Genomic DNA, 113,100 nt, shown 5'->3' with positions numbered 1-113,100 from the left:
CACTGGCTCGGCGCCGTCTTCCCGCCCGAGGGAGAGCCCAGCGCCTACGCCGACTCGCCCTGGCGCAAGGCCAAGGGCGGGCTGTGGGACGTCGGCCCGCACGCCCTGTCCGTACTCATTCCCGTCCTCGGCGACGTCACCTCGGTCAGCGCCACCCGGGGCCCTTCCGACATGGTCCAACTCGCCCTGCGCCACACCTCCGGCGCGGCGAGCACCGCCGTCCTCAGCCTCAGCTCCCCGCGCGCGGCCGCCGGCGTGGGCCTGGAACTGCGCGGCGCAGAGGGCGTCTTCAGCCTGCCCGAGTGGAGCAACGTACCGGCCGCCTACGGCCGCGCCCTGGACGCACTGCTCACCTCGGCGCGCACGGGGGTCCCGGACGACCGGGGGGCCGAGTTCGGTGCCCGGCTGACGGAGATCCTGGCGGAGGCGGAGGGCCGGCTGTCGAGCTGACGGGCGCTTTGACCTGACGGGCCTTCCGGCCTGACGGGCGCTCGGGGCCGCCGTCTACTTGATCACGGCATTGGCCACGATGATCGCCAGCCCGATGGTGGCGTCCGCGACGCCGATCAGGAGCGCGGAGCGGAGCTTGTAGCCGACCCGGAGCGCCACGAAGGAACCCCAGCCGAACAGCATCGCGCTGTTCAGGCCGAGGCCGACGGCCGTCACTCCGTGCGAGTCCCAATGGGCGAGCCCGGCGAGGAGCAGCAGCAGGACGGTGGGAAGGGTGGCCGCGATCATCGGCCACTCGTTCCACAGCGCCCGCGCGAGCAGCCGCCACCGATGGCGGGCGGAGCCGTCGTGGTGGGTGCTCATGTGGTGGGAGTACCCGTGCGCGAGTCCGGCCGCGGCGGCCGTGACGAGCACCCAGCTGGCGTCGTAGAAGGGCGTGTACTCGCCGCCCTTCTGGTCGAGCGCCGCAAGCAGGCCACTGGCGAGGACCGTTCCGTAGACCCCGCCGAACATCCAGTCGGCCCCCCGCCGGGGAGGGGGGAGGGGAGCGGACGGCTCCAGGGGCTGGGGCGGCTGGGGTGAGGCCTGCGGCGGCTGCGGCGACGACGGCTGCGGCGGCTGCGGCGGCTGTTCGGTCACGGGGGCTGGTCCTTGGAGATATTTCGTACCCATTTGGGATGGCTCTGGCCAGCGTAGGCGGTGGGGAGCGGGGCCGGGGGGAGCGGGGTACGGCGGGCCCGGCGGGCGGGGGTGGGCCCGCCGGCCCCGCGGCTAGCCCTTGCGCGACAGGGCGTCCCGTACCGCCTCCTCCGAGCGGGCCACGACCGCCGTGCCGTCCTGGGCCGTGATGATCGGCCGCTGGATGAGCTTCGGGTGGGCCGCCAGGTGGCCGATCCAGCGCTCGCGGGCCTCCTCCGTCTCCTCGCGCGGGAGGTCCCCCACTCCGGTTTCCCCGGCGAGCGGGTCCGAGGTGCGGGTGATGTCCCAGGGCTCCAGGCCCAGGCGGGCCAGGACCTCGCGGATCTCGGTCTGCGAAGGGACGTCCTCCAGGTAGCGGCGGACGGTGTACTCGGCGCCCTCCGCGTCCAGCAGGGTCAGTGCGCTGCGGCACTTCGAGCAGGCGGGGTTGATCCAGATCTCCATGCCCGAAAGCCTAGGCCGTCGGCGCCTGGCCAGGTCCTTTGTCAGTGGTCGCCGGTAAAATCGAGGGAGAACGACAGGAAGCCAACTACCGTTTGGGAGGCTGTAGATGGCCACTGCCATGACCCTTCACACCGCCGAGCCCGTCAAGAAGAAGCCGCTGCCGGCGGGGCTGCCCCGCGAGTGGTACGAGAGCCACAACCGGCACCTGAAGGCGATGCGGCTCGCGATATCGCTGCTGGACACGGGCACGTATGACGCGCAGCGCGCCACCAACCGCAAGATCCGCACGATAGCCGTCCGGACGGGGATCCGCCGGCCGTCCAACGTCACGTGCAAGCTGGTCCGTTCCTTCATCCGCGACGCCGGGTAGCCGGCAGGGGCCGGGCGGGTGGCGGCCGCCGTCATCGTGCGCCGTCACCGTCCGGCTCCTCGTCCAGGGACAGGACCAGCAGCGCCACGTCGTCGCGCGGGCCGCCCCCGCTGAAGGACGCCAGGTCGCGCCACACCGCCGGGGCCAGTCCCGCCGGGTCCGTCGCCAGTACGGGCACCCGTGCGGCCAGCGGGTAGAAGTGGCCCGTCGCGTCGCGCGCCTCCGTTACCCCGTCCGTGTAGAGGAGCACCCGGTCCCCCGAGCGTACCGGGAGTTCCGTCGGGGCAGCCGGGGTCGGGCCGGCCAGGCCCAGGCCGAGCGGGGGGCCCGGCTCCACGTCGAGTTCCGAGATCGCGTGGTCCCGTAGCAGCAGGGCCGGCGGGTGTCCGCACGACACGATCCGTACGAGGTCCAGGCCGGGCGGGAACTCCAGGAGCACCGCCGTGGCGAAGAGCTCCGCGTGCGCCACCGACTCGGCCGCCGCGTCCGCCAGCAGCCGCCGGTCCAGCCGGGCCGCCACCGCCGTGAGCTCCGCGTCGTCCAGGACGCCCTCGCGGAAGGCGCCGAGCAGCGAGGCCACGGTGCCCACGGCGGCGAGGCCGTGGCCCTGGACGTCGCCGACCACCGCGCGCACGCCGAAGGGGCCGGCCCGTACGTCGTACAGGTCGCCGCCGACCAGGGTGCCGTACTGGGCCGCCCGGTAGAGGCCCTCGCAGCGGACGTCCCCCACCCGCTCGGGGACGGGGGGCAGGACGGCGAGCTGCGCCGCCTCCGCGACGGTGCGCACGCTGACGAGCTGCGCGTCCCGGTTCTTGCGCACCCAGGCGACCACCACGCTGAGCAGGCCGATCGCCGCCACGGTGGCCAGGTCGACGCCGCGGGCGTGCCCGACGCCGATCTCGGGGAGTCCGAGGAGGAGCAGGACCACGCCGGCGATGACGGCCGTGCCGACGGCGCCGTAGGCGAAGGCGGCCACCGGGGGGAGCCCGGCCAGGAAGAAGCCGAGCTCGACGTCTCCCGGGGTGGCGCTCTGGGCGCAGACCAGCACGACCAGGGCCACCGCGGGCGCGAGCCGGGCCCAGCGCGGTGGCGGCGCCCCGCCCAGCCAGCCCGGGTCCTCGCGTCGGCGTCTCACCCCTCCACCCTGGTACGGGCGCCGGGGGTGCGCACGCCGGGTGGCTCCTTATGGCCCGGAGCGCGACAGTGAGGGCGTGACGGAAGCGGGGAGCGGCACGCAGAGCGCGGCGATCAGCACGCGGCTCAACTGGCTGCGCGCGGGCGTGCTCGGTGCGAACGACGGGATCATCTCGACGGCCGGTCTGGTCGTCGGCGTGGCCGGGGCGACGACCTCGCGCTCCTCGATCCTGGCGGCGGGCGTCGCCGGGCTGCTGGCGGGGGCGCTGTCGATGGCCGCGGGGGAGTACGTGTCGGTGAGCTCCCAGCGGGATTCGGAGAAGGCGGCGCTGGATGCGGAGCGGCGCGAGCTGGCGGAGTCGCCCGTGGAGGAGCTGGAGGAGCTCACGGGGCTGCTGGTGCAGCGGGGTCTGAGTAGGGACGTGGCCCGGGAGGCGGCGGAGCAGCTGACGGAGCGGGACGCGTTGCGGGCGCACGCGCGGGTGGAGCTGGGGATCAACCCCGACGAGCTGGCGAATCCCTGGCACGCGGCGCTGGCGAGCCTGGTCGCCTTCACGGTGGGGGCGCTGCTGCCGCTGCTGGCGATCGTCCTGCCGGGGCCGTCGGGGCGGGTGCCGGTGACGGTGGTCGCGGTGCTGGTGGCCCTGACGCTGTGCGGAGTGCTGAGCGCACGGCTGGGCGGGGCGCCCGTCGGGCGGGCCGTGCTGCGCAATGTCGCCGGGGGCGCGCTGGCGATGGCCGTGACCTACGCGGTGGGCACGTGGCTGGGCGCCTCCTGACCCCCGCCGGGGGCCCGAGGGCCACCCGCCCACCGCGCGCCGTCGACTCCGTCAGGGGTGCGGCCGGGCCCGCGGCTGCGAGGATGGCGCCATGCGTATCGCGGTCACCGGTGCCACCGGGCTCATCGGCAGTGCCCTCGGGCGGTCCCTGAGGGACGACGGACACGAAGTCGTCCGTTTCGTGCGGCGGGAGCCGGCCGCCGCCGACGAGGCGCGCTGGGATCCCGCGCGGGGGTACGTCGATCCGGCCGGGCTCGCCGGCTGCGACGCCGTCGTGCACCTCGCCGGCGCCGGGGTGGGAGACCACCGGTGGACGGACGCGTACAAGCGGGAGATCCGCGACAGCCGGGTCAAGGGCACGGCGGCGATGGCGCGGGCGGTCGCCGCGATGGACGAGCCCGTGGCGGCCTTCGTCTGCGGAACGGCCATCGGGTACTACGGCGACACGGGCGACCGGGCGGTGGACGAGGACGCCCCGGCGGGCGAGGGGTTCCTGCCCGAGGTGTGCGTCGAGTGGGAGGGCGCCGCCGCGCCCGCCCGGGAGGCCGGGGTCCGGACCGTGTTCGCCCGTACCGGGCTGGTCGTGGCGGCCGATGGCGGGGCCTGGGGGAAGCTGTTCCCGATCTTCAAGGCGGGCGTCGGCGGCCGACTGGGCAGCGGCCGCCAGTACTGGTCGCACATCTCGCTGCACGACGAGGTCGCCGCCCTGCGGCACCTCGTGGACACGCCCTCGATGAGCGGCCCGGTGAACCTGACCGCTCCCGAGCCGCTGACCAACCGCGAGGTCACGGCCGCGATGGGCCGGATCCTGCGCCGCCCGGCGGTGTTCGCCGTGCCGGCTCCGGTCATGCGCGTGGTGCTGGGGGAGTTCTCCCAGGACGTGCTGGGCAGTCAGCGGGTGCGTCCCGCGCGGCTGCTGGAGTCGGGCTTCGCCTTCCGGTACCCGGGCATCGACGACTCGATCCGGGCGGCGCTGGAGGCCTGAGCGGGGCGTGCGCCCGAGCGGGAGCGATCGAGGGGCGCATCAGGGGGGTGCGCGGGGGGAGCGCACTCGGGGGAGCGCGCCGCGGTTTCGCGTGCGACCGCATGTGACCCGAATGCGACCACTGTGCGACCGGAGTTGACCGCATGGGTCGTAATGGTCCGACCAACTCTGGTTCCGCCGGAGCCGGTTGGGGGAAGGAGGACCCCCACACAGCCGGGCCGACCTCGGGGAGGGGCACGTGCTCAACAGCGCACACGCACACCATGCGGACGTAGTCATCGTGGGAGCCGGAGTTTCCGGACTCTCGGCCGCGCACCACCTGATCGCGGCGGGAGTCACGGTCATCGTCCTGGAGGGCGCCCACGACCCCGGCGGCCGGATGGCCACGGAGACGGTCGACGGCTTCCGCCTCGACCGGATCGGCCAACTCCTCAACACCGCCTACACCGAGCCGGCCCGGACCCCCGGGCTGGCGGACCTGGTCCTGCGGCCCTTCGCGCCCGGCGCCCTCGTCCACACCGACGGCAGAACGCTGCGCGCCGGCGCGCTCACCCCCGCCCGCGCCCTGGCCAGCGGCTCCCTCGACCAGGCCCGGATCGGCGCGGCCCTCGGGCGCCTCGCCGCGCTGCCCGAGGAGCGCATCCTCGCCCGTCCCGAACGCACCGCCCACGCCGCCCTGAGCTCCCGCGGCCCCGGTACGACGCTGCGTCCGCTCCTCACGGCGCTCCTGCGCGACCCCGCCCTCACCACCTCCAGCCGCGTCGCGGACCTGGCCCTGCGGACCTTCGCGCGCGGCCGGCTCGCCGTGCCCGAGGGCGGCGCCGCGACCCTGCCCGGCCTGCTCGCGGCCGCGCTGCCGCCCGGCACCGTGCGCACCGGGGTCCGGGTCCGGTCGGTGGCCACCAACCTCGTCACCACGGAGGAACACGGCGACTTCAGCTGCCGCTCCGTGGTGCTCGCGACGGGAGCGAGGGCCGCCGCCGAACTGCTCCCGGGGCTGCGGGTTCCGCAGTTCCACCAGGTGACCGTCATCCACCACGCCACCCCCGCCCCACTGCCCTGGGACGGCTCGCTGCTCCTGGACGGCGACCCCAAGTGGCCCGTCGCCCACACCGCCGTGATGAGCGCCGTCGACCCGACCCGCGCTCCCGCCGGCCGCAGCCTGGTGACCACCACCGTGCTCGGCCCGCCGCCGCCCGCGCGCACGGTCGCCGCGCGCCTGGCCCGGCTCTACGAGACCTCGACCCGCGAGTGGGAGCTCCTCGCCGTCCACCACGCCCCCGAAGCCGTCCCCGCGATGCCCCCGCCGCTGGACACCCGGCGCACGGTCAGGGTCCTGGCCGGGCTGTACGTGTGCGGGGACCACCGCGACACCAACACCGTCGAGGGCGCACTGCGCTCGGCCCGCCGCGCCGCCGGGGCGGTCCTGCGCGACTTCGGCATCCCGCTCCCGGCCGCCCCGGAGGCTGCGCTCCCGGTGGCGGCCTGAGACCATCCGGCCTCGCCGGCGGAGCCGGACCGCCCGCAGGGCGACTTCGGCCCCGCCGGCGATCGGGGGTCCGGGGGCAGGGCCCCCGGACCGGACCCGCACGCTCACGCCAGCGCGGCCACCCGGTCCCGGTACGTCCGCACGGCCGGGGCGTCCCGGTACGGCTCCAGGCGCCGCTCGAAGTCCCGTACGTACTCCACGGCGCGCACCGACCGCATCTCCATCGCCTGCTGCGCCGCCTCGGCGCCCAGCGCGCACGCCTGGTCCAGCTCGCCGAGGCCCAGCCGGGCCGTCGCCAGCACCACCCGGCAGAACAGCCGCGAGCGCGCGTACCCGGGCGCCCGCAGCTGGAGCGAGCGCTCCGCGTGCTGTGCCGAGGCCCGGTACTGCTGCAGGTCCCGGTGGCAGTGCCCGAACTCGTCGGCCAGCTGCGCCTCGTCGTAGCACCGCGCCCAGTGGGGTACGTCGTCCCCGGGCCGTGCCGCGCCCAGCGCGCGCTCGGCACGCACCAGGGAGGCCGTCGACGCCCTGACCTCGCCGAGCACCGCGTGCCCGCGCGCCTCCGCCGAGTGCAGCAGCGCCTGCACCACCTGCGGCGGGCCCGAGCCGACGCCCTGCTGGGCGACGCGGGCCAGTTGCACCGCCTCCCGGCCGTGGCCGAGGTAGACCGCCTGCCTGCTCATGGTGACCAGCACGTACGCCCCGTACGGCCGGTCCCCGGCGGCCTGGGCGAGGCGCAGCGCCTGCACGAAGTAGCGCTGGGCGAGCCCGTGCGCGGCGATGTCGTAGGAGGTCCAGCCCGCCAGCCGGGTCAGGTCGGCGGCGGCCGAGAACAGCCGGCGCCCCGTGGTCTCCCCGTAGGTGCCGCGCAGCATCGGCTCCGCCTCGTGCTCCAGGTAGCGCACCAGAGCCTGGCGGGCATGGCCGCCGCCGTAGGCGTGGTCCAGGGTGCGGAACAGCTCGCCGACCGATCTCAGCGCCGCGATGTCACCGCCCGTCACCCGCTGACCGGGCCCGCGGTCGATCTGCCGCTGCCGCGGCACCGAGGCCCGGCCCTGGATCGGACGATGCTGTTCGGGGACGCGCGCCGCGGCCGGCTCGGCGCTCCTGGCGACCCGCTCGTCGGCCCGCCCGATCAGCCAGTCCCGGCTGGGCACGACCAGCCCGGCGGGAGTGAAGGCGATCTTGCGCAGCTCGGCGTGCGAGCCGGAGTCCTTGCGCCACAGTCCGCTGGCGATGTCGACGGCCTCCTCCGGGGTGGCCGCGAACTCCAGCCCGGCGTACACGGGGGCGCACGCGTCCAGGCCCAGGTCCTGGGCCGACAGCCGCCGCCCGAGGCGCCGGGTGAACACCTCGGCGATCAGCGCGGGGGTGGTCCCGCGCGGCTGCTGTCCGCGCAGCCACCGGGTCACGGAGGTTTTGTCGTACCGCAGGTCGAGACCGTGCTCCAGACCGAGCTGGTCGACGCGCCGGGCGAGCCCGGCGTTGGAGAACCCGGCTTCGGCGATCAGTGCCGCGAGCTGCCGGTTGGGGACGCGCTGGGCAGGTCGTTCCGTCATCGGCTCCACGGTTTCCTGACGTGACGGACCGGAGTCCCGGCCCTGTGAACGGCGTGAATGTAGCGGCGAACCTCGCCCGCACCGCCCCCTCTGTCCCACATTCATCCGATCGTGTGGAGAACCGGTAGGGCTCTTTACGGACCGACCCCCTCCCTCCGCGTACGCTGCGGCCCATGAGCCGCCGGACCACCGGGGAGCAGCCCCCCGAGCGCTGCGAGGACCACGCGGAGTCGGCCACGGCCCCGCTCCCCGCGCCCGAGCTGACCGAGGCGGAGTGCCGACGCTGCGGGACGTACATCGCCGGCCTCGACGGGCGGTACGCGTGCGGGGTCTGCGGCTGGGTCAACGACCACTCCGAGGGGCACCGAAGGCTGCCCAGGGCGGACGAGGACCCGGACCGGCCGGCGAAGGGGCGCAGGCGCCCGCGACAGCTGCCGGGACCGCCCGGGGGCCTGCTCGAAGGCCGTCCTCCCGCCTCCGCGGATCCGGGGCCGCGGGGGACTTTTCCACAGGTCGCGACGGGCGGCTGACGGGCCGCGAGCGGGTCGCCGTACCCTTGCCTGGTGCGATAGGTGCACACAGCAGGTTCGACGGTCGGTTCGACGAGGAGGCGCCGCGGTGGCTGATCTTGGGTTTGTCCATCTGGGCTTCGGACCGGACGCCGTCGAGTACACGGCCGCCTGGGAAGAGCAGCGCCGCGTGCACGCGGCCCGCTTCGCGGACGAGATCGAGGACACCTGCCTGCTGCTGGAGCACCTGCCGGTCTACACGGCCGGCCGGCGCACCGCCGACAGCGAGCGCCCCCTCGACGGCACGCCCGTCGTGGACGTCGACCGGGGCGGCAAGATCACCTGGCACGGCCCGGGCCAGCTGATCGGCTACCCGATCATGAAGCTGCCCCGCCCGGTGGACGTGGTCGCCCACGTGCGCCGCCTGGAGGACGCGCTGATCCGCACGGCCGCCGATTTCGGCCTGGAGACCACCCGCGTCGAGGGGCGCAGCGGCGTCTGGGTGCTCGGTGACCCGGTGGAGGAGCGCCCGCGGCTCGGCGGACTCTCCCTCGACTTCGACCCGCGGCTGGCGGACGAGGAGTTCGACCCCCGCCTGAACGGCCCCGAGTACGCCCCCTCCAATGCCGGCCAGCGCCGCGAGGACCGCAAGCTCGCCGCCATCGGCATCCGCGTCGCCAAGGGCGTCACGATGCACGGGTTCGCGATCAACGTGAACCCCGACAACACCTGGTTCGACCGGATCGTCCCCTGCGGGATCCGCGACGCCGGTGTGACCTCGCTCTCCTACGAGCTCGGCCGCGAGATCGCCATCGCCGAGGTGCTGCCGGTCATCGAGGGTCACCTGAAGGACGTACTGGAGCAGGCGGAGCTGCGGCCCCGCGCGATAGAGCCCGCGATGGGCCCGTAGCGGCCGGGAATGGGACCGGCCGCCCGCAGGTTGGCCGACGTAAGAGCGTACGAATTTACGGGCGTACCCTGGTGGGCGCCGAAGAATCGAAGTCACAGGGAGCCGGTCGTGTCCGCAGTCGCACCCGACGGGCGCAAGATGTTGCGCCTGGAGGTCCGGAACAGCCAGACCCCCATCGAACGCAAGCCCGAGTGGATCAAGACCCGGGCGAAGATGGGTCCCGAGTACACCAAGATGCAGGCCCTGGTGAAGGGCGAAGGACTGCACACGGTGTGCCAGGAAGCCGGTTGTCCGAACATCTACGAATGCTGGGAAGACCGCGAGGCCACCTTCCTCATCGGTGGCGACCAGTGCACCCGGCGCTGTGACTTCTGCCAGATCGACACGGGCAAGCCCGAGGCGCTGGACCGGGACGAGCCCCGCCGCGTCGGCGAGTCCGTCGTCACCATGGACCTGAACTACGCCACGATCACGGGCGTCGCGCGCGACGACCTGGCGGACGGCGGCGCCTGGCTGTACGCGGAGACCGTGCGCCAGATCCACCAGCAGACGGCGGGCCGCGAGAGCGGCCACACGAAGGTCGAGCTGCTGGCCCCCGACTTCAACGCGGTCCCGGAGCTGCTGGAGGAGGTCTTCGCCTCCCGCCCCGAGGTCTTCGCGCACAACGTCGAGACGGTGCCGCGCATCTTCAAGCGGATCCGCCCCGGCTTCCGCTACGAGCGCTCGCTCGACGTGATCACCAGGGCGCGCGCCTACGGCCTGGTCACCAAGTCCAACCTGATCCTGGGCATGGGTGAGGAGCGCGAGGAGGTCAGCCAGGCGCTGAAGGACCTCCACGAGGCGGGCTGCGAGCTCATCACCATCACCCAGTACCTGCGCCCCTCCTCGCGGCACCACCCCGTCGAGCGCTGGGTGAAGCCGGCCGAGTTCGTGGAGCTGGCGCAGGAGGCCGAGGAGATCGGCTTCTCCGGTGTCATGTCCGGTCCGCTGGTCCGGTCCTCGTACCGCGCCGGGCGTCTGTACAAGCAGGCGATGGAGAAGCGCGCCACGGTCTGACCCCGGTCCGGGGCAGGGCTGTGTGAACTCGCGCACAAAGACTTACCAACAGGTAACACCGCATGGACGCGGCCCCTAGGCTTTTCTTCGGAAAGCGCCCGGCGGGTCGCGTCGGCGTTCGCAACGTGTCCATCACATTTGACCGACCGGTCACTCCCTGGTAACACCAGTCAGTGACGATTGGTCGACGCACAGCACACATTCCTGGTCACACCCCGACGTGAGCTTCGTGAAAGGGATCGACATCATGCAGGCCGCGCCCGTACGCGCCATCGCCATCCCGTCCTTCACCGACGCCTTCCGGGGCATCGAGTCGCTGCTCATGAGCGGTGCCCGCCGCAACGCCTGGACGGCCGTCCTCGAAGACCGCCGCAGGGCCAAGGACCGGGTCGAAACCGAGCACGTACTCGAGGCCGCGGCGACCCGGACCGAGAAGGCCACGTAAACTTCGCTTCATGGCGAGGAAGTCAAACGCAGAGACTGCTGCGAACCCCGGGCGACTGAAGCAGATCGCCCTGACGTACAAGATGACGCGCAAGGCCGACCCGAAGGTCGGTCTGATCGTCGCGGGCGTGGGAATCGTCACCTTCGGTGTCTTTCTCGCGATCGGCTTCCTGATCGACCACCCGGTCTACCTGGGCATCCTGGGCTTCCTGGTGGCGTTCCTTGCGATGGCGGTCGTCTTCGGACGGCGGGCCGAGCAGGCTGCCTTCGGGCAGATGGAGGGCCAGCCGGGCGCGGCCGCGGCCGTACTGGACAACGTGGGGCGGGGCTGGACCACCACCCCCGCCGTCGCGATGAGCAAGCAGCAGGACATCGTGCACCGGGCCGTGGGCAAGGCCGGTGTGGTCCTGATCGCCGAGGGCAACCCGAACCGGGTGAAGCCGATGCTCGCGAACGAGAAGAAGAAGCTGGCCCGGATCATGCCCGACATCCCGGTCCACGACTTCATCGTGGGCACGGGCGAGGGCGAGGTGCCGCTCAAGAAGGTCCGCACGACCCTGCTGAAGCTGCCCCGCGTGCTCTCCGGCCCTCAGATCACCCAGGTCAACGACAAGCTTCGGGCCATGGGCGACTTGCTGAGCAACATGCCGATCCCGAAGGGCCCGATGCCCAAGGGGATGCGCATGCCGCGCGGCGGAAAGATGCGCTGACCTGCTTTTCGTATACAACGCACGGGCGCCCCGAGCCGGATGGCTCGGGGCGCCCGTGCGCATGCGGTCGTCGGACCGGATCCGATGCCTCAGATGCGGACCTGGCCTCAGATGCGGACCTGGACGGCGTGGCTGACGCGGTCGTGCAGTCCGCGGCCGTCGCGGTCCCAGACCAGGGCGGGGATGACCAGGGCGAGGAGCACGGTGCGCAGGACCACGCGCCCGATGCCGAGCCGGCTGCCGTCCTGCCGGATGACCCGGATTCCCAGGATCCGCTTCCCGGGGGTGAAGCCCACGGTGCCGACGGTCAGGATGCTCAGCACCACGAAGAGCCCCAGCGTCCAGTTGCCCGCGCCGGTCCAGTCGCGGCCCGTGATCAGCCCGTATGCGATCAGCTGGCAGGCCAGCCAGTCGATGAGCACGGCCCCGAAGCGCCGGCCGAAACGTGCGACCGAGCCGGGCCCCTGCTGCGGCAGGCCGAGCTGCTTGCCGGGGTACCCGAAGTCGACGCCCATCTGCTCGGCGGTCTCGCGGGGGCCGGAGAGCCAGGATCCGATTGCTTGCCTCTTGTCCACCCGGACACGGTACCTGTGGTGCTTCCCGCCGTTCCGGCCGGACCCTGGTTAACTTGTGCGAAACAAATGGGTCATGCTTGAGAAACCCCGTCTGCTTATGGTCGGGTCAGCGTGCGGCACCGCACTGACGCACCACTAGCTATAAAGCCCGCCCCTGCCCCGGGGTCGGGAGTAGGAGGAGTTGGATGTTCAAGAACGCCGACGAAGTGAAGCAGTACATCGAGGAGAACGACGTCAAGTTCGTCGACGTCCGCTTCTGCGACCTGCCTGGTGTCATGCAGCACTTCACCATCCCGGGGCGGGCGTTCGACCCGAACGAGGAGCTGGCCTTCGACGGCTCCTCGATCCGCGGCTTCCAGGCGATCCACGAGTCCGACATGGCGCTGCGTGCCGACATCACCACCGCGCGTCTGGACCCGTTCCGCAAGGACAAGACGCTCAACATCAACTTCTTCATCCACGACCCGATCACGGGTGAGGCCTACAGCCGCGACCCGCGCAACATCGCGAAGAAGGCCGAGGCGTACCTCGCCTCCACGGGCATCGCCGACACCGCGTACTTCGGCCCCGAGGCCGAGTTCTACGTGTTCGACAGCGTGCGCTTCGCGACCACCGCGAACGAGAGCTTCTACCACATCGACTCCGAGGCCGGCGCCTGGAACACCGGTTCCGAGGAGAACAACCGCGGCTACAAGGTCCGCTACAAGGGCGGTTACTTCCCCGTCGCCCCGGTCGACCACTTCGCCGACCTGCGCGCCGAGATCTCCCTCGAGCTGGACGCCCAGGGCCTCCAGGTCGAGCGCCAGCACCACGAGGTCGGCACCGGTGGCCAGGCCGAGATCAACTACAAGTTCAACACGCTGCTCGCCGCGGCCGACGACCTGATGCTCTTCAAGTACATCGTGAAGAACGTCGCCTGGCGCAACGGCAAGACCGCGACCTTCATGCCGAAGCCGATCTTCGGTGACAACGGCTCGGGCATGCACGTGCACCAGTCGCTGTGGGCGAACGGCGACCCGCTGTTCTACGACGAGGCCGGCTACGCGGGCCTCTCGGACACCGCCCGCTACTACATCGGCGGCATCCTCAAGCACGCCCCGTCGCTGCTGGCGTTCACCAACCCGACGGTGAACTCCTACCACCGTCTGGTCCCGGGCTTCGAGGCGCCGGTCAACATGGTGTACTCGCAGCGCAACCGCTCCGCCGCCATGCGCATCCCGATCACGGGCTCGAACCCGAAGGCCAAGCGCGTCGAGTTCCGCGCCCCGGACCCGTCCTCGAACCCGTACCTGGCGTTCTCGGCCCTCCTGCTGGCCGGCCTCGACGGCGTCAAGAACAAGATCGAGCCGATGGAGCCGATCGACAAGGACCTCTACGAGCTCTCCCCGGACGAGCACGCGAGCGTCCCGCAGGTCCCGACCAGCCTCGAGGACGTCCTCAAGGCGCTGGAGGAGGACCACGAGTACCTCCTGGCCGGCGGTGTCTTCACCCCCGACCTCATCGAGACCTGGATCGACTACAAGCGCACCCACGAGATCGCGCCGATCGCCCAGCGCCCGCACCCGCACGAGTTCGAGCTCTACTTCGACCTCTAAGCCGTGCCGTGCTGACGCACTGATCGCCCGGAGCCCCGCCCCTTCCTTCGGAGGGGGCGGGGCTCCGTCGTCGTGGCGCTACTTTCGGGGGATGGACAACGTGTGGAAGACCATCGGGGCGCTCGCGGCGCGGTTCGACGAGCACGACCGGGAGCGCGGGGTGGAGCCGCAGGAGAGCATGACGCTGCAGATCCTGAAGATCGGCGAGGAGTTCGGCGAGGCCGCGCAGGCGGTCATCGGGGCCAAGGGGACGAATCCCCGCAAGGGGCACTCGCACACGTGGAGCGACGTGGAGTCGGAGGTCGCCGACGTCATCGTCACGGCGATGGTCGCGCTCGCCCGGATGCGGCCGGACGCCCCCGCGTTCTTCGCCGAGCACCTGAGGGAGAAGTCCGAGCGGTTCCTCTGACCCGCCGGGTCCGCCTGGGAGTGGCCGCGGCCCGCCGGGACCGGCCTCAGGCGGAGGCGCGGAGCAAGGGCATGGCGCCCGTCAGGTCGCGCAGGCAGCGGACCGCCAGTTCCGAGGGCGAGCCGGGGCCCGAGGCCGGCGTGTCCGTGGCCGACCACAGTTCCAGGGAGATGCGGATCGCGTCCGTCGCCGCGGCCGCGAGGAGGCGGACGGCGAGTGGTTCGGCCTCAGGGCCGGCGAGCCGGGCGACGACCGGGACCAGCCGTTCCTCGGAGTCCTGGTTGACCCGGTACCAGACCCCTCGCAGCGCCTCGTCGTCCGCGGCTGCCCGCAGCAGGCCGCGGGTGACCTCCAGGCCCTCCTCGAGCGCCTGGGGGTCGGTGAGGGAGCGGGTGACGGCGCGCTCCAGGGCCTCGGCGAGCGGGGTGCCCGGATCCTCCTCGGCGAGCAGGGCCCGCCAGGCGTCGCCGCCGACCGCGAGCAGGGGGCCGACGGCCTCCTGCTTGTTGCGGAAGTAGCGGTAGAACGTCCGCAGCGCCACTCCCGCGCGCAGGGCGATGTCCTCGGCGGTGGTGCCGTCGGGACCGTGCTCGGCGAAGAGCTCGCAGGCCGCGCGTGCGATGTCGAGCTGGGTGGCGGCCTTGCGGCGCTCGTTCAGCGACTGGGCTCCGGGGCCGGCCTGGGGAGCGTAGGGACGAGGGGATCTCACGGTGGGAAGGATACCTCGGTCACGGTGAGGTGAATGCATGTTTTGACATGCTGGCAAAACGTGTCACGGCGGGAGTACGCTCCTCCCCATGAACCGTTACGAAGGACGACGCGTCCTCATCACCGGCGGCGGCTCCGGCATCGGCCGGGCCACCGTCCACCGCATCCTCTCCGAGGGCGGCCGCGTCCACGCCGTGGACGTCAGCGAAGCCGGGCTCGAGACCACCGCCGAGCAGGCCGCAGCCGACGGGCACGCCGACCGCCTCACCACGGCCGTCCTCGACATATCCGACGAGGCGGCCGTCACGACCGGTGTCGCCACCGCCGCCGACGCCCTCGGCGGCATCGACGTGCTGGTCAACGCAGCCGGAATCCTTCGCTCCGCGCACACCCACCAGACCACGCTCGCATTCTGGAACCAGGTCATCGCGGTCAACCTGACCGGCACCTTCCTGATGATCCGCGAGTCGCTCCCGGCACTGCTGGCGGGAGAGCAGCCGGTCGTCGTCAACTTCAGCTCCACCTCGGCGACCTTCGCCCACCCCTACATGTCCGCCTACGCGGCCAGCAAGGGCGGCATCCAGTCCATGACCCACTCGCTGGCCGCCGAGTACAGCAAGCAGAACCTGCGCTTCGTCTGCGTGGCCCCCGGCTCCATCGAGTCCGGCATGACCACCGGCACCGGCCCCGGCCTGCCCGAGGACACCGACTGGAGCCTGTTCGCCAAGCTCGCCCCGGCTCTCGGCCAGGGCTTCGCCGGCCCGCACACGGTCGCCGGCGTCGTCGCCATGCTCGGCTCCGAGGACGGTGCCTTCATCACCGGCACGGAGATCCGTATCGACGGCGGTACGCACTACTAGGCCGTCCCGCGCCCGGATCCCGCCGGGCCTGCGTCAGGCCCTGAAGCGGTCCCACAGCCGGGGGAAGCGCTCCGCGAGCACGGCTTCGTTCTCGAAGTCCAGCGCGGTGCCCTCCGGCTCGGCCGCCTGCAGCGGGATGCCCAGATCCGGTGCGACCGAACCGGTCAGCTGCTCGTACGCCTCGTCGGCCGCGTACCCCAGCTCCTCGCCGTCCCCGTCGATCTCCTCGTCGAAGTCGCCGAGGAGCTCCGCCAAGTGGTCCGGGTCGTGCACCCCGCCCTCGAAGACCTCCCGCCCCTGGCCGATCAGCCAGCACCGGAAGTAGTCGAACGCGTCGTCGCTCGCCCCGTCGAGCAGCACCCACGCGGCGCCCCACAGGTCCCATGTGTACGCCCGGTTGTACCGGGACTCGAAGTGCCGGGCGAAGTCCAGGACGGAGTCCGGGTCGAGCTGCGCCAGCCGCTCCACGAGCAGCTCGGCGTGCTCCTCGGGGTCGCCGTCGGCGGCCTCGCGGGTACGGTCGACGATCTCCCAGAATTCCGTCTCGTCCATCACCGCTCCAGCATCACGGGTCGCCCCCCGTGCCGCCACCGCGCATACGGCCAAAGGCCGGTGTCCGACCCCCTGGAGGGTGGACACCGGCCTTCGGCGGTGCGTCGCGTACGGCGGCCGGGCTCAGAGCCCGTAGCGCTCCCGGGCCTCCTTGATGGAGGAAGCCGGTACCTCGCCGCGGCGGGCGAGCTGGGCGAGCGCGGCCACCACGATCGACTGGGCGTCGACGCCGAAGTGTCGGCGGGCGCCCTCACGGGTGTCGGACAGGCCGAAGCCGTCGGTACCCAGTGAGGTGTAGTCCTGCTCGACCCACTGGCTGATCTGGTCCGGGACCTGACGCATCCAGTCGGAGACGGCGAGCACCGGACTGGTGACGCCCTCCAGCGCGCGGGTGACGAACGGAGTGCGCATTTCGCCGCGCAGCAGCGCCTCGTCGCACTCCAGCGCGTCGCGGCGCAGCTCGCCCCAGGAGGTGGCGGACCAGACGTCGGCGGCCACGTTCCAGTCGGCGGCGAGCAGCTTCTGCGCGTCGAGCACCCAGTGGATCGCCGTACCGGAGGCCATCAGCTGGATCTTCGGGGCGTCGGCGGCCGGGGCCGCCTCCGCCAGGTCCGCCGCCGTGTTGAAGCGGTAGAGGCCGCGCAGGATGCCCTCTTCCACGCCCTCGGGCATGGCCGGCTGCACCTTCGGCTCGTTGTAGACCGTCAGGTAGTAGAAGACGTCTTCCGGCTTGTCGCCGTACATCCGGCGCAGACCGTCCTTGACGATCACCGCGATCTCGTACGCGAAGGCCGGGTCGTAGTTGAGCGACGCCGGGTTCGTGGACGCGATCAGGTGCGAGTGGCCGTCCGCGTGCTGCAGGCCCTCGCCCGTCAGGGTGGTGCGGCCGGCGGTGGCGCCGACGATGAAGCCCTTGCCGAGCTGGTCGGCGAGCTGCCACATCTGGTCGGCGGTGCGCTGCCAGCCGAACATCGAGTAGAAGATGTAGAAGGGGATCATCGGCTCGCCGTGCGTCGCGTAGGACGTGCAGGCGGCGATGAAGTCGGCCATGGCGCCGGCCTCGGTGATCCCCTCGTTGAGGATCTGGCCGTCCTTGGCTTCCTTGTAGTACATGAGCTGGTCGCGGTCGACCGGCTCGTACGTCTGACCCAGCGGCGAGTAGATGCCGGCCGAGGGGAAGAGGGACTCCATGCCGAAGGTGCGGGCCTCGTCCGGGACGATCGGCACCCAGCGCTTGCCGGTCTCCTTGTCCCGCATCAGGTCCTTGACGAGCCGGACGAAGGCCATGGTGGTGGCCATCTCCTGCTTGCCGGAGCCCTTGAGCAGCGGGGCGAAGGAACGGTCCGCCGGAGCGGGCAGGGCCACGTGCTTGACCTTGCGGGCCGGGGCCGGGCCGCCGAGCGCGGCGCGGCGCTCGTTGAGGTACTGGACCTCGGGGCTGTTCGCGCCCGGGTGTCCGTACGGGACCTGGCCGTCGGCGAAGGCGCTGTCCGGGATCGGGAGGCCGAGGAGGTCGCGCATGTCCTTGAACTCGTCGATCGTCAGCTTCTTCATCTGGTGGTTCGCGTTCTTCGACTCGAACCCGGCACCCAGCGTGTAGCCCTTGACGGTCTGCGCGAGGATGACCGTCGGCGCGCCCTTGTGCTCCAGGGCGGCCTTGTACGCGGCGTAGACCTTGCGGGGCTCGTGGCCGCCGCGCGAGCTGTGGAAGCACTCGGCGATCTTGGCGTCGGAGAGCAGGCCGCCCAGCTGCGCGAGCTCGGCGTTGGCGCCGAAGAAGTGCCCGCGGATGTAGGCCACGTCGCGGGTCGCGTACGTCTGGAACTGCGCGTCGGGTACCTCGCGCAGGCGGCGCACCAGGGCGCCCGTGGTGTCGAGCTGGAACAGCTCGTCCCAGGCGGAGCCCCACAGCGACTTGATGACGTTCCAGCCGGCGCCGCGGAACTGGGCCTCCAGCTCCTGGACCACGCGGAAGTTGGCGCGGACCGGACCGTCGAGGCGCTGCAGGTTGCAGTTGATGACGAAGGTCAGGTTGTCGAGCTGCTCGCGGGAGGCGAGGGCCAGGGCGGCGGTCGACTCGGGCTCGTCCATCTCGCCGTCGCCCAGGAAGGCCCAGACGTGCGAGTTGGCGGTGTCCTTGATGCTCCGGTTGTGCAGGTAGCGGTTGAAGCGCGCCTGGTAGATCGCGGAGAGCGGGCCGAGGCCCATGGACACCGTCGGGAACTCCCACAGCCAGGGCAGGCGCCGCGGGTGCGGGTAGGACGGCAGGCCGTTGCCGCCGGACTCCTGGCGGAAGTTGTCGAGCTGCTGCTCGGACACGCGGCCGTCGAGGAAGGCACGGGCGTAGATGCCGGGGGAGGCGTGGCCCTGGATGTAGAGCTGGTCGCCCGATCCGTCGGCCTCCTTCCCGCGGAAGAAGTGCTGGAAGCCGGTCTCGTAGAGCCAGGCCGCCGAGGCGAAGGTGGCGATGTGGCCGCCGACGCCGTACTTGGAGCCGCGGGTCACCATGGCGGCCGCGTTCCAGCGGTTCCAGGCGGTGATCCGGGCTTCCATCGCCTCGTCGCCGGGGAACTCGGGCTCCGCGGCGGTGGGGATGGTGTTGACGTAGTCCGTCTCGAGCAGCTTCGGCAGGGCGAGGCCGGCGGCCTCGGCGTGCTGGAGGGTGCGGCGGAGCAGGTATTCGGCGCGGCGCGTACCGGCGGCCTTGGCGACTGCGTCGAGGGAGGCCGCCCATTCGGCGGTCTCCTCGGTGTCGCGGTCCGGGAGCTGGTCGAGCTCGCTCGGAAGCTTTCCTACGGGGTCGGACATCGGTGTGCGCCGCCTTCCGGACAAAGGAGAGGTGGTGGAGAAAACCCTGACGGGCAGGACAGGGGTCGTGCGAACCCGGGTGGGGTCCGCGACGACTGTAAAACGCTGATCGATGATCGATCAAATGAAAGTGGAAAAGAAACGTCCATAGGGCAAAAGTCGGCACCGGGTGCCAAGAAAGAAGGCACCCAGTGCCGGGTAAATCGGTGCAAAGCGGACAGGAATCGGCAGGTGCACCAGCGGACCGGAGGGCGGGATCAAGCCCGCGGCGCGCACCCCAGGACATGCCGCTTCACGAGCAGGCCGATGTCCGGATCCTGATTGCGGAAGGCGTGCACGAGGGCCTCGTGCTCCTCCGCGTAGGACTTCTGGACGGTTCCCAGCCACCGGATGGACAGGGCCGTGAAGACCTCGATGCCCAGCGACTCCCACGTGTGCAGCAGCACGCTGTTGCCGGCGGCCCGCACCATCTCCCTGTGGAAGCCCACCGTGTGCCTCACCTGGGCCGTGCCGTCCGCGCTGCGGTCGGCGTCCCACAGGGCCGCCACGTGCGGCTCCAGGGCCGTGCAGTCGAGCGCGAGACGGGGCGCGGCCAGCTCGGCGGCGATCTGCTCCAGGCCGGCTCGGACCGGATAGATCTCCTCCAGGTCCGCCGCCGACAGGTTCCGTACGCGCACGCCCTTGTTCGGAGCCGACTCGATCAGCCGCAGCGTCTCCAGCTCGCGCAGGGCCTCGCGCACGGGCGTCTGGCTGACCTCCAGCTCGACGGCGATCCGGCGCTCCACGATCCGCTCACCGGGCTTCCAGCGCCCGCTGACGATCCCCTCCACGATGTGCTCGCGGATCTGCTCGCGCAGCGAGTGCACGACGGGTGGGGTGATCATCGGGGCTTCATCTCCTGGTGGGTGTGCAGGGTCACGCGGGGCCTGATGCGTAGACAATACGGCCGCTCCGGTCGTCGCGATGCGTTCCGGGTCGGGGGCGCAGGGTGAGGCTGGTTACAGGTCTCCCGACAGGCCCGCCCGCAGGACGACGACGGCGCCCCCGCCCGGGACTTGTGTCCGGGCGGGGGCGCCGTGCGCGACAGCTGCTGCCGCTCTGTCGCGGAGAGCCTTACAGGCCGAGCTCGACCTCGAACTCGCCGGCCTCGAGGATCGCCTTGACGGCGGAGAGGTACCGGGCCGCGTCCGCGCCGTCCACCAGGCGGTGGTCGTAGGACAGGGTCAGGTACGTCATGTCGCGGATGCCGATGTTCGTGCCCTCGGCGGTCTCGATGACGACCGGGCGCTTGACCGTCGCGCCGATGCCCAGGATGGCGACCTGGTTCGGGGGCACGATGACCGTGTCGAACAGCGCACCGCGCGAGCCGGTGTTGCTGATGGTGAAGGTCGCGCCCGACAGCTCGTCCGGCGTGATCTTGTTGCCGCGGACCTTGGAGGCCAGGTCGGCGGTGGCCTTGGAGATGCCCGCCAGGTTGAGGTCGCCGGCACCCTTGATGACCGGGGTCATCAGGCCCTTCTCGGAGTCCACGGCGATGCCGATGTTCTCCGAGTCGAAGTAGGTGATGGTGCCCTCGTCCTCGTTGATCCGGGCGTTGACGACCGCGTGGGCCTTCAGCGCCTGGGCCGCGGCCTTGACGAAGAACGGCATCGGGGACAGCTTGACGCCCTCGCGGGCGAGGAAGCCGGCCTTGGCCTTCTCGCGCAGCTTCATGATCTTGGTGATGTCCACCTCGACCACGGAGCTGAGCTGCGCCTGCGAGTGCAGGGCCTTCATCATGTTGTCGCCGATGACCTTGCGCATGCGGGTCATCTTGACGGTCTGACCGCGAAGCTCGGAGACCGCGGCGGCCGGAGCCTTCGCGGCCGGAGCGGCGGACGGAGCCGGGGCGGCAGCGGCGGCCTTGGCGGCCTCGGCGGCGGCCAGGACGTCCTGCTTGCGGATGCGTCCGCCGACACCGGTGCCCGAGACGGCGCCCAGGTCGACGCCGGACTCCGAGGCGAGCTTGCGCACCAGCGGGGTCACGTACGCGCCCTCGTCACCGGCGGAAACCGGGGCGGCGGGGGCGACCGGGGCCGGAGCGGCCACGGGAGCCGGAGCGGCGACCGGAGCCGGGGCGGCCACGGGAGCCGGGGCGGCCACGGGAGCCGGGGCGGCCACGGGAGCCGGGGCGGCGACCGGAGCCGGAGCGGCGGCCGGGGCGGCAGCGGCGACCGGAGCCGGAGCGGCAGCGGCCGGAGCGGCCGCGGGGGCGGCACCCGCCGCGCCGATGACGGCCAGACGGGAGCCGACCTCGGCGTTCTCGTCCTCGGCGACCAGGATCTCCAGCAGGACGCCGGAGACCGGGGCGGGGATCTCGGTGTCGACCTTGTCGGTCGAGACCTCGAGCAGCGGCTCGTCGGCCTCGACGGACTCGCCGACCTGCTTCAGCCAGCGCGTGACGGTGCCCTCGGTGACGGACTCGCCCAGCGCGGGGAGCACGACATCGGTGCCGGAGGCGGCGGGAGCCGCGGCGGCCGGGGTCTCGGCGGCCGGGGCCGCGGGGGCCTCGGCGACCGGGGCCGGAGCGGCCGGGGTCTCGGCGACGACGGTCGCGGCGGCCGGAGCGCCGGCCGCGGCCGGAGCGCCCGAGCCGTCGTCGATGACGGCCAGCTCGGCGCCGACCTCGACGGTCTCGTCCTCGGCGACCTTGATGGAGGCCAGGATGCCCGACACGGGGGACGGGATCTCGGTGTCCACCTTGTCGGTGGAGACCTCGAGCAGCGGCTCGTCGGCCTCGACGCGCTCGCCCTCGGCCTTCAGCCAGCGGGTGACAGTGCCCTCGGTAACGCTCTCTCCGAGCGCCGGAAGGGTTACGGAAACCGACATGGTTTCAGTTGCTCCTAACGAATGTGCGGAAGTGGTCGGTCGTCGCGCCCGTGACGATCAGTCGTGGTTGTGCAGCGGCTTGCCGGCAAGTGCCAGGTGGGCCTCGCCGAGCGCTTCGTTCTGGGTCGGGTGCGCGTGGATGAGCTGCGCGACCTCGGAGGGAAGGGCTTCCCAGTTGTAGATCAGCTGGGCTTCGCCGACCTGCTCGCCCATCCGGTCACCGACCATGTGGATACCGACCACGGCACCGTCCTTGACCTGGACGAGCTTGATCTCGCCCGCGGTCTTCAGGATCTTGCTCTTGCCGTTGCCCGCGAGGTTGAACTTCGCGGCGATGACCTTGTCCGCGCCGTAGATCTCCTTGGCCTTGGCCTCGGTGATGCCGACGGACGCGACCTCGGGGTGGCAGTACGTGACGCGCGGGACGCCGTCGTAGTCGATCGGGACGGTCTTGAGACCGGCCAGACGCTCCGCTACCAGGATGCCCTCGGCGAAGCCGACGTGCGCGAGCTGGAGGGTCGGGACGAGGTCGCCGACGGCCGAGATGGTCGGCACGTTGGTCTGCATGTACTCGTCGACCAGGACGTAGCCGCGGTCCATCGCGACGCCCTGCTCCTCGTAGCCCAGACCCTGCGACACGGGGCCGCGGCCGATCGCGACCAGCAGCACCTCCGCCTCGAAGGTCTTGCCGTCGGCGAGGATGACCCGCACGCCGTTCTCGGTGTACTCGGCCTTGTCGAAGAAGGTGCCGAGGTTGAACTTGATGCCGCGCTTGCGGAAGGCGCGCTCCAGCAGCTTGGAGCTGTTCTCGTCCTCGACCGGCACGAGGTGCTTGAGGCCCTCGATGACGGTGACCTCGGAGCCGAAGGACTTCCACGCCGAGGCGAACTCGACGCCGATGACGCCGCCGCCCAGGATGATCGCGGACTCGGGCACGCGGTCCAGGACCAGCGCGTGGTCCGAGGAGAGGATGCGGTTGCCGTCGATGTTCAGGCCCGGCAGCGACTTCGGCACGGAGCCGGTCGCCAGCAGGACGTGGCGGCCCTGGACGCGCCGGCCGTTCACGTCGACGGACGTCGGCGAGGAGAGGCGGCCCTCACCCTCGATGTAGGTCACCTTGCGGGAGGCGACCAGGCCCTGCAGGCCCTTGTACAGGCCCGAGATGACCTCGTCCTTGTACTTGTTGACACCCGCGATGTCGATGCCCTCGAAGGTGGTCTTGACACCGAACTGGGCGGCCTCGCGAGCCGAGTCGGCGACCTCGCCCGCGTGCAGCAGAGCCTTCGTGGGGATGCAGCCGTTGTGCAGGCAGGTGCCGCCGAGCTTGTTCTTCTCGATCAGGGCAACGTCCAGACCCAGCTGGGATGCGCGCAGCGCCGCGGCGTAACCGCCACTGCCACCGCCGAGGATCACTAGGTCGAAAACGGTGCTGGCGTCGTTCGCCACGTCACGTCCTCCATGCATGTGCGCCGAGCACCGGTCCTCTGTGACCGGGGCGGCGGCTGGTAATCGGCCGCTTGTTTCTTCGGCCCTGTGGTGGGGGCCCTGTCCTGCCGAGAACCCATCTTCGCATTTGTCGGCGGAACGCGGGACGGCGGGCCCGGCCAGTGACGGGTCGATCTGCCCGAACCGGGGGTTACCGCTGCGTAGAAACCTACGGATTTCGTTGACAGTGAACAGGCCCCGGCCCCGATCAGAAAATCTGATCAAGGTCGGGGCCCGCCGGCCGCTGCCGGGTCGCGGCCTACGCCGGGAGCGTCAGCCCAGGTCGCCCGTGGCCGTGCGCTCGGCCAGCCGCACCAGGGTGCGCACGGCGGAGCCGGTGCCGCCCTTGGGGGTGTAGCCGTACGGGGCGCCCTCGTGGAAGGCGGGACCCGCGATGTCGAGGTGGGCCCAGGTGATGCCCTCGCCGACGAACTCCTGCAGGAAGAGGCCGGCCACCAGGCCGCCGCCCATACGGACACCCATGTTGGCGATGTCGGCGGTGGGGGAGTCCATGGACTTGCGCAGGTCCGCGGGGAGCGGCATCGGCCAGGAGGCCTCGCCGACCTCCTCGGCGATCTCGTGCACCGAGGTGCGGAAGGCGTCGTCGTTGGCCATGATGCCGAAGGTGCGGTCGCCCAGGGCCATCATCATGGCGCCGGTCAGGGTCGCGACGTCGACGATCGCGTCCGGGTTGTCCTCGGAGGCCTTGGTCAGGGCGTCGCCCAGGACGAGGCGGCCCTCCGCGTCCGTGTTGAGGACCTCGACGGTCTTGCCGCTGTACATGCGCAGGACGTCGCCGGGCTTGGTGGCGGAGCCGGACGGCATGTTCTCGGCGAGCGCGAGCCAGCCGGTGACGTTGACCTGGAGGCCCAGCTTGGAGGCCGCGACGACGGAGGCGAAGACGGCGGCGGCGCCGGCCATGTCGCACTTCATCGTCTCGTTGTGGCCGGCCGGCTTGAGGGAGATGCCGCCGGAGTCGTAGGTGATGCCCTTGCCGACGAAGGCGAGGGTCTTCTCCGCCTTGGGGTGGGTGTAGGAGAGCTTCACCAGGCGCGGCGGGTTCTCGGACCCCTTGCCGACGCCCATGATGCCGCCGTAGCCGCCCTTGATCAGGGCCTTCTCGTCCAGGACCTGGACCTTGATGCCGTTCTCCTTCGCGGTCGCGGAGGCGACGGCGGCGAAGGCCTCGGGGGTGAGGTCGTTCGGCGGGGTGTTGACCAGGTCGCGGGCGATGTTGACCTCGGTCGCGACGACGACGGCGCGCTCGGCGGCGGCCTTGTGCTCCTTGTCGCGCGGCTTGGCGCCGAGCAGGGCCACCTCGACGAGCGGAAGCTTCGGGCCGCCGTTCTTGGAGCCCTTCTTCTCGCCGCCCTGGTAGGCGGTGAAGGCGTACGCGCCCAGCAGCGCGCCCTCGGCGACGGCGGTGACGGCGGAGGCGTCGTCCAGGGGGAGCGCGAAAGCGGCCTTCTTGGAGCCGTGCAGGGCGCGGGCGGCGGCGCCGGCGGCGCGGCGCAGCGCCTCCTCGTCGTACGACTCGTCGGTCTCGGGGACGGGGCCCAGTCCGACCGCCAGCACGACCGGGACCTTGAGGCCGTCCGGGGCGGGCAGCTTGGTGATCTCGCCTTCGCCACCCGTGGCACCGAGCGCGTCGAGCACGGCGGCGAGCTTTCCGTCGTACGCCTTGTCCACGGCCTCGGCGCCCGCGGCCACGACGGGGCCCTTGGGGCCCTTCGCTACGCCGACGACGAGGGCGTCGGCGCGCAGCGTCGCCGGTCCGGCAGTGCTGAGAGTCAGAGCAGTCACGGTGGTGAATTCTCGCTTCCGTTTTGGTGGTGTGGGCCGAGAGGGTGGCCGGCCGTCCGTAGCGATCGTATTCGGGCCCGATGGCCGCCGGAAATGAGCCTACGCGCACGACGTCGTCCGCACGCCACTCGAAGGTTTGGCAAGTTGTTCGATCAAGAGGCCACCAGGTTCACCCATCTGTGGTCTCTGTTCCAGGTTTGCCCCTTAGACCTGACGAGGTCCGAGAAACTCGGTCCACTCTCGCAAGGGGACGCGGGGTTCCTTTGCATCATTTCCACAGAGCCTCCCCGGCCTGGCCCGAAGCCACCGGCCGAAGTCGAGGACGCCTGCGGGGGGAAAGGCCGAAATGGTCAACAAGAACCGGATGAACAGGCTCGCCGCCGTATGCTTCGCGGCTGCCATAGCATCCGTCGCGGTACCCGGAGCGGCCGCGCAGGCGGCCGTCACTCCGCGCATCGACCTGAGGGTGCTCGTCGTCGACGACGGAGGCAGCTCGGTCGAGGCGATCACGGCGGAACTCCGCGACACCGGAGTCCCGTTCACCCGTGTCGACCTGAGCAGCGGCAGCCGCCCGGTGGTCAACGCGGCGTTCCTCGCCGACACCGTCGACGGGCGGCCGCGCGCCAAGTTCCAGGGCGTGGTGCTGCCCAACGAGAACCCGTTCGGCGCGGGCTCGGCCGAGATGGCCGCGCTCGCCGCGTACGAGACGACGTACGGGATCCGCCAGGTGGACGCCTACACCTGGGCCCACCCGGGGGTGGGTCTGGAGTACACCGACAACGGCGGCTACAGCGGCACGCTCGACGGCACCCAGGCCGCCGTCACCCCGGCCGGCAAGGCGGGCCCCTTCGCCTACCTCGGGGGCCAGGTCGCCTTCGAGGACAACTCTGCGCTGATCCCGGAGAGCTACGGGTTCATGGCCAAGCCGAGGCCCGGCTACACCAGCTACGTCGACGCCCCCGTCGGCTCCGGACGGGCCTCCCTCGTCGGCGAGTACACCCACGACGGGCGCAGCGAACTGGTCGTCACCTTCGGCTACAACCAGTACCAGCAGCAGTTCCGGCTGCTGGCGCGCGGCATCGTCGAGTGGGTCACCCAGGGCGTCCACCTCGGCCAGGAGCGCAACTACTTCGCGGTCCACGTCGACGACGTCTTCGCCCCGGACGCCCGCTGGAGCAAGGAGCTCAACTGCACGCCGGGCGATTACGCCTGCGCGGGCGGCGAGGGCCAGGAGTCCACCATCCGGATGACGGCCGCCGACGCCCAGTACCTGGCGCAGTGGCAGACGTCCAAGAACTTCAAGCTCGACCTGCTCTTCAATGCGGGCGCGGGGGAGGAGTGGAAGGCGGAGCACGGCAACACCGACGCCCTGACCGCCCAGCTGATCGCCGACAAGGCGAAGTACCGGTGGATGAACCACACCTACACCCACCCGTTCCTCGGCTGCGTCCAGAACACCACCACCAGCCCGTGGACCTGCACGAAGAACGCCCAGGGCGCCGTCAACTGGATGAGCCGCGCGGAGATCTCGGCGCAGATCCGGGACAACAACAACTGGGCCGCCGGCAAGGGCATCACCCTCGACCGCTCCGAGCTGGTCACCGGTGAGCACTCCGGTCTCAAGACCCTTCCGCAACAGGGCCAGGACAACCCCAATCTGGCCGGCGCGCTCGCCGACAACGGCGTGAAGTGGGCGGGCAGCGACAACTCCCGCGAGCCCGTGCAGCGGCCGGTGGGCGCCGCCCTGACCGTCCCCCGGTACCCGATGAACGTGTACTACAACACGGGCACCAACGCCGAGATGGCCGACGAGTACAACTGGATCTACACCAGCCGGGCCCACGGCGGCAGCGGCATCTGCGAGGACAACCCCGGCACCTCCACCTGCCTCCCGGCCCCGCTCGACGCCGGCACCGGCTACCTGGACTACATCGTCCCGGCCGAGGCCAGGACCGCCCTGCGGCACGTCCTGAACAACGACCCGCGCCCGCACTACGTCCACCAGAGCAACCTCGCCGAGGACCGCACCCTCTACCCGGTGCTCAACCAGGTCCTCGACTCCTACCGCACGCTCTACGCGCCCAGCGCGCCGATCGTGAACCAGAGCATGAAGGACACCGGCGTCGAGCTCCAGCGCCGCGCGGCCTGGAACGCCGCGGTGGCCGCCAACCAGGTCACCGCCTACCGCATCGGCAAGGACGTCACCGTCAAGACGCCCTCCGGAGTCGTCGCCCCGCTCACCGCGCCCGCCGGCACGAAGAAGCAGCTCCTGCTCGGCACCGCCGACTTCGGCACCGCCTACGCCGGGTCCCGGTCCACGTGGGCGGCCCCCGAACTGCTCCAGAGCGCCGTCACGCTCCACATGCCCTGACCACCGGGCCGCACGACCGAGCCAGCCACACGTACCACCTAGCGCCGGCGCTCCGCGAACCACGGGCGCCGGCCCCTTTTCCGTCCTTGGGGGGACACACCGCATGAGCCATGGGCGCCATGTCACCATGCTCACCGAAGGCACCTACCCGCACGTCCACGGGGGCGTCAGCACCTGGTGCGACCAACTGGTCCGGGGTATGCCGGAAGTCGACTTCAACGTCATAGCCCTGACCGGCTCGGGACGCGAGCCGGTCACCTGGGAACTACCGCGCAACGTCTACCGCCACACCGCCGTTCCGCTCTGGGGCCCCGCGCCGGCCAGGAAGATGCGTTCCGGCCTGCGGGGCAAGGCCCAGCGCCGCTTCACCGAGACCTACGAGGCCTTCCTGCTCTCGCTGCTCGACCCGGCCCGCGGGGGATTCTCCGAAGCCCTGCGCGAACTGACCCTGCTGGCCCGCTCGGGCCGGCTCGCCCCGGCCCTGCGCTCCGAATCCGTCCTGCGCCTGCTGATGGCCGTCTGGACCCGCCCCGGCCTCGCGACCGCCGACGCCGAACCCACCGTCCACGACGCGCTCACCGCCACCGACCTGCTGGAACACGCGCTGCGCCCGCTGTCCGTGCGGATCCCGCCCGACAGCGTCGCCCACGCCGTCAGCAGCGGACTGGCCACCCTCCCGGCGCTCGCCGCCAAATACCTCGACAAGGTCCCCTTCCTCCTCACCGAGCACGGCATCTACCTGCGCGAGCGCTACCTCGGCTACCGCAGCGCCGAACAACGCTGGCCCGTAAAGGCCCTGATGCTCGGCTTCTACCGCGAGCTCAACACCGAGGGCTACCGGCAGGCCGACCTGATCACCCCGTGCAACCAGTACAACCGCCGCTGGGAGGAGCGCGGTGGCGCCGACTCCGAGCGGATCCGCACCGTCTACAACGGCGTCGACCCGCACGCCTTCCCCGAGGCCGGCCCCGAACCGGAGGTCCCCACCCTCAGCTGGTGCGGCCGGATCGACCCGATCAAAGACCTCGAAACCCTCATCCGGGCCTACGCGTTCATGCGCGAGGAGCTGCCCGCCCTGCGGCTGCGCCTCTTCGGCCCGGTCCCGGCAGGCTGCGAGGAGTACAAGCTCACGCTGGAGAAACTCGCCGCCGAGCTGGGGGTGACCGACGGGATCTCGTACGAGGGCCGCATCGAACGGGTCGCCGAGGCCTACGCGGCCGGCTCCGTCGTCATGCTCTCCTCCATCAGCGAGGGCTTCCCCTTCTCCATCATCGAAGCCATGTCCTGCGGCCGCACCACCGTCTCCACCGACGTCGGCGGAGTCCGCGAGGCCGTCGGGGACACCGGCCTCGTCGTGCCGCCGCGCGAGCCCGAGACCATGGCCCGCGCCACCCTCGCCCTGCTCCGCGACGACGAACGCCGCGCCGAGCTGGGGCGGATGTCCCGCAGGCGGGTGGTCGAGAAGTTCACGCTCCACCAGTCCGTGGACGGCTTCCGGCACATCTACCGCGGCCTCGCCCACGAGCACCGTGCCGCCCAACCCGTCCTGCCCGTCCACGTGGGCGACGCGTGGACCCAGCGGATCGCCGACCCCTGGCACAAGGAACTGGCCGCCGACGGGAGCCTGTGGTGAGCGGATCACTTTGGCTGAAAGTGCCCGGTGGGGACACCCTCCCGGCCGTCCCGCGGCCCCGCCGGGGCGCGACGCCCGCCGCGGATCCGATGGACGAACTCGCCCGGCGCCTCGACGTCCTCGTCGCCGCCGCCGTCCACCCCGACGAGATCGCGGCGATCCTCGAATCCGACGGGATGACGGACGAGCACATCCGGCTCACCTACGGACGGCGGGACTCCTTCGGCCTCGCCGAAGAGCTCTACGCCCGGGTCCCGCGCTCCTTCCCGGAGCCCGACCGCGTGCCCGACCCCTGGAAGGTCCCCCTCACCGCCTGCCTCCTGCGCGGGCTGATCTTCGCCCTGCCCGGTCTCGCCTACCTGCTGGGCGCGCCCCTCCTGGAGGGCCCCAAGGACCGGCTGGGGCTGCCCGCCGGGACGCTGACCCTCCTCGCCGGGGCCCTGATCGGCTGGGTCTGGGACCAGACCCTGTCCCACCGGGCGTACTCCTGGCTCGGCCTCGGCGACCGGGCCGCCGCCGGGCGGACCCTGCTGCTCGGCGCCCCCGCGGGGGCCCTGCTCGGCACCGCCGCCGCGCTGTCGGTGCCCGGCGGGCCCCCCTTCTCCTACGCCTTCGCCGCCGGCCAGGCCCTGTACGTCGGGGCCGCCACCGTGCTGCTCGTCCTGGGGCGGGAGCGGGCGCTGCTCGCCGCGCTCGCGCCGATGGCCTGCGGGGCACTGCTCACGCTCCTGGTGGAACTGCCCGTTCCGCTGCGGGTCGGCCTGCTGGCGCTCTCCCTGCTGGCCGCCTGCGCGCTCGCCCTGCGCGAACTCCCGGTGGCCCGCGGCGTACGCGCCCTGGTGCTCCGGATCCGGGGCTGGAGCGAGCGCCGGCCGGGCGAACGGGGCCCGGTGCGCTGGCAGATGCTGCGCGGCGCCGAGGAGGAGTACGCGCCGCGCGGCCCCCGGCTCGGGGACTCCGTCCCCTACGGGGTCTTCGGCCTGGGCACCGGCCTGCTCGTGCTGTACGCCGCCCTGGGAGAAGTGCTCGCGGGCGGCCCCGCCGAGGCGGTCGCGGCCCCCTCGGCGGTGGCCCTCACCCTCAGCATGGGCCCCGCCGAATGGCTGCTCCACCGCTTCCGCAGCGGCAGCCTCGCCGGACTGCGCGCGGCCCGCTCGCCCCGGCAGTTCCGGCTGCGGATGGCCGCCACCCTGGCCCGGTGCCTCGCCGCCTACCTCGCGGTGCTGCTGGCCCTCGGCCTCACCGGAACCCTGCTCTGGCCCGGCGCGCCCAGCCTGACCGGGATGCGCGCCGCCACCCTGCTCCTGCTCGGCGCCGTGATGTGGACCGGGCTCCTCCTGCAGTCCTTCGGGGCGGTGCGGCCCGCCGCGGTGGTCGTGGCCTCGGCCGCCGTCGCGCAGAGCCTGGCACTGCTCCTCGGGCTGGGGCAGCCGGGCACCGTACAGCTGACCGTCGCCGGGGCCGCGGCGCTCGCGCTCGGTACGCTCGTCTGCCTGCTGCTGGGCCGCGCGACGGCCCACCGCTGATGACGGCCCACCGCTGATGACGGCCCACCACCGACGCACGTGACCCCGTACGAGAAGAAGGACCCCATGCTGCTGGTGCCCCTCTACGAGCACCCCGCCGACCGGCCCGAGGACTGGGAACTGCTCATCCGCTCCGCCCCCCGGCTGCACTCGGTGGTGCTCAACCCCGACAGCGGGCCGGGCGACGCCCCCGACGAGCGGTTCGCCGTCGTCTCCGAGCGGCTGCGCGAGGCCGGGGTGCCCGTCCTGGGGTACGCCGACACCGACTACGGGCGCCGCCCGCACGCCGCCGTCGTCCAGGACCTGCTGCGCCACCGGGACTGGTACGGCACCGACGGGGTGTTCCTCGACCAGGCCGCCGCCGGACCGGAGTTCCTCGCGCACTACGGCCGGCTCGGCGTCGCCGCGCGGGCCGCCGGCGCCCGGACGGTGGTCCTCAACCACGGAGTGCACCCGCACCCCGGCTACGCCGAACTCGCCGACCTGCTCGTCACCTTCGAGGGCCCCTGGGACGCCTACCGGGACGCCGCCGCCGTACCGCCGTGGACGGCCGACCACCCCGCCCAGCGCTTCTGCCACCTCGTGTACGCCGTCCCGCCGGGCGCCGCGGCCGAACTCGCCGAGCAACTGGCGGCCCAGCGGGGGGCGGGCGTGCACTGCGCGGTCCCCGGGGCCGGCGCCCACCCGTGGGGGACCCTGCCGTACGCCCTGGAGGCCGCCGGATGAGACGCCCGTTCGCAGGCCGCCGCCTGCCGGCGCTCGTCACGCTGCTGCTGCTCGCGGCCTGCACGTCGGGCCCGGACGAGGAGGAGCTGCGGGACGACCTCTCGCCCGCCCCGGCGCCGGGGGAGCGCTGGCAGCCCGCGCCCGGCGTCAGCTGGCAGTGGCAGCTCACCGGGAAGCTCGACACCACCGTGAAGGCGGCCGTCTACGACGTCGACGGGTTCACCACCACCAAGGAACAGGTCGCCGGGCTCAAGGCGGCCGGCCGGCGGACCGTCTGCTACCTCTCCACCGGCGCCTGGGAGGACTTCCGGCCGGACGCCGACGCCTTCCCCCCGGCGCTGCGGGGCGAGGGCAACGGCTGGGAGGGCGAACGCTGGCTCGACATCCGGCAGCTCGCGGAGTTGGAGCCGCTGATCGCCGCACGGTTCGACATGTGCCGGGACAAGGGCTTCGACGCGGTGGAGCCCGACAACATGGACGCCTACCGCAACAGATCGGGCTTCCCGCTCACCGCCGACGACCAGCTGAAGTACAACCGGCTGATCGCGAAGCTCGCCCACGACCGGGGCCTCTCGGTGGGCCTGAAGAACGACCTGGACCAGATCCCGCAGCTGCTGGGCGACTTCGACTTCGCGGTCAACGAGCAGTGCATGCAGTACGACGAGTGCGACGCGCTCGCCCCCTTCGTGCGGGCGGGCAAGGCGGTCTTCCACGTGGAGTACGAGAAGCCCCTCGCCCAGTGGTGCCCCCGCGCCCGGGAAGCGAAGCTCAGCTCGTTGCAGAAGAAGTACGAACTGGGCGTCTGGCGCCAGGTCTGCCGGTAGGCCGGGGGCCTTTGCGGGCCCGGCAAGATCCGAAGGAGACGGCCTGCGGACAGCCCTCAGCCCACCGGGAGGATCGCGTGGACCCGGTAGCCGCCCCCGAAGCGGGGGCCGGCGAAGCAGGAGCCGCCCAGGGCGACGGCCCGCTCGCGCATCCCGAGCAGGCCGTGCCCGCCGCCGGCGTCCACCGGCTGCGGCGCGGAGTCGGCCGAGGTGCCGCCGTCGTCCAGGACGGTCACCTCCACCGAGCCGCCCACCCGGACCACGCTGACCTCGGCGTCCGCCCCCGGGCCCGCGTGCTTGCGGACGTTGGTCAGAGCCTCCTGGATCACCCGGTACGCCGCCAGGTCCACGGCGGCCGGCAGCGGGTCGCGGTCGCGGCCCAGCTGGAGCATCACCTTCACCGGCAGCCCCGCGTGCCGGAAGGTGTCCACGAGGTCGTCCAGCACGGCCAGCCCCGGCGCGGGCTCGGTCGGCGCCTCCGGGTCGCCGGACTGGCGCAGCAGCCCGACGGTGGCCCGCAGCTCGTTCAGCGCGGAGCGGCTGGCGTCGCGGACGTGGGCGAGGGCCTCCTTCGCCTGGTCCGGGCGCTTGTCCATGACGTGCGCGGCCACTCCGGCCTGCACGTTGACCAGGGCGATGTGATGGGCCACCACGTCGTGGAGGTCCCGGGCGATCCGCAGCCGCTCCTCGGCGACCCGCCGCCGGGCCTCCTCCTCCCGGGTCCGCTCGGCACGCTCGGCCCGCTCCTGGATGGCGTCGATGAAGGCCCGACGGCTGCGCACCGCGTCCCCGGCGGCCGCGGCCATGCCGGTCCAGGCGAAAATCCCCAGGTTCTCCTGCGCGTACCAGGGCAGCGGACCGGCCAGCATGGCGATGCCCGTCAGCCCGGCCATGGTGAGGAGTCCGACCTTCCACGTGGTGGGCCGGTCACTGCGGGAGGCCAGGGTGTACAGGGCGATCACCGCGCACATGGCGACGGGCGCCCGCGGCTCCCCGGTGGTCAGCTCCAGCAGCGAGAGCCCGATCGTCGCGGCCAGGACGGCGCGGGGCCGCCTGCGCCGCAGTACCAGGGCGGCCGCGCCGAGCACCATCAGCACCAGCGAGAGCGTCTCGGGGGTGCGGGTCCCGAAGGTCGGACCGTGGATGCCGTGCGGGTTGGCGAAGGAGCCGACGACCATGGCGACGAGCGCCCCGAGCGCGAGCACGGCGTCGCTGGCCAGCGGATGGTCCCGCGTCCACTGCCGGGCGGAGCCGAAGCGTCCGGGGTTCGTCGTCACCCCCGATACGGTACGGCCTGCCCGTACCCCACCCCTATGCCCTGGGCGAGGTCCGCGGCGGCGGGGCCGGCGGGCGGGCACCGAGGGGGGTGCGGGAGCGCGCGGGACCCCACTTGGCGCGCACGGAGCAGAGCACCATCACCGAGGCGATGGCCGCCAGGTGCTCCTTGCCCGCCAGGTTGTCCTTGAACAGCAGCTCGCCGATCATCACCACGATCACGACGGAGCCGGTCAGGTACGCCCCGTAGCGCCAGCAGACGTAGATCGCGAGCCCGACCACCGCCGCCGAGGGCCCGGTGTCGTTGACGATCCGGTCCGACACCGGCAGCCCGAAGGGGTCGTCGGCGCCGAGCGAGAGCCCGATCCGCGCGTACGTCGTCCCGGCCAGCGTGGCGACGTAGCCGATGGCCAGCGTGCGCCACCAGCCGATGCAGATCTCCGAGATCCCGAAGACCAGCAGGATCTGTGCGAGCGCACCCCACACCGGCAGGTCGAGCGCGGGCACGAACAGCGACAGGGGGGTCCGCAGCAGGGCCAGCCAGAGCGGGTCGACGGCTTTGACCGACCCGAGGTTCTGGACCGGCTGGAAGCCCCACGACGTGTTCTGCACGATCTGGAAGACCGACGTCAGACAGACCGCGCCGATCGTCATCGGGATCGCCCGCCACGTGTCGCGGACGAGCGCGTCCCGGATCGTCCGGTACAGGGGCCCCCACTCGCGGCGGGCGAACCGCCGCAGTGAGGCAGTCGTCAACGCTTGCTCTCCAGATGTCTGCGGTGCATCCACTTCGGCAGGCCGGGGGCTTCCAGGAACCCCTCGGCCCGGCCCGCCGCGATGCCGATCCGCAGCAGGTCCGAACTCTTCTCGAAGAGCATGAACCGCGGTTCCCAGATCGGCCGGTATTTGGCGTTGGCCCGGTAGAGGGACTCGATCTGCCACCAGCGCGAGAAGAAGCTCAGCAGCGAGCGCCACATGCGCAGCACCGGACCGGCGCCGAGCTTCGACCCACGCTCGAAGACGGACCGGAACATCGCGAAGTTGAGCGAGACCTGTGTGACACCGATCTCCTTTGAACGCTCCAGGAGTTCGATGACCATGAACTCCATCAGACCGTTCTCGGAATCCCGGTCACGGCGCATCAGGTCCAGGGACAGGCCCTTGGGTCCCCACGGCACGAAGGACAGCACGGCGCGCAGCGCGCCCTCGCCGTCGAAGCACTCCAGCATCACGCACTGGCCGTCGGCGGGATCGCCCAGTCGGCCCAGCGCCATCGAGAAGCCGCGCTCGGTCGCGCCGTCGCGCCAGTCGTCGGCGCGCAGCAGGAGTACGTCCATCTCGTCGGAGGGGATGTCGGCGTGGCGGCGGATCCGGACCGTGTACCCGGCCCGCTTGACGCGGTTGTAGGCCTGCCGGACGGTCCGCATGGCGCGGCCCTCCAGGGTGAACTCCGCGGTCTCGACGATCGCCTCGTCGCCCAGCTCCAGCGCGTCCAGTCCGTGCCGGGCGTAGATCTGCCCGGCTTCCTCGCTCGCGCCCATCACCGCGGGGACCCAGCCGTGCTCGCGGGCCTCGGCCAGCCAGGGGTCGATGGCGCCGGGCCAGGCCTCGGGGTCGCCGATCGGGTCGCCGGAGGCCAGTGAGACCCCGCCGACGACGCGGTAGGTGACGGCGGCCTTGCCGGTGGGGGACCAGATCACGGACTTCTCGCGGCGCAGCGAGAAGTAGCCCAGGGAGTCGCGGTCCCCGTGCCGGGCGAGGAGTGCGCGCAGCCTCTCCTCGTCGTCCTCGCCGATCGGGTCGACGGCGCGGCGCGAGCGGAAGGCGGCGAACAGGACGGCGAGCAGCAGCACCGTCGACATGACGTTGATGGTGACGTCCACCCAGCCGGGTGTGGTGATCGCGTTGTACGCCTTGCCGTCGGGGGCCAGGGTGATCAGCCGCATCACCCCGTAGCGCCAGCGGGCCAGGAACGGGGCGTCGCCGGCGTCCGGGTCGGTGTTGGTCGCGCCCACCAGCAGGGCGGCGACGAGCGAGGTCACCAGGAGGCCGATCGAGGCGACGAGGCTGGCCAGCAGCGGGTTGGAGCGGTCGCCCTTGGCGTAGAACTCCCGGCGGCCCAGCAGCAGGCCGCCGACGAAGAGAGCGGTCAGTGTGAAGGCCACCCAGTTCTGGGCGTGGGTGCGGAACTCCGGATAGCAGAAGTCGGAGGTCACGCCCGAGCAGGGGGTGAAGGAGGCGACGGCGGCCACGACGAACGCCAGCAGCGTCAGTCCGCTCAGTACGAGGTTGAGGATCCAGGCGGCCCGTTTGCGGCGGCCCATGGTGACGGTGAGCAGCAGCGAGAAGGCCGCGGAGGCGAAGCCCGCCGTGAGCAGGTACGGGGTGTAGAAGTCGGCGGTGCTGTGCCGGCGCAGGTCCTGGCCGAGCGAAACCCACACCGCGCTCAGGAAGTTGATGAAGGTGACGGCGCGCAAGTACCACACCGCGAAGGCGGCGCCGCGCCGCGAACGGACGCTTCCCCTGCCGCTCTCCCGGCCGTTGCCGGGGCCGTTCCCCTGGCCGGTTTCCCGGCCGCCCCCTGTCGTGCTGTTTCCGTTCGGACTCCCACCGGTTCCCCGGTCGGTCTTCCGCTCGGTCTCTGCGCTGGTCAAACGGACCTCTCCCATGAAAAGCGATGATATGGGGCGCCGCAGTCCGTGCTCGGTGTCCGGAGGACCCCCGGCCTGGTCAGGACAGCGGGCCCCGGTGACTCACTCCTTCGGCTCCGCCGGCCTCTCCGGGAGTTGTGCCGCGAGTGCCGCGGCCGCCTGGACGAGGGGAAGAGCCAGCAATGCCCCGGTTCCTTCTCCCACAGTGACGCCGTGGTCGAGCACAGGGTTGAGCGCCATCCGGTCCAGGGCCTTCGCCTGGCCGGGCTCCCCGCTGGCCTGTCCGGCCAGCCACCAGTCCGGGGCCCGGAAAGCGGCCCGCTGGGCCACCAGTCCGCAGGCCGCCGAGACGACTCCGTCGAGGATGACGGGAGTCCGGCGCACCGCGCACTGGAGCAGGAAACCGGTGATCGCGGCGACGTCCGCGCCACCGACGGCCGCGAGCAGCGCGACCTGGTCCCCGAGGACGGGCCGGGCGCGTCGCAGCGCGTCGCGGATCGCCGCGCACTTGCGCATCCAGGCCAGGTCGTCGATGGGCACGCCGCCACGGCCGGTGACGACGGAGGCGTCGGTGCCGCACAGGGCGGCGACGAGCGTCGCGGCGACGGTGGTCCCGCCGACGCTCAGGTCCCCGAGCACGATCAGGTCGGTCCCGGAGTCGGCTTCCTCGTCCGCGATCCGCATCCCGAGGCGCAGCGCCGCCGCGGCCTCCTCCGCCGTCAGCGCGTCCTCCACGTCGATCCGTCCGCTGCCGCTGCGGACGCGGTGCTTGGTGATCTCCTCCGGCAGCAGCGCGGGGTCGCACTCCAGACCCGCGTCGACGATCCGTACGGAGGCGCCGAACCGCCCGGCCAGGACGGCCACGGGGCTCGTCCCGTCGAGGACGGCACGCACCAGCTCGTGCGCACTGCCGGCGGGCCGTACGGACACACCCTCGGCGGCGATCCCGTGGTCGGCGGCGAACAGCACGACGCGCGGCCGCTCGATCGGGGCGACCGGCACCCGGCCCTGCGCGGCGGCCAGCCACTCGGCGAGCTCGTCGAGCCGCCCCAGCGCACCGACCGGCACGGCCAGCCGCTCACGGCGTTCCTCGGCATCACGCCGCACGCCCCCGTCGGGGCGCTCGATCAGATCGGAGAAGTCGTCGAGATTCAGCGTGGTCATCTGCCAGAGCGTACAGCGGCGCCCCGGGCCGCCCGAACGGCCTCGGCGGTCCGGATCGGCCCGCCCCGCGCGGCTATTCCTTCAGTACCGCCACCTGCCCGGCCACCACCAGCAGTACGTGCTCGCACTCGCCCGCGACCTCCGCGTTCAGCCGCCCCAGCTCGTCGCGGAAGCGCCGTCCCGACGCGGTCGCGGGAACCACGCCGGAACCGACCTCGTTGCTGACGAGCACCACCGGCCGCCGGGTCGCGCGGACGGCGGCCGCGAGCTCGGCGGTCCGTTCCCGCAGCTTCCGGGAGCCCCCGTTCGCCCAGACCGCGTCGTCCCAGGCGCCCACCCGGTCCATCGCGTCCGTCAGCCACAGCGACAGGCAGTCGATCAGCAGCGCGGGCCCCTCCTGTGCCAGCAGCGGCGCCAGCTCGCAGGTCTCCACGGTCCGCCAGGAGGCCGGGCGCCGCTCCCGGTGCAACCCCACCCGAGCCGCCCATTCCGCGTCGCCGTCGCGCGTACCGCCCGTGGCCACGTAGAGGACCTCGGGGAAGCCGGTCAGCCGGCGCTCCGCCTCGTACGACTTGCCGGAGCGGGCACCGCCGAGGACCAGGGTCCGGCGCGGCACGGTCGGCAGCGGGTGGTACTCCCCGGCCGTCACCGTGGTGCCGTCCGCCACCGCCCGCGCGCCGACGGCCGCGCAGCGGCGTTCCAGCTCCCGGCCCGGCGGGGTGTCGTGGTCGAGGTGGACCGCGATCACGTCCGTCGAGGGGCCCACCGCCCCGCTCGCCCGCAGCCGCGCCACGGCCTCGGGCCGGCCGAGGACGTCGGCGAGGACCACGTCGTACGGGCGGCGCCCGCTCGTCGCGTCGGTTCCGGCGGGCGCGCCGCCGGGCGGCAGGTACAGCACGCGGGCGCCGTCCGGCCCGGTCACCTCGTAGCCGGTGCCCGGCGCGTCCATCGGCACCGCCCGCACCCGGTGCCCGGAGATCACGGCGAGTTCACGCCCGTCCGGCACCCGCCCTGCCGCCGGCAGGCCCGGCGGCAGCTCGACGGCCGGGCCGTCGTGCGGGTGGGTCAGCAGGACCTGCCGTACGGCGGCCAGGGAGTGCCCCGCGCGGGCACCCGCGAGCACGGCTCCGGGGGTCAGGTCGAGCAGCAGCGCCCCGTCCACGAGCACGGCCGTGGCGGCGCGCGCCCGGGGGCCGACGCTGACCGCGCAGGCGGCGCAGGGACAGCCGGGGCGCGGCAGTCCTTCGGGAGTGCCGGTGCCGAGCAGAGTGAGTTCCACAGGATGATCCTCCCGCGTCGCCGAGACTGCTGCGCGCCCGGTTAGTCTGCGGGCACACTCAAGGCGAGACGCGTGCGAGTGGCGGACGAGCAACGGAGGCGGACATGGCGTGGACGTGGCGGTTCGAGACGGCGGACGGCAGTGAGACGAGTCCGTCGGTGGTACCCGAGGAGTTCACCACGCAGGGGGACGCCGAGTCGTGGATCGGCGAGTACTGGAAGGACCTGCTGGAGGGCGGCACCGAGAAGGTCAAGCTGTCCGACGACAGCGGCACCGAGCTCTACACGATGAGCCTGAGCGAGGCGCTGGACGCCTGAGCCGGACACCGGGGAGCCCGGGCCCGTCCACGGGCCCGGGCTCCGACGTGCGGGAGCCGCGGGTTCAACCGCGTACGCCGCACAGGTGCAGCAGTGCGGCGATCCCGCGGTAGGGGTCGGTCCGCCCGGCGCGGTCCTCGGCGGCGAGGAGCCGTTCCAGTTCCTCGTCGGCGGGAAGTTCCTCCCCGGCCTCCGTGCCGTCGGTGAAGACGCGGACGCCGTACCAGGTCTGCAGCGGGGCGCCGATGCCGGACAGCGTCGCGGTCAGCGCGGACAGCCGGTCGGCGCGCACGTCCAGGCCGAGCCGGTTGGTGTAGCCGACGGTGTCGAAGGCGGTCAGCGCGGCCGGCCAGTCGCCGTCCAGGCCGGGCCGCATGGCGAGCGCGTCGCCGTTGCGCACCAGCAGGGACAGCAGGCCGCCGGGGGCCAGCATGCGGGCGAGCCCGGCGAGCATGGCGTCCGGCTCGGGCACGTACATGAGGACGCCGTGGCAGAGCACCACGTCGAAACTGCCCGGCAGGAAGTGGGCGCCGGTCTCCCGGCCGTCGCCCTCCATGAGGCGGACGCGGTCCTGGATCCCCGCCGGTTCGGCGGCCAGCGCGTCACGGGCGACGGCCAGCATGTCGGGGTCCTGCTCCAGCCCGGTCACCTTGTGCCCGGCGCGGGCCAGGCGCAGGGCCTGAGTGCCCTGGCCCATGCCGACGTCGAGGACGCGCAGCCGCTGCCCGACGGGGAAGCGGTGCGCGATCTGCTCGTCGACCTGGCGGCCGACGAGCTCCTGGCGGACGGCGTTGCGCAGTCCGCCGAGGCCCTCCAGCCACAAACGGGCCCCGTCAGCGAAACCGCCCCCGCCGAACGCTCCGGGCGTCCCTCGGCTCAGGGCCGTTCCCCGCGCTTGACCTGCGGCTTCGGCAGGCGGAGCCGGCGCATCTGGAGGGTGCGCATGAGGCCGTACGCGACGGCGCCGCGCTTGGGCTCGTCGGGGAAGCGCTGGTTCAGGGCCTTGCGCAGGCGGATGAACAGGCCGATGGAGTCGACGATGATCAGCGCGATCACGCCGAGCCACAGCGTCAGCGCGATGTTCTGGATGGACGGCACCCGGACCATGCTGAGCACCAGGATGATCACTGCCAGCGGCAGGAACATCTCGGCGACGGAGAAGCGGGAGTCCACGAAGTCGCGCACGTAGCGGCGGACGGGACCCTTGTCACGGGTGGGCAGATAACGCTCGTCGCCACTGGCGAGAGCCTCGCGCTGCTTGGCCATCTCGACACGACGGCGCTCACGGGCTCGCTTGGCATCCTCCTTGCGATTGCCGGTCGAGGCCACCACGGCCTTGCGCTGCGACTGGGCCACAGCACGCTTCGGCGTAGGGCGGCCCTTCGGGGCCTGCGGGTCACGGGGCTGCGAGAGGTCGGCGCTCACCTTGTCGGTGGCGGCGGCCTTCTCTTCCTTGGAGGAGCGGCTACCAAACACAAAACCCAAGGGTACGTGGTCACGGGCACGTGCCCCACCCCCGTCGGGAACGATCCGGCAACGGCGGGCGTCCTTGTAGGTGCGGACCTGCGAGCGGCTGTGGGGGGAGCACCTACTCCTTACGCCTGACACGGCGGCGGAGCAGTCGTCCTGGAGGAGGAGCGCATCCGCACTCGAACAGTGCGGTAATGGAGGCAGGGCCCGTACTGTGGGTTCTGTGGCGATCATCTCGGGTGATCGGGGATCGCGACTGTTGGTGACCGGAGCGAAGTCCGTCTAGAAGGGGGCGCGCGAAGCCCATGAGCGGTGTCATGAAGCGTATGGGGATGATCTTCCGCGCGAAGGCGAACAAGGCCCTTGACCGGGCCGAGGACCCGCGCGAGACCCTCGACTACTCGTACCAGAAGCAGCTCGAACTGCTGCAGAAGGTGCGTCGCGGAGTCGCCGACGTGGCGACCTCGCGCAAGCGGCTGGAACTGCAGCTGAACCAGCTCCAGAGCCAGTCCGGCAAGCTGGAGGACCAGGGCCGCAAGGCCCTCGCCCTGGGTCGCGAGGACCTGGCCCGTGAGGCCCTGTCCCGCCGAGCCTCCCTGCAGCAGCAGGTCAGCGACCTGGAGGTGCAGCACCAGACCCTGCAGGGCGAGGAGGAGAAGCTGACCCTCGCCGCGCAGCGGCTGCAGGCCAAGGTGGACGCCTTCCGCACCAAGAAGGAGACGATCAAGGCCACGTACACGGCCGCCCAGGCGCAGACCCGGATCGCGGAGTCCTTCTCGGGCATCTCCGAGGAGATGAGCGACGTCGGCCTGGCCATCCAGCGGGCCGAGGACAAGACGGCGCAGCTGCAGGCCCGGGCCGGCGCGATCGACGAGCTGCTCGCCTCCGGCGCGCTCGACGACCAGAGCGGCCTCGGCTCGAAGGACGACATCCAGGCCGAGCTGGACCGCCTCTCCGGCGGGACGGACGTGGAGCTGGAACTCCAGCGGATGAAGGCCGAACTGGCGGGCGGCACGTCCCCCCAGCAGGCCATCGAGGGCGGCGCCCCGGGCACCGGCCAGCCGTCGCAGACCCAGCACCGGTTCGACAAGCAGTAGGACGGGGCCCGTCATGATTGTCCGCATCATGGGGGAAGGCCAGTGGAAGCTGGCAGACGGTCACTTCGTCGAGCTCAACACGCTGGACGACGAGCTGCTCGCGGAGATGGAGGGCGGCGACGAGGAGGGTTTCCGGCGCACGCTGGGCGCGCTGCTCGACGCCGTGCGCCGGCTCGGCGAGCCTCTTCCCGACGAGGCGCTGGAACCGTCCGAGCTGATCCTGCCGGCGCCGGAGGCCACACTTGACGAGGTCAGGGAGCTGCTCGGCGACGACGGCCTGATCCCGGGCTGACGGACGCCCCGGAACGTACGCGAAGGGCCCGCCCCCGACCCGGGGCGGGCCCTTCGCGCGCTCCGCCCTCCCGGCGGGAGGTCACCGCACCTCCGTGTCGGACGCCCGGTCGGGGTCCGGGGTCCCGCCGATGAAGTTCTCGAACTTGCGGCGCGGCGCCGCCCACCTGCGGTCGTGGTGGAAGGCGCGCAGCCCCGACCTGGCCCGGGCCTTCGGACGGTTGCCGTAGAACTTGCGCGCGTACGGGGAACCGGGCCGGGCCAGCCGGACCGCGCCGATCAGCGCGACGAAGGGGATGACCATGCCGAAGAACGCGGTGCGCGGTTTTCCCTTCCACAGGGCGATCAGGGCCAGGAAGAAGTTGGTCGCTATGTTCATGACGACGAGCCCGCGGTTCTGCCGTTCCTCCGGGGACAGGTCGTTGACCCCGAACGGCAGGAATCCGCCCAGCACCAGCGCCACGATCGCCGCCGTCAGGACCACGATCTCCACGCTCTTGCGGCCCTGCTCGCTCCAGTACACGTCGTCCAGGTGCAGGATCAGCGCGAACTCGTCGAGCACCAGGCCCGCGCCCAGACCGAAGATCACGGCTGAGAGCCCCGCCCCGAAGCTGTGCCGGCTGCTGCCGATCGCGCCGAAGCCGCCGATGATCACGAGGATCACGCCGGGCACCACGTGGTGGACGTGGACCCCGCCCGGAGTGACGTTCTTGAACGGCCCCCGCCCCGCCCGGATCATCCGGGTGATCACGCGGGTGACCAGGAAGGACAGGACGAAGGAGACCAGGGCGAGGAGCAGGGCGAGCTTCCCCGGCTCGATGATGTTTCGGTACCACCAGTCACCCATACCGCAGACTTTCTGTTCGGCAGCTCCCGATTTGGTCCGTAATGGGTAACTTACCGTCCGCCAGGAGCGGGTAGCGTTCGCGCCGATGACAGATTCGTACGAGGGCCCGACTTCGGCGCCGTCCCCCACCCCGTCCCCGGACCGGGCCTCCCTGCTCGACGGAGTGCGCTTCGCCTTCGGCACGCTCACCGTGCTGCCCGCGCGCATCACCCGCTGGGACCGCCCCGCCGCCCGCGCCGGCATGGCCTGCGCCCCGCTCGCCGGCCTCGTCGTGGGACTGCTCGCGGCCGTTCCCGGAGTGCTCCTGCTGCTGTGCGGCGCAGGCCCGCTGCTGGCCGCGGCCGTCACCGTCGCCGTGCCGGCGGCCCTGACCCGCGCCCTGCACCTGGACGGCCTCGCCGACACGGCCGACGGACTGGGCAGCGCCAAGCCGGCCGAGGACGCGCTGCGCATCATGAAGCAGTCCGACATCGGCCCCTTCGGGGTCGTGGCGCTGGTGATCGTCCTGCTGGTCCAGGTCGCGGCGCTGTCGAACGCGTACGCCGACAGCTGGATCCGCGGCGCCCTCGCCGCCGTGCTCGCCGCCGTCGCGGCCCGGCTCGCGATGACCCTGGCCTCCCGCGACGGAGTGCCGCCGGCCCGCCCCGGGGGGCTGGGCGCGGCCGTCGCCGGCACGGTCCCGCGCGGCGCGGCCGCCGCGATCGCCGGGGCCGCGGTGGTGCTGGCGGCCGCGGCCGGGGTACCGCTGGGCCTGCCGTACGCCGGCCAGTACGCGGCGGCGGTCCTGGCGGCCCTGCTGGCGTCCGAGCTCCTGCTCCGCCGCTGCGTGCGCCGCTTCGACGGGGTCACCGGCGACGTGTTCGGCGCGCTGGCCGAGGTCGCGGCGACGACGGCCCTGGTGGTGCTCGCCCTGGGCTGAGCCGGCCGGGCCGGGAGGCCGCAGGCGGTCCCACAAGGTCGTTTATAGTTTCGCGTCATGCAGCGCGAGCACATTCCCGACGTATCCGTGATCATCGCCGTCTACAACGCGATGCCGTATCTCGTGGAGTGCCTCGACTCGGTCGTCAACCAGAGCATCGGCGTCGAGCGGATCGAAGTGATCGCCGTCGACGACGGTTCGACCGACGGCAGCGGCGCCGAACTGGACCGCTACGCCGCCCGCCATCCGCAGATGCGCGTCGTGCACCAGGCGAACTCGGGCGGCGCGAGCGCCCCCCGCAACCGGGCCCTCGACCTGGCCCGGGGCCGCTACGTCTACGTGGTCGACGCCGACGACTACCTCGGCCCGGAGGCGCTGGCCCGCCTGGTGGGGATGGCCGACAGCCAGGACGGCGACGTGGTCCTCGGCAGGCAGGTCGGACTCGGCCGGGCCGTCTCGGACAAGGCGTACCGGCACGCCGAGAGCGCGGACCTGTACACGTCGGGGGTGTACCGGTCACTGAGGAGCTTCAAGCTCATCCGGCGCGCGGTCCTGGAGTACAACCGGATCCGCTACCCGGAGGACCTCTGGTACGGCGAGGACCAGGTCTTCATGACCGCCGTGTACCTCGCCGCCCGGAAGATATCGGTGGTCGGGGACTACGACTGCTACTTCCTGCGCAAGCGCGAGGACGGCGGCAACATCACCTCGCGGCCCAGGACCGCCTGGGAGAACGTCGAGTCCATCGACCGCGCGATGCGGATGGTCTCGGACGCGGTGGGGGACCCGGTGGGACGCCGGCGGATGCTGGGGCGCCACTTCCGTTCCCTGCTCCAGAGGATGACGGCGGCCGCGCGGACGCGCGCGGGCCGGCCCGACTACGCCGCCGAAGTGCTCTGGCGCTCCAAGGCGATGTGCGAGGCGTACTGGACCCCCGACATGTACGGGGAGCTCTCGCACGTCGACCGGATCCGGATGTACTGCTTCCTGTACGGCGCGATGGAGGCCTTCGAGCAACTCGCCGCGTACGACCCCAAGGAGGCCCCGCCGGGGCAGATCGTCGACAACGGCCGCGTCTACCGGCTGTTCCCGCTCTTCCGCGACCCCGCCGTCGGACTCCCCGACGCCCTCTTCGAGATCACCGACACCCTCAAGGTGGTGCACCGGCTGGACTCGTTGGCGTGGACCAAGGGCAACCGGATGCGCGTCACCGGCCGCGGGTACATCACCTCCCTCGGCGCCGGTCGCATGGGCACCGAACTGGCGCTGCGGCAGCGCGAAACGGGGGTCGAGTACCTGGTCCCGGTCACCGCGTGCCCCTGGACCGACGCCGCGGGCGACCCGACCGGCCCGACCGGCTTCGAGGTGGAGACGGACCCCGCGTCCGTCGACGGCGCGCCGCTCCTCTCCGGTTTCGAGGCAGAGGTGGACTTCGCGTCCATGGACGGCGGGCCGATCCTCCCCGGCACCTGGGACCTCTTCCTGAACGTGCGCACCGACGGCGTGATGCGGCCCGCCCGTCTCGGGCGCCACGCGGCACCCGGGCTCGACCGGACGGCGCGCCGGCCGCGGGTGGTCCACCAGGACCCCGCCTCGGGGACCGAACTGGCCGCGACCGTGTTCTTCACGGCGGGATACGACAACCTCAGCATCGAGGTGACCCGCAGGCTCCCCCTCCCCGCCGCCGTTGCGGCTCAGGCGGGCTGATCCCGCCGCGGGGGACGACGTAGGGTCGGGGCGTGGAAGAGACCGCGACCCCCGACCCGACACCCATCAGGGTGCTGCTCGCCGACGACCAGGCGCTGCTGCGCAGCGCGTTCAAGGTGCTCGTCGACTCCGAGCCCGACATGCGGGTGGTCGGCGAGGCCTCCGACGGGGCGCAGGCCTTCGAGCTGGCGCGCGGGGTCCGGCCCGACGTCGTGCTCATGGACATCCGGATGCCCGGCACCGACGGCCTCGCCGCCACCCGACTGATCAGCGCCGATCCCGAGCTGGCCGCCGTGCGCGTGGTGATGCTGACGACCTTCGAGGTCGACGAGTACGTCGTGGCAGCCCTACGGGCGGGCGCCTCCGGCTTCCTCGGCAAGGGCGCCGAACCCGACGAGCTGCTCAACGCCATCCGCGTCGCGGCCGCCGGCGACGCGCTGCTCTCCCCGGTCGCCACCAAGGGGCTCATCGCCACCTTCCTCGCCCAGGGCGGCGGCGCGGCCGACACGATCGCCACCGCCGCGCACGCAAAGCGCCTGGCCGCGCTGACCGTTCGCGAGCGCGAGGTCCTCGTCCTCGTGGCGGCGGGCCTGTCGAACGACGAGATCGCCGGCCGGCTGGAGGTCAGCCCGCTCACCGTCAAGACGCACGTGAACCGGGCCATGGCCAAGCTGGGTGCCCGCGACCGCGCCCAATTGGTGGTCATCGCCTACGAATCGGGACTAGTCCGGCCCAGGGCAGAGTAGGCCCGTCTACTGCGGACGCGGTATGCGCCGGATAAGGACGGGACCTGGGGCCGACGCCGCGGTGCGGCGCACACGGAAGGCTGGAGTGGCTTCGTGTGTGCCCGACGGCATGACTTCGTAGACGTCACCCGCGTCACTGCAGAGAGATCCCCATACCCATGTTCCGGCTGTCCCGCTTCAGCCTGGCCCAAAGGGCGTTGATCGGCCTCGTGTCGGTCGTCGCGCTCCTTTTCGGTGCCATAGCCATCCCGCAGCTCAAGCAGCAGCTGCTGCCCTCCATCGACCTGCCGATGGTGTCCGTGCTCGCGCCGTACCAGGGCGCCTCGCCCGACGTGGTGGAGAAGCAGGTCGTCGAACCGATCGAAGCCGTACTCAAGGGCGTCGACGGCATCACCGGCATCACCTCCACCGCCAGCGAGGGCAACGCCCTCATCATGGCGACCTTCGACTACGGGGACACCGGCACCAAGCAGCTCGTCGCCGACGTGCAGCAGGCCGTCAACCGGGCCCGCGTCCGGCTGCCCTCGGACGTCGACCCGCAGGTGATCGCCGGCTCCACCGACGACATGCCGACCGTGGTCCTCGCCGTCACCTCCGACAAGGACCAGCAGGCGCTGGCCGACCAGCTGAACAAGTCCGTCGTCCCCGTCCTGGAGGACATCGCGGGCGTCGGCCAGGTCAGCGTCAACGGCGTCCAGGACCTCCAGGTCACCGTCACGCCGGACGACGCCAAGCTCGCCGCCGCCGGCCTCGACGGCGCGGCCCTGGCCCAGGGCCTCCAGGCGGGCGGCGCGACCGTCCCCGCCGGCTCCTTCGACGAGGGGGGCAAGAACCGCACCGTGCGCGTCGGTTCGGGCTACACCTCGCTCGCCCAGCTGGAGGACCTGCGCCTCACTGCCGGACCGGGCAAGCCGGCCGTCCGCCTCGGTGACGTGGCGGGCGTGAAGCAGGAGCCCGCCAAGGCCGACTCCATCACCCGCACCGACGGCAAGCCCAGCCTCGCCCTGGTCCTCACCATGGACAAGGACGGCAGCGCCGTCGCCATCTCGGACGCGGTCGAGGACAAGCTGCCCGAGCTCCGCTCCACCCTGGGATCCGGCGCCGACCTCACCGTGGTCAGCGACCAGGGCCCGGCCGTCGCCAAGTCCATCTCCGGCCTGACCACCGAGGGCCTGCTCGGCCTGCTCTTCGCGGTCGTCGTGATCCTGGTCTTCCTCGGCTCGCTGCGCTCGACGCTGGTCACCGCGGTCTCCATCCCGCTGTCCGTCGTCCTCGCGCTGATCGTGCTGTGGACCCGCGACCTGTCCCTCAACATGCTGACGCTCGGCGCTCTCACCATCGCCATCGGCCGGGTCGTCGACGACTCGATCGTGGTCCTGGAGAACATCAAGCGCCACCTCGGCTACGGCGAGGAGCGCGAGAGCGCGATCATCACCGCGGTCAAGGAGGTGGCCGGCGCGGTCACCTCCTCCACGCTCACCACCGTCGCCGTCTTCCTGCCGATCGCCTTCGTCGGCGGCATGGTCGGCGAGTTCTTCGGCCCGTTCTCGATCACCGTCGCCGCGTCCCTGCTGGCCTCGCTGCTCGTCTCCCTGACCGTCGTGCCGGTGCTCTCGTACTGGTTCCTGCGCGCGCCCGAGGGCGTGAGCGCGGCGGACGCCGAGAGCGTCGAGCGGGCCCGCCGCGAGGCCGAGGAGAAGGAGTCGCGCAGCAAGCTCCAGCGGATCTACGTACGGGCCCTGGCCCTGGTCACCCGGCGCCGGCTCGCCACGCTGGCCGTCGCCGTCGTGGTGCTCGTCGCGACGCTGGGCATGACCCCGCTGCTCAAGACGAACTTCTTCGACCAGGGCGAGCAGGAAGTCCTGTCCATCAAGCAGCAGCTGCCCCCTGGCACCTCGCTGGCCGCCGCCGACGAGGCGAGCCGCAAGGTGGAGAAGGTCCTGTCCGAGACGGACGGCGTCAAGGACTACCAGGTCACCGTAGGCTCCTCCGGCTTCATGGCCGCCTTCGGCGGCGGTACCGGCTCCAACCAGGCCTCGTACCAGGTCACCTTGGAGAGCTCGGACGACGCCGACGCCGCCAAGAAGCACATCGAGACCGCCCTGAAGGGGCTCGACGGCATCGGCGACACGACCATCGCGGCCGGCGACGGCTTCGGCAGCCAGAACCTCAGCGTCGTCGTCAAGGCCGGTGACGGGGCCGTCCTCGCCCAGGCCGCCGAGCAGGTCCGCGCCGAGGTGGCCAAGATCGAGGACGTCACCGACGTCCAGAGCGACCTGTCCCAGTCCGTGCCCCGCATCTCGGTCACCGCGACCCCCAAGGCGGCGGAGTTCGGCCTGAACCAGGCCGCGCTCGGCGCCGTCGTGGGCCAGGCCGTACGGGGCAACCCGGTGGGCAAGGCGGTACTGGACAACACCGAGCGGGACATCGTCATCAAGTCCGCGCAGCCGGCCGCGACCCTGGCCCAGCTGCAGGCGCTGCCCGTCGGCCCGGTCAAGCTCGGCGACATCGCCGAGGTCAAGGAGGTCCCCGGCCCGGTCGCGATGACCCGGATCGACGGCGCCCGCGCCGCCACCATCACCGCGAAGCCGATCGGCGACAACACCGGCGCCGTCAGCGCCACCCTGCAGTCCAAGATCAAGGCCCTGGACCTCCCCGCGGGCGCCACGGCCGGCATCGGCGGCGTCGGGCAGGACCAGAGCGAGGCCTTCGGCTCGCTGGGCCTGGCCATGCTCGCCGCCATCGCGATCGTCTTCATGCTGCTGGTCGCGACGTTCCGCTCGCTGGTCCAGCCGCTGATCCTGCTGGTCTCCATCCCGTTCGCGGCGACCGGCGCGCTCGGGCTGCTCCTGGTCACCGGCACCCCGCTCGGCGTCCCGGCGCTGATCGGCATGCTGATGCTCATCGGCATCGTGGTGACCAACGCGATCGTCCTCATCGACCTGATCAACCAGTACCGGGCCCAGGGCTACGGCGTGGTCGAGGCGGTCGTCGAGGGCGGTCGGCACCGTCTGCGCCCGATCCTGATGACGGCACTGGCGACGATCTTCGCGCTGCTCCCGATGGCGCTGGGCGTCACGGGCGAGGGCGGCTTCATCTCGCAGCCGCTCGCGGTGGTCGTCATCGGAGGCCTGATCAGCTCCACCCTGCTGACGCTGCTCCTGGTGCCGACCCTCTACACGATGCTGGAGCTCCGCAAGGAGCGCCGTCGCGCGAAGAAGACGGCCCGGCTGACCGTGGTCCCCGAGCCGTCCGCCTCCTCGCAGGACGAGAGCCCGGTCAAGGTCTGACGCGTCACGCCAACCGCACACGCCGAAGGGCCGCCCCTCCTGTGAGGGGCGGCCCTTCGGGCGTCACGGGGGGAGCGGGGCTACGGAAGCGCGAGCATCCGCTCCAGGGCGAGCTTCGCGAAGCTCTCCGTCTCCTTGTCGACCTGGATCTGGTTGACGAGGTTGCCCTCGGCCAGGGACTCCAGGGTCCACACCAGGTGGGGGAGGTCGATGCGGTTCATGGTCGAGCAGAAGCAGACCGTCTTGTCGAGGAAGACGACCTCCTTGTCCTCTGCGGCGAAACGGTTCGCCAGACGGCGTACGAGGTTCAGCTCGGTGCCGATGGCCCACTTGGAGCCGGCCGGGGCCGCCTCCAGCGCCTTGATGATGTACTCCGTGGAGCCGACGTAGTCCGCGGCCGCCACGACCTCGTGCTTGCACTCGGGGTGGACGAGCACGTTGACGCCGGGGATGCGGGCGCGCACGTCGTTGACCGAGTCGACCGAGAAGCGGCCGTGCACGGAGCAGTGCCCGCGCCACAGGATCATCTTGGCGTTCCGCAGCTGCTCGACGGTCAGGCCGCCGTTCGGCTTGTGCGGGTTGTAGAGCACACAGTCGTCCAGGGACATGCCCATGTCGCGGACGGCCGTGTTGCGGCCCAGGTGCTGGTCCGGGAGGAAGAGCACCTTCTCGCCCTGCTCGAACGCCCACTCCAGGGCCTTCTTGGCATTGGACGACGTACAGATCGTGCCGCCGTGCTTGCCGGTGAAGGCCTTGATGTCGGCCGAGGAGTTCATGTACGAGACGGGGACCGTGCTGCCGGCTATCCCCGCCTCGGTCAGCACGTCCCAGCACTCCGCGACCTGCTCGGCGGTGGCCATGTCGGCCATCGAGCAGCCCGCCGCGAGGTCGGGCAGGACGACCTTCTGGTCGTCCGAGGTGAGGATGTCCGCGGACTCGGCCATGAAGTGGACGCCGCAGAAGACGATGTACTCGGCCTCCGGCTTGGCGGCCGCGTCCTTGGCGAGCTTGAAGGAGTCGCCGGTGACGTCGGCGAACTCGATGACCTCGTCACGCTGGTAGTGGTGGCCGAGGATGAAGACCTTGTCCCCGAGCTTCTCCTTGGCGGCGCGGGCGCGCGCCACCAGGTTCGGGTCGGACGGCGAGGGCAGGTCGCCGGGGCACTCCACCCCGCGCTCGCTCTTGGGGTCGGCTTCGCGGCCGAGCAGCAGCAAGGCGAGGGGCGTGGGCTGGACGTCCAAAGGCTGGGCGGTGGTCACGACACGCACCCTTTCTGTTCTGCGACAAGGGACTTCTGAAGACTTCGCTCGACTTCTCGTCTATTTGACGTTATCTATCATAACCGCTTCATGTCACTTTGACGATGCCGATAGTGTCGATGTGACGAATTCGCCCTCCGCCGGTAGGGGCGGCCCGCCCCCGATAGGGGTCACCTCCGCGCGGCGGTGTGCGAGCATGGAATATCTGGAACAAGCGTCGGGTCCCGGAATGAATCCGCGGTCCCGCTCGTTGCCACCGACGGCAAGAGTCCGACGTTTCCCCGCACCCGCGCGGGGAGCCGCCCACTTCGGGAGTGAATGCAGATGTCCGTACAGGACGAAAAGACCACTGTGAGCGACGGCATCCTCCTGTCCGACGCCGCCGCCGAGAAGGTCAGGACCCTGCTGGAGCAGGAAGGCCGTGAAGACCTGGCCCTGCGCGTAGCCGTCCAGCCCGGCGGCTGCTCCGGCCTGCGCTACCAGCTCTTCTTCGACGAGCGCTCCCTCGACGGCGACGTCGTGAAGGACTTCGACGGCGTCAAGGTCGTCACCGACCGGATGAGCTCCCCGTACCTGCACGGTGCGTCGATCGACTTCGTCGACACCATCGAGAAGCAGGGCTTCACCATCGACAACCCGAACGCCACGGGCTCCTGCGCCTGCGGCGACTCCTTCAGCTAAGCCCGCAGGACCACGTGGAGGGGCCCGCCACCGGACATCCGGCGGCGGGCCCCTCCTGCGTGTACCGCCCGCTCCTACTGCCGCGCGAGCGGCTTGCCCGTCGTCGCGTCGATCACCTTCCGGTCACCGAGCGGTTGCTGGAGCCGGGCCGTCACCGTCATCTCCTGCGCGACCATGATGCACGCCTGACCCGGCTTGTTCGGGGTGTCCGTGATCCGCGTCATGACCGACTCCGGCTGCTCCCGGACCTCCAGGGCGTACGTGCTGCACACCCCGCCCCAGAAGTTCACCGTCAGCGTCCGGTCGGCCTCGGAGTAGGAGAACCCGGGCACGGTGAGCCCCTTCGCGGGCGGTGCGACCGTCGCCGGGGGCTCCTCGGCAGGGGCCGCCGGCTGGGCCACCGTGCGGCCCGGGCCGCCGCCCTTGCCCGCCACCTCGAACAGCCATGCCGGGACCAGGCCCCGGGCCCCGTCGACCGTGCCCGGGACCAGCCCGAGCGCGGCGCCCCGTACCGACTCCGTCCGCGGCGGCTTCATCGGCCGCGGCTCCGGGTTGCAGGGCAGCGTGTCCGTGGCGCCGACCGGGGAGTCAGGGGTCAGCGGGACGCTGGTGGCACACCCGCTCGGGCCGGGACCGGTGCCGTCGGACCCTCCCGCCTTCTCGTTCAGCCGGGCCAGCGCGTCCACGGCGCCGGTCACCGGCTGCTCGCCGGCCCGTACGGGAGCCGTCAGCTCGCCGCTGCCCGACACCACCTTGGAATCCGCCCCCACGCCGATCCGGGTGGACCAGCCCTGCGTGGGCAGGCCGCCGATCACCGGGTCGGCGCTCACCACGCGCACCGAGCCCTGGAGGAGCCCGGCGCCGAGCTTGGCCGAACCCTGGCCGACGGCCGCCAGTACGGGCGCGGCGGCGGCCTTGGCGGCCTCCTCGGAGACCGGCTCGCCCCCGGCCGCGGCGGATCCTTCGCCCGAACCGTCCTGGGGGAGCGTGGCCGGGCCGCAGGTGTCCTTGCCGCGCTGGCAGTCGTCTCCGGTGCCGCCCACTTGGAAGCGGGAGAAGTTCCACGTTCCGGGAGCCTTGAGGTTCACCGTGAGCAGGGGACCGGAGCCGTCCGCGGCCTCCCCGACCTGCCAGAGCTCACCGGTGAGCCGCGGCGCGCCGGAGAGGCCGAGGGCCGCGGCCAGCCGGGCCACCTCGGCGGAGGTCACCTCACCGCGCGCGGCGAACACGGGCGCGGTCCCGGGGCCGTCGGGCAGCGGGACGTCGGCCGTGTACGTGACGCCGCCGCCGGAGGGGTCGGGCTCGCCGGGCGCGATGCCGGGCCCCGTCGGAGCGGGCGCGACGCGGGGCGCGGAGGCCGCGCTGTCGCCCGTCCGGCCCTCCCCGTGGGCGGTCGACGCCCAGTACGCCGTGCCGCCGCCGGTGAGCAGGACGGCCGCGGCGATCGAGCCGACGATCCAGGCCGGCCGCCGTGGTGTCGTGCGTGATGTGTCGGGTGTGTCGGATGTGCCGGGTTGTTCGCTGGTCACCGCTTCGCTCCTTTGCCCGTCCCGCCGTGGGTGATGCGGGTGTGACGCAGCGGGCACGGATCCGGTTCCGTGCGGCCGCACCGGACACCGCGGGCCCGGCCGACGAGATCCGAACGAGACGGCCTAGTCGCCGTAGGCCGCGGTGGAGGCGATCAGGCGGGCCGAGGCCGCCGGGACGCGGATGCCGTGGATCTGCGAGGGCGCCACCCGGTCCGGACGGGGGTCGGCGGGCACCGGCCAGTGCGGGGCCATGCGGGCGCAGTCGCCCAGCAGTCGGGTGAAACCGGGGCGCGCGTCGGCGGGGTCGGCGTACCCGAAGCCATCGGTGTAGGTCATGGGGCACGGTATGCACGGCGCGGCGGGCGAAGAAAGACCTACTACGGGGTAGTTTCTGCCGGTCGGCCACACGCCGCCGACCGGGTAGTTTTGAATGTCCCCTCGCCGTCCTCCGCAGGAGCATCCACGCCGTGCGCATCGCAGTCACCGGCTCCATCGCCACCGACCACCTCATGACCTTCCCCGGCCGCTTCGCCGACCAGCTGGTCGCGGACCAGCTGCACACGGTCTCCCTCTCCTTCCTCGTCGACAACCTCGACGTGCGGCGGGGCGGCGTCGGCCCGAACATCTGCTTCGGCATGGGGCAGCTCGGGACCCGCCCGATCCTCGTCGGCGCGGCCGGCTACGACTTCGACGAGTACCGCGCCTGGCTGGACCGGCACGGCGTCGACACCCAGTCCGTGCGCATCTCCGAGGTGCTGCACACCGCCCGCTTCGTCTGCACCACGGACTCCGACCACAACCAGATCGGCTCCTTCTACACGGGCGCGATGAGCGAGGCCCGCCTGATCGAGCTGAAGGCGGTCGCGGACCGGGTCGGCGGCCTGGACCTCGTCCTGATCGGCGCCGACGACCCCGAGGCGATGCTGCGCCACACGGAGGAGTGCCGCACGCGCGGGATCCCCTTCGCGGCGGACTTCTCGCAGCAGATCGCCCGGATGGACGGCGAGAACATCCGCACCCTGATGGAGGGCGCGACGTACCTGTTCTCCAACGAGTACGAGAAGGGCCTCATCGAGTCGAAGTCCGGCTGGACGGACGCGGAGATCCTGGCGAAGGTCGGCACCCGGGTCACCACGCTGGGCTCGAGCGGCGTCCGGATCGACCGGGTCGGCCACGACCCGATCGTCGTCGGCTGCCCCGAGGAGACGGCGAAGGTCGACCCGACGGGCGTCGGCGACGCCTTCCGGGCGGGCTTCCTGACGGGCCTGGGCTGGGGCGTCGGCCTGGAGCGGGCGGCGCAGGTCGGCTGCATGCTGGCGACGCTCGTCATCGAGACCCTCGGCACCCAGGAGTACACCCTGGCCCGCGCGCACTTCATGGAGCGCTTCACGAAGGCCTACGGGGACTCCGCCGCGGCGGAGGTCCGGGCGCACCTCGCCGCGTAGCCGACGGCCTGTCGCCCGGGGCCGAGCCCCGGCGACGGCGGTATGACCCCCGCGGGGGTCATACCGCCCGGCGGACCGTGTAGGCGACGCCCTGCCCGCGCGGGGCCTCTCCCACGTAGACCTGCCCGCGCATCGAGCACCACGCCGGAATGTCCAGTCGCGCGACCTCGTCGTCCGACAGGACCGTCACCGTGCCCCCGACCGGCACCCGCCCGATCGCCCGTGCCAGCTCGATCACGGGCTGCGGGCACCGCAGCCCGAGCGCGTCCAGCTCCAGCGACTCGGCGTCCGGCGCGGCGGGCTCGGCCTCCACGGCGCCCAGCCGTTCCCTGACCCCCGCCACCAGCCCCGGCAGCACCTCCAGGAAGCCGTTGACCTCGGCCGCCGTCGTGCCGACCGGCAGGGACACCCGTACGTTCCCCTCCGAGAGCGCCCCCATCGCCTTCAGGACGTGGGAGGGGGTCAGCGTCGAGCTCGTGCACGAGGAGCCGGAGGAGACCGAGTAGCCCGCCCGGTCCAGCTCGTGGAGCAGCGTCTCGCCGTCGACGTACAGGCACGAGAAGGTGACCAGGTGGGGGAGGCGCAGGTCGGGGTGACCCACCACCTCCACGTCCGGCACCAGGCGGGCCACCCGCCGGCGCAGCCGGTCCACCAGGATCCGCAGGCGGGCCGCTTCCGCGTCCGCCTCGGCGCGCACCGCCCGCAAGGAGGCCGCCGCGGCGACGACCGCCGGCAGGTTGACGAAGCCGGGGGAGCGGCCCGACTCCCGTTCGTCCAGGGGGCCTTGGGGGGAGAAGCGGACCCCCTTGCGGACCGCCAGCAGGCCCACTCCGGGCGGGCCGCCCCATTTGTGGGCGCTCGCGCACAGGACGGACCAGCCCCCGGGGACCGGCCCCCACCCCAGCGACTGCGCCGCGTCCACCAGCAGCGGGACCCCGGCGGAGCCGCAGACCTCGGCGACCTCCGCCACCGGCTGGAGCGTGCCCACTTCGTGGTTGGCCGACTGGAGGCAGGCCAGCGCCGTGGACGGGCCCACGAGTTGCCCGTAGTCGGATGCCGAGACGAGGCCGAAGCGGTCCACCGGGACCTCCGCGACCGTCCCGCCGCCCGCCGCGTGAACCTCCGCCGCGTGCAGCACAGAACTGTGTTCGACCGCCGATACGACCAGATGCCCGCCGACCCGCCGGCGCCCCGCGAGCACCCCGGCCACGCCCGAGTGAACCGCGTGCGTCCCCGAAGGGGTGAACGAGAGCTCGTCCGGGCGGCATCCCACCGACTCCGCCGCCGCCTCCCGCGCCGCGTCCAGCAGCAGCCTGGCATGCCGGCCTTCGCGGTACAGCCGGGCCGGGTCGGCCCAGCCCTCGTCAAGGCAGGCCTGGAGCGCCTGCCGGGCCACGGGGTGCAGCGGGGCGGCGGACGCGGTGTCGAAGTACGGCATCCGTTCACGCTAACCGGCGGCCGCCGCGAGCAGGCGCCACTTTCCCGACGGTGCCGAGGTCAGGGGGCGTCAGATGGCCTCGGGAGGCCGCCATTCAGGGCCGGTTGGGCCGTCCCCCGTACGGCGGATCCATCCCTTCGGGGTCAGTAACGGCGCGTTGGGCACCCTCCCCGCGCGACCCCAAATAGCGTCCAGTAGGGTTTGGTCCGCATAAACATCCAAACCCCTGCCTGCGTCAGGGCCGGCGACCGACCTGAATACGGCCGCGGCCGGCCGCGCGGGCCGAGACTCTCGGGAAGGCGCTACGTGAGTCCCTACGGCTCCGACCGCTCGCCGCGGCGCCCGATGCGGCGGAAGCTGCTGCAGGCGCTGACTGCGGGCGCGGTTCTGGCGACCGCCACTGGTTGCTCGTACAACTGGCAAGACTTCCCCCGCCTCGGAATGCCCTATCCGGTCACGGAAGAGGCGCCTCGCATCCTGTCCCTGTGGCAGGGGTCGTGGGCGGCCGCGCTTATCACGGGCATGCTGGTGTGGGGCCTGATCATCTGGAGCGTCATCTTCCACCGGCGCAGCCGGACGAAGATCGAGGTCCCCGCGCAGACCCGGTACAACATGCCCATCGAGGCGCTGTACACCGTGGTCCCGCTCATCATCGTCTCGGTGCTCTTCTACTTCACCGCGCGTGACGAGTCGAAGCTGCTCGCGCTCACCCCGAAGCCGCCCCACACCATCAACGTGGTCGGCTACCAGTGGAGCTGGGGCTTCAACTACATCGAGAACGTCGACGGCGACGCGGCGACCCCGAAGGCGGGCGCGGTTCCCAAGGAACTCGCCTCCATCCCGGACCGCTTCACCAAGGACTTCCCCGCGGGCGCCGAGGGCGTCTACACCAAGGGCGTCCCGAGCGACCGGAACCCGGAGACCGGCAACCCGGGTCCGACCCTGTGGCTGCCGGTGGGCGAGAAGGTCCGCTTCATCCTGTCGTCGAACGACGTCATCCACTCGTTCTGGGTGGTCCCCTTCCTGTTCAAGCAGGACGTCATCCCGGGCCACACCAACGTCTTCGAGGTCACCCCGACCGAAGAAGGCGTCTTCATGGGCAAGTGCGCCGAGCTCTGCGGTGTCGACCACTCCCGGATGCTCTTCAACGTCAAGGTCGTCTCCCCGGAGGCGTACCAGGCGCACCTGAAGGAGCTGGCGGAGAAGGGGCAGACCGGGTTCCTTCCGGCCGGCATCAAGCAGACCGACCCGGCCCGGAATGCGGAGACGAACAAACTGTGAGCATCCTCAACGAATCTCAGGGTGCCGCCGCCGACTCGTATGAGAACGAGCTGCCGGTGCGGCGCAAGCAGCCGGGCAATGTCGTCGTGAAGTGGTTGACCACTACCGACCACAAGACCATCGGCACGATGTACCTGATCACGTCGTTCGTGTTCTTCATCATCGGCGGGATCCTGGCGCTCTTCATGCGCGCCGAGCTGGCCCGTCCGGGTACGCAGATCATGTCGAACGAGCAGTTCAACCAGGCGTTCACCATGCATGGCACGATCATGCTGCTGATGTTCGCCACCCCGCTCTTCGCGGGCTTCGCGAACTGGATCATGCCGCTGCAGATCGGCGCGCCCGACGTGGCGTTCCCGCGGCTGAACATGTTCGCGTACTGGCTGTACCTCTTCGGCTCCACCATCGCGGTGGCCGGCTTCGTCACCCCCTCGGGTGCCGCCGACTTCGGCTGGTTCGCCTACTCCCCGCTGTCGGACGCCGTCCGCTCGCCGGGCATCGGCGCCGACATGTGGATCATGGGTCTGGCCTTCTCCGGCTTCGGCACGATCCTCGGTTCGGTCAACTTCATCACCACGATCATCTGCATGCGCGCCCCCGGCATGACGATGTTCCGCATGCCGATCTTCACCTGGAACGTGCTGCTGACCGGTGTCCTGGTCCTGCTCGCCTTCCCGGTGCTGGCCGCCGCGCTCTTCGCGCTGGAGGCCGACAGGAAGTTCGGTGCGCACGTCTTCGACGCGGCCAACGGCGGCGCCTTGCTGTGGCAACACCTCTTCTGGTTCTTCGGACACCCAGAGGTGTACATCATCGCGCTGCCGTTCTTCGGAATCGTTTCCGAGGTCATCCCGGTCTTCTCGCGCAAGCCGATGTTCGGTTACATCGGCCTGATCGCCGCGACGATCTCGATCGCCGGCCTCTCGGTGACGGTGTGGGCCCACCACATGTACGTCACCGGCGGTGTGCTGCTGCCGTTCTTCTCCTTCATGACCTTCCTGATCGCGGTACCGACCGGTGTGAAGTTCTTCAACTGGATCGGCACCATGTGGAAGGGCTCGCTGTCCTTCGAGACCCCGATGCTCTGGACGATCGGCTTCCTGGTCACCTTCACCTTCGGTGGTCTGACCGGCGTCATCCTGGCCTCGCCCCCGATGGACTTCCACGTCTCCGACTCGTACTTCGTCGTCGCGCACTTCCACTACGTCGTCTTCGGCACCGTGGTCTTCGCGATGTTCGCCGGCTTCCACTTCTGGTGGCCGAAGTTCACGGGCAAGATGCTGGACGAGCGCCTCGGCAAGATCACCTTCTGGACGCTGTTCGTCGGCTTCCACGGGACGTTCCTGGTGCAGCACTGGCTGGGTGTCGAGGGCATGCCGCGTCGTTACGCGGACTACCTCGCGGCCGACGGCTTCACCACGCTGAACACGATCTCCACGATCAGCTCGTTCCTTCTGGGCCTGTCGATGCTGCCCTTCATGTACAACGTCTGGAAGACGGCGAAGTACGGCAAGAAGATCGAGGTCGACGACCCCTGGGGCTACGGCCGTTCGCTGGAGTGGGCGACCTCCTGCCCGCCGCCGCGGCACAACTTCCTCACCCTGCCGCGGATCCGTTCCGAGTCCCCGGCGTTCGACCTGCACCACCCGGAGATCGCGGCCCTCGACCACCTCGCGGACCACGGCGCCGGCACCAAGGCAGTCACCGGCGGCAAGGAGGCCGGCAAGTGAAGATCCAGGGCAAGATGTTCCTCTGGCTCTCCTTCTTCATCCTGATCATGGCCGTCGTGTACGGCGTGTGGTCGAAGGAGCCCGTAGGCACCACCGCGCTCTTCCTGGCCTTCGGCCTGAGCGTCATGATCGGCTACTACCTGGCCTTCACGGCCAAGCGCGTGGACGAGATGGCCCAGGACAACCTGGAGGCCGACGTCGCCGACGAGGCGGGCGAGCTGGGGTTCTTCTCCCCGCACAGCTGGCAGCCGCTCTCGCTGGGCATCGGCGGCGCGCTCGCCTTCATGGGCGTCATCTTCGGATGGTGGCTCATGTACTTCTCGGCCCCGATCATCGTGATCGGCCTGTGGGGCTGGGTGTACGAGTACTACCGCGGCGAGAACCAGAACCAGTAGCCGCACCCGCGCCGCCGCTCCCGGTGGCGGCCGCAGCCTGACACGTGGGGCCCGGACACCTCTGACGGAGGAGTCCGGGCCCCTCGTTTGCAGTCATCCCGCGCGCCGTAATTGCCATACCTTCATAGCGTTGACTCCATGAAGCACTCACCGCGTCTTTGGACGGTCATCGGCTGCTCCCTGCTGGTCGCGTCCCTCGGGGCCGGCGCCACCGCATGCGGGTCCGATGACAACCCGCTGTCCGCCCGCCCCTACGACGCGGGCGACCACATCGCCTTCAACCAGTCCGCGGGCAGCCGCCCCGTCGATCCGAGCCGGCCCCTGGAGGTCACCGCCAAGGGCGGCGAGGGCCGGATCACGGACGTGACCGCCATGGACACGCACGGCCGCCGCCTCGCGGGCGAGCTGTCCGCCGCGGGCGACCGCTGGCACAGCACCGTCCCGATGGCCGCCGGAGTGCGGTACACGGTCACCGTGAACACCGAGGACGAACGGGGCGCCCCCGGGCAGCGCACGCTCTCCTTCGACACCACCCCCGCCAAGAAGGTCCTCCAGGTCGAATTCGGGCCTGAGGAGGGCAAGTACGGTGTCGGACAGCCCCTCACGGCCGAACTCAGCGAGCCCGTGAAGGACAAGGCCGCCCGCGCCGTCATCGAGCGGGGCCTGATCGTCGACGCCCCGGCCGGCGTGGAGGGCGCCTGGTACTGGGTGGACGACAAGACGATCCACTACCGGCCCAAGGACTACTGGCCGGCCCACTCGAGCGTGTCCGTCCGCAGCAATCTGGAGGGCATCAGGATCTCCGACGACTTCTACGGCGCCGCGGCCAAGCCGCTGAAGCTGGAGATCGGCGACCGCGTCGAGGTCACCACGGACGCCTCCTCGCACTACCTCACGTTCAAGCGCAACGGAGAAGTGATCAACACCATTCCGGTGACCACCGGAAAGCCGGGCTTCTCCACCCGCAACGGCGTCAAGGTGGTGCTCGGCAAGCAGTACTACGTCCAGATGCGCGGCGACACCGTCGGCATCGGCGGCAGCGAGTACTACAACCTGCCCGTCTACTACGCGACTCGCGTCACCTGGAGTGGTGAATACGTGCACGCCGCGCCGTGGTCCGTCGGCTCCCAGGGCTACGAGAACGTCAGCCACGGCTGCACCGGCATGAGCACGGGCAACGCCGCCTGGTTCTACGAGAACATCACCGAGGGCGACATCGTCAAGGTGATCAACAGCATCGGCGACGACATGGACAACTTCGGCAACGGCTACGGCGACTGGAACGTCGACTGGAAGGACTGGCGCCAGGGAAGCGCCCTCCTCAAGGGCACCGAAGAGGGCCGCAGCCCCGTCGACCACGCCCGGCTGCGCCCGCAGGTGTAGCCACCGGGACCCCGGAGCGCCCCCAGGGGCACGCCACCGGGGCACGGGAGCCCGTACGGCCTCCCGTGCCCCGGTATGCGCCCGTACGGCCCCTACGGGCCCCACAGGCGGCCCGGAGCCCTCACGCGGCCGGAGAGAGCCGCTTACGCAGGAGACCCGCCAGGGACTCCGCGAAGTCCACCGGATCCACCGGAAGGGTGACGGCGGCGTCCGCGCGGCTCCACGTGGCCAGCCACGCGTCCTGCGGACGGCCCATCAGGAGCAGGACCGGCGGGCACCGGAAGATCTCGTCCTTGATCTGCCGGCACACGCCCATGCCCCCGGCCGGAACCGCCTCGCCGTCCAGCACGCACACGTCGATTCCGCCCGCGTCCAGCTCCTTGAGGACGGCGGGGAGCGTCGCGCACTCCAGGAACTCCACCGGCGGCAGGTCCGAGGCCGGCCTGCGCCCGGCCGCCAGCCGCACCTGCTCCCGGGTGCCCGCGTCGTCGCTGTAGACCAGAACCCGCGCAGTCGCCCGCATTTCGTTCCTCCACGTGTCCCGTGAAAAACGCTGATGTTGCGCGGGATGCTACTCCGTCCGGCCCGTTGTCAGCATCGGTTCGCGCAGCCTCGCCCGTCGATGCCCGCGGTCGCGCGCGGGCCGATCTGATGGGCCGTTCGGGCCTTGCACACGGCCCTGACACTCCGAACGGCACCCCCCGGGGTGAGGGCGGGATAAGGGACCGACATAATGTCGGTCGTGGCGACAGCAACGACAGTAGATACCGGGCACGCGCACCCGACGGTCAACCGGCCGAACCTCGTCAGCGTCGGAACCATCATCTGGTTGAGTTCCGAGCTGATGTTCTTCGCGGCCCTCTTCGCGATGTACTTCACCCTGCGATCCGTGACGGGCGCCGAGTACTGGAAGGAACAGGCTGACTTCCTGAACCTTCCCTTCTCGGCGACGAACACGACGATCCTGGTGCTGTCTTCGCTCACCTGCCAGCTCGGCGTATTCGCAGCCGAGCGCGGTGACGTGAAGAAGCTCAGGACGTGGTTCATCATCACGTTCATCATGGGTGCGATCTTCATTGGCGGCCAGGTGTTCGAGTACACCGAGCTGGTCAAGCACGAGGGCTTGAGCCTCTCGTCCGGCCCGTACGGATCGGTGTTCTACCTGACCACCGGTTTCCACGGGCTGCACGTGACGGGCGGTCTCATCGCCTTCCTGCTGGTCCTCGGCCGGACGTACGCGGCCAAGAGGTTCACCCACGAACAGGCCACGTCGGCCATCGTCGTGTCCTACTACTGGCACTTCGTCGATGTCGTCTGGATCGGCCTCTTCGCGACGATCTACCTGATCAAGTAGCGAACACGTCGCCGGGCCCGACCCGGCACTCCATCCAGAAACACCGACGCAGAAGATCCTGACACCCGGGGTAATCCGTGAAAAAGCTCTCCGCACGACGACGCCATCCGCTGGCGGCGGTCGTCGTTCTACTCTTCGCGCTGGCGGTCACGGGGGGGCTGTACGCCGCCTTCGCGCCCGCGGGCAATGCGCAGGCCGACGAAACCGCCCAGTCCCTCGCCATCGAGGAGGGCAAGAAGCTCTACGCCGTCGGCTGCGCAAGCTGCCACGGAACCGGCGGTCAGGGTTCCTCTGACGGCCCGAGCCTGGTGGGCGTCGGCTCCGCAGCCGTCGACTTCCAGGTGAGCACGGGCCGCATGCCGGCCCAGCAGCCCGGCGCCCAGGTGCCGAAGAAGCCCGTGATCTACACGCAGGCGCAGACCGACCAGCTGGCCGCGTACATCGCGTCCCTCGGTGCCGGCCCGGTCACGCCGCACGAGAAGCAGTACGACCCGGCGGGCGCCGACATCGCCAAGGGTGGTGAGCTGTTCCGCAACAACTGCGCGCAGTGTCACAACTTCACCGGCGAGGGCGGCGCGCTGACCAACGGCAAGTACGCCCCGAACCTCGAGGGCGTCGAGCCGAAGCACATCTACGAGGCCATGCTCACCGGCCCGCAGAACATGCCCTCCTTCCCGGACACCACCATGCCGGAGGAGCAGAAGAAGGACATCATCGCGTACCTCCAGACCGTCAACGGCGAGGACTCGTCCAGCCCCGGTGGCCTCAAGCTCGGTGGCCTCGGCCCCGTCTCCGAGGGCCTGTTCGGCTGGATCTTCGCCCTGGGTGCGCTGATCGCTGTCGCCGTCTGGGTCGCGGCCCACACCGCTAAGGCCAAGAAGTCATGAGTAGCCAAGACATTCCCGAAGAGAAGCACCTGCCGAGCGAGCAGGGCGACACGCACCACGGTGGCGTGGCAGTGGCGGACGACCCGTTCGCAGACCCCGGTCTGCCGGTTCACAGGCCGCGCATCCAGGACATCGACGAGCGGGCCGCCAAGCGCTCCGAGCGCACGGTGGCCATGCTGTTCACCTTGTCGATGCTGGCCACGATCGGCTTCATCGCCTCGTTCGTGACCATCCCGGTCGACAAGCTCGTCTACATCTTCCCCCTCGGGAAGGTGAGCGGGCTCAACTTCGCCCTGGGCATGACCCTGGGCACGGCGCTCTTCTGCATCGGCGCGGGCGCGGTCCACTGGGCCCGCACCCTGATGACCGACGTGGAGATCGCCGAAGAGCGGCACAACATCACGGCGACGCCCGAAGCCCGGGCCAAGGCCAAGCAGAACTTCAAGGACGGCGCACGCGAGTCGTCCATCGGCCGCCGGCCGCTGATCCGCAACACGCTGCTCGGTGCGCTGGCCCTGCTGCCGCTCTCCGCCGTCGTGATCCTGCGCGACCTGGGCCCGCTGCCCGAGGACAAGCTCCGCAAGACGCTCTGGGCCAAGGGCAAGATGCTCATCAACCAGAACACGATGGAGCCGCTGCGTCCCGAGGACCTGCCCGTCGGGTCGCTGACCTTCGCCATGCCGGAAGGCCTGAAGGAAGACGACCACTACTTCCAGACGGAGATCGCCAAGGCAGCCCTGATGATCGTCCGGATCAAGCCGGAAGACATCAAGGACAAGCAGGAACTGGAGTGGTCCCACGAGGGCATCGTGGCCTACTCCAAGATCTGCACCCACGTCGGCTGCCCGATCAGCCTGTACGAGCAGCAGACGCACCACGTGCTCTGCCCGTGCCACCAGTCCACCTTCGACCTCTCCGACGGCGCCCGAGTCATCTTCGGCCCGGCTGGTCACGCGCTCCCGCAGCTGCGGATCGGCGTCAATGACGAAGGTTTCCTCGAGGCGCTCGGCGACTTCGAAGAGCCCGTCGGTCCTGCATTCTGGGAGCGCGGATGAGCACTGCCACGAAAACCAACGAACGCAAGGCTCCGGCCGGTGAGCGTGTCACCGACTGGATCGACGGCCGGATGGGCATTCACAGCCTCGGCAAGGCCGGCCTGCGCAAGATCTTCCCGGACCACTGGTCCTTCATGCTCGGTGAGATCTGCCTGTTCAGCTTCATCATCATCATCCTCACGGGTGTGTACCTGACGCTGTTCTTCCACCCGAGCATGAACGAGGTCGTGTACGACGGCTCGTACGTCCCCATGCAGGGCGTACTGATGTCCGAGGCCTTCGAGTCGACGCTCAACATCAGCTTCGACGTCCGCGGCGGTCTGCTCATCCGGCAGATCCACCACTGGGCGGCCCTGATCTTCGTCGCGGCGATGGTCGTGCACATGATGCGCGTCTTCTTCACCGGCGCGTTCCGCAAGCCGCGCGAGATCAACTGGATCTTCGGCTTCCTGCTGCTGGTCCTCGGCATGTTCACCGGTTTCACCGGTTACTCCCTGCCGGACGACCTGCTCTCGGGCACCGGTGTCCGCTTCATGGAGGGCGCGATCCTGTCCGTGCCGGTCGTCGGCACGTACATCTCGTTCTTCCTCTTCGGCGGCGAGTTCCCCGGCGGCGACTTCGTGGCCCGGTTCTACTCGGTCCACATCCTGCTGCTGCCGGGCATCATGATGGGCCTGCTCGTGGCCCACCTGATCCTCGTCGTGTACCACAAGCACACGCAGTTCGCGGGTCCGGGCAAGACCGAGAAGAACGTCGTCGGCCTGCCGCTGCTGCCGGTCTACGCGGCCAAGGCCGGAGGCTTCTTCTTCCTCAACTTCGGCATCATCGCGGCCGTCTCGGCGATCGCGTCGATCAACCCGATCTGGGCCATCGGCCCGTACCGCCCGGACCACGTGTCCACCGGTGCGCAGCCCGACTGGTACATGGGCATGCCCGAGGGCCTGATCCGTGCCATGCCGGGCTGGGAGATCAACCTGTGGGGCCACACGCTCGTCCTGGGCGTGTTCATCCCGCTGCTGCTCTTCCCGCTGGTGCTCGGCGCCATCGCCGTCTGGCCGTTCATCGAGTCCTGGGTCACCGGGGACAAGCGCGAGCACCACATCCTGGACCGCCCGCGCAACGTCCCGACCCGTACGGCCTTCGGTGTCGCCTGGATCGCGGAGTACATGGTGCTCCTCATCGGCGGCGGCAACGACATGTTCGCCCAGTACTTCCACCTGTCGCTCAACGCGCTCACGTGGTTCGTCCGGATCGGCTTCTTCGTCGTCCCGGTCCTGGCCTTCATCGTCACCAAGCGGATCTGCCTCGGCCTGCAGCGCCGGGACCACGACAAGGTGCTGCACGGTCGCGAGACCGGCGTCATCAAGCGTCTGCCGCACGGTGAGTTCGTCGAGGTCCACGAGCCCCTCTCGCAGGCCAAGCTGCACCAGCTCACCGCGCACGACCAGTACGAGCCGATCGAGATCGGCCCGACGGTCGACGAGAACGGCGTCGAGCGCAAGGTGAAGCCGCTGGAGAAGCTCAAGGCCAAGCTGAGCAAGGGCTTCTACGCGGAGGGCAACCAGATCCAGAAGCCCACCGTGGAGGAGTACAAGGAGATCCAGAGCGGCCACGGCCACCACTGACCTCCCACGTCGCCACAGACACACGCGTGCCCCGCTGGTCACCAGCGGGGCACGCGTGTTTTCCGCGTCCGGCGAGGGACGGCCCTCCGCCTCGGACTCCCGTCCCCCATGACTTCGTCGGCGCTTTAGCGCTCCCCCTCAGGCTCCTCCTTGGCACGCGACCGCCAAGACACGAGAGGGGGCAGTCCCATCACTGCTCCGATAGCCATCGACACGCCCATGACCGCGGACACGGTCCGCGAGGCGGTGGGGGCGGTCCTGGAGGACTTCCTCACCGCGAAGGGCATCGCCAACGACAGACCGGAACTGCGCAGCCTGGCGGAGCTGCTCAGGGACTTCACCTCCGAAGGCAAGCGGCTGCGCCCGCTGCTCTGCGCGATCGGCTGGCAGGCTGTCGGAGGCGGCGCCGGCACGGAACCGCTGTTCCGCGTCGCGGCCTCCCTGGAGATGTTCCACGCCTTCACGCTGATCCACGACGACGTGATGGACCAGAGCGACACCCGCAGGGGGCGCCCCACCATCCACCAGTCCCTGGCCTCCCGCCACGGCGACCGGGAACCGGGCCGGCGCGACCGGCTCGGCGAGAACGCGGCGATCCTCGTCGGCGACCTGGCCCTGATCTGGTCCGACGAGCTGCTGTTCAAGGGCGCGGCGGCCGAGGACCGGCTGCTGCCCGTCCTGCGGGTCGTCGCGGAGATGCGCACCGAGGTGATGCTCGGCCAGTACCTCGACCTGCGGGCCACCGGTGAGCTGAGCGACGACGTCGACGCGACGCTGCTGGTGAACCGCTTCAAGACGGCGAAGTACACCATCGAGCGCCCCCTGCACATCGGCGCGGCCCTGGCCGGCGCGGACGAGGAGGCCATGGCCGCCTTCACGCGCTACGCCCTGCCGCTCGGCGAGGCGTTCCAGCTGCGCGACGACCTCCTGGGCGTGTACGGAGACCCGCGGCTGACCGGGAAGTCCCGGCTCGACGACCTGCGCGAAGCCAAGCGCACCACCCTCGTCGCCCTCGCCCTGGGCGCGGCGGACCCGCGGCAGGAGGCCCGGCTGCGGGAGCTGATAGGAGATCCGCTGCTCGACGAGACGGACGCGGAGGAAGTGCGCGCGCTCCTCGTCGCGACCGGTGCCCGCGAGGGCGTGGAGCGGATGATCGAGGAGCGCCGCGCCCGGGCGGTCGCCGCCCTCGAAGGATCTCCGTTCACCCACGAGGCGATCCGCGACCTGACGGACATCGCCGGTACGGCCACTGCGAGGAACTCATGACGACCACCAGCATGACGCGTTACTGGGCGGAGAGCACCGAGCGCTTCCGCGACCTCTTCGCCCGCGACTTCGCCCACGAGCCCACCCTGTGCGTGCTCGACGAGGCGGAGCTGCGGGAGGTCATCGACGCGTGCAACCGCGCCGTGGCGCCGCTCGGGAAGAACATCTCGGACGAGCGCTGGATCTCGTACATGGACGTGGTCCGCTGGTCGCAGAGCGCCCGCCACGTGAAGGACATGGAAGCCTTCAAGGCGGTCTGCATCCTCAACTGCGTGACCTTCGTGTGGGACGACATGGACCCGGCCCTCCACGACTTCGACGCCTTCCTGCCGGAGATCCGGAAGATCTGCGAGCACTACTACGAGCCGGAGGAGGTCTGGTTCGCGTACGAGGCCGCCCGCGCCTTCGTGGTGAGCGACAACATGTTCCGGGACTCGGACATCAAGAAGGTGCTCTGCGAGACGTCCCCGGAGCAGTACTTCCGCTTCCGCGTCACCGATGTCGGCGTGGACTTCTGGATGAAGATGTCCTACCAGATCTACCGCCACGCGGAGTTCTCGGAGCACGCCAAGAGCGGCCTCGCGGCCCGGATGACCACGCGCGGACTGGCGATCGTCAACGACTTCTACTCGTACGACAGGGAGATCGCCCTCGGGCAGGTCACCAACTGCTTCCGCCTTTGCGACGTCTCCGACGAGCGGGAGTTCAAGGAGTTCTTCGACGCCCGGCTCGCGGACATCGAGGAGGACGTGCGGTGCATCAAGGAGTTCGACCCGGTCTCCCGTGACGTGATGCTGGACCTCATCTACGGCAACTTCATCTGGACGACCAGCGACAAGCGCTACAAGGCCGCCGTCAACGACGTCAACTCGCGGATCCAGTGAAGGGCGACCAGATGCTGGCCTCGGCCCGCTTCGCGTCCGGCCCGGATACGCGCGGCTGGACCGTGGCCAGGGCGCCGGGCGCCGTCCCCCTGCTCGGGCACACCCTCGCGCTCTGGAGGAACCCGCTCGGCTTCCTGGCGTCCCTGCCCGCCCACGGCGACCTGGTGGAACTGCGGCTGGGCCCCAAGCGCGCCTACCTGGCGTGCCACCCGGACCTGGTCCGGCACATCCTGCTCAGCCCCCGCACCTTCGACAAGGGAGGCGTGTTCGACAAGGCCAGGCAGCTGCTCGGCAACAGCCTCTCGGTGTCCCGGGGTGAGGAGCACCGCCGCCAGCGCCGCCTGATCCAGCCCGCGTTCCACCCGGCCAAGCTCGCCGCCTACACCGACTCCGTGGCCGCGGACACCGCCCGGACCATCGGCTCCTGGCAGCCAGGCCAGGTGCTGGACGTCTCCGACGCGATGCACGTCCTGCTGATGCGCGTCGCCGCGCGGACCCTGTTCTCCGCCGGGCTGGACGACAGCACCACGGACGAGGCCCGCGAGTGCCTGCGCACCGTGTCCCAGGGGATCTACAAGCGGACCGTGGCACCCGTCGGCCTCATGGAGAAGCTCCCCACGCCCGGCAACCGCCGCTACGACGAGTCCAACCGCAGGCTCCGGGAGATCGTCGACGAGATGATCACGGCGCGCAGGGGCCACGACGGCGGCGACGGGGACCTGCTCTCCATCCTGCTGAACGTGGAGCACCCGCAGACCGGCGAACGCCTGAGCGAGGCCCAGATCCTCGACCAGGTGGTGACCTTCCTCGTCGCCGGCAGCGAGACGACCGCCTCGACCCTCGCCTTCGTCTTCCACCTCCTGGGCCGCCACCCCGAGGCGGAGCGGCGGATGCAGGCCGAGATCGACGAGGTCCTCGACGGCCGCCCCGCCGTCTTCGACGACCTGCCGGACCTCCCCTACACCAAGGGCGTCATCACGGAGGCCCTACGGCTGTACCCGCCGTCCTGGCTGTCGATGCGGGTGGCCGCCGAGGACGTGGAGATCGGAGGCCACCGGATCGCCGAGGGCACGATGATCATGTACAGCTCCTACGCGCTGCACCACAACGCCGAGCTGTTCCCCGACCCGGAGCGCTTCGACCCCGAGCGCTGGCTCCCGCCCCGCCTCGCGGAGGTCCCCAGGGGCGCGCTGGTGCCCTTCGGCCACGGCGCCCACAAGTGCATCGGCGACGTCCTGGCCCTGGCCGAGACCACGCTCATCGTCAGCACGATCGCGGGCGGCTGGCGGCTGCGGCCCGTACCCGGTACGGAGCTGCGCCCGCAGCCCAAGGCCACGCTGGAGCCCGGGCCCCTGCCCATGAGGTGCGAACCGCGCCACCGCACGACGAAGGACACGGACGGATGAGAACGCTGCGGGACAAGACGGCCACCCGCGAGTGGCGGGTGGCCCGGGCGCCGGGCATGCTCCCGCTGCTCGGCAACGCGCTGTCCATGGGCAGGGACCCCGTCCGGTTCCTGTCCTCGCTGCCGCGCCACGGGGACCTGGTCGAACTGCGGATCGGCAGCAAGCGGACCTTCCTTCCCTGCCACCCCGAGCTCGTCCAGCAGGTGCTGCTGAACGCCCGCGTCTTCGACACGGGCGGACCGATGAAGGAGAAGGCCCGGCCGATCCTGGGCAACGGCCTGATCACCTCGGACTGGACCGACCACAAGCGTCAGCGCCGGCTGGTCCAGCCGGCCTTCCACCCGGCCAGGATCGCCGCGTACGCGCACGTCATGCACGAGGAGGTACAGGCGCAGGCCGGCACGTGGACGGCCGGACAGGTCGTCGACGTCAACGAGGTGACCCAGGCGCTGACCGCCCGGATCACCGCGCGCGCCCTGTTCGCCCTCGACATCGCCCCGCACGCCGTCGCGGTCATCCAGCACTGCCTGCCGGTCATCGTCCGCGGGGCCTACCGCAACGCGGTGGATCCGACCGGCCTCCTGGGGAAGCTGCCGACCCCGGCCAACCGGGAGTTCGCGCGGGCGCTGGAACAGATGCACCGGCTGATCGACGGGATCGTCGAGGAATACCGCACGGCGGACCGGGACCGGGGCGACCTCGTGTCGGCCCTGCTCGCGGCCGAGGACCCGCAGAGCGGGGAGAAGCTCTCCGACCAGGAGGTCCACGACCAGGTCATGACGCTGCTGCTCGCCGGCATCGAGACCACGGCCTCCGCCCTGACCTGGGCGTTCCACCTGCTCGCGCAGAATCCGCGAGCCGAGGCACGGCTGCACGCGGAGGTGGACGAGGTGCTGGGGGAGCGGTCCCCCGAGTACAAGGACCTACCCGACCTGCGCTACACGCAGCGGGTCTTCACCGAGACGCTGCGGCTGTACCCGCCCGCCTGGCTCTACACCCGCACCACGACCACGGCCACCGAGCTGGGGGGCGTCCGGCTCCAGCCGGGCGACGACATCATCATCAGCCCGTACGTCCTGCACCGGATCCCCGGACTGTTCCCCCGCCCGGAGCACTTCGATCCGGACCGCTGGCTCCCCGACCGGGCCAAGGACGTGGCCCGCGGTGCCTACGTGCCGTTCGGCGCGGGCAGCCGCAAGTGCATCGGCGACGTCTTCGGCATCACCGAGGCCACCTTGGCGCTGGCGGCCATCGCCTCCCGGTGGCGGCTGCGCCCGGTGCCCGGTACGCGCGTCACGCCGAGACCGCACATGAGCCTGTCCACCGGGCCCCTGCCCATGCGGGTGGAGCCGCGCTGACCGCGCCCCGGACCGGCGGGCCGGGCCCCGGAGATCGGGGTCCGGCCCGCGCGCGCGGGCGATGGCGCAGTTCCGATCTTCCCTGTCCGCCCCTCGGGACGGGGCTCATTGCCGTCTCCGCGGCTGGATAGGCTGAAGGCCTTCCCATTCGCGTGGACCACCAGGAGCGGACCATGAACGTTGTGACCCCGGCAGGCGGCGACAGCGTGGCGGCCCGCGGCTGGCCGGGTGTGCTCGATGCCCTGCTGTCCGGCCGGGACCTCGGCGCCGACGACACGGCCTGGGCGATGGACCGGATCATGCGGGGAGAGGCCACCGACGCCCAGATCGCCGGCTTCGCGGTCGCGCTCCGGGCCAAGGGGGAGACGGTCGCGGAGATCAGCGGCCTCGTACGGGCCATGTACGCGCACGCGAACCTGATCGAGGTGCCCGGCCGGACGGTGGACATCGTCGGCACCGGCGGCGACGGCGCCAAGACGGTCAACATCTCGACGATGTCGGCGATCGTGGTGGCCGGCACGGGAGCCAAGGTGGTCAAGCACGGCAACCGCGCCTCCTCCTCGGCGAGCGGATCCTCGGACGTCCTGGAGAAGCTGGGGGTCAACCTCGACCTCACCCCGGCGCGGGTCGCCGAGGTCGTCGAGGAGGCCGGGATCACCTTCTGCTTCGCGGTCAAGTTCCACCCCGCGCTGCGCCACGTGGCGGCGGCCCGCAAGGAGCTCGGCATCCGGACGACCTTCAACTTCCTGGGCCCGCTGACGAATCCGGCCAAGGTCCGCGCCCAGGCCACCGGTGTCGCCGACCCCCGGATCGCGCCGATCGTGGCGGGCGTACTGGCGGAGCGCGGCTCCTCGGCGCTGGTCTTCCGCGGCGACGACGGCCTCGACGAGCTCACCACCACCGCGACCTCCCGGGTCTGGTGGGTGCGCGACGGCGAGGTGGCGGAGCAGGGCTTCGACCCGCGCGACATCGGCATCCCGCTGGTCGACGTCTCCGCGCTCCGCGGCGAGGACGCCTCGTACAACGCGGACGTCGCCCGCCGCCTCCTCGCCGGTGAGGGCGGCCCGGTCCGCGACGCGGTGCTCCTGAACTCGGCGGCGGCCCTGGTCGCCCTCGACCCCGGTCCGGGCACGCTGGAGGAGCAGCTCGCGGCGGGCGTCGCGAAGGCGGCGGAGGCGATCGACTCGGGCGCGGCCCGGGCGGCGCTCGCGCGGTGGGTGACGGCCAGCAACAGCTGACCGGATGAATCCGGCCAGGATCCGGGCGGGATCCCGGTCCACCATGTGGACCGGGGTCTTGCGTCCGGAGGATCTTGTGGCAGGATGCTCGGCAGGTCACGAGTGACAGCGCATTGCCCCGGCTCGCTGTCCGGCAACCCTCCTTCCGTGGCGGGGTGCCCCGGGTGATGACCAGGTCGTAGGCAGTGAGGTCTACGGCAAGCGCGGATCCCTCACACCCCTCATTGGGGTGATGGGCCAGGGGTCCTGGTCTCTCGAGGAGCGTTTTTCGTGAGCAAGCGAATGCGATAGGGCGACTCCGCCCCTTCTTCAACCCTCGGAACAGGGTCACTTCCGCGTACCCCGAGTGCGCCACCCCGACTCCGAGGCATCCCCGTACCCCGGACGGCCGCAGCGCCGTACCCGCGTACGGCACTCCGAAGCCATTCAGACCTGCCTGCCGGGAGAAACCGCCATGTCCGCGACCCTGTCCGCGTCCTCCGAGTCCGCGACCGCCGCCGCCACCACCGCTGCCAAGACCGCCCTCGACCCCGCCTGTGCCGAGCCGCTGCCGGTCCTCGGACGCGACGTCACCGTGCCGCTCGTCACCGGCGGCGAAGTCGCCTACGCCGCCCTCGACTACGCGGCCAGCGCCCCCGCCCTGCAGCGCGTCTGGGACGACGTCGCCGCCTACGCCCCGTACTACGGCAGCGTGCACCGCGGCGCCGGATACCTCTCGCAGCTCTCCACCGACCTGTTCGAGCAGAGCCGCGTCACGGTCGCCGAGTTCCTCGACTGCCGGGCGTCCGACCAGGTGATCTTCACCCGGTCCACCACCGACTCCCTCAACCTGCTCGCCGCCGTGCTGCCGGCCGACTGCCAGGTCTTCGTCTTCGAGACCGAGCACCACGCCTCGCTGCTGCCCTGGACGAACGCGCGGGTCACCTACCTCAACGCCCCCCGGACCCCGGCCGAGGCCGTGGCCACCCTGGAGCGGGCACTCGCCGACCGCGACCCCTACGGCCCGGCCCTGGTCTGCGTCACCGGCGCCTCCAACGTCACCGGCGAGCTGTGGCCCGTCAAGGAGCTCGCCGCCGCCGCGCACGCCCACGGCGCCCGCATCGTCCTGGACGCCGCCCAGCTGGCCCCGCACCACCCCGTCTCCGTGCGGGACCTCGACGTGGACTGGGTGGCCTTCTCCGGGCACAAGCTCTACGCGCCGTTCGGCTCGGGCGTGCTCGCCGGCCGCGCGGACTGGCTCCAGGAGGCCGAGCCGTACCTCGCAGGGGGCGGCGCCTCCCGCAAGGTGGCGCGCCGGGAGGACGGCGGCGTCGACGTCGAGTGGCACACGACCGCCGCCCGCCACGAGGCCGGCTCCCCGAACGTCATCGGCGTCTACTCCATCGCCTCCGCCTGCAAGGCGCTGAACGAGGCGGGCTTCGAGAGCCTCGTCGCCCGCGAGCGGCACCTCATCGCCAAGGTCCGCGAAGGCCTCGCCGAGGTCCCGGCGGTCCGCGTCCTGTCCCTCTTCGGCGACGACGCCCCCCGCGTCGGTGTCATCTCCTTCGTGGTGGACGGCTGGAACAGCTCCCACTTCGCGGCCGCGCTCTCGGCCGAGTACGGGATCGGCGTGCGCGACGGCCTCTTCTGCGCCCACCCGCTGGTCCGCACCCTGCTCGGCAGCGAGCCCCAGGCCCAGGGCGAGTGCGGAGCCCCGGAAGCGGCCCCGGGGGAGCGGTCGCTGAACGCGATCCGCGTCAGCTTCGGCGCCGGCACGCCCGACGAGCACGTCGAGCGGTTCGTCCGCGCGGTCAAGGAGCTCGTCGCGGACGGCGCGAAGTGGCAGTACCGCACCGAAGAGGGCCGCTGCGTCCCGGCCGTCTGAGCCGGGACCGGGCGGACGTCGCGGGAGGGCCGGCGAAGGACCCGGGTGTCAGGCCCGGGCCGCCGGCCGGTACGTGCACACCTGCGCGCCCGTGGGCGCGGTGACCGAGGAGACCAGCTCCAGGGTCCGCAGGCCGCCGTCCGCCGGGAAGATGGACTTGCCGCCGCCGAGCAGCACCGGCATGACGATGAGCCGCAGTTCGTCGACCAGGCCCTCGCTCAGCAAGGTCCGCACCAGCGTGGGGCTGCCCATGACCACCAGGTCGCCGCCGTCGGCCGCCTGCAGCTCGCGGATCCGGGCGACGGCCCCGCCGCCGGGGACGAGCGTGGTGTTGTTCCACGTCAGCCCGGAGTCGCCGAGGGTGGTGGACACGACGTACTTGGGGATCTCGTTCATCCGGTCGGCGAAGGGGTCGCCGGCCCGCTCGGGCCACGCCGCCGCCATCGTCTGCCACGTGCGGCGCCCGAACAGGAGCGCCTCGGCCTTGGCGGTCACCTCGGCGAAGGCGCCGCCCACCACCTCGGCGTCGAAGAACGGGTGGGACCAGCCGCCGTGGGCGAAGCCGCCGTCGTTGTCCTCGCCCGCGCCGCCGGGCGCCTGGACGACGCCGTCGAGACTGATGAACTCGCTGACGACGATGCGCATGGGGTGTCCTCCTCGGTATCGGGCCCGGGCGCGGTCTTCGCGCCGGGTCCACGGCAGTACAGACCGCCGTCCGGCACAGAACTCATCGCACCACGCGCCACGGGCCGTGTGACCCGGGTCGCGGCGCCCCGAGGTTCAGGCGTCCAGGCCGATCGCGAACGCCGCTTCCAGGTCGTGCTGGGAGTACGTACGGAACGCGACGTGCGTGTCCGTGCCCTCGACGCCCGGGATCTTGCTGATGCGGCCCGGGATGACGTCCGCCAGTGCCTCGTGGCGGGCCACGCGGACCAGCGCGATCAGGTCGTAGGTGCCCGTCACGGAGTAGACCTCGCTGACGTTCTCCAGTGCGGCGATGGCCTCGGCGATCTCGGGGATCCGGTCCACGCTGGTCTTGATGAGCACGATCGCGGTGATCACGGTTGGCTGTCTCCCTCGCCGGCAGTCACTGGTCGCCTCACTCTAGCCCCACGCCTGTAGCGCACCCACGCGTAGAGGAAGCCCGCCGAGAAGCCCACCACGTGGGCCAGATAGGCGACGCCCGGCCCGCTTTCCGCGCGGTGCGCCGCCAGCCACTGCAGGGCGAACCAGAACATCAGGACGATCCACGCCGGAAACCGCAGCGGCAGGAAGAAGAGGAACGGGAACAGGCTCGTCACCCGCGCCCTGGGGAACAGGCACATGAAGGCCCCCAGTACCGCCGAGATCGCCCCGGAGGCCCCGACGAGGGTCTGGTCCGAGGAGGCGTTGGCCGCCGCGAACGCGGCCAGGGCCAGGTAGCCCGTACAGACGTAGAAGACGAGGAACCCGGCGCGGCCCATGCGCTGCTCCGTCATCGCCCCGAAGACGAAGAGGAAGAGCATGTTGCCCAGCAGGTGGAGCCAGCTGCCGTGCACGAACAGGGCCGTCAGCGGGGTCAGCGGCGCCCGCCCGCCGCCCGTGAACAGTTCGTCCGGGACCACGCCCCAGTGCCGGAAGTAGGCCGTCCCCCTCGTCAGCAGCTCGTCGCCCGTCCCGTAGACCGGGTTCAGCCCCGACGCCGGGCTCAGCACGAACACCACACAGCAGCCCGCGATCAGCGCGTGGGTGACCACCGGTCCCCGCAAGGCCTCGCGTACGGCCTGCCACCTTACGATCATGCGACCGAGCATGACCCAGCCGGAACCGCCCGCGAGTGCGGCAGGCCGTAGGGTTACGAGCTACGCACGTATCTGTACAGCACAGGCGTGCACGACATAGAAGGAGAGAGCGGCCTGATGACGGTTCCCCAGCCGACCGACACCACCCGGTGGCGCTGCACCCTGTGCGGCAACCTGACGCGCTTCGACGTCACCCGTTCGTCGAAGGTCGTCGAGTACGTCCACTTGGACCTCGCCGGGGAGCCCAAGGTCGAGGAGCGCGAGGTGGTCAATGAGACCATCGAGTCGGTGCGCTGCCGCTGGTGCAACGCGGTGGACCAGATCGAGCTCGTGGACAGGCCGGGCACGGACTCCTGACGGAGCCCTGCCCGCTGGTGAATGACGGTAGGGGTGACGGATTGTGGAGCCTGCAAGCGGTGCTGAGCCGGCCGGCGCGGCCGGCGACGCCGCCGAGGTGCTCGACCGCCCGCTGCCGGAAGGCGTGCGGCGCCGGGTCGTCGCGCTCGTCTCGGACGCCTTCGGCGGACTGACGGTCGCGGACCTCCCGGCACAGCTGCGCCAGTACGCGCGGTTCACCCCGACGCGGCGCGCCAAGTTCGCGGGCAACGCCATGGCGACGGCCGTGGAGAGCGACCCCGTCTTCCGGGGCCGCGTCGCCGAGAAGCTCCGCGAGGCGCAGGCCGACCTGGCCGGGGCCCTGGAGTCGGGCGTCCCGCCCGCCGCCGCCGACCCGCTGGACGTGGCGGCCGCCGCGTACGTCCTGCGGCCGGCCGGCTGGGCCAAGCTCGTGGCCGCCGCCGGCGAGGAGGCGCAGCGCGCCGACGCCGAACGACTCGGCGAGGAGACGCGCCGGGAGATGGACCGGCTCCGCGAGGAGCTGGCCCACGTACGGGAACTCCAGCGCGCGGGCGGCGACCACGTACGGGCCGAGCTGGAGGCGGCGCGCAAGGAAGCCGAATCGCTTCAGCGCAAGCTGCGCAGCGCCCTGAGCGACGTCAAGCGGGGCGACGCCGCCCTGCGCAAGATCAACGCCGAGATCGACGGCATCCGGGCCGAGGCGGCGGCGCACGTGACCGCGGCCGAGAGCGAGACCCGGCGGCTCAAGTCCCGTCTCGCGGAGGTGGAGACGGCGCTGGAGACCTCGCGCCGGGCCACCCGCGAGGGGCGCAGCATCGAGGACATGCGGCTGCGGCTGCTGCTGGACACGGTGCTGGACGCGGCCGCGGGACTGCGCCGGGAGCTCGCGCTGCCGCCGGTGTCCACTCGGCCCGCCGACACCGTGGAGGCGGTGGAGCCGGGCCGGATGACTCCCAAGGACATCGCGGCGCGCGCGCTGTCGGAGACCGACCCGGCGCTGCTGGACCAGTTGTTGGCGCTGCCCCAGGCCCACCTGGTGGTCGACGGCTACAACGTCACCAAGACCGGCTACCCGACGATGCCGCTGGAGAAGCAGCGGCTGCGGCTGCTGGGCGGGCTGTCGATGCTCGCGGCGCAGACGGGCGCCGAGATGACCTGTGTCTTCGACGGGGCGGAGCTGGCGGCCCCGGTGCTGCTCGCCCCGCCGCGCGGGGTGCGGGTGCTGTTCTCGAAGGCCGGGGTGACGGCGGACGAGCTGATCCGCCAGCTGGTGCGCGCCGAGCCGCCGGGCCGGCCGGTGGTCGTGGTCTCCACGGACCGCGAGGTCGCCGACGGAGTGGCCAAGGCCGGGGCGCGTCCGGTGACGTCCGCCTTGTTGCTGAAGCGGCTTTCGCGCGTTTCGTAACTGCTGGCCCGTATGCCGGAATTGGTAGGGGTCCGGGGGAACGTACCGTCAAGACGTCTGCACAGAGCGTGCGCTGTAGGTAAAGAAGCTGGTCGCGGAGCGATTTTTTTCCCGGCAGGATTTGAACTGATCACAGAAGGGTCACTAGGGTCAGGTCAAACCTTCGTGCGGTAGTTCACTCATTCGGGGTGACAACGGAGGTGTCGCCGAGTCTGTTCTCCTCGGCGGCTCCAGGAAGAAGGAGCTCGCCTTCGTGGCGTCCCACCGTCGACCCAAGCAGCCGACCCGCACGCGCGTGACCGTGCTCACCGTCACCGCCGCCGCCGCCGTGGCCCTCTCCGGCCAGGCCGCCAACGCCGCGCCGGCCAAGCCGAGCAAGGACGAGGTCAAGAGCAAGGTCGACGCCCTCTACGAAGAGGCGGAACAGGCCACCGAGAAGTTCAACGGTGCCCAGACGCGCCAGGACGCCCTCGAGAAGGAGATCGGGCAGCTCCAGGACCAGGTCGCCCGCGGCCAGGGGGACCTCAACACCCTGCGCGGCACCATCGGTTCGATGGCCAACGCCCAGTACCGCACCGGCGGCATAGACCAGTCTCTCGCGCTGTTCCTCTCCGCCGACCCGGACAACTACCTGGACAAGGCCTCCACGCTGGAGCAGTTGAGCGGCACGCAGGTCGAGGCGGTCCAGAAGATCCAGGCCAAGCAGCGCAGTCTCGCGCAGCAGCGCCAGGAGGCCACCGGCAAGCTCGCCGACCTCGACGCCACCCGCAAGGAGCTGGCCGACAAGAAGAAGATCTCGACGGACAAGCTCGCCGAGGCCCAGGCCCTCCTCAACTCCCTGACCGCGCAGGAGCGCGCGCAGCTCAAGGAGGAGGCCAAGAAGGCGGGCGGCAGCGCGGCCGAGCAGGCCGAGCTCAGCAACGTGAAGGGTTCGGGCCGGGCCGCGGACGCACTGCGGGCCGCCGTGACCAAGAACGGCATGTCCTACGTCCGCGGCGGCACCGGCCCGAACGCGTTCGACTGCTCCGGCCTCACGCAGTGGGCCTACAAGCAGGCCGGGATCACCATCGGCCGCACCACCTTCGACCAGGTCAAGGAGGGCCGGAAGGTCAGCCTGAGCGAGCTCCAGCCCGGTGACCTGGTCTTCTACTCGAACCTCCAGCACGTCGGGCTGTTCGCGGGCAACGGCAAGGTCTTCCACGCCGCCAACCCGAGCGCCGGCGTCCTGTACGGATCCCTCAGCGGATTCGCCTACGGGGTCCGCGTCGGCAGCTGACGCCCCCGGACCCTCCGGGGCGCGCCGTACACCGCCCATCCGGGCGAATTACGAGGCCCCGCTCGAACCGCACGCCCCGCCGGTGACCTGCGTCTCCGGCGGGGCGTCACCATGTGTGCCCGCCGCGGGTCGTTGGCCGCCGCCCGTCGCCGCCGCTACTGTCTGCCAGCGCGGAACCCGGCACACGGCCGCCCACGGGGGGCGGACCCGGTCCCGCGCAGCGGAAGGGAGCGGTTTCACGTGGCGTCCCATCGCCGGTCCGGGCCCAGAGTCCTCGACCGGAACACGAAGGTCACCGTCCTCACCGCCGCCGCGGCAGGAGCCGCGGTCGCCATGACGGGCGCACCCGCGAGCGCGGCCCCCGACCTCCCCCACGAGCCCCCGGCCGGCGTCCGCGCCCAGGTCGACCGGCTCTTCGAGGAGGCCGAGCAGGCCACCGAGCGCTTCAACCAGGCGGGCGAGAAGGCCGACAGGCTCCGCGCCGAAGTCGGCCGGGTCCAGGACGCGGTGGCCCGCGGCCAGGACCGGATCAACACCATGCGCGGGGTGCTCGGAACCTACGCGGGAGCCCAGTACCGGGCGGGCGGCATCGACCCCGCCGTCGAGCTGATGCTCTCCGACGACCCCGACGACTACCTCGCCAAGGCGGCCGCCCTCGACAGGCTGACCGACCGCCAGGCCCGCCAGCTCGACGAACTGCGCTCCGAGCAGCACCGGCTGGGCCAGGAGCGCCAGGAGGCCTCCCGCAAACTCGCCGCGCTCGACGCCCTGCGCGCCGAAGTCGCGAAGGAGAAGCGCGCCGTCACCGCCAAGCTGGCCGCCGCCCGCCGGCTGCTGAACGCGATGCCCAGCCAGGAGCGCGCCGACTTCGAGCGGGCCTCGCGCTCCGGCGGCCGCCCCGACGGCCTGCCCGACCTCTCCGACCCGTCCGCCCAGGGCGCCTCCTCCGGCCGCGCCGCGACCGCCGTGATGGCGGCCCGCTCCGCCGTCGGCCGGCCCTACGTGTGGGGTTCCACCGGCCCCAGCGGCTTCGACTGCTCCGGGCTGATGGTGTGGTCCTACCGCCAGGCGGGCGTCGCGCTGCCGCGGACCTCGCAGGCGCAGCGGCACGCCGGGCGGCACGTCCCGCTCTCGCAGGCGCGCCCGGGCGACCTGGTGACGTACCGCTCGGACGCCAGCCACGTCGGCATGTACGTGGGCAACGGCCAGGTGGTGCACGCCCCGTACCCGGGGGCGCGGGTGCGCTACGACCCGGTCGGCATGATGCCGGTGTCCTCGGTGACGCGGCCCTGAGGAGCCCCCTGCGTACGATCGGGTGATGTTCCCGGGCCTGGTACGTCCCCGCCGTCGCCTCCTGCGCGCACTGCCCCTGTGGCTGCTGCTGCTGGGCGTGCCGCTCGCCGGGTGCGACTCCGGTTCCGGTTCCGCTTCCCGGGCGGCGGGCGCCACCGAGCGGGACGTCCGCGGCGCCGTCGCCGCCTGGGCGGCGGCGCCGCCCGAGCGGCTCGCCGCGATCCCGCTGGAGGGCTGGTCCTACGAGGTCTCCTCGGTCCGGTCCCACGGCGTACGGGCCTTCGCGCGGGCGCGGCTGAGCTACCGGCTCACCGGCTACGACGTCGCCGCCCCCGCCGGATCCGACCGCGAGGTCGAACTCGCCCGCGACGCGGGGTCCTGGAGCGTGGTGGCGGACCGGCCCGCCCCGGGCGCGCCGCCGCAGCTGTGGGACCAGGGCCCGGTGACCGTACGGCGCGGGGCGCACGGCCTGGTGCTCGGCGGAGCCGGCCAGAGCGCCGCCGCCCTGTCCGCGATCGCCGCCGAGGCCGACGTGGCGGTCCCCGCCGCGAGCGCCGCCTGGCCGGGACCGTGGGCGGGCCGGGTCGTGGTGCTGGTCCCCGGATCGCTGGACGCGATGGCGGCGCTGCTGGGCCGGCCCGCCGACGAGTACCGGGGCCTGGGCGCCGTCACCACCGGGCGGACCGGCTCGGGCCCGGCCCCCGCCGACCGGGTCGTCGTCAACCCGGAGGGGTACGCCCAGCTCACGGCGGAGGGCCGCCAGATCGTCCTGACCCACGAGACCGCCCATGTCGCCACCCGCGCCGCGACGACCGCGCGGACACCGCTGTGGCTCTCCGAGGGCTTCGCGGACTGGGCGGCGTACCGGGGCGGCCGCCGCACCCCCGCCGAGGCCGCCCCGGCACTCGCCCGGGCGGTGCGCCGGGGGGACCTGCCGGGCGCGCTCCCCGCGAACGGGGCCTTCGCCTTCGGCGGGGACGCGGAGGCGCTGGCGCGGGCGTACGAGGGCTCCTGGCTGGCCTGCCGGCTCATCGCGGACAAGTGGGGCGAGGCGGCGCTCGTCGGCCTGTACGGGAAGGCAGGGCGCGCGTCGATGCCCGCGGCCCTGCAGGAGGCCCTCGGGACGGACGCCGGGGAACTGACCCGGGCCTGGCAGGAGGAGCTGCGCCGCGAGCTCCGGTAGGGTCGCGAAGCGATGCACAAGACGCTGATCGTGACCAACGACTTCCCGCCGCGGCCGGGAGGCATCCAGGCCTTCCTCCACAACATGGCGCTGCGGCTGGACCCCGACCGCGTCGTCGTCTACGCCTCCACCTGGAAGCGCTCCGCCGAGGGCCGGGAAGCCACCGCCGCCTTCGACGCGGAGCAGCCCTTCCAGGTCGTGCGCGACCGTACGACGATGCTGCTGCCCACCCCGCGGGTGACCCGCCGGGCGGTGGGCCTGCTGCGCGAACACGGCTGTGAGTCGGTGTGGTTCGGGGCGGCGGCCCCGCTGGGCCTGATGGGCCCGGCACTGCGCCGGGCCGGCGCCCGGCGGATCGTGGCGACCACGCACGGGCACGAGGCGGGCTGGGCCCAGCTGCCGGGCGCGCGGCAGCTGCTGCGGCGGATCGGCGAGGGCACGGACACGCTGACCTACCTGGGCGAGTACACGCGTTCGCGGATCGCCTCGGCCGTGACGGACCGGGCGGCGGCGCGGATGACGCAGCTTCCGCCCGGAGTGGACGAGAAGACCTTCCACCCCGGGTCGGGCGGCGACGAGGTCAGGGCCAGGCTGGGGCTGTCGGACCGGCCCGTGGTGGTGTGCGTCTCGCGCCTCGTCCCCCGCAAGGGCCAGGACACGCTGATCGAGGCGATGCCGCGGATCCTGGCGGCCGTACCCGACGCCGTGCTGCTCGTCGTGGGCGGCGGCCCGTACGAGGCGGACCTGCGGGCGCTGGCCGTCTCCACGGGGGTCGCCGCGTCGGTCGTCTTCACGGGCCCGGTCCCGTGGTCGCAGCTGCCGGCCCACTACGGAGCCGGGGACGTCTTCGCGATGCCGTGCCGCACCCGGCGGGGCGGCCTGGACGTGGAGGGCCTCGGCATCGTCTACCTCGAAGCCTCCGCGACGGGCCTGCCCGTGATCGCGGGCGACTCCGGCGGGGCCCCGGACGCGGTACTGGACGGGGAGACCGGCTGGGTGGTGCCCGGCGGCGCCCCGGCGGACGCGGCGGACCGCGTCGTCGCCCTGCTCCGGGACCCGGACCTGCGCCGCCGCATGGGGGAGCGCGGCCGCGCCTGGGTCGAGGAGAAGTGGCGCTGGGACTTGCTGGCGGAGCGCCTTCGCGAGCTCCTGTAGGACGCGCCGGGCACGAGGGCCGGGGTCCCCATTTCCGCGCGGAGGGGGATTATCGCTCTTGAGTGGCCCATCGAGGGCAGAGTCGAGCAAACCGCACGGGGCGGTGCGGGCCCGCCTACGGTCGAGCCATGTCTGACTGTTACTCAGAAGCGTGTCAGTGCGGGTTATGGCCGGTTGGGCGCAATCCGCTCATGATGCGGCCATGACACCAAACCTGACGCGCCGTCACGTTCTCGGGCTCGGCGCCCTCCAGACCGCGGCGGCCCTCGGCTTCACCCGCATCGGCTTGCAGTCGGCGGCCGCCGCCGAACCGGCGGCCGCGAGCTACGCCCCCGCCATCGTCGTCGGCTCCGGCTACGGCTCCGCCGTCGCCGCGCTGCGCCTCGGACAGGCCGGAGTGCGGACCGTCGTGCTGGAGATGGGCCGGCTCTGGGACACTCCCGGGTCCGACGGGAAGATCTTCCCCTCCACCTCCGCGCCCGACCAGCGCTCCATGTGGTTCCGCAACCGCACCGAGGCCCCGCTCGCCCAGTTCCTCTGGCTGGACGTGGTCAACCGCGACATCAGCCCGTACCCCGGCGTCCTGGACCGCGTGAACTACGGGGACATGTCGGTGTACGTGGGCCGCGGCGTCGGCGGGGGCTCCCTCGTCAACGGCGGCATGGCGCCCACGCCGAAGCGCTCGTACTTCACCGAGGTCATGCCCCGGGTGAACGCCGACGAGATGTACGGCACCTACTACCCCCTGGCCCGCGCCATGCTCGGGGTCAACGACATCGACCCGGCCTGGTTCGAGTCCACGGAGTGGTACCGCTTCGCCCGGATCTCCCGCAAGCACGCCCACAACGCCGGCCTGAAGACCACCTTCGTCCCCAACGTCTACGACTTCGAGTACATGAAGCGCGAGGCCGCCGGCACCGCCACCAAGTCCGCGCTCGCCGGCGAGGTCATCTACGGCAACAACCACGGCAAGAAGAGCGTCGACAAGACCTACCTCGCCGCCGCCCTCGGCACCGGCAACGTCACCATCGAGACCATGCAGCGCGTGGTCGCAGTACGGCAGGACCCGGCCGGCGGCTACGTCCTCACCGTGCGGACCAGCGACGTCACCGGCCGCGTCACCCAGGTCCGCGAACTCGGCTGCAAGCAGCTCTTCCTCGGCGCCGGCAGCCTCGGCACCACCGAGATCCTGCTGCGCGCCCGCGAGACCGGCACGCTGCCCGCCCTGAACGACAAGGTGGGCCTCGGCTGGGGCCCCAACGGCAACGTGATGACCGCCCGCGCCAACCACCTGTGGGACACGGTCGGCGCCCGCCAGGCCACCATGCCCGCGCTGGGCATCGACGACTGGGACAACGCCGCGAACCCGGTCTTCGCCGAGATCGCACCGCTCCCGATGGGCATCGAGCACTGGATCTCGATGTACCTGGCGATCACCAAGAACCCGGAGCGCGGGCGCTTCACCTACGACGCCGCCAGCGACTCGGCGAAGCTCCAGTGGACCCGGGACCAGAACACCCCGTCGGTCCAGTCGGCCAAGAAGCTCTTCGACCGCGTGAACCGGGCCAACTTCACGATCTACCGGTACGACCTGTTCGGCGGGAACAGGAACTTCGCCGACAACTTCACCTACCACCCGCTGGGCGGCTGCGTCCTCGGCGACGCGACCGACGACTACGGCCGCGTCAAGGGCTACGAGGGCCTCTATGCCGTCGACGGCTCGCTGGTGCCGGGATCGCTCGGCGTCAACCCCTTCGTGACCATCACCGCGCTCGCGGAGCGGAACATGGCCAGAGTCCTCACCGACCCGCGTTGACCAGCGGCCCGAGACCGCCGGCCGGCAGGTCCGTCAGCCCCGGTAGAGCGCTTCGATCTCGTCCGCGTAGTCCTTCGCCACCACGTTCCGCTTGAGCTTCAGCGAAGGCGTGATGTGCCCCGACTCCTCCGTGAACTGGGAGGGCAGAATGCGGAATTTCCGCACCGATTCCGCCTTGGAAACCGCCGCGTTGCCGTCGTCCACGGCCTTCTGGACGGCGGCGATGAGGTCCGCGTCCTCGCGCAGCTCCGCGGCCGTCACACCGGCCGGCTTGCCGTGCTCGGCGGCCCACCGGCCGAGGAACTCCTCGTCGATCGTGACCAGCGCGGCGACGAACGGCCGCGCGTCGCCGACCACCATGCACTCCGCGACCAGCGCGTGCGCCCGGATCCGGTCCTCGATCACCGCGGGCGCCACGTTCTTGCCGCCCGCCGTGACGATGAGCTCCTTCTTGCGCCCGGTGATCGTGAGGTAGCCGTCCTCGTCGAGCGTGCCGACGTCGCCGGTGTGGAACCAGCCGTCGGTCAGCGCGTCGGCGGTGGCCGTCTCGTTGTTCCAGTACTCCTTGAAGATGTGCTCTCCGTGCAGCAGCACCTCGCCGTCGTCGGCGATGCGCACCACGGAGCCCGGGAGCGGCTGGCCGACCGTACCGATCTTCGTCTTGTCCCACGGGTTGAAGGCCGTGGCGGCGCAGGACTCGGTCAGGCCGTAGCCCTCCAGCACCGTGAAGCCGATGCCGCGGAAGAAGTGGCCGAGCCGCTCGCCCAGCGGGGCCCCGCCGGAGATCGCGTACTCGCCGCGCCCGCCGAGGACCGTGTGCAGCTTGCTGTAGACCAGCTTCGAGAACACCTTGTGCTTGATCCGGAGCCCGAGGGACGGGCCGCCCGGGGCGTCCAGCGCGCGGCTGTAGGCGATCGCCGTCTCGGCCGCCGCGTCGAAGATCCTGCCCTTGCCGTCGGCCTGCGCCTTGGCGCGCGCCGAGTTGTAGACCTTCTCGAAGACGCGCGGCACGCCGAGGATCAGCGTCGGCTTGAAGGACTGCAGCTCGTCCGTGAGGTTCTTGATGTCCGGTACGCAGCCCAGGCGGATCGGCGCCAGGACGGCCGCCACCTCCACCAGGCGACCGAAGACGTGCGCGGCCGGCAGGAAGAGCAGCACCGAGCACTCGCCGGTCCGGAAGAGCGGGCTCAGCCGCTCCACGATGTTCCCGCACTCGGCGAAGAAGCTGCGGTGGGTGAGCACGCAGCCCTTGGGGCGGCCGGTGGTGCCGGAGGTGTAGACGATGGTGGCCGGGTCGTCGGCGCCGGCCAGCGCGCTGCGCGCGTCGACCTCGGCGTCGGTGACCTCGGCTCCGGCAGCCGTCAGGGTCGCGAGCGCGCCCTGCTCGATCTCCCAGACCTCGCGGAGCTCCGGCAGCCGGTCGCGCAGGGCGGCCACGGCCGCGCTGTGCCCGGGGAGCTCGGTGACGACGGCGACGGCGCCGGAGTCGCCGAGGATCCACTGGATCTGCTCGGGGGAGCTGGTCTCGTACACGGGGACGGTGACGGCGCCCGCGCTCCAGATCGCGAAGTCGAACAGCACCCACTCGTAGCGGGTGCGGGAGATCAGGGCGACCCGGTCGCCGGGCTGGATGCCGGCCGCGATCAGGCCCTTCGCCGCGGTGCGGACCTCGGCGAGGAACTGGGTCGCCGAGACGTCCTGCCAGCTGCCGCCGACCTTGCGTGCCATGACGGCCGTGTCGGGATGCTGAGCGGCGTTGCGGCGGATGAGATCCGTCAGGTTCCCGTCCGACGGGACCTCGTACAGGGCCGGAAGGCTGAACTCGCGCAAGACTGCTGCTCCTCTGGGCGCCATCGCCACCATGTGGACCGACCGGACGTTACCCACCGGTAGTGGGTTCCGGATAGAGGGAATCGGCCATTGTTCTCTGCGTCACATGGCGCGGCCGTGTCCTGCCGACAGTAGTCGACCCTCTTTGCGACTCGGAAGTAACCGCAGGTCCGACCGCGTGACCCGTTTCTTCACCAGCGGTGGCCAAGCGCCCCTAGGGTGGCGCCATGGGTGGCACGAAGAGTCGGACACGAGTCCATGTCGTCAGCGACGTCCACGGCAACACCGAGGCGCTCGCCCGGGCCGGGGAGGGCGCCGACGCGCTGATCTGCCTCGGCGACCTCGTCCTCTTCCTCGACTACGCCGACCACTCGCGCGGCATCTTCCCCGACCTCTTCGGCGTCGAGAACGCCGACCACATCGTCGAACTGCGCACCGCGCGCCGCTTCGAGGAGGCCCGCGACTTCGCCCGCGGCCTGTGGGTCGGGCTGGACCGGGAACGGCTCGTCGAGGGCGCGGTCCGGCGCCAGTACGCCGAGATGTTCGCCGCGTTCCCCCACCCCACGTACGCCACCTACGGCAACGTCGACATCCCGGGCCTGTGGCCCGAGTACGCCGGCCCCGGCCTGACCGTGCTCGACGGCCAGCGCGTGGAGATCGGCGGGCGGGTCTTCGGCTTCGTCGGCGGCGGCCTGCCCTCCCCGATGCGCACGCCGTACGAGGTGCCCGAGGAGGAGTACGCCGCCAAGGTGGAGGCGCTGGGCGACGTCGACGTGCTGTGCTCCCACATCCCGCCGGAGGTCCCCGAGCTCTGCTACGACACCGTGGCACGCCGCTTCGAACGGGGGAGCGGCGCGCTGCTCGCGGCGATCCGCCGGATGCGGCCCCGGTACGCGCTCTTCGGCCACGTCCACCAGCCGCTGGTCCGCCGGATGCGGATCGGCTCCACGGAGTGCGTGAACGTCGGCCACTTCGCGGCCACCGGACGGCCATGGGCCCTGGAGTGGTGAGCCCCGGACGCGCGATAGCCTTCACGCGGCGGCCCAGGCCGTCCGCACACTTCCTCGAACACTCCCCGGAGGAGCGACCGGCATGGCGGAACACACCAGCTCGAGCATCACGATCGAGGCGTCCCCGGCCGACGTCATGGCCGTGATCGCCGACTTCGCCCGCTATCCCGAGTGGACCGGCGAGGTGAAGGAGGCCGAGGTGCTGGGCACCGACGCCGAGGGCCGCGCCGAGAAGGTCCGCCTGCTGCTCGACGCGGGTGCGATCAAGGACGACCACACGCTGGCCTACACCTGGAAGGGCGCGGACGAGGTCAGCTGGACGCTGGACAAGTCCCAGATGCTGAGGCAGCTGGACGGGTCCTACCGCCTCGCGCCGCTCGCGGACGGCACGCGCACCGAGGTCACCTACCAGCTGACCGTGGACGTCAAGATCCCGATGCTCGGCATGATCAAGCGCAAGGCGGAGAAGGTCATCATCGACCGCGCGCTGGCGGGCCTGAAGAAGCGTGTGGAGACCCCGCGGGCCTCCTGACGCGCGCCCTGTCCCGACGCGGCCCTGCCGGGCCGGCGCCCTGCGAAATCCAGCCCCGCCGGCGTGTGGGGCGCGGGAGCCTTGGCCGGCCCCGGCCCCGGCCCCGGCAGCGGCGCCGCACGCCGGACACGTCCGGGCGGAACCCCGGGTGAGCCGCACGCGGGAACCCGTCGCGGAGCCCCCGGGAATCCGCGCAGCCTAGGAGCACCATGCACACCCTTCTCGTCACCGGCCCCGGAGGGGCGGGGCGGACCACCGTCGCGGCGGCGACCGCGCTCGCCGCCGCACGGCAAGGGCACCGCGTCCTGCTGCTCTCCGCCGACCCGGGTGACCCGCCCGTCGCCCCGCGGGACGGCCTGCGCTTCGCCCGCGTCGACTCCGGCGAGGAGTTCCGCCAGGAGCTCGTCTCGCTGCAGGAGCGCGGCTCCGCGCTCCTCGGGATGCTCGGCGCCCGGCCGCTGATCGCCGACGAGCTCACCGAACTGCCCGGCGCCGAACAGTTCGCCCTGCTCCGCGCCCTGCGACGGGCAGCTGCCGAGCCCGCCACCGACCTCGTGGTCGTCGACATGCCCCCGCTCCACCAGGCCGTCGCCACCCTCGCCCTCCCCGCCCAGCTGCGCCGCTACCTCGCCCGGCTGCTCCCCGCCGAGCGTCAGGCGGCCCGCGCCCTGCGGCCCGTACTGGCCCAGCTCGCCGGGGTGCCGATGCCCGCGCAGTGGCTGTACGAGGCCGCCGCCCGCTGGGACGAGGAGCTGGCAGCCGTCCAAGCCGTCATCGAGGCCCCCACCACCTCGATCCGGCTCGTCGCGGAGCCCGGCCCCGCCGCCGACGCCGCGCTGCGCCTCGGCCGTCTCGGGCTCGCCCTGCAGCAGCTTCCCGTCTCGGCGCTCGTGGCGAACCGGATGCTGCCCGGCGGATCCACCGACCCGTGGCTCGCGGGACTCGCCGCCCAGCGGGAGGAGTACGCCGCCCGGTGGGCCGGTGAGGACGACCTGCCGGTGCTTCCCGTGCCCCATCTGGGCCGGGACCCCGAGGGCCCCGACGACCTGGCGGCCATCGCCCCGGCCCCGGCCCCGGCGACCGCGCCGCGGCCGGACTGGACCGTCGAGGACCGGCTCGCCGAGGACGGGGTGCTGCTCTGGCGCGTTCCGCTGCCCCGCGCCGAGAAGCGGGAGCTCGAACTGATCCGGCGCGGCGACGAGCTGCTGCTCGCGGTGGGCCCGTACCGCAGGATCGTTCCGCTGCCCGCGGTGCTGCGCCGCTGCACGGTCTCCGGCGCCGCCCTCACCGCCGGCGAGCTCCGCATCCGCTTCACCCCGGACCCCGGCCTGTGGCCCCGGACGACCTAGGCCCCCGACCCCCTACCCCCGTTCGGGTACCGTCGAAGGTAGTAGTCCGTACCGCACGCCCAGCCGCCGCCGCAGGAGAGTCCGCCATGAGCGAGGCCACCGACCGACCCACCGACGCCTCCCCCGACGACGACGCCTGGGCCAGGGCCTGCGCCGAGGACCTCGCCGCCGAGAAGGAGCGGCGCAGGTCCGAGCAGGGCGCCGGCGCGGGGACCGGCACCGGGACCGCCGCCGATGAGCTCTTCAAGCTGTTCGAGGCCGTCGCCGACAAGGTCTCGGCGCTGAACAACCCGCTGTTCGGCGTCGCCGCGCAGGGCGCCGTCCGGCAGTTCGTCAACCAGGCGAAGACCGCCGCCAAGCCCGTCGTGGAACGCAACCCCGAGGTCTTCGACCACCTCGCGGCCGCCGGTTCGGAGCTGCTCGCCGCCTACCGCTCGGCGGTCGAGGGCCACGAGCGCCGCTGGACGCGCGACGAGCCCCGCGACCGGCCCGCCCGGCCCGGCGACCGGCCCGCCGGCAAGGACGAGGGCGAAGGCGGCGGCGCCCCCACCGAGCGGATCGATCTCGACTGATCCTCTTCCCCACTCGGGTACCGTTGGCGACGGCGGGGTTTGACCGGAAACCGAGGGACTAATGGGACTCACCATCGGCGTCGACATCGGCGGCACGAAGATCGCGGCCGGCGTGGTCGACGAAGACGGCACCATCCTTGAGACGTACAAGGTGCCCACCCCGCCGACTCCGGACGGAGTGACGGACGCGATCTGCGCCGCCGTGTCCGAGGTCAGCAGCAACCACACCATCGACGCCGTCGGCATCGGCGCCGCCGGCTACGTGGACGACAAGCGTGCGACCGTGCTCTTCGCGCCGAACATCAACTGGCGCCACGAGCCCCTGAAGGACAAGGTCGAGCAGCGCATCGGCCTGCCCGTCGTCGTCGAGAACGACGCGAACTGCGCGGCCTGGGGCGAGTACCGCTTCGGCGCCGGCCAGGGCCACGAGGACGTCATCTGCATCACCCTCGGCACGGGCCTGGGCGGCGGCATCATCATCGGCAACAAACTCCGGCGCGGACGCTTCGGCGTCGCCGCCGAGTTCGGCCACATCCGGGTCGTCCCGGACGGCCTGCTGTGCGGCTGCGGAAGCCAGGGCTGCTGGGAGCAGTACGCCTCCGGGCGCGCCCTCGTCCGGTACGCGAAGCAGCGCGCCAACGCCACCCCCGAGAACGCGACGATCCTCCTCGGCCTCGGCGACGGCACCCCCGAGGGCATCGAGGGCAAGCACATCAGCGAGGCCGCCCGCCAGGGCGACCTGGTGGCCGTGGACTCCTTCCGCGAGCTCGCCCGCTGGGCGGGCGCCGGCCTCGCGGACCTGGCCTCGCTCTTCGACCCCTCCGCGTTCATCGTCGGCGGCGGCGTCTCCGACGAGGGCGACCTGGTCCTCGACCCGATCCGCAAGTCCTTCAAGCGCTGGCTGATCGGCGGCGCCTGGCGGCCGCACGCGCAGGTGCTCGCCGCGCAGCTGGGCGGCCGGGCCGGCCTGGTCGGCGCGGCGGACCTGGCCCGCCAGGGCTGAGCCCCTCCGTTTCGCACCACTGCCCGCCGCGCCCTCCCGGGTGCGGCGGGCAGTCTGGTTATGTTGCCGGGTATGGAACTCGCCGAGCTGCCGAACTCCCGTACCGAACACGACGGTTCCGCCGTGATCCGGGTGCTCTCCTACAACGTCCGCTCGCTCCGCGACGACGAGGAGGCCCTCTCCCGGGTGATCCGCGCGTGCGCGCCGGACCTGGTGTTCGTACAGGAGGTGCCCCGCTTCTTCCGCTGGCGCAAGCACGCGGCGCGGCTGGCGGCGAAGTGCGACCTGGTCGTCCTGTCGGGCGGTGCGACCGCGGCCGGGCCGCTGCTCCTGTGCTCCCTGCGGGCCTTCGTGGAGAGCACGCAGGACGAGCTGCTGCCGCTCACGCCCGGGCGCCACCGGCGGGGCTTCGCGACCGCGGTCGTCCGCGTGGGCGGGGTCCGCTTGGGGGTGCTGAGCGCGCACCTGTCGCTCGACGGGCCCGAGCGGCTGGCCCAGTCCGAGCTGCTCCTGAACCGGCTCGCCGCCATGGACGTGCCGTACGCGATCGCGGCGGGCGACATCAACGAGGGCCCGTCGGGGCCGGCCTTCCGCCGCCTGGCGTCCGCCCTCCAGGACTGCTGGGCGGTGGCGCCGTGGGGCGGGGAACACACGTGGGCGCGCTCGGAGCCGCCGCGCCGCGTCGACGCCGTCTTCGCGAGTGCGGGGGTTCAGGTGCTGGCCTGCGGTGTCCCCGAGGGGCTGGCCGGAGTCGCTTCCGCCGACCTGGCCCGGGCGACCGACCACCTTCCGGTTCTGGCGGCGCTGCGCCTCCCGGCGACGCCTGTTTGACGGGCTCCCCTCGCGCGGGCCGGCCACAGCTCACCGTCGGGCGGCGACGCGCCGTCGGGCGGAGTGCGCCGCAGCGGCCCGGAGCCGGTGACGCCCCCCGGGCCGAACCCCGCGAGGGCCGCCGAAAGGTCAGACCACCGCGCCGCGACCCGGGTCGTCGTCCTCGTCGTCACCCTGCGACATGCGGGCCACCAGCGTCGCGAAACCACCCAGGAAGCCGCCGATGCCCAGTGTGGTCAGCCACCACGTCATCTCCCACTGGAGGAGCACCGCCAGGAGCAGCAGCACCGGTCCGCCCACCACCGCGAGCCAGGCGAACTTCGAGGTCGCGTCGGCCTCCGGCAGCTCCGGCTCCGGGGGCACGAAGTGGCCCTCGTCCTTGGCAGCGTCGGGGAGCTCGTCCGGGTCCGCCAGCGAGTGGTCGCGCGGGCCGCTCACGCCCACGCCCGGCGCGAACACAACGGAACTGCCCAGGGGCCCCGCCGGGGGCTCCGGAGCCTTCGGCTCGCCGGGCGTTCCGGGGGCGTCCGGGGCGTCGGGGAGCGCCTCGACGTCCTCCTCCGGAAGGAGCAGGTTCTCGATCGGCCGGAACGGTCTCGCTCCCGGTGGATCCGCGGGCTCCTGGCCGTACCCGGCGACGATCGCCGCCCACGCCGCTTCCTCGTCCAGCGGGGGCACACCGCCCGCAGACTCCTCGTGTTCAGCCACCGCTGGCCGCCCCCTCCCTGCCCATGCTCTCCGCCAGTCGACCGACGAACGCGTAACTGTCCGCGAAGATGCGCTCCGCGTCATGGTCCAACGTCGCGACGTGGTAGCTCTGTTCCAGCAGGGTCTCGGTGACGTCGGTGGAGGAGACCCGGGCCAGGATCCGCGCCGAGTCGGCCGGCCGTACGACATGGTCCTGCGGGCTGTGCAGGAGCAGGAGCGGCTGCGTCACCTGGGGCAGCTCGGTGTCCAGCATCTGCAGGAACTTGCGCAGCGAGTGCGCGGCCCGGGTCGGGATCCGGTCGTAGCCGACCTCCTCCGAACCCTCCTTGGCGATGTCGCTCGCGATGCCCGGCGTCGACCGGACGAAGTGCTTGACCACGGGAAGGGCCACGGCCAGCGGGTCGTGGACCTTGTTGACCGGGTTGACGAGGACGATCCCGCTGATCGAGTCCCCGTGCTTCGCCGCCAGCCGCAGCGTCAGCGCCCCGCCCATGGACAGCCCGAAGACGAACACCTGGGCGCAGGTGTCGAGCAGCTCGCGCAGCGCGCGGTCCACCTCGGCGTACCAGTCCTGCCACCCCGTGAGCTGCATGTCCTGCCAGCGCGTCCCGTGCCCGGGGAGCAGCGGCAGCGACACCGTCAGTTCCCGAGCGGCCAGATGGTCGGCCCAGGGGCGCATCGACTGCGGGGAACCGGTGAAGCCGTGGCAGAGGAGTACGCCGACCTCTCCGCCCTCGTGGCGGAACGGCTCGGCTCCAGGGAGGACGGGCACCAGGGTCTCCTTCGAAGGGGGGTGGGGGGTGCGTAGCGCTGTGTGACTTCACCGTACGCGACAGGGGTGGCACCGACCAGGGTCGTCGGGCCGCTGTGGGCGCGGCCACGGGTAAGGTCTGTTCGACAGACACAGGAAGGCTTTCGAGTTGATCTACGGCGCAATGAAGTTCTCGATCGGCGGTTCCCTGAAGCTCGCCTTCAGGCCGTGGGTGGAGGGCCTCGAGAACATTCCCGCGGAGGGGCCGGCGATCCTCGCGAGCAACCACCTGTCCTTCTCCGACTCCTTCTTCCTCCCGGCCGTGCTGGACCGGAAGGTGACCTTCATCGCGAAGGCGGAGTACTTCACCTCGCCGGGCGTCAAGGGCAAGCTGACGGCGGCCTTCTTCAAGGGCGTCGGCCAGCTCCCGGTGGACCGCTCCGGTGCGCGCGGGGCGGGCGAGGCCGCGATCAAGAGCGGCATCGACGTCATCGAGCGCGGAGAGCTGTTCGGTATCTACCCCGAGGGGACGCGTTCACCCGACGGAAGGCTCTACCGCGGCAAGCCCGGTGGTCTGGCCCGCGTGGCACTGGCCACCGGCGCGCCGGTCATCCCCGTGGCGATGATCGACACGGAGAAGATCCAGCCGCCCGGCAAGGTGGTTCCGAAGCTGATGCGTCCGGGTATCCGGATCGGGAAGCCGCTGGACTTCAGCCGCTACCAGGGCATGGACGGGGACCGCTTCATCCTCCGCTCGGTGACCGACGAGGTCATGTACGAGATCATGAAGCTCTCCGGCCAGGAGTACGTGGACATCTACGCGGCGGCCGCCAAGCGCCAGATCGCCGACGCGGAGAAGGCCGCGGCCAAGAGCGAGAAGGCGGAGAAGGCCGACCGGGCCGCGGACCCGGCCGCGGACAACGACAAGTAGCGGCGCGGGCGCGGACCGCCCGTACGGGGTGGGGGAGATGGCGAAGCGCGAGCGCGTCGTACGCATGTCGGTCGAGCAGCCGCTGTGGCGGGCCCTGACGGCCTATCGGCTGCTCACGACGGTCTACGCGGTACTGCTGTTCGCCTTCGCGCACCAAGAGTTCAACCGGCCCTGGATCGCGGCCTGCTACCTCGCCGTCCTCGCCGTCTGGACCCTGGTCACCCTCCCCAAGGTGGCGAACGCCGCCAGCTGCACGAAGCGGTTCCTTTGCGCCGACCTCACCGTCGCCTGCGTTGGGATCCTGCTGACCCCGCTCGCCGACACCCACGAGCGGATCGCGGTCGGCGGCCCCACCCTGCCCTCCATATGGACCGCGGGATCCGTCCTCGCCTTCGCCATCAAGGGCGGCTGGCGCTGGGCCTGTTTCGCCTCCACCTTCGTGGCCGCCGCCAACCTCGTCCAGCGCGGCGAGCCCACCCGGGACACCCTGCACAACGTGCTGCTGGTCTGGGTCGCCTCCATCGCCATCGGCTACGTCGTCGAGGTCGCCCGGGCCAGCGAGGCCACCCTCGCCCGCGCCCTGGAGATCGAGGCCGCCACCCGCGAGCGCGAACGCCTCGCCCGCGACATCCACGACGGGGTCCTCCAGGTCCTCGCCATGGTCCAGCGGCGCGGCACCGAACTGGGCGGGGAGGCCGCGGAGCTCGGCCGCATGGCGGGGGACCAGGAGGTCGCACTGCGCACCCTGGTCTCCAGCGGGCTGGCGCGCCCCTCCCGGGTCTCCCGCGACGAGTCGCTCGGCGCGCTCGTGGCGGCGTACGAGGTCGAGGAGCAGGGCGCCGACGAGGGCGAGCTGGATCTGCGGACCCTGCTGGCGCCGCACGCCGGCTCCCGGGTGAGCTTCGCGGAGCCGGGCACCCCCGTGCCGTTGCCGGTTCCCGCGGCGAGGGAGTTGGCCGCGGCGGTCGGGGCGGCACTGGACAACGTGCGCAAGCACGCGGGCGCGGGGGCCAGCGCCTGGATCCTGGTCGAGGACTGGGGCGACGAAGTGATCGTGACCGTTCGCGACGACGGCCCGGGCATCCCGGCCGGCCGGCTCGACCAGGCCGAGGGCGAGGGCAGGATGGGCGTGGCCCTGTCCATCCGCGGCAGGCTGCGGGACCTCGGCGGGAGCGCCGAGCTGGTGTCCGTCCCCGGACAGGGCACCGAGGTGGAACTGAAAGTACCGAGGGGGAGGACCCAGTGAACGAGCACAGCCCGACGGACCGCACCGCAGCCGCCGGCGACATCAAGGTCATGGTCGTCGACGACCACCCGATGTGGCGGGACGCGGTCGCCCGCGACCTGGCCGCCGCCGGCTTCGACCTCGTCGCGACCGCCGGCGACGGCCCGGAAGCGCTGCGCCGGGCCCGCGCGGCCGTCCCGCACGTCCTGGTCCTCGACCTCAACCTGCCCGGCATGCCCGGGGTCCAGGTCTGCAAGGAGCTGGTCGGCGCGGACCCGGCGCTGCGGGTCCTGGTGCTGTCCGCGAGCGGCGAGCACGCCGACGTCCTGGAGGCGGTGAAGTCCGGCGCGACCGGCTACCTGCTGAAGTCGGCCGGCGCCCACGAGCTCATCGACGCCGTCCGCCGCACGGCGGCCGGCGACCCCGTGTTCACCCCGGGCCTGGCCGGCCTGGTCCTCGGCGAGTACCGGCGCCTGGCCTCCGACCCCGCGCCGGCCGCCCCGGACGAGCCGAAGGCCCCGCAGCTGACCGACCGGGAGACCGAGGTCCTGCGGCTGGTGGCCAAGGGACTCTCGTACAAGCAGATCGCGGAGCGCCTCGTCATCTCCCACCGCACGGTGCAGAACCACGTGCAGAACACCCTGGGCAAGCTCCAGTTGCACAACCGGGTCGAGCTCGTCCGGTACGCGATCGAGCGCGGCCTCGACGACGAGTGAGGCGCGTACGGGGGAACCGGCTCCCCGTACGAGTGAACAGGCGTACGCAACGCCCCGTAATTCCACCGGAATTGCACCTTCCCGGCACCTTGCTGTGACCTGAGTCACCACTAGCGTGACCGTCATGCGGGCCCTGCGGCCTCAGCGGGCCCTGTGGCGAAGGGAAATTCCATGAAGGTCGGAGTGCTGACGGGCGGCGGCGACTGCCCCGGACTCAACGCGGTGATCCGCAGCGTCGTGCGCAAGGGCGTCCAGGAGTACGCCTACGACTTCATCGGCTTCAGGGACGGCTGGCGCGGAGCGGTCGAGGGCAACACCGTCCCGCTCGACATCCCCGCCGTCCGCGGGATCCTGCCGCGCGGCGGCACCATCCTCGGCTCCTCGCGCACCAACCCGTTCAAGCTGGCCGGCGGCGTCCGCCAGATCAAGGACAACCTCGCCAAGTACGAGGTCGACGCCCTCGTCGCGATCGGCGGCGAGGACACCCTGGGCGTGGCCGCGAAACTGTACGAGGAGTACGGGATCCCCTGCGTCGGCGTCCCCAAGACCATCGACAACGACCTGTCGGCCACCGACTACACCTTCGGCTTCGACACGGCCGTCGGCATCGCCACCGAGGCCATCGACCGGCTGCACACCACGGCGGAATCGCACATGCGCGTCCTGGTCGTCGAGGTGATGGGCCGCCACGCCGGCTGGATCGCCCTGCACTCGGGACTCGCGGGCGGCGCCAACGTCATCCTCATTCCGGAGCAGCGCTTCGACGTGGACCAGGTGTGCGCCTGGGTGACCTCCCGGTTCAAGGCGAGCTACGCGCCGATCGTGTGCGTCGCGGAGGGCGCGATGCCCAAGGACGGCGAGATGGTGCTGAAGGACGCGACGAAGGACTCCTTCGGGCACGTCCGGCTGTCGGGCGTGGGCGAGTGGCTGGCCAAGGAGATCGAGGCGCGGACCGGCAAGGAAGCCCGTACGACCGTGCTCGGACACATCCAGCGGGGCGGCACGCCGAGCGCCTTCGACCGCTGGCTGGCGACCCGGTTCGGGCTGCACGCGATCGACGCCGTGCGCGACGGGGACTTCGGCAAGATGGTCGCGCTGAAGGGGACGGACATCGTGCGCGTGCCGATCGCCGAGGCCACGGCGAAGCTCAAGACGGTGGACCCGGCGCTGTACGAGGAGGCCGGAGTGTTCTTCGGCTGAGCCCCGCGCGGAGGCGGACCGTGGGTCGTAAGGTGACGAACGGCCCATGGTCCGAATCTTTCCGCACTACGGGAGCGAACGTGGAAATCCTGGCATTCGGGGTGCAGGGAGACGAGAAGCCGCTCATCGAGAAGGCCTTCGAGGGACAGCACGAGGTGCGCTGCCTGGACGTCTTCCTGAGCGAGGACACCGCCCCCATCGCGGCCGGGTACGAAATCGTGTCGTCGAGCGTGAACGCCGACCTGAGCGGGCGGGTGCTGCGGACCCTGGCGGACGGCGGGACGAAGATGATCGCCCAGCGCTCCACCGGCTTCAACAACATCGACCTGGACGTCGCGCGGGGGCTCGGCCTGACGGTCAGCCGGGTCTCCTCCTACTCCCCGTACTCGGTGGCCGAGTTCGCCTGGACCCTGGCCCTGGCCGTGAACCGGCGGATCGTCCGCGCCTCGAACCGGACACGGGACTTCGACTTCCGGCTGAACGGCCTGATGGGCCGCGACATGCGCGGCCGCACGGTGGGCGTGCTCGGCACCGGCAAGATCGGCGAGGCGTTCACCCGGATCGCGCACGGCTTCGGGATGAACCTGCTGGGCTGGGACGCGGCGCGCAACCCGGCGTGCGTGGAACTGGGCATGAAGTACGTCGACAAGGAGGAACTGTTCGCGGCCTCGGACCTGATCAGCCTGCACGTCCCGCTGCTGGAGTCCACGCACCACATCGTCGGCGCCGAGGCGCTGAAGACGATGAAGGACGACGCGATCCCGCTTTGACGGGGGCCGGCTCCTCCCGCCCGTCCGGCGGTTGAGGGCAGAGCCCGGGGAACGGTGGAAGGGGGGTAGGGGACAGCTCCGCGCAGCGCCCCCCACCCACCAGGTGGCTACGCCGTGGCGGCGGCCCGGACCCCGGCCAGGAGGTCGCGGACGAGCTCGGCTCCCCGCAGGGTCAGCACCGACTCCGGGTGGAACTGGACGCCCGCGAAGCCGCCGGCGGCGGAGCGCAGCGCGTGGACCTCACCCGTCGCGGGATCACGGGAGACCTCGACGCCCCGCAGCGCCAAGGACTCCGCCTCCTGCGCGGAGCACGCGGCCGCGTACGTGTTGTAGAAGCCCACCACCTCCTGCGCCCCGAAGAACGGGATCCGCGTCTGCGCCCCCTGGGCGGGCTCGGCCTTGCGGACCAGGGCGAGCCCCAGCTCCGCCGCCAGCAGCTGGTGGCTGAGGCAGACCGCGAGCAGCCCGCCCCGGTGCGAGGCGAGGAGCTCCGCCGTCAGCCCGCGCATCATCCGGATCTTCGGGTCGCTGGCGTCCGCCGGATCCCCCGGCCCCGGGCCCAGCACGATCGGCCCGTCCCATGCCAGGGCTGCCGCCCGCAGGCCCGGATCGTCGTAGCGGCGGACGGTCACCTCCAGTCCGGCCACCCGCAGCACGTGCCCCAGCATCGAGGTGAAGGTGTCCTCGCCGTCCACCACCAGCGCGTGGCCCGTGACCTCCGCCGGCCGCTCCTGCATCCGCAGCCAGAACGGGGCCAGGTCGTGCCGCCTGGCCGCCAGGGCCGCCTGCACCCGGGGGTCGGCGGCGAGGCGGGGCACGGCGGCGTCCGCCGGCCGGGCCGCCGGGCGGACGCCGAGCGCCGCCAGCACGCCCGCCGCCTTCGCGTGGGTCTCGGCGACCTCGCCCGCCGGGTCGGAGTGCCGCACCAGGGTGGCCCCGACGGGCACCCGGAGCACGCCGTCCGCAGCGATGTCCGCCGTGCGGATCAGGATCGGCGAGTCCAGCGTCTGCGCGCCGGCGGAGTCCAGGCCCAGCAGCGCCAGCGCGCCCGCGTAGTAGCGGCGCCCGCCCGTCTCGTACCGCTCGATGACCCGGCAGGCGTTCTGCACCGGCGAGCCGGTCACCGTCGCCGCGAACATGGTCTCCTTCAGGACCTCCCGCACATCCAGCGAGGACCGGCCGCGCAGCTCGTACTCGGTGTGCGCGAGGTGCGCCATCTCCTTGAGCCGGGGTCCGACGACGACCCCGCCCATGTCGCCGACGGTGCACATCATCTTCAGTTCCTCGTCGACGACCATGGACAGCTCCTCGGTCTCCTTGCGGTCCCCGAGGAAGGACAGCAGGGACTCCACGGAGGGGCCCTCGGCCGGATACCGGTACGTACCGCTGATCGGGTTCATCACGACCGTCCCGCCGGACATCCGTACGTGCACCTCGGGGCTGGCCCCGACGAGGGTGCGCTCCCCGGTGTGGACCACGTACGTCCAGTACGCGCCGCGCTCGCCCTGCAGCAGCCGCCGGAACAGCGCGAGCGCGTCGGCGCGGCCGAAGCCCTCGATCCGACCCTCGTACGTGCGCCGGATGACGAAGTTCGCGCCCTCGCCGCGGCCGATCTCGTCCTCGATGACCCGCCGGACGGTCCGCGCGTACTCCTCGTCGGGGACGTCGAAGCCGCCGCGGTCGACCCGTACCTCATGGGCCGGCAGGGCCGCCAGCGCCTCGGCGAGCGGGATCTCGTAGGCCTCGCCGGCGACCAGCACGCTCAGCGGCGTCCCGTCGTCGCGTACGTCGAACCCGCGCTCCCGCATCTGACGGAAGGGGACGAGTGCCAGCGCGGGCCGCTCGCCGACGGGCAGGTCGGCGAGGCGCTCGACCTCGTGGACGGGGCCGATCAACACCTCGACGGTGTCGTGGTCGCGGCCGGGCGTGCGGCGGCGCAGCAGCGCGAACGGCGGGCAGGCGTCGTCGAGCAGGCGGCTCAGTTGCATGGAGTGGGCGTCCTATCCGGTTTCGGTGGGTGGGACGGCCCGTGTTCCGGCGCAAACGCGGAAGGCCGCCCCTCGGGGCGGCCTTCGCTTCGCTCGTGTCTTCAGGTACGCGCGAGAAGTGGGCCGCCGGGAGCGGGCCACCACCAGTTCTGGTTCGAGTGCGCGTACATGCGGTGCACCCTAGCCCACTCGGTGGGGCGAACGGGTGGGTAACACAGGGAGGGACATCCATCTCACGTAGTGGGCGTCGGGCCGGACGTGCCGTGCGACGCCGTAAGGTGTATGGGGTGACCGTGAACGCTGAAATCCAAGCCCCCGCCTCCAAGGCGACCTGGCGAGACCTTCCCGCGGCGCAGCAGCCTTCGTACCCCGATGCCGAGGCCCTGCGCGCTGTCGTCGCGGACCTCGAGTCGTATCCTCCCCTCGTCTTCGCGGGTGAGTGCGACCAGCTGCGCGCCCGTCTGGGAGCCGTCGCCAAGGGCGAGGCGTTCCTGCTCCAGGGCGGCGACTGTGCCGAGGCCTTCGACGCCGTGTCCGCCGACCACATCCGCGCCAAGCTGAAGACGCTGCTCCAGATGAGCGCCGTCCTGACGTACGCGGCCTCCGTGCCCGTCGTCAAGGTGGGCCGCATCGCCGGGCAGTACTCCAAGCCGCGCTCCAAGGACACCGAGACCCGCGACGGCATCACCCTGCCGACCTACCGCGGTGACTCCGTCAACGGCTTCCCCTTCACCGAAGAGGCCCGGATCCCGGACCCCGAGCGGCTGAAGCGGATGTACCACGCGTCCGCCTCGACGCTGAACCTGGTGCGCGCCTTCACCACCGGCGGCTACGCCGACCTGCGCCAGGTCCACGCCTGGAACCAGGACTTCGTGAAGTCCTCCCCGTCCGGGCAGCGCTACGAGCAGCTCGCGCGGGAGATCGACAACGCGCTGAACTTCATGAAGGCGTGCGGCACCGACCCGGCCGAGTTCAAGGCCGTCGAGTTCTACGCCTCCCACGAGGCGCTGCTGCTCGACTACGAGGGCGCCCTCACCCGTACCGACTCGCGTACCGGCCGGCTGTACGACACGTCCGGCCACATGGTGTGGATCGGTGAGCGCACGCGCCAGCTGGACCACGCGCACATCGAGTTCTGCTCGCAGATCGCCAACCCGATCGGCATCAAGCTCGGTCCCACCACCACGGTGGACGAGGCGCTCACCTACATCGACCGGCTGGACCCCGAGCGCGAGCCGGGCCGGCTGACCTTCGTCGTCCGCATGGGCGCCGACAAGGTCCGCGACAAGCTTCCCGAGCTCGTCGAGAAGGTCACCGCCTCCGGTGCGACCGTCGCCTGGGTCACCGACCCGATGCACGGCAACACCTTCGAGGCGGCCTCCGGCCACAAGACGCGCCGTTTCGACGACGTGCTCGACGAGGTCAAGGGCTTCTTCGAGGTCCACAAGGGCCTCGGCACCCACCCGGGCGGCATCCACGTCGAGCTCACCGGTGACGACGTCACCGAGTGCGTGGGGGGCGGCGACGAAATCTTCGTCGACGACCTGCACCAGCGCTACGAGACGGCCTGCGACCCGCGCCTCAACCGCAGCCAGTCCCTGGACCTGGCGTTCCTGGTCGCCGAGATGTACCGCGACCAGTAGAGCGGCGAGCTCAGTGTGAGCACCTCATGACGATGGGGCACGGATCGAATGTGATCCGTGCCCCATCGTCGTATCCGGCCCTTTTAGGGGACCCTAAGTTTGGGTATGGTTAGGTAAGCCTCACCGAATAGGGGAGGGGCTGGCCGACCATTCCTGCCGGGGAGGTGAACCGCGTGTACGTCTGCTCTTGCTTCGGGATCACCGACAAGCAGGTCAAGGACCACGCGGCTGCCGGGGCCTGCACCCCCCGCCAGATCGCCTCGGAGACGAAGGCCGGCACCGACTGCGGTTCCTGCGTGCGCACCATCCAGGGCCTCCTCGGTCGCGGGGCGTGCCCCCGCCGGGAGCTGCTGGAGAAGGGCGACGCCGCCGCCGTACTCGCCGCGGACCCGCTGGTGCCCGTCGGCGCGGAGCTCGCCGAAGCCGCGTAAACCCCGTCGGCGCCCTGCGGCGGCTAGCTCTCCGGCTGCTCGATGAGCTGCGCGATGTAGAGCGCCTCGCCGATGGACTCGATGAGCTCCAGCTGGGTGTCGAGGTAGTCGATGTGGTGCTCCTCGTCCTCCAGGATCTCCTCGAAGAGACGCGCCGAGGTGACGTCACCCTTGCCGCGCATGACCTCGATGCCGCGCTTGAGTCGGTCGATCGCCTCGACCTCGACCTGGCGGTCGCACTGGAACATCTCCGTTAGCGTCTGGCCGACGCGCACGTGGAAGAGGCGCTGGTAGTTCGGGAGGCCGTCGAGCATCAGGATGCGCTCGGTGATCTTGTCCGCGTGCTTCATCTCGTCGATGGACTCGGCACGGGTGTACTTCGCGAGCTTCGTCCAGCCCTTGTTGTCCTGGATCCGGTAGTGGAGCCAGTACTGGTTGATGGCCGTAAGCTCGCCGGTCAGCTGCTCGTTGAGAAACTCGAGGACCTCGGGGTCGCCCTGCATCGCAGAGGCTCCTTCCAGGCAATGTCAGCAAAGTGACGGAACAGGTGCGCGCATCCTCGCATCGCCACCGGTGGCCGTCCAGTAAGTGCCTCCTTAGTGGGAGTTGCCGTGACTTGCCCGAATCGGCCCGTACCTGGTCATGACCACCCTGCCAAGTCTGTCACCATGGAGGTATGGGTCAGCCGGAAAGCCGGGAATCTCCGGGATCAGAGCAACTGGAGCTTCCCCCGGGGCAGAGGCTGCAGCGAGGCTGGCCGGTCACCCATTACGGGCCGGTCCCCAAGTTCAAGCCGGACCGCTGGGAGTTCCGCGTCTTCGGTGCGACGGCCGACGGGGACAAGCACTGCTGGAACCACGAGGAGTTCGCGGCGCTGCCGTTCGAATCCGTGGTGGCGGACCTGCATTGCGTGACGAAGTTCAGCATGCCCGGCGCCGAGTGGGGCGGCGTGCTCGCGCGCACGATCCTCGACCTCGCCCCGCCGTCCCCGCAGGTCACGCACGTGATGGTGTGGGCCGAGTACGGCTTCAGCTCCAACATGCGCCTCGCCGACTTCGCCTCCGAGCGGTCGGTCTTCGCCACCCATCAGGGCGGTGAACTGCTCACGGCCGAGCACGGTTTCCCGTTGCGGCTCGTCGTGCCCCACCTGTACGCCTGGAAGGGCCCCAAGTGGGTCCGCGGCGTCGAGTACATGACCGCCGACCGCCGCGGCTTCTGGGAGGAGCGCGGCTACCACAACATCGGCGACCCCTGGCGGGAGCAGCGCTACTCCTACCAGGAGGAGCCCGGGGACGGCCCCGAACTGTAGGTCGCCAGCTCCACCGCCGCGCCCCCGTTCAGTGGTGGTACTGGTGGACGACCGCGTGCCCCTTGCCGCGGCCGATCATCCACTTGTTGACCGGCGTCGTGACGACGAAGGCCACCGCGAGCGAGATCGCCAGCGCGATCCAGAACAGCGCGTCCGACAGCATCGCGTCCATGGCGCCGGGCCACAGGACGATGACCCCGTTGTCGATGAGCTCCATGACGGCGATCGAAAGGGTGTCCGCCGCCAGCGCCACCCGGACGGCCGTACGGAGGTCCACGCCGGCCGTGAGGATCCCGCGCAGGGTGAGCGCGTAGCCGAAGAAGAACGCGAGGACGATCGCGAGGACCATCGTCGGGACGTTCCCCCAGCCGAGCGCGGTGCCGATGACCATGCCGAGCACTTCGCCGATGGCGCATCCGGTGAGGCAGTGGAGGGTGGCCCGCGCCGCGGCGGCCCAGGTGACCCCTCCGCCTCCGTGCCCGCCGTGCCCGTGGTGCTCGCCGTGTCCGTGGTGCTCGTGGTGCTCGGGTGTGTGCTCCATGACGACCCCCTGATGGGAAACGCGAGTAGCGGTTCTGCCGTAATGACGGAACCGTATACCCCCATGGGGTATTCCCTCAACGGGTCACCCGAGTCCGCGGAGCTCCTTGAGTAGCGCCACGTCCGCCGCGTGGCCCTGCTTGCCGCCCGGCGTTTCCGTGATCAGCGGTACCCCGTCCATCGCAGGATGCGTGAACAGCTCGGCGAAGGCGTCCCGGCCGATGTGGCCCTGCCCGATGTTCTCGTGCCGGTCCTTGTGGGCGCCCACGCCCTCCTTGGAGTCGTTCGCGTGCACCAGCTTCAGCCGGCCCTCGCCCACCGCGTCCACCAGCAGGTCCAGCGTCTGCTTCGTCCCGCCAGGCTCCGCCAGGTCGTGCCCGGCCGCGAAGACGTGGCAGGTGTCCAGGCAGATCCCGAGCTTCGGGTGGTGGTCGAGGGCGTCGAAGTACGGGCTGAAGTCCCAGGTCCGGGAGCACAGCGAGGAGCCCTGCCCGGCCGTCGACTCCAGCAGCAGGAAGGGGTCGTCGTCATGCGTCAGCTCGTCGAGCAGTGGCAGCATGTGCTCCCTGACCTGCGCGTACGCAGCCTCGCGCGGGCGGCCCCCGGTCGCCGATCCGGTGTGGACGACGACCCCGAGCGCGCCGATCGCCCGGGCCCGGCGCAGTGAGTGGCGCAGTGACTCCACGGACTTCTCGACCGTCGCCTCGGTGTGCGAGCCGAAGTTGATCAGGTACGGCGCGTGGACGTACGCCGGGATCGATCCGGTCGCGCACGCCTCGCGGAACAGCTCGTCCTGCGCCGGGTTGCCGACCGGGGTCGCCCAGCCGCGCGGGTTGGCGACGAAGACCTGCACGGCCTCGGCGCCCATCTCACGGGCGTAGGCCAGCCCGACCGAGGCGAGCCCGCCCGCTACCGGGACATGCCCGCCCACTGGATTGCGGCCCGTTGAATTGCTCATGGCGTGCGGTCAAAGCCCCTTGGTCCTGATGGTGATCGTGCTGCCTTCGGCGGCGCTCTGGCCGGCGGGCACCGACTGGGATTCGATGGTGTTGCTGAAGGAGAGGAAGGGCCTGTCGACCTTCACCTTGAAGCCCAGCCCCTCCAGGGCCTTCTTGGCCGTCTCCACGTCCTGGCCGGTGACGCCCGGGACCGGGATCTGCCGCGGGCCCTTGGATACGGTGAGCGTGACCGTGTCACCGGTGGCGGCCTGGGTGCCCGCGCCGATCGACTGGTTGGCCACCGAACCCGCGGGGGAGGGGGAGTTGACCTGCTCCGGGGCCGTCGCCACCTTCAGGCCGAGGTCCTCCAGGAGGGAACGGGCCTGGTCCACGGGCTTGCCCGTCACGCTCGGCACCGGTACCGGGCGGCCCTTGCTGACCAGCAGCGCGACCTCGGTGTCCAGGGGCCGCTTCTGGCCGCCCGGCGGATCCGTGCCGATCACCGAGCCCTGGGCGACTTCCTGGCTGAAGGCCTGCGTGAGCGCCCCCACACCCAGACCGGCCGAGGCCAGCTCCGCCTTCGCCGCCTCCAGCGGCTTGCCCTTCAGGTCGGGCACCACGACGACCTCGGGGCCGCGCGAGACGGTGAGCGTCACCGCGCCGTTGCCGCGGATGCGCCTGCCGCCCGAGGGATCGGTGTTCATCACCGTCCCCTTGGCGAAGGAGTCGCTGAACTTCCGATCGACCCGCTTCACGCCGAGACCGGCGTCCGACAGGCGGGACTTGGCGTCCGCCTCGGTCTTGCCGAGCAGGTTCGGGACCTTCGTGAACTGTCCGGAACTGATGTACCAGACGCTCGTGCCGAGGCTGAGGGAGAGCAGCACGCCGACGACCACGAGCAGCAGCCCGCGCCGGCGCGGCCGCCGGGGGCCGGCCGGGGGCAGCGGCGGAGACGCCAGCCGGGACGTGTGGGACAGCGGCGCGGAGTGCGGGGCGACCGGCCGGGGGATCACGCTGGTGCGGTCCTCGGCGGCGGTCCGCTCCTGGGCGCGCGCCTGCGGCGGTACGACGTCCAGCTCGGCCTCGCCGAGCCGCGCGCGGGCGTCCCGGGCCAGCCCGAGGAGGGCGGCGGCGTCGTGGGGCCGCAGCTCGGGATCGCGGGCCGTGGCGTGGGCGACGAGCTCGTCGAGCGCGGCCGGCAGGCCGGGGACGGCCGCCGAGGGGGGCGGGACGTCCTCGCCGAGGTGGCGGTAGAGCACCTGGGCGGGATTGTCGCCGGTGTGCGGCTTGGAGCCCGTGAGCATCTCGTAGAGCACGACACCGCAGGCGTAGACGTCCACGCGGGTGTCGGTGACACCGTTCTGGATCTGCTCGGGGGCGAGGTAGGAGACCGTGCCGAGGACGGAGCCCGTGGTGTTCGTGACGGAGTCGACGGACCGGACCAGCCCGAAGTCGGCCACCTTGACGCGGCCGTCGTCGCCGATCAGCACGTTCTCGGGCTTCATGTCGCGGTGCACGAAGCCGGCCCGGTGCGCGGCGCCGAGGGCGGCGAGGACCGGTTCGAGGATGTCGAGGGCGGCACGGGGCTGCAGCGCACCGCGCTCGCGGAGCACGTCGCGCAGGGTGCAGCCCGAGACGTACTCCATCGCCAGGTACGTGTAAGGCCCGTGCATGCCCTGGTCGAAGACCGCCACCACATTGGGGTGGGCGAGGCGGGCCACGGACTTCGCCTCCCGGATGAACCGGTCGACGAAGGCGCCGTCGGCGGCGAGCGCCGGGTGCATCACCTTCAGCGCGAGCACGCGGTCGAGGCGGGTGTCGACGGCCCGGTAGACCGTGGCCATGCCGCCGGCCGCGATACGGGCGTCCACGCGGTAGCGGCCGTCGAGCGTCTGCCCGACAAGGGGGTCTTCCATGGTCGTGTCCACCCGGCGATTCTACGAGGGCCGGGCGCGGTGCCGTCCCGGGGACCGTGGTTGCAGCGCAGCTGTGACGCGGCGGTCCGCCTGCGGCGCCGCTGCCGGGGTCGGCCCCGAGCCCGCGCCCCACACGCCGGCGGGGCCCGATCGCCGGCCCACGGGCTCAAAACGCCGGGCGTTCCGGGTCGAGGGCGGCGCGGCCCTCCACCGGGGAGGAGGGCTCCGCGAAGCGGCGCTCCGGGATGCGGCCCGCGCGGTACGCGAAGCGGCCCGCCGTCACCGCGTCCCGCATGGCCGCCGCCATCAGGACGGGAAGCTGCGCGCGGGTCACCGCGGAGGCGAGCATCACAGCCGAGCAGCCCAGCTCCATGGCCAGGGCCACGTCCGAGGCCGTGCCGGCCCCCGCGTCCAGGATCACCGGGACCCCCGCCCGCTCCGTGATCAGCTCGAAGTTGTGCGGGTTGCGGATGCCCATCCCCGAGCCGATCGGGGACCCCAGCGGCATGATCGCCGCGCAGCCCACGTCCTCCAGCTTGCGCGCGAGCACCGGGTCGTCGTTCGTGTACGGCAGGACCGTGAAGCCCTCGTCCACCAGGACCTCGGCGGCGTCGAGCAGCTCCACCCCGTCCGGGAGGAGCGTCCGCTCGTCCGCGACGACCTCCAGCTTGATCCAGTCCGTGCCGAGGGCCTCCCGGGCCAGGCGGGCGGTGAGCACCGCCTCGCCCGCCGTGAAGCAGCCCGCCGTGTTGGGCAGCACCGCGATCCCGAGCTTGGTCAGCACGGACAGGACGGAGCCCTGCACCGTCGGGTCCAGCCTGCGCATCGCCACCGTCGTGAGCTCGGTGCCGGAGGCCACCAGCGCCCGCTCCAGGATGTCCAGGCTCGGCGCCCCTCCCGTGCCCATGATCAGGCGCGAGGAGAAGCTCCGGCCGGCCAGGGTGAATGCGTCGTCGGGCATGTCCGCCATGTGCTCAGCCTCCCTGGACCGCGGTGAGGATCTCGACGCGGTCGCCGTCCCGCACGGAGGTGTAGGGCCATTGGCCGCGCGGCACCACCGTCTCGTTCAGGGCCGCCGCGACCCCCTTGGTGGCCTGGGTGAGGGTGGCGACCACCACGCCGAGCGTGGTTCCGGCCGCGATCTCGCGCTGCTCGCCGTTGACGGAAATGGTCATGCGTACGACTCCTGCCGCGTGAGGGCGAAACGACGGGGGGTGAAGGGGCGGGCGATCTCCGGGAGTTGGCCGGTGGTCAGCAGTTCCGCCATGACGTCGCCGGTCAGCGGGGTCAGCAGGACCCCGTTGCGGTAGTGACCGGTGGCCAGGTGCAGGCCGGGCAGGTCGGTCGGGCCGAGCAGCGGGGCGTTGTCCGGCGAGCCGGGCCGCAGCCCCGCCCGGGTCTCCACCAGCGGGAGTTCGGTGATGCCGGGTACCAGTTCGTGGGCGTCGCGCAGGAGCTCGTAGACCCCTCCCGCGGTGACGGTGGTGTCCCAGCCGAGTTCCTCGCTGGTGGCTCCGATGACGAGCTCGCCGTTCTCGCGAGGCACCAGGTACACGTGGCTGCCGCGCACGACGGCCCGTACCGTCCGCGACAGGAACGGCGCGTACGACGGCGGCACGGCGAGCCGCAGCACCTGGCCCTTCACCGGCCGTACGGGGGCCGCGACCTCGGGCGGTACGCCGTCCAGGCGCCCGCTGAGCGAGCCCGCGGCCAGCACCACCTGGCCGGCGGGCAGCTCGGTGGCGTCCGCGTCGTCGAGGACCGCCCCGGAAGCCCGGTCGGCGGTGATCAGCAGCCGCGCGGCCCTCGCGCGGTGGAAGGCGACCCCGGCCCGCTCGCAGGCGGCCAGCAGCGCGGCCGCGAGGCGCCGCGGGTCGACCTGGTGGTCGCCGTCCACGCGCAGGCCGCCGCGGACGCCGGGGGCCAGCATCGGCTCCAGGCGGCGGCACTCGCGGCCGGTCAGCCACTGCGACTCCAGGCCGCAGCGGCGCTGGAGGGCGTGCAGTTCGCGCAGGTGGAGGCGGTCGTCGGAGTCGAGGGCCACCGCGAGGGTGCCGCAGGCTCGATAGCCGATGTCCATGCCGCCACTGGCCTCGGCGAGTTCGGCGGCGAACTGCGGGTAGCGGGCGGCGGAGGCGACGTTGAGCCCGAGCAGCGTCTCCTCGCCGTAGTGCAGCTCGGTGACGGCGGCGAGCATGCCGGCCGCGACCTGGGCGGCGCCGCCGCCGGGCGCCGGGTCGGCCAGGGCGGTGCGCAGCCCGTGCCGGGCCGCCCGCCAGGCGGTGACCAGGCCGATGATCCCGCCCCCGATGACGAGGACGTCGTAGCCGGGACTCCGGCTCTTCCTGGATGAGTGCATGGGCGTCCAGCCCCTCCCTTCGCCGGCATGACCCGGATCAGGTTCGTACGGTCGGAGGCCGGCCAGCCTCCCTCTCAGCCCGGTGCGCCCGGACTCCCGCGATAGGTTCGGGGGCCAGAGTAACGCCGAGCCCGACGCCGGGTAAGCCTGCCTCCCCGCTGCGGTTCCGTGCCGGGTCCGCGCCCGCTATTCCTGACGGACCGTCAGATGATTAGGCTGGACCGCGTGAGCGAGCAGACGCAACAGACGGAACACACGCGGCGCGGCGTCGTCGTCGTAGGCGCCGGCATGGCCGGGGTCCAGACAGCGGTCGCCCTCCGGGAACAGGGCTGGACCGGCCCCGTCACCCTGTTGGGCGCCGAACCCCACCAGCCCTACGACCGGCCGCCGCTGTCCAAGGCGGTGCTCCTCGGCAAAGCCGAGGACTCGGCCTTCGACGTCGACTTCGAAGGCCTGGACATCGAACTCCGCCTCGGCGTCGAGGTCACCGGCCTGCGGCCGGCCGCCCGCGAGGTGGACACCGAGGCGGGCCCGGTCCCGTACGGCATCCTCGTACTGGCGACCGGCGCGCGGCCGCTGAACCTGCCCGGCGCGGAGGGCGTCCCGGGCGTGCACCTGCTGCGCACCCTGGACGACGCGGCCAGGCTCCGGCCGGTGCTCGCGGCGGCCTCGGCGGTGGTGGTCGTCGGCGCCGGGTGGATCGGCGCGGAGTTCGCCACGGCGGCGCGCGAGGCCGGCTGCGAGGTGACCGTCGTCGAGGCGGCCGACCGGGTCCTGGCGGGCGCGCTGCCGGCGGAGGTGGCCGGGCCGATGGGCCGCTGGTACGCGCAGGCGGGCGCCTCGCTGCTGACGGGCGCGCGGGTGGCCTCCGTGGAGGAGGGCCGGGTGCTGCTGGGGGACGGGCGCGAGCTGGCGGCCGGCGCGGTCGTCGTGGGCATCGGCGCCCGGCCCGCGACGGACTGGCTGGCGGGCTCGGGCGTGGAACTGGGTCCCGACGGCGCGGTCGTCGCCGACGAGCACCTGCGCACCTCGGTGCCCGGGGTGTACGCGGTGGGGGACTGCGCGTCCTTCCCCTCCGGGCGGTACGGGGCGCGGCTGCTGGTGCACCACTGGGACAACGCGCTGCAGGGGCCGAGGGTGGTGGCGGCGAACATCCTGGCGGCGCGCACCACCGACCCGGCCGGGGCGCAGGCCGCGGACCGGGGCGGCGAGGAGGCCGCGGGCCGGCGCGCGGACCGGGGCGGCGACGAGGTCCCGGGCCGGGGCGGTGACCAGGCCGCGGGCCGGACCGCGGAGCAGGTCTACGACCCGGTGCCGTACTTCTGGTCCGAGCAGTTCGGCCGCTTCGTGCAGTACGCGGGCCACCATGGCGCCTCGGACGCGCTGGTGTGGCGCGGCGACCCGGAGGCCGAGGCCTGGTCGGTGTGCTGGCTGCGGGAGGACCGGATGGTCGCCGTCCTGGCGGTGGGCCGCCCCCGCGACCTGGCCCAGGGCCGGCGCCTCGTCGAATCGGGTGCGCGGGTGGACCCGGCCAAGGTCGCCGACCCCGCGGTCGCACTGAAGTCGGCGACCGTGTGAAGCGTGTTCTTCGAAGGAGCGCCTGGCGCCGCGGGCGGAGCGGGATGTGTGAAACACGCCCCGATGCCGCGACCCGGCGGACCTTTCCGGTCACGGCACCAGCACGGGGAGTGCCGTCGGGAGGCTCGCGAGGGGGCGCGGGCGCCCGGCCGGGACCCGGACGGGGCCGCTCGGGTACCGGCAGCGAGTCCGAGATGGCAGGCTTGTGTCCGTGACCGAGATTGACGCAAAGATCGATGCCCTTGTTCCCGCCTGGCTGTACCTCCCCGACATCGCGGAGATGCTCGACATCGAAGTGACCAAGGTTCGCCAGCTGGTCAAGGAAGGTCAGCTGCTCGCGGTGCGCCGCGGCGAGAACCGCTCCCTCCAGGTGCCCGCCGCCTTCATCGACGGGGACAAGATCGTCAAGGGCCTGGTCGGCTTGCTGACCGTGCTCCGCGACGACCGCTTCACGGACGCGGAGATCCTGGAGTGGCTGTTCACCGCCGACGACAGCCTGCCGGGCACCCCCGTGCAGGCGCTGAGCGAGAATCGCGGCACGGAGGTGAAGCGCCGCGCTCAGGCGCTCGCCATCTGACCTGACCCCACCTCTCACGAGGTGGAGGCAGCGCAACGCCACGCGCGGTGTGCGGTCCCCGGCCGGGGACCGCACACCGCGTACGTACGACACACCATCCCGGGGGTACCCATGTCCGCCATCGCCGCCCAGCTGTCCGACGCCCGGCTCTACCTGTGCACGGACGCCCGCAAGCGGCAGGGTGACCTCCCCCGGTTCCTCGACGCCGTCCTCGCCGGAGGCGTCGACATCGTCCAGCTCCGCGACAAGGGCATGGAGGCCGGCGAGGAGCTGGAGCACCTCCAGGTCTTCGCCGACGCAGCCCGCCGCCACGGCAAGCTGCTCGCCGTGAACGACCGCGCCGACGTCGCGCACGCCATCGGCTCCGACGTACTGCACCTCGGACAGGGCGACATCCCGGTGCCCGCCGCCCGCGCCATCCTCGGCCGCGAGGTCCTCATCGGCCGCTCCTGCCACTCCGAGGCCGAGGCCGACGCGGCCGCCGCCGAGCCCGGCGTCGACTACTTCTGTACCGGTCCCTGCTGGCCCACCCCCACCAAGCCCGGCCGCCACGCCCCGGGGCTCGGGCTCGTGCGCCACGCGGCCTCGCTCGCCTCGGAGCGTCCCTGGTTCGCCATCGGCGGCATCGACGCGTCGAACCTGGACGAGGTGCTGGACGCCGGCGCCTCCCGCGTCGTGGTCGTCCGCGCCCTGACCGAGGCCTCCGACCCCGGCGCCGCCGCCGCCGACCTGGCCAAGCGCGTCCGCGCCCGCCTCGCCTAGGCCGCCCCTCCCGCTCCGGACGCTCCGAACCGCTCGGCCGTCTCATTTCCGTGTCCAATGCGTGGACACGGCTTCGGTGTCCCCGGGAGCGCGTCTAACCTGCCCGTATGGCCCTTGGTACCGCTTCCACCTGGTCGGACCGTGCGCACACGGTCCGAGACCTCCTCGCGTCCGGGCGCTCGTACTCCTTCGAGTTCTGGGCGCCCAAGACCGAGAAGGGCGAGCGCAACCTCTGGAACGCCCTGCGCCGGGTCGAGGCGGTGGCCCCGAGCTTCGTCTCCGTCACCTACGGCGCCGGCGGCTCCACCCGCGGCGGGACCGTGCGGGCCACCGAGCAGATCGCCGCGAACACCACGCTGACCCCCGTCGCGCACCTCACGGCGGTGGACCACTCCGTCGCCGAGCTGCGCCACGTCATCGGCCAGTTCGCCGACGCCGGCATCCGCAACATGCTCGCCCTGCGCGGGGACCCGCCGGGCGACCCGATGGGCCCGTGGGTGGCCCACCCCGAAGGCGTGCACTACGCCGCCGACCTGGTCCGGCTGCTCAAGGAGTCCGGAGACTTCTGTGTCGGCGTCGCGGCCTTCCCCGAGATGCACCCGCGCTCCGAGGACTGGGACACGGACATCCGACACTTCGTGGACAAGTGTCGCGCCGGTGCGGACTACGCGATCACGCAGATGTTCTTCGACCCCGAGAATTATCTGAGGATGCGCGACAGCGCCGAGAAGGCGGGCTGCGAGACCCCGATCATCCCCGAGGTCATGCCTGTTGTGGGCATCAAGCAGCTCGACCGGCTTCCCCAACTCAGCACCGCGGTCTTCCCCGCGGCAGTGAAAGAGCGCATGCTCGCCGTCAAGGACGATCCGGCCGCTGTACGCTCCATTGGCATCGAGTTCGCCACGGAGTTCTGCGCGCGGCTGCTGTCCGAGGGTGTCCCGGGACTGCACTTCATCACGCTGAACAATTCCACGGCGACTCTCGAGATCTACGAGAACCTGGGCCTGCACCAGCGGGCCTGACCGGCGGACCCCCGTTCCCTGGGTGGTCGGCCGTACCGAGAGGGGCCACGCATGGGTATGACGGTCCTCTACATCGCGTTCGGTTTCGTCGCGCTGTGGCTGCTTGCCGAGGTCCTGATGCAGTACAAGGCCCGGCTGCGCTGGCGTCTGCTCGCCTTCGCCGGCTTCCTCGGCGTCGTCGCCGGCGTCGTCCTGCCGTCCGTGCTCGTCATCGGCGCCGGCGCCGTCGCGTTCGCGGCGGGCCAGACCCTGGTGACCCTGTCCTTCCGCAAGGGATTCGTGGCCGGCTGGGCACTGCGCAGGGACAAGCCGGAGCCCGTCGTACCGCAGAGCCGGCGCCGCAGGGCCGCGGGCGGCCCGCGCCAGGAGCCGGCGCTCCAGGTGACGGCCCTGGAGTACGGCCCCGAGGCCGCGGCGGCGGACCCGGACGAGGACTCCGCGCAGTACGCCGACTTCGCCGGCCCCGGATCCGATCAGGGAAGTGCCGGGACACAGGACTACTACGCCGTGCAGCCGGTGCCCGAGGAGACCGGCTCGTACGGGATACAGAGCATCCAGAGCACCGGCTCCTTCGCCTCGCCGTTCACCACGGCCGAGCAGGACTCCCACCAGTACGCGGCCTACTACGACCCGCAGGTCCAGGGCGGCTACGACTACACCACCGGCTACCCGGCCCCCGGCGAGCAGCAGGTCTACGCCGCCTACTCGGACCCGTACATCGGCACCGGCGGGACCGTGGCACCCCAGCAGGCGTACGGCTACGCCCCGTACGGCACCTATGCCCCCGACCCGTACGCGCAGCAGCAGGAGCAGTACTCCATGGACACCCCGCCCGGCGGGGTCTGGGTCCCGCAGCAGCGGTCCACCGACGGGGGCGCCCAGCCCTACCCGGTGGAGGAGCAGCAGCAGTACCCGTACCAGGGCACCGGCGAGT

The 113,100-nt window shown here is 71.7% G+C and carries 105 protein-coding genes, 1 pseudogene and 2 riboswitches (2 of these 108 running past the window's edge); of the genes and pseudogenes, 67 read left to right on the top strand and 39 right to left on the bottom strand.

Going from position 1 to position 113,100, the window contains the following annotated elements; genetic code table 11:
* Positions 1-450: the 3' end of a Gfo/Idh/MocA family protein gene (locus ACFWBY_RS20515; RefSeq protein ID WP_385342393.1), read on the top strand. It extends 492 nt beyond the left edge of the window; 450 of the gene's 942 nt are visible here — the last part of the coding sequence; its start codon lies beyond the left edge, outside the window; it ends in the stop codon at positions 448-450.
* 54 nt (positions 451-504) lie between these two features.
* Here the strand turns inward: ACFWBY_RS20515 and ACFWBY_RS20510 are convergent, their stop codons facing one another.
* Both ACFWBY_RS20510 and ACFWBY_RS20505 read right to left on the bottom strand, forming a co-directional pair.
* Positions 505-1,089, bottom strand: coding sequence for a hypothetical protein (locus ACFWBY_RS20510; protein WP_385342374.1), 585 nt, complete (start codon positions 1,087-1,089; stop codon positions 505-507).
* Between the two features lie 132 nt (positions 1,090-1,221).
* Positions 1,222-1,593 carry an ArsC/Spx/MgsR family protein gene (locus ACFWBY_RS20505; protein ID WP_385342376.1) on the bottom strand — a complete coding sequence of 124 codons (372 nt, stop codon included), beginning with the start codon at positions 1,591-1,593 and terminating at the stop codon, positions 1,222-1,224.
* Between the two features lie 118 nt (positions 1,594-1,711).
* On the opposite strand from ACFWBY_RS20505, the gene ACFWBY_RS20500 reads away from it, so the two are divergent.
* Positions 1,712-1,963 (top strand): hypothetical protein, encoded by a 252-nt coding sequence (locus ACFWBY_RS20500; protein ID WP_385342378.1) that lies wholly within the window; start codon positions 1,712-1,714, stop codon positions 1,961-1,963.
* Positions 1,964-1,994: 31 nt separating this feature from the next.
* On the opposite strand, the gene ACFWBY_RS20495 is transcribed toward ACFWBY_RS20500, so the two are convergent.
* Positions 1,995-3,098, bottom strand: a complete 1,104-nt coding sequence (locus ACFWBY_RS20495; protein WP_385342379.1) for a PP2C family protein-serine/threonine phosphatase — start codon at positions 3,096-3,098, stop codon at positions 1,995-1,997.
* Positions 3,099-3,174: 76 nt separating this feature from the next.
* On the opposite strand from ACFWBY_RS20495, the gene ACFWBY_RS20490 reads away from it, so the two are divergent.
* The 3 genes from ACFWBY_RS20490 to ACFWBY_RS20480 all read left to right on the top strand — a co-directional run bounded on the left by ACFWBY_RS20490 (position 3,175) and on the right by ACFWBY_RS20480 (position 6,350).
* Entirely contained in the window at positions 3,175-3,876 is a 702-nt protein-coding gene (locus tag ACFWBY_RS20490; RefSeq protein WP_385342381.1) for a VIT family protein, read from the top strand.
* A 91-nt stretch (positions 3,877-3,967) separates the two neighbouring features.
* Positions 3,968-4,861 carry a TIGR01777 family oxidoreductase gene (locus tag ACFWBY_RS20485; RefSeq protein ID WP_385342383.1) on the top strand — a complete coding sequence of 298 codons (894 nt, stop codon included), beginning with the start codon at positions 3,968-3,970 and terminating at the stop codon, positions 4,859-4,861.
* Positions 4,862-5,099: 238 nt separating this feature from the next.
* Positions 5,100-6,350, top strand: coding sequence for an NAD(P)/FAD-dependent oxidoreductase (locus ACFWBY_RS20480; protein ID WP_385342385.1), 1,251 nt, complete (start codon positions 5,100-5,102; stop codon positions 6,348-6,350).
* A 104-nt stretch (positions 6,351-6,454) separates the two neighbouring features.
* Here the strand turns inward: ACFWBY_RS20480 and ACFWBY_RS20475 are convergent, their stop codons facing one another.
* Positions 6,455-7,909: a regulator gene (locus tag ACFWBY_RS20475; protein ID WP_385342387.1), complete on the bottom strand. Its 1,455-nt coding sequence runs from the start codon at positions 7,907-7,909 to the stop codon at positions 6,455-6,457.
* A gap of 173 nt (positions 7,910-8,082) precedes the next feature.
* On the opposite strand from ACFWBY_RS20475, the gene ACFWBY_RS20470 reads away from it, so the two are divergent.
* The 5 genes from ACFWBY_RS20470 (at position 8,083) to ACFWBY_RS20450 (ending at position 11,538) form a co-directional block, all read left to right on the top strand.
* The gene (locus tag ACFWBY_RS20470; RefSeq protein WP_385342389.1) at positions 8,083-8,439 is read left to right on the top strand and encodes a hypothetical protein; all 357 of its coding nucleotides are present in this window, start codon (positions 8,083-8,085) and stop codon (positions 8,437-8,439) included.
* An 88-nt stretch (positions 8,440-8,527) separates the two neighbouring features.
* Complete coding sequence (gene lipB, locus ACFWBY_RS20465; RefSeq protein ID WP_385342391.1) at positions 8,528-9,328, top strand: lipoyl(octanoyl) transferase LipB; 801 nt, start codon at positions 8,528-8,530, stop codon at positions 9,326-9,328.
* 108 nt (positions 9,329-9,436) lie between these two features.
* Positions 9,437-10,384: a lipoyl synthase gene (lipA, locus tag ACFWBY_RS20460; RefSeq protein ID WP_214949979.1), complete on the top strand. Its 948-nt coding sequence runs from the start codon at positions 9,437-9,439 to the stop codon at positions 10,382-10,384.
* Between the two features lie 247 nt (positions 10,385-10,631).
* Positions 10,632-10,829, top strand: a complete 198-nt coding sequence (locus ACFWBY_RS20455; RefSeq protein WP_214950030.1) for a hypothetical protein — start codon at positions 10,632-10,634, stop codon at positions 10,827-10,829.
* A 10-nt stretch (positions 10,830-10,839) separates the two neighbouring features.
* A complete protein-coding gene (locus tag ACFWBY_RS20450) occupies positions 10,840-11,538 on the top strand; it encodes a DUF4191 domain-containing protein (protein WP_214949978.1) in 699 nt (232 codons plus the stop codon).
* A 107-nt stretch (positions 11,539-11,645) separates the two neighbouring features.
* Here ACFWBY_RS20450 and ACFWBY_RS20445 read toward each other — a convergent pair whose 3' ends face one another.
* A complete protein-coding gene (locus ACFWBY_RS20445) occupies positions 11,646-12,113 on the bottom strand; it encodes an RDD family protein (RefSeq protein ID WP_385342301.1) in 468 nt (155 codons plus the stop codon).
* 185 nt (positions 12,114-12,298) lie between these two features.
* On the opposite strand from ACFWBY_RS20445, the gene glnA reads away from it, so the two are divergent.
* Together glnA and ACFWBY_RS20435 are read left to right on the top strand one after the other, a co-directional pair.
* Positions 12,299-13,708 (top strand): type I glutamate--ammonia ligase, encoded by a 1,410-nt coding sequence (gene glnA, locus ACFWBY_RS20440; RefSeq protein WP_385342299.1) that lies wholly within the window; start codon positions 12,299-12,301, stop codon positions 13,706-13,708.
* Between the two features lie 91 nt (positions 13,709-13,799).
* A complete protein-coding gene (locus ACFWBY_RS20435) occupies positions 13,800-14,117 on the top strand; it encodes a MazG-like family protein (RefSeq protein ID WP_385342297.1) in 318 nt (105 codons plus the stop codon).
* A gap of 46 nt (positions 14,118-14,163) precedes the next feature.
* On the opposite strand, the gene ACFWBY_RS20430 is transcribed toward ACFWBY_RS20435, so the two are convergent.
* Positions 14,164-14,826 (bottom strand): TetR/AcrR family transcriptional regulator, encoded by a 663-nt coding sequence (locus ACFWBY_RS20430; RefSeq protein ID WP_385342295.1) that lies wholly within the window; start codon positions 14,824-14,826, stop codon positions 14,164-14,166.
* An 88-nt stretch (positions 14,827-14,914) separates the two neighbouring features.
* On the opposite strand from ACFWBY_RS20430, the gene ACFWBY_RS20425 reads away from it, so the two are divergent.
* A complete protein-coding gene (locus ACFWBY_RS20425) occupies positions 14,915-15,685 on the top strand; it encodes an SDR family NAD(P)-dependent oxidoreductase (RefSeq protein WP_385342293.1) in 771 nt (256 codons plus the stop codon).
* A gap of 33 nt (positions 15,686-15,718) precedes the next feature.
* On the opposite strand, the gene ACFWBY_RS20420 is transcribed toward ACFWBY_RS20425, so the two are convergent.
* From ACFWBY_RS20420 to ACFWBY_RS20395, 6 genes are all read right to left on the bottom strand, one after another.
* Positions 15,719-16,237 (bottom strand): DUF4240 domain-containing protein, encoded by a 519-nt coding sequence (locus ACFWBY_RS20420; RefSeq protein ID WP_385342291.1) that lies wholly within the window; start codon positions 16,235-16,237, stop codon positions 15,719-15,721.
* 123 nt (positions 16,238-16,360) lie between these two features.
* Entirely contained in the window at positions 16,361-19,045 is a 2,685-nt protein-coding gene (gene aceE / locus ACFWBY_RS20415) for a pyruvate dehydrogenase (acetyl-transferring), homodimeric type (protein ID WP_385342289.1), read from the bottom strand.
* Between the two features lie 257 nt (positions 19,046-19,302).
* A complete protein-coding gene (locus tag ACFWBY_RS20410) occupies positions 19,303-19,926 on the bottom strand; it encodes a GntR family transcriptional regulator (RefSeq protein ID WP_385342307.1) in 624 nt (207 codons plus the stop codon).
* Positions 19,927-20,158: 232 nt separating this feature from the next.
* Positions 20,159-21,913 (bottom strand): 2-oxoglutarate dehydrogenase, E2 component, dihydrolipoamide succinyltransferase, encoded by a 1,755-nt coding sequence (sucB, locus tag ACFWBY_RS20405; RefSeq protein WP_385342288.1) that lies wholly within the window; start codon positions 21,911-21,913, stop codon positions 20,159-20,161.
* A gap of 57 nt (positions 21,914-21,970) precedes the next feature.
* Positions 21,971-23,359: a dihydrolipoyl dehydrogenase gene (lpdA, locus tag ACFWBY_RS20400; protein WP_385342286.1), complete on the bottom strand. Its 1,389-nt coding sequence runs from the start codon at positions 23,357-23,359 to the stop codon at positions 21,971-21,973.
* Between the two features lie 312 nt (positions 23,360-23,671).
* The gene (locus tag ACFWBY_RS20395) at positions 23,672-25,201 is read right to left on the bottom strand and encodes a leucyl aminopeptidase (protein WP_385342284.1); all 1,530 of its coding nucleotides are present in this window, start codon (positions 25,199-25,201) and stop codon (positions 23,672-23,674) included.
* Positions 25,202-25,547: 346 nt separating this feature from the next.
* On the opposite strand from ACFWBY_RS20395, the gene ACFWBY_RS20390 reads away from it, so the two are divergent.
* From ACFWBY_RS20390 to ACFWBY_RS20370, 5 genes are all read left to right on the top strand, one after another.
* The gene (locus tag ACFWBY_RS20390; protein WP_385342282.1) at positions 25,548-27,572 is read left to right on the top strand and encodes a hypothetical protein; all 2,025 of its coding nucleotides are present in this window, start codon (positions 25,548-25,550) and stop codon (positions 27,570-27,572) included.
* 103 nt (positions 27,573-27,675) lie between these two features.
* Positions 27,676-29,205, top strand: a complete 1,530-nt coding sequence (gene pelF / locus ACFWBY_RS20385) for a GT4 family glycosyltransferase PelF (RefSeq protein WP_385342281.1) — start codon at positions 27,676-27,678, stop codon at positions 29,203-29,205.
* A complete protein-coding gene (locus tag ACFWBY_RS20380; RefSeq protein ID WP_385342279.1) occupies positions 29,202-30,731 on the top strand; it encodes a hypothetical protein in 1,530 nt (509 codons plus the stop codon). Before pelF ends, ACFWBY_RS20380 begins: the two co-directional genes overlap by 4 nt.
* 66 nt (positions 30,732-30,797) lie before the next feature.
* Entirely contained in the window at positions 30,798-31,457 is a 660-nt protein-coding gene (locus ACFWBY_RS20375; protein ID WP_385342305.1) for a spherulation-specific family 4 protein, read from the top strand.
* Entirely contained in the window at positions 31,454-32,281 is an 828-nt protein-coding gene (locus ACFWBY_RS20370; RefSeq protein ID WP_385342277.1) for an endo alpha-1,4 polygalactosaminidase, read from the top strand. Before ACFWBY_RS20375 ends, ACFWBY_RS20370 begins: the two co-directional genes overlap by 4 nt.
* 56 nt (positions 32,282-32,337) lie before the next feature.
* On the opposite strand, the gene ACFWBY_RS20365 is transcribed toward ACFWBY_RS20370, so the two are convergent.
* The 5 genes from ACFWBY_RS20365 to ACFWBY_RS20345 form a co-directional block, all read right to left on the bottom strand.
* Positions 32,338-33,558, bottom strand: a complete 1,221-nt coding sequence (locus ACFWBY_RS20365; protein ID WP_385342275.1) for a sensor histidine kinase — start codon at positions 33,556-33,558, stop codon at positions 32,338-32,340.
* A gap of 34 nt (positions 33,559-33,592) precedes the next feature.
* Positions 33,593-34,312, bottom strand: coding sequence for a hypothetical protein (locus ACFWBY_RS20360; RefSeq protein ID WP_385342273.1), 720 nt, complete (start codon positions 34,310-34,312; stop codon positions 33,593-33,595).
* Positions 34,309-36,042: a phosphatidylglycerol lysyltransferase domain-containing protein gene (locus ACFWBY_RS20355; RefSeq protein WP_385342303.1), complete on the bottom strand. Its 1,734-nt coding sequence runs from the start codon at positions 36,040-36,042 to the stop codon at positions 34,309-34,311. The genes ACFWBY_RS20360 and ACFWBY_RS20355 overlap by 4 nt, the downstream gene beginning before the upstream one ends.
* A gap of 267 nt (positions 36,043-36,309) precedes the next feature.
* On the bottom strand, positions 36,310-37,371 hold the full coding sequence (gene cobT / locus ACFWBY_RS20350) for a nicotinate-nucleotide--dimethylbenzimidazole phosphoribosyltransferase (protein WP_385342272.1): 1,062 nt from the start codon (positions 37,369-37,371) through the stop codon (positions 36,310-36,312).
* Positions 37,372-37,444: 73 nt separating this feature from the next.
* Positions 37,445-38,650: a bifunctional adenosylcobinamide kinase/adenosylcobinamide-phosphate guanylyltransferase gene (locus ACFWBY_RS20345; protein WP_385342270.1), complete on the bottom strand. Its 1,206-nt coding sequence runs from the start codon at positions 38,648-38,650 to the stop codon at positions 37,445-37,447.
* Between the two features lie 104 nt (positions 38,651-38,754).
* On the opposite strand from ACFWBY_RS20345, the gene ACFWBY_RS20340 reads away from it, so the two are divergent.
* A complete protein-coding gene (locus tag ACFWBY_RS20340; protein WP_385342269.1) occupies positions 38,755-38,967 on the top strand; it encodes a hypothetical protein in 213 nt (70 codons plus the stop codon).
* Between the two features lie 64 nt (positions 38,968-39,031).
* On the opposite strand, the gene ACFWBY_RS20335 is transcribed toward ACFWBY_RS20340, so the two are convergent.
* Positions 39,032-39,790 carry a class I SAM-dependent methyltransferase gene (locus ACFWBY_RS20335; protein WP_385342267.1) on the bottom strand — a complete coding sequence of 253 codons (759 nt, stop codon included), beginning with the start codon at positions 39,788-39,790 and terminating at the stop codon, positions 39,032-39,034.
* Between the two features lie 53 nt (positions 39,791-39,843).
* Positions 39,844-40,452 (bottom strand): DUF3043 domain-containing protein, encoded by a 609-nt coding sequence (locus tag ACFWBY_RS20330; protein ID WP_385342266.1) that lies wholly within the window; start codon positions 40,450-40,452, stop codon positions 39,844-39,846.
* A gap of 290 nt (positions 40,453-40,742) precedes the next feature.
* On the opposite strand from ACFWBY_RS20330, the gene ACFWBY_RS20325 reads away from it, so the two are divergent.
* Together ACFWBY_RS20325 and ACFWBY_RS20320 are read left to right on the top strand one after the other, a co-directional pair.
* Positions 40,743-41,534, top strand: a complete 792-nt coding sequence (locus ACFWBY_RS20325; RefSeq protein ID WP_385342264.1) for a PspA/IM30 family protein — start codon at positions 40,743-40,745, stop codon at positions 41,532-41,534.
* A 13-nt stretch (positions 41,535-41,547) separates the two neighbouring features.
* Positions 41,548-41,826: a hypothetical protein gene (locus ACFWBY_RS20320; protein WP_385342262.1), complete on the top strand. Its 279-nt coding sequence runs from the start codon at positions 41,548-41,550 to the stop codon at positions 41,824-41,826.
* 81 nt (positions 41,827-41,907) lie between these two features.
* Here ACFWBY_RS20320 and ACFWBY_RS20315 read toward each other — a convergent pair whose 3' ends face one another.
* A complete protein-coding gene (locus ACFWBY_RS20315; RefSeq protein WP_385340529.1) occupies positions 41,908-42,672 on the bottom strand; it encodes a hypothetical protein in 765 nt (254 codons plus the stop codon).
* Between the two features lie 85 nt (positions 42,673-42,757).
* Here ACFWBY_RS20315 and ACFWBY_RS20310 point away from each other — a divergent pair, with 85 nt between their 5' ends.
* The 4 genes from ACFWBY_RS20310 (at position 42,758) to ACFWBY_RS20295 (ending at position 49,334) form a co-directional block, all read left to right on the top strand.
* Positions 42,758-43,591 carry an adenosylcobinamide-GDP ribazoletransferase gene (locus ACFWBY_RS20310; protein WP_385340527.1) on the top strand — a complete coding sequence of 278 codons (834 nt, stop codon included), beginning with the start codon at positions 42,758-42,760 and terminating at the stop codon, positions 43,589-43,591.
* A gap of 57 nt (positions 43,592-43,648) precedes the next feature.
* Positions 43,649-45,298 carry a glycosyltransferase family 2 protein gene (locus tag ACFWBY_RS20305; RefSeq protein ID WP_385340525.1) on the top strand — a complete coding sequence of 550 codons (1,650 nt, stop codon included), beginning with the start codon at positions 43,649-43,651 and terminating at the stop codon, positions 45,296-45,298.
* 32 nt (positions 45,299-45,330) lie between these two features.
* Entirely contained in the window at positions 45,331-46,044 is a 714-nt protein-coding gene (locus ACFWBY_RS20300) for a response regulator (RefSeq protein WP_385340523.1), read from the top strand.
* Positions 46,045-46,202: 158 nt separating this feature from the next.
* Positions 46,203-49,334: an efflux RND transporter permease subunit gene (locus ACFWBY_RS20295; protein WP_385340521.1), complete on the top strand. Its 3,132-nt coding sequence runs from the start codon at positions 46,203-46,205 to the stop codon at positions 49,332-49,334.
* An 80-nt stretch (positions 49,335-49,414) separates the two neighbouring features.
* On the opposite strand, the gene nadA is transcribed toward ACFWBY_RS20295, so the two are convergent.
* Positions 49,415-50,602 carry a quinolinate synthase NadA gene (nadA, locus tag ACFWBY_RS20290; protein ID WP_385340519.1) on the bottom strand — a complete coding sequence of 396 codons (1,188 nt, stop codon included), beginning with the start codon at positions 50,600-50,602 and terminating at the stop codon, positions 49,415-49,417.
* A 315-nt stretch (positions 50,603-50,917) separates the two neighbouring features.
* Here nadA and erpA point away from each other — a divergent pair, with 315 nt between their 5' ends.
* Positions 50,918-51,274, top strand: a complete 357-nt coding sequence (erpA, locus tag ACFWBY_RS20285; RefSeq protein WP_214949940.1) for an iron-sulfur cluster insertion protein ErpA — start codon at positions 50,918-50,920, stop codon at positions 51,272-51,274.
* Positions 51,275-51,348: 74 nt separating this feature from the next.
* On the opposite strand, the gene ACFWBY_RS20280 is transcribed toward erpA, so the two are convergent.
* Both ACFWBY_RS20280 and ACFWBY_RS20275 read right to left on the bottom strand, forming a co-directional pair.
* On the bottom strand, positions 51,349-52,803 hold the full coding sequence (locus ACFWBY_RS20280) for a hypothetical protein (RefSeq protein ID WP_385340517.1): 1,455 nt from the start codon (positions 52,801-52,803) through the stop codon (positions 51,349-51,351).
* Between the two features lie 123 nt (positions 52,804-52,926).
* Positions 52,927-53,139 (bottom strand): hypothetical protein, encoded by a 213-nt coding sequence (locus ACFWBY_RS20275; RefSeq protein WP_385340516.1) that lies wholly within the window; start codon positions 53,137-53,139, stop codon positions 52,927-52,929.
* Between the two features lie 131 nt (positions 53,140-53,270).
* Here ACFWBY_RS20275 and ACFWBY_RS20270 point away from each other — a divergent pair, with 131 nt between their 5' ends.
* Positions 53,271-54,248, top strand: a complete 978-nt coding sequence (locus ACFWBY_RS20270; protein ID WP_385340515.1) for a carbohydrate kinase family protein — start codon at positions 53,271-53,273, stop codon at positions 54,246-54,248.
* A gap of 58 nt (positions 54,249-54,306) precedes the next feature.
* Here the strand turns inward: ACFWBY_RS20270 and ACFWBY_RS20265 are convergent, their stop codons facing one another.
* The gene (locus tag ACFWBY_RS20265; RefSeq protein ID WP_385340513.1) at positions 54,307-55,686 is read right to left on the bottom strand and encodes a cysteine desulfurase/sulfurtransferase TusA family protein; all 1,380 of its coding nucleotides are present in this window, start codon (positions 55,684-55,686) and stop codon (positions 54,307-54,309) included.
* Positions 55,687-55,992: 306 nt separating this feature from the next.
* Between ACFWBY_RS20265 and coxB the strand changes: the two genes are divergently transcribed.
* From coxB to ACFWBY_RS20245, 4 genes are all read left to right on the top strand, one after another.
* On the top strand, positions 55,993-56,967 hold the full coding sequence (coxB, locus tag ACFWBY_RS20260) for a cytochrome c oxidase subunit II (protein WP_385340511.1): 975 nt from the start codon (positions 55,993-55,995) through the stop codon (positions 56,965-56,967).
* The gene (ctaD, locus tag ACFWBY_RS20255) at positions 56,964-58,694 is read left to right on the top strand and encodes a cytochrome c oxidase subunit I (protein ID WP_385340510.1); all 1,731 of its coding nucleotides are present in this window, start codon (positions 56,964-56,966) and stop codon (positions 58,692-58,694) included. The genes coxB and ctaD overlap by 4 nt, the downstream gene beginning before the upstream one ends.
* Positions 58,691-59,089 (top strand): cytochrome c oxidase subunit 4, encoded by a 399-nt coding sequence (locus ACFWBY_RS20250; RefSeq protein ID WP_030291781.1) that lies wholly within the window; start codon positions 58,691-58,693, stop codon positions 59,087-59,089. The genes ctaD and ACFWBY_RS20250 overlap by 4 nt, the downstream gene beginning before the upstream one ends.
* Before the next feature lie 138 nt (positions 59,090-59,227).
* Positions 59,228-60,472: an Ig-like domain-containing protein gene (locus tag ACFWBY_RS20245; protein WP_385340508.1), complete on the top strand. Its 1,245-nt coding sequence runs from the start codon at positions 59,228-59,230 to the stop codon at positions 60,470-60,472.
* A gap of 121 nt (positions 60,473-60,593) precedes the next feature.
* On the opposite strand, the gene ACFWBY_RS20240 is transcribed toward ACFWBY_RS20245, so the two are convergent.
* On the bottom strand, positions 60,594-60,995 hold the full coding sequence (locus ACFWBY_RS20240; RefSeq protein ID WP_385340506.1) for a hypothetical protein: 402 nt from the start codon (positions 60,993-60,995) through the stop codon (positions 60,594-60,596).
* Between the two features lie 210 nt (positions 60,996-61,205).
* Here ACFWBY_RS20240 and ACFWBY_RS20235 point away from each other — a divergent pair, with 210 nt between their 5' ends.
* The 10 genes from ACFWBY_RS20235 (at position 61,206) to ACFWBY_RS20190 (ending at position 73,409) form a co-directional block, all read left to right on the top strand.
* Complete coding sequence (locus ACFWBY_RS20235) at positions 61,206-61,826, top strand: heme-copper oxidase subunit III (protein ID WP_385340504.1); 621 nt, start codon at positions 61,206-61,208, stop codon at positions 61,824-61,826.
* Positions 61,827-61,903: 77 nt separating this feature from the next.
* Positions 61,904-62,713: a c-type cytochrome gene (locus tag ACFWBY_RS20230; protein ID WP_385340502.1), complete on the top strand. Its 810-nt coding sequence runs from the start codon at positions 61,904-61,906 to the stop codon at positions 62,711-62,713.
* Complete coding sequence (locus tag ACFWBY_RS20225) at positions 62,710-63,768, top strand: Rieske 2Fe-2S domain-containing protein (protein WP_385340500.1); 1,059 nt, start codon at positions 62,710-62,712, stop codon at positions 63,766-63,768. Before ACFWBY_RS20230 ends, ACFWBY_RS20225 begins: the two co-directional genes overlap by 4 nt.
* A complete protein-coding gene (locus tag ACFWBY_RS20220; protein ID WP_385340498.1) occupies positions 63,765-65,393 on the top strand; it encodes a cytochrome bc complex cytochrome b subunit in 1,629 nt (542 codons plus the stop codon). The genes ACFWBY_RS20225 and ACFWBY_RS20220 overlap by 4 nt, the downstream gene beginning before the upstream one ends.
* A gap of 219 nt (positions 65,394-65,612) precedes the next feature.
* Positions 65,613-66,659 carry a polyprenyl synthetase family protein gene (locus ACFWBY_RS20215; RefSeq protein WP_385340496.1) on the top strand — a complete coding sequence of 349 codons (1,047 nt, stop codon included), beginning with the start codon at positions 65,613-65,615 and terminating at the stop codon, positions 66,657-66,659.
* Positions 66,656-67,543: a hypothetical protein gene (locus ACFWBY_RS20210; protein ID WP_385340494.1), complete on the top strand. Its 888-nt coding sequence runs from the start codon at positions 66,656-66,658 to the stop codon at positions 67,541-67,543. The genes ACFWBY_RS20215 and ACFWBY_RS20210 overlap by 4 nt, the downstream gene beginning before the upstream one ends.
* Positions 67,540-68,949 (top strand): cytochrome P450, encoded by a 1,410-nt coding sequence (locus ACFWBY_RS20205; protein WP_385340492.1) that lies wholly within the window; start codon positions 67,540-67,542, stop codon positions 68,947-68,949. Before ACFWBY_RS20210 ends, ACFWBY_RS20205 begins: the two co-directional genes overlap by 4 nt.
* The gene (locus ACFWBY_RS20200; protein ID WP_385340491.1) at positions 68,946-70,307 is read left to right on the top strand and encodes a cytochrome P450; all 1,362 of its coding nucleotides are present in this window, start codon (positions 68,946-68,948) and stop codon (positions 70,305-70,307) included. The genes ACFWBY_RS20205 and ACFWBY_RS20200 overlap by 4 nt, the downstream gene beginning before the upstream one ends.
* Positions 70,308-70,480: 173 nt before the next feature.
* Positions 70,481-71,545 (top strand): anthranilate phosphoribosyltransferase, encoded by a 1,065-nt coding sequence (gene trpD / locus ACFWBY_RS20195; RefSeq protein ID WP_385340489.1) that lies wholly within the window; start codon positions 70,481-70,483, stop codon positions 71,543-71,545.
* Positions 71,546-71,639: 94 nt separating this feature from the next.
* Positions 71,640-71,755, top strand: a riboswitch (SAM riboswitch).
* A gap of 244 nt (positions 71,756-71,999) precedes the next feature.
* Positions 72,000-73,409, top strand: a complete 1,410-nt coding sequence (locus tag ACFWBY_RS20190; protein WP_385340488.1) for an aminotransferase class V-fold PLP-dependent enzyme — start codon at positions 72,000-72,002, stop codon at positions 73,407-73,409.
* 48 nt (positions 73,410-73,457) lie between these two features.
* Here the strand turns inward: ACFWBY_RS20190 and ACFWBY_RS20185 are convergent, their stop codons facing one another.
* The 3 genes from ACFWBY_RS20185 to ACFWBY_RS20175 form a co-directional block, all read right to left on the bottom strand.
* Positions 73,458-74,054, bottom strand: coding sequence for a dihydrofolate reductase family protein (locus ACFWBY_RS20185; protein ID WP_385340486.1), 597 nt, complete (start codon positions 74,052-74,054; stop codon positions 73,458-73,460).
* 135 nt (positions 74,055-74,189) lie between these two features.
* Positions 74,190-74,471: an Lrp/AsnC ligand binding domain-containing protein gene (locus tag ACFWBY_RS20180; RefSeq protein WP_356654015.1), complete on the bottom strand. Its 282-nt coding sequence runs from the start codon at positions 74,469-74,471 to the stop codon at positions 74,190-74,192.
* Positions 74,468-75,190 (bottom strand): rhomboid family intramembrane serine protease, encoded by a 723-nt coding sequence (locus ACFWBY_RS20175; RefSeq protein WP_385340484.1) that lies wholly within the window; start codon positions 75,188-75,190, stop codon positions 74,468-74,470. Before ACFWBY_RS20175 ends, ACFWBY_RS20180 begins: the two co-directional genes overlap by 4 nt.
* A gap of 117 nt (positions 75,191-75,307) precedes the next feature.
* Here ACFWBY_RS20175 and ACFWBY_RS20170 point away from each other — a divergent pair, with 117 nt between their 5' ends.
* The 7 genes from ACFWBY_RS20170 to ACFWBY_RS20140 all read left to right on the top strand — a co-directional run bounded on the left by ACFWBY_RS20170 (position 75,308) and on the right by ACFWBY_RS20140 (position 83,675).
* Positions 75,308-75,547 carry a hypothetical protein gene (locus ACFWBY_RS20170; protein ID WP_385340533.1) on the top strand — a complete coding sequence of 80 codons (240 nt, stop codon included), beginning with the start codon at positions 75,308-75,310 and terminating at the stop codon, positions 75,545-75,547.
* Positions 75,548-75,587: 40 nt separating this feature from the next.
* Positions 75,588-76,952: an NYN domain-containing protein gene (locus ACFWBY_RS20165; RefSeq protein ID WP_385340531.1), complete on the top strand. Its 1,365-nt coding sequence runs from the start codon at positions 75,588-75,590 to the stop codon at positions 76,950-76,952.
* A gap of 253 nt (positions 76,953-77,205) precedes the next feature.
* Complete coding sequence (locus tag ACFWBY_RS20160) at positions 77,206-78,228, top strand: NlpC/P60 family protein (RefSeq protein ID WP_385340482.1); 1,023 nt, start codon at positions 77,206-77,208, stop codon at positions 78,226-78,228.
* Positions 78,229-78,468: 240 nt separating this feature from the next.
* Positions 78,469-79,521 carry an NlpC/P60 family protein gene (locus ACFWBY_RS20155; RefSeq protein WP_385340481.1) on the top strand — a complete coding sequence of 351 codons (1,053 nt, stop codon included), beginning with the start codon at positions 78,469-78,471 and terminating at the stop codon, positions 79,519-79,521.
* Between the two features lie 25 nt (positions 79,522-79,546).
* Positions 79,547-80,704 carry a hypothetical protein gene (locus tag ACFWBY_RS20150; protein ID WP_385340479.1) on the top strand — a complete coding sequence of 386 codons (1,158 nt, stop codon included), beginning with the start codon at positions 79,547-79,549 and terminating at the stop codon, positions 80,702-80,704.
* 12 nt (positions 80,705-80,716) lie between these two features.
* Positions 80,717-81,859, top strand: a complete 1,143-nt coding sequence (locus ACFWBY_RS20145) for a glycosyltransferase family 4 protein (RefSeq protein WP_385340477.1) — start codon at positions 80,717-80,719, stop codon at positions 81,857-81,859.
* A 202-nt stretch (positions 81,860-82,061) separates the two neighbouring features.
* The gene (locus ACFWBY_RS20140) at positions 82,062-83,675 is read left to right on the top strand and encodes a GMC oxidoreductase (protein WP_385340475.1); all 1,614 of its coding nucleotides are present in this window, start codon (positions 82,062-82,064) and stop codon (positions 83,673-83,675) included.
* Positions 83,676-83,708: 33 nt separating this feature from the next.
* Here ACFWBY_RS20140 and ACFWBY_RS20135 read toward each other — a convergent pair whose 3' ends face one another.
* The gene (locus ACFWBY_RS20135; RefSeq protein ID WP_385340473.1) at positions 83,709-85,505 is read right to left on the bottom strand and encodes an AMP-dependent synthetase/ligase; all 1,797 of its coding nucleotides are present in this window, start codon (positions 85,503-85,505) and stop codon (positions 83,709-83,711) included.
* A gap of 227 nt (positions 85,506-85,732) precedes the next feature.
* On the opposite strand from ACFWBY_RS20135, the gene ACFWBY_RS20130 reads away from it, so the two are divergent.
* The 6 genes from ACFWBY_RS20130 to ACFWBY_RS20105 all read left to right on the top strand — a co-directional run bounded on the left by ACFWBY_RS20130 (position 85,733) and on the right by ACFWBY_RS20105 (position 90,802).
* Positions 85,733-86,515 (top strand): metallophosphoesterase, encoded by a 783-nt coding sequence (locus tag ACFWBY_RS20130; RefSeq protein WP_385340472.1) that lies wholly within the window; start codon positions 85,733-85,735, stop codon positions 86,513-86,515.
* Between the two features lie 82 nt (positions 86,516-86,597).
* Positions 86,598-87,047 (top strand): SRPBCC family protein, encoded by a 450-nt coding sequence (locus ACFWBY_RS20125; RefSeq protein ID WP_385340470.1) that lies wholly within the window; start codon positions 86,598-86,600, stop codon positions 87,045-87,047.
* 209 nt (positions 87,048-87,256) lie between these two features.
* On the top strand, positions 87,257-88,396 hold the full coding sequence (locus ACFWBY_RS20120) for an ArsA family ATPase (RefSeq protein ID WP_385409679.1): 1,140 nt from the start codon (positions 87,257-87,259) through the stop codon (positions 88,394-88,396).
* 86 nt (positions 88,397-88,482) lie between these two features.
* Positions 88,483-88,968, top strand: a complete 486-nt coding sequence (locus tag ACFWBY_RS20115) for a DUF5304 domain-containing protein (RefSeq protein WP_385336471.1) — start codon at positions 88,483-88,485, stop codon at positions 88,966-88,968.
* Between the two features lie 61 nt (positions 88,969-89,029).
* The gene (locus tag ACFWBY_RS20110) at positions 89,030-89,971 is read left to right on the top strand and encodes an ROK family glucokinase (RefSeq protein WP_385336469.1); all 942 of its coding nucleotides are present in this window, start codon (positions 89,030-89,032) and stop codon (positions 89,969-89,971) included.
* Positions 89,972-90,043: 72 nt separating this feature from the next.
* Entirely contained in the window at positions 90,044-90,802 is a 759-nt protein-coding gene (locus ACFWBY_RS20105) for an endonuclease/exonuclease/phosphatase family protein (RefSeq protein ID WP_385336467.1), read from the top strand.
* A gap of 129 nt (positions 90,803-90,931) precedes the next feature.
* Here ACFWBY_RS20105 and ACFWBY_RS20100 read toward each other — a convergent pair whose 3' ends face one another.
* Positions 90,932-91,510, bottom strand: coding sequence for a hypothetical protein (locus tag ACFWBY_RS20100; RefSeq protein ID WP_385336466.1), 579 nt, complete (start codon positions 91,508-91,510; stop codon positions 90,932-90,934).
* Entirely contained in the window at positions 91,503-92,282 is a 780-nt protein-coding gene (locus ACFWBY_RS20095) for an alpha/beta hydrolase (protein WP_385336464.1), read from the bottom strand. Before ACFWBY_RS20095 ends, ACFWBY_RS20100 begins: the two co-directional genes overlap by 8 nt.
* A 163-nt stretch (positions 92,283-92,445) precedes the next feature.
* Here ACFWBY_RS20095 and ACFWBY_RS20090 point away from each other — a divergent pair, with 163 nt between their 5' ends.
* The 5 genes and pseudogenes from ACFWBY_RS20090 to ACFWBY_RS20070 form a co-directional block, all read left to right on the top strand.
* A complete protein-coding gene (locus tag ACFWBY_RS20090; RefSeq protein ID WP_385336487.1) occupies positions 92,446-93,192 on the top strand; it encodes a lysophospholipid acyltransferase family protein in 747 nt (248 codons plus the stop codon).
* A 37-nt stretch (positions 93,193-93,229) separates the two neighbouring features.
* Positions 93,230-94,438, top strand: coding sequence for a MacS family sensor histidine kinase (gene macS / locus ACFWBY_RS20085; RefSeq protein ID WP_385336462.1), 1,209 nt, complete (start codon positions 93,230-93,232; stop codon positions 94,436-94,438).
* Positions 94,439-94,488: 50 nt separating this feature from the next.
* The gene (locus ACFWBY_RS20080; RefSeq protein ID WP_385336485.1) at positions 94,489-95,133 is read left to right on the top strand and encodes a response regulator; all 645 of its coding nucleotides are present in this window, start codon (positions 94,489-94,491) and stop codon (positions 95,131-95,133) included.
* Positions 95,134-95,304: 171 nt separating this feature from the next.
* Positions 95,305-96,333 (top strand): 6-phosphofructokinase, encoded by a 1,029-nt coding sequence (locus tag ACFWBY_RS20075; RefSeq protein WP_385336460.1) that lies wholly within the window; start codon positions 95,305-95,307, stop codon positions 96,331-96,333.
* Between the two features lie 80 nt (positions 96,334-96,413).
* Positions 96,414-97,094, top strand: a pseudogene (locus tag ACFWBY_RS20070) (NAD(P)-dependent oxidoreductase); the annotation flags it as partial.
* Positions 97,095-97,210: 116 nt separating this feature from the next.
* Here the strand turns inward: ACFWBY_RS20070 and ACFWBY_RS20065 are convergent.
* The gene (locus ACFWBY_RS20065; RefSeq protein ID WP_385336458.1) at positions 97,211-99,091 is read right to left on the bottom strand and encodes an anthranilate synthase family protein; all 1,881 of its coding nucleotides are present in this window, start codon (positions 99,089-99,091) and stop codon (positions 97,211-97,213) included.
* A gap of 278 nt (positions 99,092-99,369) precedes the next feature.
* Here ACFWBY_RS20065 and ACFWBY_RS20060 point away from each other — a divergent pair, with 278 nt between their 5' ends.
* Both ACFWBY_RS20060 and ACFWBY_RS20055 read left to right on the top strand, forming a co-directional pair.
* A complete protein-coding gene (locus tag ACFWBY_RS20060) occupies positions 99,370-100,734 on the top strand; it encodes a class II 3-deoxy-7-phosphoheptulonate synthase (protein ID WP_385336483.1) in 1,365 nt (454 codons plus the stop codon).
* Positions 100,735-100,898: 164 nt separating this feature from the next.
* On the top strand, positions 100,899-101,165 hold the full coding sequence (locus ACFWBY_RS20055) for a bacterioferritin-associated ferredoxin (protein WP_385336456.1): 267 nt from the start codon (positions 100,899-100,901) through the stop codon (positions 101,163-101,165).
* A 23-nt stretch (positions 101,166-101,188) separates the two neighbouring features.
* On the opposite strand, the gene bfr is transcribed toward ACFWBY_RS20055, so the two are convergent.
* A complete protein-coding gene (bfr, locus tag ACFWBY_RS20050) occupies positions 101,189-101,668 on the bottom strand; it encodes a bacterioferritin (RefSeq protein ID WP_385336454.1) in 480 nt (159 codons plus the stop codon).
* Between the two features lie 173 nt (positions 101,669-101,841).
* Here bfr and ACFWBY_RS20045 point away from each other — a divergent pair, with 173 nt between their 5' ends.
* Positions 101,842-102,474, top strand: coding sequence for a sulfite oxidase-like oxidoreductase (locus tag ACFWBY_RS20045; RefSeq protein ID WP_385336452.1), 633 nt, complete (start codon positions 101,842-101,844; stop codon positions 102,472-102,474).
* Positions 102,475-102,502: 28 nt separating this feature from the next.
* Here the strand turns inward: ACFWBY_RS20045 and ACFWBY_RS20040 are convergent, their stop codons facing one another.
* The 6 genes from ACFWBY_RS20040 to thiO all read right to left on the bottom strand — a co-directional run bounded on the left by ACFWBY_RS20040 (position 102,503) and on the right by thiO (position 108,227).
* Entirely contained in the window at positions 102,503-103,015 is a 513-nt protein-coding gene (locus ACFWBY_RS20040) for a DUF4396 domain-containing protein (RefSeq protein WP_385336450.1), read from the bottom strand.
* Between the two features lie 84 nt (positions 103,016-103,099).
* The gene (locus ACFWBY_RS20035) at positions 103,100-103,972 is read right to left on the bottom strand and encodes a deoxyribonuclease IV (RefSeq protein ID WP_385336448.1); all 873 of its coding nucleotides are present in this window, start codon (positions 103,970-103,972) and stop codon (positions 103,100-103,102) included.
* A 9-nt stretch (positions 103,973-103,981) separates the two neighbouring features.
* Positions 103,982-105,880 (bottom strand): Stk1 family PASTA domain-containing Ser/Thr kinase, encoded by a 1,899-nt coding sequence (gene pknB, locus ACFWBY_RS20030; RefSeq protein WP_385336446.1) that lies wholly within the window; start codon positions 105,878-105,880, stop codon positions 103,982-103,984.
* A 154-nt stretch (positions 105,881-106,034) separates the two neighbouring features.
* Positions 106,035-106,829, bottom strand: coding sequence for a thiazole synthase (locus ACFWBY_RS20025; protein ID WP_385336481.1), 795 nt, complete (start codon positions 106,827-106,829; stop codon positions 106,035-106,037).
* Positions 106,830-106,842: 13 nt separating this feature from the next.
* Positions 106,843-107,043 carry a sulfur carrier protein ThiS gene (gene thiS, locus ACFWBY_RS20020; RefSeq protein ID WP_385336444.1) on the bottom strand — a complete coding sequence of 67 codons (201 nt, stop codon included), beginning with the start codon at positions 107,041-107,043 and terminating at the stop codon, positions 106,843-106,845.
* Positions 107,040-108,227 carry a glycine oxidase ThiO gene (thiO, locus tag ACFWBY_RS20015; protein WP_385336442.1) on the bottom strand — a complete coding sequence of 396 codons (1,188 nt, stop codon included), beginning with the start codon at positions 108,225-108,227 and terminating at the stop codon, positions 107,040-107,042. Before thiO ends, thiS begins: the two co-directional genes overlap by 4 nt.
* Positions 108,225-108,337: riboswitch (TPP riboswitch) on the bottom strand. (Overlaps the previous gene by 3 nt.)
* A 115-nt stretch (positions 108,338-108,452) precedes the next feature.
* On the opposite strand from thiO, the gene ACFWBY_RS20010 reads away from it, so the two are divergent.
* The 5 genes from ACFWBY_RS20010 to ACFWBY_RS19990 form a co-directional block, all read left to right on the top strand.
* Positions 108,453-109,805, top strand: a complete 1,353-nt coding sequence (locus ACFWBY_RS20010) for an NAD(P)/FAD-dependent oxidoreductase (protein WP_385336440.1) — start codon at positions 108,453-108,455, stop codon at positions 109,803-109,805.
* A gap of 211 nt (positions 109,806-110,016) precedes the next feature.
* The gene (locus ACFWBY_RS20005; protein WP_385336438.1) at positions 110,017-110,382 is read left to right on the top strand and encodes an Rv2175c family DNA-binding protein; all 366 of its coding nucleotides are present in this window, start codon (positions 110,017-110,019) and stop codon (positions 110,380-110,382) included.
* 111 nt (positions 110,383-110,493) lie between these two features.
* Positions 110,494-111,144 (top strand): thiamine phosphate synthase, encoded by a 651-nt coding sequence (thiE, locus tag ACFWBY_RS20000; protein WP_385336436.1) that lies wholly within the window; start codon positions 110,494-110,496, stop codon positions 111,142-111,144.
* 107 nt (positions 111,145-111,251) lie between these two features.
* On the top strand, positions 111,252-112,166 hold the full coding sequence (gene metF / locus ACFWBY_RS19995; RefSeq protein ID WP_385336434.1) for a methylenetetrahydrofolate reductase [NAD(P)H]: 915 nt from the start codon (positions 111,252-111,254) through the stop codon (positions 112,164-112,166).
* Between the two features lie 51 nt (positions 112,167-112,217).
* Positions 112,218-113,100, top strand: the 5' portion of a protein-coding gene (locus tag ACFWBY_RS19990; protein WP_385336432.1) for a hypothetical protein. It continues 20 nt past the right edge of the window; 883 of the gene's 903 nt are visible here — the first part of the coding sequence; the start codon lies at positions 112,218-112,220; its stop codon lies off the right edge, out of view.

It is taken from the genome of Streptomyces sp. NPDC060049 (assembly GCF_042736715.1).
GTDB lineage: Bacteria > Actinomycetota > Actinomycetes > Streptomycetales > Streptomycetaceae > Streptomyces.
Note: the sequence above shows the minus strand (reverse complement) of the source record. Positions and strands in the feature narration are given on the sequence as shown.

What these genes read in the sequence shown, in the direction of transcription:
- ACFWBY_RS20185 (WP_385340486.1), bottom strand. Translation starts at nt 74,054, where the DNA reads ATGCGCATCGTCGTCAGCGAGTTCATCAGTCTCGACGGCGTCGTCCAG.
- ACFWBY_RS20245 (WP_385340508.1), top strand. Translation starts at nt 59,228, where the DNA reads ATGAAGCACTCACCGCGTCTTTGGACGGTCATCGGCTGCTCCCTGCTG.
- ACFWBY_RS20325 (WP_385342264.1), top strand. Translation starts at nt 40,743, where the DNA reads ATGAGCGGTGTCATGAAGCGTATGGGGATGATCTTCCGCGCGAAGGCG.
- sucB (WP_385342288.1), bottom strand. Translation starts at nt 21,913, where the DNA reads ATGTCGGTTTCCGTAACCCTTCCGGCGCTCGGAGAGAGCGTTACCGAG.
- ACFWBY_RS20485 (WP_385342383.1), top strand. Translation starts at nt 3,968, where the DNA reads ATGCGTATCGCGGTCACCGGTGCCACCGGGCTCATCGGCAGTGCCCTC.
- ACFWBY_RS20455 (WP_214950030.1), top strand. Translation starts at nt 10,632, where the DNA reads ATGCAGGCCGCGCCCGTACGCGCCATCGCCATCCCGTCCTTCACCGAC.
- ACFWBY_RS20340 (WP_385342269.1), top strand. Translation starts at nt 38,755, where the DNA reads ATGGCGTGGACGTGGCGGTTCGAGACGGCGGACGGCAGTGAGACGAGT.
- thiS (WP_385336444.1), bottom strand. Translation starts at nt 107,043, where the DNA reads ATGACCATTTCCGTCAACGGCGAGCAGCGCGAGATCGCGGCCGGAACC.
- cobT (WP_385342272.1), bottom strand. Translation starts at nt 37,371, where the DNA reads ATGACCACGCTGAATCTCGACGACTTCTCCGATCTGATCGAGCGCCCC.
- ACFWBY_RS20145 (WP_385340477.1), top strand. Translation starts at nt 80,717, where the DNA reads ATGCACAAGACGCTGATCGTGACCAACGACTTCCCGCCGCGGCCGGGA.
- ACFWBY_RS20275 (WP_385340516.1), bottom strand. Translation starts at nt 53,139, where the DNA reads ATGACCTACACCGATGGCTTCGGGTACGCCGACCCCGCCGACGCGCGC.
- metF (WP_385336434.1), top strand. Translation starts at nt 111,252, where the DNA reads ATGGCCCTTGGTACCGCTTCCACCTGGTCGGACCGTGCGCACACGGTC.
- ACFWBY_RS20370 (WP_385342277.1), top strand. Translation starts at nt 31,454, where the DNA reads ATGAGACGCCCGTTCGCAGGCCGCCGCCTGCCGGCGCTCGTCACGCTG.
- ACFWBY_RS20470 (WP_385342389.1), top strand. Translation starts at nt 8,083, where the DNA reads ATGAGCCGCCGGACCACCGGGGAGCAGCCCCCCGAGCGCTGCGAGGAC.
- ACFWBY_RS20040 (WP_385336450.1), bottom strand. Translation starts at nt 103,015, where the DNA reads ATGGAGCACACACCCGAGCACCACGAGCACCACGGACACGGCGAGCAC.
- ACFWBY_RS20090 (WP_385336487.1), top strand. Translation starts at nt 92,446, where the DNA reads ATGAAGTTCTCGATCGGCGGTTCCCTGAAGCTCGCCTTCAGGCCGTGG.
- ACFWBY_RS20320 (WP_385342262.1), top strand. Translation starts at nt 41,548, where the DNA reads ATGATTGTCCGCATCATGGGGGAAGGCCAGTGGAAGCTGGCAGACGGT.
- glnA (WP_385342299.1), top strand. Translation starts at nt 12,299, where the DNA reads ATGTTCAAGAACGCCGACGAAGTGAAGCAGTACATCGAGGAGAACGAC.
- macS (WP_385336462.1), top strand. Translation starts at nt 93,230, where the DNA reads ATGGCGAAGCGCGAGCGCGTCGTACGCATGTCGGTCGAGCAGCCGCTG.
- pelF (WP_385342281.1), top strand. Translation starts at nt 27,676, where the DNA reads ATGAGCCATGGGCGCCATGTCACCATGCTCACCGAAGGCACCTACCCG.
- ACFWBY_RS20425 (WP_385342293.1), top strand. Translation starts at nt 14,915, where the DNA reads ATGAACCGTTACGAAGGACGACGCGTCCTCATCACCGGCGGCGGCTCC.
- ACFWBY_RS20130 (WP_385340472.1), top strand. Translation starts at nt 85,733, where the DNA reads ATGGGTGGCACGAAGAGTCGGACACGAGTCCATGTCGTCAGCGACGTC.
- ACFWBY_RS20075 (WP_385336460.1), top strand. Translation starts at nt 95,305, where the DNA reads ATGAAGGTCGGAGTGCTGACGGGCGGCGGCGACTGCCCCGGACTCAAC.
- ACFWBY_RS20315 (WP_385340529.1), bottom strand. Translation starts at nt 42,672, where the DNA reads ATGGGTGACTGGTGGTACCGAAACATCATCGAGCCGGGGAAGCTCGCC.
- ACFWBY_RS20310 (WP_385340527.1), top strand. Translation starts at nt 42,758, where the DNA reads ATGACAGATTCGTACGAGGGCCCGACTTCGGCGCCGTCCCCCACCCCG.
- ACFWBY_RS20375 (WP_385342305.1), top strand. Translation starts at nt 30,798, where the DNA reads ATGCTGCTGGTGCCCCTCTACGAGCACCCCGCCGACCGGCCCGAGGAC.
- ACFWBY_RS20065 (WP_385336458.1), bottom strand. Translation starts at nt 99,091, where the DNA reads ATGCAACTGAGCCGCCTGCTCGACGACGCCTGCCCGCCGTTCGCGCTG.
- ACFWBY_RS20225 (WP_385340500.1), top strand. Translation starts at nt 62,710, where the DNA reads ATGAGTAGCCAAGACATTCCCGAAGAGAAGCACCTGCCGAGCGAGCAG.
- ACFWBY_RS20265 (WP_385340513.1), bottom strand. Translation starts at nt 55,686, where the DNA reads ATGCCGTACTTCGACACCGCGTCCGCCGCCCCGCTGCACCCCGTGGCC.
- ACFWBY_RS20500 (WP_385342378.1), top strand. Translation starts at nt 1,712, where the DNA reads ATGACCCTTCACACCGCCGAGCCCGTCAAGAAGAAGCCGCTGCCGGCG.
- ACFWBY_RS20420 (WP_385342291.1), bottom strand. Translation starts at nt 16,237, where the DNA reads ATGGACGAGACGGAATTCTGGGAGATCGTCGACCGTACCCGCGAGGCC.
- ACFWBY_RS20435 (WP_385342297.1), top strand. Translation starts at nt 13,800, where the DNA reads ATGGACAACGTGTGGAAGACCATCGGGGCGCTCGCGGCGCGGTTCGAC.
- bfr (WP_385336454.1), bottom strand. Translation starts at nt 101,668, where the DNA reads ATGCAGGGCGACCCCGAGGTCCTCGAGTTTCTCAACGAGCAGCTGACC.
- ACFWBY_RS20035 (WP_385336448.1), bottom strand. Translation starts at nt 103,972, where the DNA reads ATGAGCAATTCAACGGGCCGCAATCCAGTGGGCGGGCATGTCCCGGTA.
- ACFWBY_RS20215 (WP_385340496.1), top strand. Translation starts at nt 65,613, where the DNA reads ATGACCGCGGACACGGTCCGCGAGGCGGTGGGGGCGGTCCTGGAGGAC.
- ACFWBY_RS20115 (WP_385336471.1), top strand. Translation starts at nt 88,483, where the DNA reads ATGAGCGAGGCCACCGACCGACCCACCGACGCCTCCCCCGACGACGAC.
- thiO (WP_385336442.1), bottom strand. Translation starts at nt 108,227, where the DNA reads ATGCACTCATCCAGGAAGAGCCGGAGTCCCGGCTACGACGTCCTCGTC.
- ACFWBY_RS20125 (WP_385340470.1), top strand. Translation starts at nt 86,598, where the DNA reads ATGGCGGAACACACCAGCTCGAGCATCACGATCGAGGCGTCCCCGGCC.
- ACFWBY_RS20390 (WP_385342282.1), top strand. Translation starts at nt 25,548, where the DNA reads ATGGTCAACAAGAACCGGATGAACAGGCTCGCCGCCGTATGCTTCGCG.
- ACFWBY_RS20175 (WP_385340484.1), bottom strand. Translation starts at nt 75,190, where the DNA reads ATGATCGTAAGGTGGCAGGCCGTACGCGAGGCCTTGCGGGGACCGGTG.
- aceE (WP_385342289.1), bottom strand. Translation starts at nt 19,045, where the DNA reads ATGTCCGACCCCGTAGGAAAGCTTCCGAGCGAGCTCGACCAGCTCCCG.
- ACFWBY_RS20450 (WP_214949978.1), top strand. Translation starts at nt 10,840, where the DNA reads ATGGCGAGGAAGTCAAACGCAGAGACTGCTGCGAACCCCGGGCGACTG.
- trpD (WP_385340489.1), top strand. Translation starts at nt 70,481, where the DNA reads ATGAACGTTGTGACCCCGGCAGGCGGCGACAGCGTGGCGGCCCGCGGC.
- thiE (WP_385336436.1), top strand. Translation starts at nt 110,494, where the DNA reads ATGTCCGCCATCGCCGCCCAGCTGTCCGACGCCCGGCTCTACCTGTGC.
- ACFWBY_RS20475 (WP_385342387.1), bottom strand. Translation starts at nt 7,909, where the DNA reads ATGACGGAACGACCTGCCCAGCGCGTCCCCAACCGGCAGCTCGCGGCA.
- ACFWBY_RS20110 (WP_385336469.1), top strand. Translation starts at nt 89,030, where the DNA reads ATGGGACTCACCATCGGCGTCGACATCGGCGGCACGAAGATCGCGGCC.
- ACFWBY_RS20150 (WP_385340479.1), top strand. Translation starts at nt 79,547, where the DNA reads ATGTTCCCGGGCCTGGTACGTCCCCGCCGTCGCCTCCTGCGCGCACTG.
- ACFWBY_RS20045 (WP_385336452.1), top strand. Translation starts at nt 101,842, where the DNA reads ATGGGTCAGCCGGAAAGCCGGGAATCTCCGGGATCAGAGCAACTGGAG.
- ACFWBY_RS20025 (WP_385336481.1), bottom strand. Translation starts at nt 106,829, where the DNA reads ATGCCCGACGACGCATTCACCCTGGCCGGCCGGAGCTTCTCCTCGCGC.
- ACFWBY_RS20200 (WP_385340491.1), top strand. Translation starts at nt 68,946, where the DNA reads ATGAGAACGCTGCGGGACAAGACGGCCACCCGCGAGTGGCGGGTGGCC.
- ACFWBY_RS20120 (WP_385409679.1), top strand. Translation starts at nt 87,257, where the DNA reads ATGCACACCCTTCTCGTCACCGGCCCCGGAGGGGCGGGGCGGACCACC.
- ACFWBY_RS20505 (WP_385342376.1), bottom strand. Translation starts at nt 1,593, where the DNA reads ATGGAGATCTGGATCAACCCCGCCTGCTCGAAGTGCCGCAGCGCACTG.
- ACFWBY_RS20170 (WP_385340533.1), top strand. Translation starts at nt 75,308, where the DNA reads ATGACGGTTCCCCAGCCGACCGACACCACCCGGTGGCGCTGCACCCTG.
- ACFWBY_RS20220 (WP_385340498.1), top strand. Translation starts at nt 63,765, where the DNA reads ATGAGCACTGCCACGAAAACCAACGAACGCAAGGCTCCGGCCGGTGAG.
- ACFWBY_RS20235 (WP_385340504.1), top strand. Translation starts at nt 61,206, where the DNA reads ATGTCGGTCGTGGCGACAGCAACGACAGTAGATACCGGGCACGCGCAC.
- ACFWBY_RS20140 (WP_385340475.1), top strand. Translation starts at nt 82,062, where the DNA reads ATGACACCAAACCTGACGCGCCGTCACGTTCTCGGGCTCGGCGCCCTC.
- ACFWBY_RS20295 (WP_385340521.1), top strand. Translation starts at nt 46,203, where the DNA reads ATGTTCCGGCTGTCCCGCTTCAGCCTGGCCCAAAGGGCGTTGATCGGC.
- ACFWBY_RS20210 (WP_385340494.1), top strand. Translation starts at nt 66,656, where the DNA reads ATGACGACCACCAGCATGACGCGTTACTGGGCGGAGAGCACCGAGCGC.
- ACFWBY_RS20305 (WP_385340525.1), top strand. Translation starts at nt 43,649, where the DNA reads ATGCAGCGCGAGCACATTCCCGACGTATCCGTGATCATCGCCGTCTAC.
- ACFWBY_RS20240 (WP_385340506.1), bottom strand. Translation starts at nt 60,995, where the DNA reads ATGCGGGCGACTGCGCGGGTTCTGGTCTACAGCGACGACGCGGGCACC.
- ACFWBY_RS20190 (WP_385340488.1), top strand. Translation starts at nt 72,000, where the DNA reads ATGTCCGCGACCCTGTCCGCGTCCTCCGAGTCCGCGACCGCCGCCGCC.
- erpA (WP_214949940.1), top strand. Translation starts at nt 50,918, where the DNA reads ATGTCCGTACAGGACGAAAAGACCACTGTGAGCGACGGCATCCTCCTG.
- ACFWBY_RS20080 (WP_385336485.1), top strand. Translation starts at nt 94,489, where the DNA reads ATGGTCGTCGACGACCACCCGATGTGGCGGGACGCGGTCGCCCGCGAC.
- ACFWBY_RS20105 (WP_385336467.1), top strand. Translation starts at nt 90,044, where the DNA reads ATGGAACTCGCCGAGCTGCCGAACTCCCGTACCGAACACGACGGTTCC.